This window comes from Alteribacter populi, assembly GCF_002352765.1.
GTDB classification, from domain to species: Bacteria; Bacillota; Bacilli; order Bacillales; family Salisediminibacteriaceae; genus Alteribacter; species Alteribacter populi.
On sequence record NZ_KZ293963.1, the window covers coordinates 1,651,149 to 1,766,491 of the forward strand.

Genomic DNA, 115,343 nt, shown 5'->3' on the forward strand with positions numbered 1-115,343 from the left:
GCTCGGAATCCTAAGAATGGATTCATTTCCTTTGGCAAGTCCAAGTAAGGAAGCTCTTTATCTCCGCCGATATCTAACGTACGAATCACAACAGGCTTACCTTCCATATCTTCAACCACTTTTTTATAAGCACTGAATTGTTCTTCTTCCGTCGGTAATTCATCACGGCCCATGTACAAGAACTCCGTACGGTATAATCCAATTCCTTCAGAACCGTTATTTAGTACGCCCTCAAGGTCATTCGGTGTCCCGATATTCGCCGCAAGTTCCACGTGATGGCCATCTTTTGATTCAGTGGCTTCATCTACAAGCTTAGCCCACTCTTTTTTCTTCTCAGCGAATTCGTCTTGTTTCATTTCATATGCTGCAATTTCTTCATCAGTTGGATCGACAATAACAGTTCCGTCGATTCCATCTACAATCATCATCGTATCAAAATCTGCAGATGTTGTGACTTCTTTCGTTCCAACGACAGCCGGGATTTCCATCGAACGTGCCATAATTGCGGAGTGAGATGTTCTGCCTCCGATGTCAGTTGCGAAACCTTTTACAAACTCTCCATTTAACTGAGCTGTGTCAGATGGTGTTAAATCGTCAGCAATAATCACCACTTCTTCATCAATCTCAGCAAGAGAAACCATTTTCACACCCAGAACATGAGCAAGTACACGTTTAGAAACGTCACGGATGTCAGCTGCACGCTCTTTCATATATTCGTTGTCCATGTTTTCAAACATAGAAACAAACATATCTGATACTTCTTTTACAGCAAAAGCAGCGTTTACTTTGTCATCTTTCACTTTCCCACGGATCGCATCAACAAACTCAGGGTCACTTAAAACTAGGAGGTGAGCTGAGAAAATCTCAGCATGCTCCTCACCTAATTCGTTCTTCGTTTTTTCCTTAATTTTTTCCAGCTCTTCCTTGGAAGCAGCTAAAGCACTGTCCAGCTTTTCTTCTTCCGACGAGACATCCTCTATAGTCGTCTTTTCGACTGTAAGATCTGGTGTTTCAAGTCGGAAAGCTTTGGCAATGGCAATCCCGGAAGAGGCACCAATTCCTGTTAATGTTTGTGACATTACTCAGCAAGCCCTTCTTTCATGACTTCTTCAAGGCCTTGAAGTGCTTCTTCAGCATCGGAACCTTCTGCTTTAATTGTCACTTCCGCACCTTGGCTGACCCCAAGAGACATAACACCCATAATCGACTTTAAGTTAACGGATTTCCCGTTGTGTTCAAGTGTTACTTCGGATTCATATTGTCCTGCTTTATTTACAAGTTGAGTTGCTGGACGTGCGTGGATACCTGTTTCTGCTGTAATTTTAAAATTCTTTTCTACCATGAGAAAACACTCCTTTTTTCTTTTACATTATTTTTTAACAATGTGAATGAGATCTGTATCCCCAATGGAAACAGAGCCTTGCTTTTGAAGCTTGACCGATTCACCATCATTAAGGTTTGTGAACACAACCGGAGTTATTGTGGAAGGTACTTGTTCTTTAATAGTGTCCAAATCGACCTTTAATAACTCCTGCCCTTGCTTCACTTGGTCTCCCTCTTTAACTAGAGCTTCAAACCCTTTGCCTTTAAGGTTAACCGTATCAATACCAAAGTGTATCAAAAGTTCATGTCCGCTGTCAGCTTCAATGCCTATTGCATGTTTCGTAGGGAAGACATTCACTACTTTACCATTAACCGGTGATTTGACAAGACCATTTTTCGGTTTAATTGCAAATCCGTCTCCCATCATACGCTCAGAAAAGACTTGGTCAGGTACTTCACCTAAGTCAAGTAGTTCCCCTTCGATCGGCATCATCAGTGAAAGTTGCTGAGTATCTGAAACACCGACTTTTGATTCATCTGTTTCCTGATCAGCTACTTCTTCAGGAACTTCTTTACCATCTATGATGTCTTTAATTTGCCCTTTCAATGAATCGGATTTCGTTCCAAAGATCGCTTGTATATTATTACCCAATTCCATGACGCCTGAAGCACCTAATTTTTTAAGCGTTTCTTTGTCAACTTCCTTTTTCTCTTTAACCGAAACTCTAAGACGTGTAATACAAGCATCTAAGTTAGTAATGTTCTGTTTTCCACCGAGTGCGTGCAAAATATCTTTTGCAAGGCCTGCAGAAGGTTTAGCTTCTCCCTCTTCGTCAGCAGCGTCATCCTCACGTCCAGGCGTTTTCAAGTTAAACTTGCGGATTGCAAAACGGAATCCGAAATAGTAAAGAACCGCAAACACGAGACCAACTGGGATCACCATCCAAGCATTATTGGAAAAGCCCCAGTAAAGAACGTAATCAATAAATCCACCGGAAAAAGTAAAGCCTGCTTTTACATTTAATAAATCCATTGCAACGAATGATAAGCCTGCAAAAATACAGTGGATTAAGAAAAGAACAGGTGCTACAAATAAAAATGCGAACTCAATCGGCTCAGTAATTCCTGTTAAAAAGCTTGTAAGAGCCGCAGACGCCATAATTCCGCCAACTGCTTTTCTTCTTGCAGGACTTGCTTCATGATAAATCGCTAAAGCAGCAGCGGGAAGTCCGAACAACATGAACGGGAATAACCCTGTCATAAAAGTACCTGCGGTCGGATCCCCTGCAAAGTAGCGGTTCATATCACCTCTCACCACTTCTCCTGCTTCGTTTGTAAATTGTCCAAACTCAAACCAGAATGGCTGATAAAAGATATGATGGAGACCAAATGGAATTAAAATTCGTTGACCGAAGCCAAAAATAAAGGCTGCAATTGTAGAGCCCGTCTCTGTTGCCAATACGGAGAGATGATCAATTCCAGTTTGAATTGGCGGCCAAAGATATATGAACAGCATACCTAACAAAACACTAACAGCCGCTGTAATAATCGGCACAAAACGTTTACCTGCGAAAAACCCAAGGAATTGCGGTAATTCTATATTATAAAATTTCTTATAGAGGTATGAAGCTACCAATCCAATGATAATTCCTCCGAAGACCCCCATGCTTATCGACTCAATACCGAGAACTGCTTCTGTTTCTACCCCTCGGTACTCAGCCATAACGCCGAGCGTCTGGTTCATGACTAAGTAACCGATAACGGCCGCCAAACCAGCGACGCCATCTCCATCGGATAAACCAATTGCGACACCAATTGCAAAAATCAATGCCAAGTTAGCAAAAATAATATCCCCAGCCTGTGTCATTACAGGGATATCCAACACGTTTTCGTGACCAAGCCCTAATAACAAGCCGGCAGCTGGCAACACTGAAACCGGTGTCATTAATGAGCGGCCAATTCTTTGTAATAAACCAAAAAGGTTCATTTTGTTTCCCCTCCCTTTCTTTTAACGGTTTACATAATAGTGAAAATAGCGCTTGCAAATTAATGTTCACTTTTCCATCCATATCCTTCATTTATCAACACAAAAAAGACATGAGCAAAAGCTATATACGAATCCATTAAGATACTCATCACCCATTTACCTGTGTGGACGATGACCTGTTATGAATTCATATACACTGTTTACTCATGCCTGATCGTATCAGTAACACGTATTAGAAAGGTTGGTACCTTTATCTCAAAAGTGTACATTTTATGAAGTTGTTAACCGTTGTAGATGAATCGTAATATAAATGATTTCAGTTTCAGAAATCGGCTTACGAATCGTTTGTTGAATAATTTTAACGAGCTTCCATGAAAGATTGTAGCATACAGGATATTCCGTTTTCAACACTTCTGCTAATTTTTCATGAACGTCGACCGATTCATTATCGATAACTCGGTCAATAACCCGCCGCAAATGACTTACAAGCCTAGCATAATGAATACTTTGTTTATCAATATTAATCCCCAGCTGATCTTCGATAATAAGAATTAATCTGGTTATAAGTCTTGAATGATGGTTTATTTGAGACAAGCTTCGGTTTGAAATCGAGCTGTGAATATGCAGTGCTACAAAGCCAATTTCACTCTCTGGAAGCTCGATGTCCAAACGCTCATTGAGAAAAGTGATAACTTCCTCGGCGATATTATACTCGTCCGGATATAATAGTTTAGTATCTCGGAGGAAGGGGTTATTAATGTCCATCCCCTGTTCTACCCGTTTAACAGCAAAGGCAATATGATCGGTAAGGGCAATATGGATGTGCTCATTAACAGGAAGTTTTAAACGCTCTTGTATATGGCGAATCGCTTCATGAATCGCTTGGATAATTTGATCATCAACGTTATGAAGCAACTGCTTGTACAACTCTTGCTCCTTCTCATTGACGAGTTTGAATACCTTTTCATATTGTTGATCAGAAATGATATCGCCTTTCTTTTTAGAAAAGCCAATTCCTTTCCCGATCATAATAAGCTCTGATTCGTGAGAGTCCTTCACTATGATCACATTATTATTTAATACTTTTTCAATGGTAACAGATTGATGCATATGATAATATCCTTCCTCTTTCAGTTCCTTTTTCATCTTAATCTTCTAAACAAATGAAGTCAATGTAAATACATTTTTATCACCATTAAATCTCAAAAAGCAACAAACCTTTCGAAATTAGGGATTGCTTAATAACTCTAGAACTCCAATACAAAGGGTGCCACTTCCATGGTCTCGCTTTCCTCAGGCAACGCTTCAGCCTTAAATTAAAAGAAGGATCTTGAAATAAAGAATCCGGCTTCTCTTCAGAAGCCGGATTTCATTAGATTTTTAGTTCCCCTAGTCGGATTAATTCGATGACTGCTTGTGAGCGCCCCTTTACCCCAAGCTTCTGCATTGTGTTGGATATATGATTTCTTACGGTCTTTTCACTGATGAACAATTCTGCTGCGATTTCTTTAGTTGTCTTATCTTGGACTAGTAGCTCGAATACTTCTTTTTCACGTTTGGTTAGTAGCGGTTTTGGTCGGAAATCGTGCTCTTTCAATCATTTCACCCTTTCTTGCTTGGGCTGCTTATATGTCGGCAAATAGGATGGTACTTAGTCATGTTATCTTATGTCAGTGCAAGATAGCTTGTGACTTAGGATTGCCGGTATCTTTGCACATTTTCAAGCTTTAAGGTGATAGAATTTCATATTTGATCAAAAATCAAGAGAGCATCAAATGTCTTAACCAATACTGTTGTAACAAAATCACTTACCACAATTAGTCGTTTGTTCTTTTTTGCAGATTAGATTATTTTCTTGACCGAGCTAATTTCGCATTTATCATTCCAAATTATTTATTCATACTTGCTTCTAACTTACTTCTTGATCCTTCACTCCATATCACTGGTTTCCCTGTCTCTCTTGAGATTTGGACCATACGTCCACGGCCAGTCATACATACTTCTTGTTTATCGTTTGTGATTTTATAATGCAATTCAACAGAAGACTGACCGATCTCATGTACTTTTACGTGAATAAGCAGCTCCTCATCGAAAAAAACCTGTTTCATAAAATCACAGTGAAGATCCGCCGTTACCGGAATAGCCTCACCACTTTTGGAAAACCACTCTTCTACTAGTCCAATTTCTTTAAAAAAATTAATTCGTCCTTGTTCAAAATAAACAAAAGCAACGGTGTTATTTAAGTGTCCAAAAGCATCAGTCTCTGAAAATCGAACGGTAATTGGGTAATGGTGAACAAACTCCTGTTTCCACCCTTCAAACTCATTAATATAATCCGGTTTCGCCATTTTTTTCAACACCTTTCTAAAAATTGTCGGGGGACTGTCCCCCGAATTTTTATGAATGAATAGTCATTCATCATTGTATAAATGTAAAGGGCAACAGTTGGTTGCCCTTTACGTCGTTGCATTGAATTAGAAGTTGTTGTCACTTCCAAAGAAGTTTTTAAATGATTGCAATGTTGTGTCCCGGTTTAATGATGCTATGGATGTCGTTAGTGGAATGCCTTTTGGACATGATTGGACACAGTTTTGGGAGTTACCACAATTGGCTAAGCCCCCGTCTTCATCCATAAGTGTGTTTAAACGTTCTGCTTTATGCATACCACCAGTTGGGTGAGCGTTAAAGAGACGAACTTGCGATAATGCTGCTGGACCGATAAATTCGGATTTACTGTTCACGTTAGGACAAGCTTCTAAACATACTCCACAAGTCATACATTTTGATAGCTCATAAGCCCATTGACGTTTTGCTTCTGGCATACGCGGTCCTGGCCCTAAGTCATACGTTCCATCGATTGGAACCCATGCTTTTACGCGTTTCAATGAATCAAACATCCGACTACGGTCAACAACTAAGTCACGAACGACTGGGAATGTTTTCATTGGTTCCAAATGGATCGGCTGCTCTAATTGATCAATAAGAGCAGTACAAGATTGACGAGGCTTGCCATTAATGACCATGGAACATGCCCCACACACTTCTTCTAAACAGCTAGCTTCCCAAGCAACGGCAGTTGTTTCTTCACCGTTAGCATTTACTGGGTTACGTCGGATTTCCATTAATGCAGAAATCACATTCATATTTTCGCGGTAAGGAAGCTCAAATTCCTCTTTGTAAGTACCGGACTCTCCGTCCTTTTGTCGAGTGACGATCAAACGAATGGTTTTTTCGCTCACGACTTTACACTCCCCTTCTTTTTAGACGTGTAATCCCGTTTACGAGGTTTGATTAAAGAAACATCTACATCTTCATACTCAAACTCCGGAGCTCCTGTTCCTTGGTTGAATTTCGCTTTTGTTGTTTTCAACCACTCATCGTCATTACGATCAGGGAATTCCGGTTTATAGTGGGCACCACGGCTCTCATTACGGTTGTAAGCACCTTGTGTGATCACTCGTGATAAGTGGAGCATGCCATCTAATTGACGAACAAAGGCTGCGCTTTGGTTACTCCACTTCGCTGTATCATCAATATTAATTTTCTTATAACGCTCAATGAGTTCCTGAAGCTTTTCATCCGTTTTGAGAAGACGGTTGTTTTCACGAACAACGGTTACGTTATCCGTCATCCACTCCCCTAACTCCTGATGAAGTTTAAACGCGTTTTCATTTCCGTCCATATTCAGAATATTATTGAACTGCTCTTGATCTTGTTTCAACTGATCATCGAAAACTTCGGATGACATATCTTCACTTGCTTGTTCTAGACCACTGATATATTCAACAGCTTTAGGGCCTGCAACCATTCCACCGTAAATTGCGGAAAGTAAAGAGTTCGCACCTAAGCGGTTCGCACCGTGCTGAGAGTAATCACATTCACCCGCAGCAAACAAGCCTGGAATATTCGTCATTTGGTCGTAATCAACCCATAACCCGCCCATTGAATAGTGAACGGCAGGGAAAATTTTCATTGGTACTTTACGAGGGTCATCTCCCATGAACTTCTCATAGATTTCCATAATTCCACCAAGTTTTACATCAAGCTCTTTGGAATCTTTATGAGAAAGGTCAAGGTATACCATGTTCTCCCCATTAACACCGAGCTTTTTATCTACACAAACGTCGAAGATCTCACGAGTCGCAATGTCACGCGGAACAAGGTTCCCGTAGGCCGGATATTTCTCTTCTAAGAAATACCAAGGTTCTCCGTCCTTATAAGTCCAGACACGTCCACCTTCGCCACGAGCAGATTCACTCATGAGACGGAGCTTGTCATCTCCCGGAATTGCCGTCGGGTGGATTTGGATAAATTCTCCGTTTGCATAGTAAGCACCTTGTTTATAAACAGACGCAGCAGCATACCCTGTATTAATCATTGAGTTAGTAGACTTCCCGAAGATGATTCCTGGTCCGCCAGTTGCTAAAATAACGGCGTCCGCACGGAATGATTGCATTTCAGAAGTGCCTAAATTTTGTGCTGTAATTCCACGGCAACGACCATCGTTATCTACGATTGCACTAAGGAATTCCCAGCCTTCGTATTTCGTGACTAAGCCAGCTACTTCATGACGGCGAACTTGCTCGTCAAGCGCATATAAAAGTTGTTGGCCCGTAGTCGCTCCGGCAAAAGCTGTACGATGATGCTGTGTACCACCGAAACGACGAAGAGCAAGAAGTCCTTCTGGCGTACGGTTAAACATAACCCCCATACGGTCCATTAGATGAATGACTCCAGGAGCGGCATCACACATTGCTTTAACTGGAGGCTGGTTAGCTAAGAAGTCTCCACCGTATACAGAGTCATCAAAGTGCTCCCAAGTGGAATCCCCTTCCCCCATTGTATTTAATGCACCGTTAATCCCGCCTTGGGCACAAACGGAATGGGAACGTTTTACGGGTACTACTGAAAATAATTCAACTTTCTTGCCGGCTTCTGCAGCTTTGATTGTGGCCATTAGCCCTGCCAAACCACCACCGACAACGATGATTTTACCATTACTCATACAAAACACTCCTTCTTATAGTGCGTGTTCAAAAAGGAGGATACTTTTTGAACTTCAACTTATCGACTTAAACGAATGCTAAAATGGATCGAATACCAACGAACGTTAGGGCAAGGAAGATTGCAATCGTTACGTATGTGGCAATTTGCTGTGAACGCGGTGAAACGGTAATGCCCCAAGTAATGGCAAACGACCATAGTCCGTTTGCAAAGTGGAACGTTGTTGCAGTAATTCCGATAATATAGGCAATAAGAGCGATTGGGTTTTCGACAATGCTTGCCATCATATCGAAGTTCACATCAGCTCCCAGCGCTGCAGCAATTCTTGTTTCCCAAACATGCCAAGCAATAAAAATCAACGTAATAATGCCTGTCGTTCGTTGTAAACGGAACATCCAGTTACGGAAATAACTATATGTAGTCGTATTATGTTTCGCCTGAAATGCGATGTAGAGGCCGTAAATGGCATGAAACAGGATTGGTAGGAAGATGAAAAGGATTTCTAAAGTATAACGGAACGGCAGTCCTTCCATAAAAGCAACCGCTTGATTGTACTCTTCTTCTCCTCGTACAGAGAAATAGTTAACTGACAAGTGGACGATTAAAAATAATCCAACAGGAATAACTCCTAATAAAGAATGCAATTTTCGATAGACAAAATCTCGGTTTGTTGACATCGGTTCTTTCCCCCTGTATATTTTAATTTTCTGAACAGGATATGCTTACAAACTTAAATGACTGTGTAACAAACGCCTCCTTCACTCTTCTATTCTTTCGACATTTTCATCCCATAATTACTTAAATGCCTTATCTTTGAACATCTTGTGACAAATCAATTGTACTCCGTTTTTCAGCCAATCGTCAAGAAAGCGGATACAGACCTCATTTTAACAGAAAAGCGTTCAGAGGAACACAATCTTACTAATTTTCTGATATAAAAATGAAACCATTTTGCTTCCAGGTTTAGATGAAAAGCACTTCCTATTCGTTAAGAAAGTGCTTTTTCTTTTTATAAACCCATTTGTAAAGTAAGTAAAGTGTTTTCTTAATATACTTTTTATGATGACTCTTTATTGTTTAACGTTAGATAAGATTGCTTGTCCCTTCATACATAGCGCGACATTTTTTGCAACTCTAATGATCTTGGAGGAAAATCATTTGTCCAAAACATCATCATGAGTCAAAAAGCGCTCAAAATGCAGCACATTTACGAAAACAGCTTTTATCCAATAATAATTCTTTCAGTAGGGTATTTGTAATGAGTCTTTTGCTCTTGTCGCCGTATGGAAAATAAGAACGCAACAAGACCTACTCGCCCAATAAACATTAACACCATTAACGTAACTTGGCTTGGGAGACTTAAGTCAGCTGTAATCCCCATCGATAATCCACACGTTCCAAAAGCGGAACTTGCTTCAAAAATAATCGGCATAAGATTAAACTGGTTCATATCCTCAAAATGTGCTATCAGAACGATGGAACTGAAAAGCCCAACTACAAAGACAGACAGGACGATAAACGCCTTTTGACGATCTTCAGGATGGATTTCCCTTCCGAAGGCTTTCACATCACTTCGCCCCATAGCAAAGCTTCGAATCGTCAGGAACATAACCGCTAATGTTGTTGTCCGAATCCCGCCACCTACACTGGACGGACTAGCCCCGATAATCATCAGCCCTGAAAGAAGCAGTAAACTTGCAAGGCCTAGTTGCGAAATATCCATAGTCGCTAAGCCCCCACTTCTAGCGGTCGTTGAATTAAACAATGAGAAGAAAAATTGCTGATGCCAAGAGAGCCCTTCATAAAACTCATTTCTTTCAAGAAACCATAAACCGACAAAGCCAATGGCCAACACGATGAAGTACGTTGAAACAGAAATTTTTGTAAACAAGCTAAATCGAAAATTATTGTCTTTTGAAGTCAAGTATTCTTTTACTTCCATCAAAACAGGAAATCCAATTGCCCCGGCTATAATGAGGAGCATATTAACTAATTGTACGAAATAATCATCCGCAAACGGAATGAGAGATTGTCCTGTTACATCAAACCCAGCATTAGTAAAAGCTGTCAACGCACCGAATGCGCCTTGATAATATGCCTCAAACGCAGTATCAAAATAGTTTAAATAATATGTACCTAATATGAGCGCTCCGATCAGTTCAATTAATAGAGCAACTGCCAAAATTCCGCGCATAAGTTTAACAAGTCCTGAAAACGCGATTTGGTTTTGGTCAACCATAATCAACATTCGTTGTGAGAGGTGAATTTTCCGCCCAAAAATCATCCAGACGAACGTACCAATTGTCATAACACCGATCCCGCCCAACTGAATAGCTAAAGCGAGAAAGAACACTCCCCAACTGCTATACGTTTCCGACACGTTGACAACGGTAAGTCCAGTTACACTTACAGCACTAACCGACGTAAATAGAGCCTCAGAATAACTAACATTCACGCCAGGTTGTGAGGAGAACGGTAAAAATAGCAAAAAGCTAAAAACGAACATAGCAATAACATATGAAGTTAAAATAATCCGAAATGGAGTTAACAATTTTGATAATCCAAGTTTCATCCTATGGACCTCCAAATTTAGTCGGGACTTAGTATACCACTTAATGGATATTGTCGCTATGATAAATCTGAATTAATAAAGGATGTTTATAGAGGCCAAGATAAATAACTATCAATATGCTATGTTCGCTTAATTTCTGTACGGACATGTATTAATAGGTGCCCTCAGTTCAGCCTGCACTACTCAATCATCCCCAATCACCTTACTTTTTATCTTTAGAGAGAAAAACAGTCTAAAATGCTTAACCTGTTTTCCTACGACTATGATAAAATAAAAGAGGTAGATAACCCGAAGCGAACAGGCACTGGAGGAAGACTTATATCATGTCTAACAATAATTTGAAAGAAGGACTTCACGACGATCAACTCGATACGTTACCAGATACCCCTGATCCAAGCTTTAGCTACGAATTACTTCGCCATCTATTACTTCCCGAACTTTTAGGAGAAGAAGAAGAATCGATTCTTTATTGGGCGGGTAAAACATTAGCAAGAAAACAGCCATTATCTACAGTTGAAGAAATTCAGGCTTTTTTCTATAAAGCTCAATGGGGAGTATTAAAGGTTCTTAAAGAAAAGAAAAATGAACAGACTTTTGAGTTGGCTGCTACGAAATTAACGAGAGAACATGCACCCGTTTCCCTAGAGGCGGGATTTCTTGCTGAACAATACCAGATCCAAAGAGGCTGCTATACAGAAGCTGCCTATGAACTGAAAAAAAAGAAACCTCTCACCTTTCACATTATTGTGAAATGGGACCCTAAAGACACTACAGAATAAAAATTGAGAAGAACATGTAAATGCTTAAACAGATAAGCTGTCTCACAATTAGACGTGAGGCAGCTTTAAAAATACTCTGCAAAGATCGTAGCCTCATAGGAAAAAGCGTGTACACATAAAGGTGAAAACCACTAACCATGGGGCTCCCCTCTATTCGCACGCAAGAGCTTTAAGTAATGCAGCGGCTTAGTGCGCCTCAAAAGATGAAGAAGTATCTTTTGAGGCACTCTTTTATGCCATATTCGCTTGTACTTCTACTTTCTCGTCTAATTCAAAGAAGGTGTGTAATGCCTCAACTGCATTGGTCATCTTTTCCTCTTCCACAACTACTGACACTTTAATTTCAGAGGTAGATACCATTTGTACACGGACTTCTTGTTCTGACAAAACTTGGAACATGTCCGCAGCGACTCCTGGGTTTGAGACCATCCCGGAACCGACAATCGAAACTTTCGCAAGTTGATCTAGGTGGCGTACTTTCGTATAGTTTAATTTGTTTTTATTGTTTTCCAATACGTTTAACGTTTCTCTCAATGCTTGTGTATGAATTGAAAAAGAGACATTAACACGATCATCTTCCGTTAGCTGCTGAATAATAATATCCACGTTTATGCCAGATTGAGCAAGAGTGGAGAATAAATTAGTCAATGTATTCACTTCATTTTGCATACCTTCTACCGTCACTTTGGTAACGCCACTTTCAAATGCAAGTCCTCGAACGATTAAATTTTGTTCCATTGATGCTTCCTCCTCTACAACAGTACCTTCTTGTTCTTCCATACTCGATCTGACAATGAGTGGGATGGCATAATTTTTTGCAAATTCAACAGCTCTCGGGTGAAGGACTCCTGCACCTAAGTTGGCCAGCTCAAGCATTTCATCATAAGAGACACTTTTAAGCTGCCTTGCTTTATTCACCACTCGGGGATCCGAAGTGAAAACTCCTGCTACATCTGTAAAAATCGTACAGTTTTCTGCTTGTAAAGCAGAAGCTAATGCGACTGCAGTTGTATCAGAGCCACCTCTACCCAAAGTCGTAATTTCCCCTTCCTCTGTCATCCCTTGAAATCCAGCAACAATCACAACTTTTCCTTCGTCTAAATAACGTTCGATGTTCGATGTCTCTATATCTGTGATGCGCGCATTTTGATGTACAGGTTCTGTTCGGATTCCTGCCTGCCACCCCGTTAATGAGACAGCTTCAATCCCAAGCTCCTTTAGTGCCATGACCATAAGGGAAATCGTCACTTGTTCCCCCGTACTCATGAGCATATCCATTTCACGTTTGTCTGGTTCTTCACTCATCTGAAAAGCAAGGTCAACGAGTGAATCGGTTGATTTCCCCATTGCTGAAACGACCGTTATAACTCCGTGTCCTTCGTCTTTTGCTTGCTTTACCCTCTGGGCAGCTCGTTTAATTTTAGCTGCATCCGCTACAGAAGTTCCACCAAACTTCTGAACAATTGTAGTCAATCTAAACGCCTCCTCTTTAACTTTTCTTTTTCGGTTGAATGGCGACGACTCTAAGATCGATATTTGTATGTAAAATACAAAAAACGACAGCAGGATCACAATCCCACTGCCGTATTCGACTACGAAATAAAAATAACGAGCCGCTCGGTGAGATAGTTCTCCACACAACCTTTGTTGTATGACAGCCCTGTATTTATTCAATACAGATCCAGTAAAAAAGCCATTGAGTGACTTTTCTACTTCGGCGATCGTTCCTTTCCATTTGCATCACAGGAACTCAATTCCCTCCACAAATGTACTGATCACGTTCGCTCCTCTACCATTCACTTCATGAGCTGAAGTATGATATTCATTTTCTATTTAAGAGTGTACCAAACATTCTCACTATTGACAACGACTTTTTTGAACATCCTACTTGCTTCCGTGTTCAAAAAGGAGCATAAAAAGAGCCGAGTAGATTGAGGCGCGGAAGTTACGAAATCCGGAGAGTATGGTTTTAATACGTGAGGAATGGAGTAACGACGCAACGAAAAGGTACGACTGCTATTTAGCGGACTTTTTTGAACATCCTCTTTTTATTGTTTTTCTTTATCTGAATCAAGCTTTCGCTTCAATTCCTGTGCCACTGAAGCAGGGATCCCAGCCTCTCGTATCTCGTTAAACGTGGCTTCTTTTAACCTTTTTAACGACCCAAAATGTTTCAATAGCATTTTTTTTCTCTTTTCACCTATTCCGTCAATACCATCCAAAAGCGAAGTGAACATCGTCTTTTTTCTAACGTTCCGGTGAAACGTGATCGCAAATCTGTGAACTTCATCTTGTATACGCTGTAATAAATAAAACTCCTCGCTCGTTCTTTTTAGAGGAACAACTCGAGGTGGATCACCAATCATCAGTTGGGAAGTACGGTGTTTCTCGTCTTTCACTAGACCGCAAACCGGGATTACCAGTCCAAGCTCATCTTCTAATACACTTTGAGCCGCTGAAATTTGTCCCTTTCCTCCATCAATTACAACTAAGTCAGGGAGAGACTGCTCTTCTTTTAACAAACGAACATAACGCCTTCGTACTACTTCCCGCATAGACTCATAATCGTCTGGTCCTTGGACATCTTTGATTTTATATTTCCGATAATTTCGCTTATCCGGTTTGCCATCCAGAAATGACACCATAGCTGAAACTGGGTCCACACCTTGAATATTTGAGTTATCGAAGGCCTCAATACGATGCGGTGTCTCAATCTGTAATGCTTTTCCTAACTCTTCAACGGCGATAATCGTTTTTCGTTCATCACGCTCAATAAGATCGAATTTTTCTTTCAAGGCAATCAACGCATTTTTCGTTGCCAGTTTGACAAGTTCTTTTTTCTGTCCTTTTTTCGGTTTAAATGTCTTCACGCCAATGAATTCAGCAACAAGATGTTCATCGATTTCTTCAGGAAGGAAAATCTCTTTCGGTTTTTTATGCTGCTGGTCCGCATAAAACTGACCAATAAACGTGTAAAAATCATCCGCCACATCTTGGTACATCGGAAACATGGAGACATCTCGCTCAATCAATTTCCCTTGACGAATAAAGAATACTTGGATACACATCCACCCTTTATCAAAAGCAATCCCAAATACGTCCCGATCAGTCATATCAGTAAGCGTCATTTTTTGTTTTTCCATGACGGCTTCAATATGCTGGACTTGGTCGCGCATCTCTTTTGCTCGTTCAAAATTCAGCTCTTCAGACGCTTCATGCATTTTTTTCATAATATCCGCTTTGATTTCCTTATGTCCCCCATTAAGGAAACGGCTGATTTGTGTAACCAGTTCTTTATTCGTTTCTTCGGTTACTTCAAACTCACACGGAGCAAGACATTGTCCAATGTGGTAATACAAACAAACGCGATCCGGAAGTGTGCGGCATTTTCGGAGTGGATAAAGACGATCAAGGAGCTTTTTCGTCTCGTTAGCCGCTGAAGCGTTTGGATAAGGACCAAAATATTTACCTCCGTCTTTTTTTACTTTTCGTGTTGTAATTAACCTCGGGTGCTCCTCATTAGTAACCTTCAAGTATGGGTAACTTTTATCATCTTTAAGAAGTACATTATATCTAGGTTCATATTTTTTAATTAAATTCTGCTCGAGTAACAGGGCTTCAATATTAGAAGTTGTAACAATATATTCAAAGTCACGTATTTCACTGACTAAAAGCTGTGTCTTTTTATCATGAGATCCGGAAAAGTAAGATCGAACACGGTTGCGGAGAACCTTTGCTTTACCGATGTAAATAATCGTTCCATGTTTATTTTTCATCAAATAACATCCAGGTTGGGTTGGAACGAGGGAGATTTTTTCTTTTAAGTTTTCCATTATCGTCTCCTCACACCCTTCAAAATGTACTATTCTAACTATAGCATAGGTCGTATCTGTTCGAAACAAACACAGGTTCGGCTCAGATTGATTAGCATATCAGTGGAGGAATGTATTTGTGGATATTTCAGCGGAAATGCTCGAAATATCGAATATTCGACAGACAATAACAAACAACGTCACACCTACATAAGAAAAAAAGCATAACATTTTGTTAAAGCAGTTTCCTAAAAGATTCTCTTTTTAAAAAGATAAGATCTTCGCTCGCTTTCCGCGAGCAACGCTTCAGTCTCGGGAAACATCCTGCGGGGTCTTCTGCGGCTCCTCGTCGCAAGAAAACCATAGTTGCTTTTCCCGTTGGAGTCGCCGCCTTTCGCTCTTTCGTTTTATAAATCAATAACGTCAATCTATGCGAAAAATGCCTTTATTAAAAACAGCGTTAGTTTCCGCCGTATATTTTAATGTCTCAGGAATCTTTTCCCTTGAGACGAACGGCGTGAAGGTAGCTGTCCTCTTTATAAAGAAAGCTTTAGTTGTGCTTGTATTTTATCCCTTTAAAGAAGTTAAACTTTCTTAAAGTATAAGAAAAAACGCTTATCGGTCTTTTATTAAAAACTTAACTCTCCAAAAAGAAGACTGCCTCATTCTTGAGACAGTCTTCCTAAACACTTTACGCATGTTTATTTAAAAGTTCTACTAATGCTTCTTTTGGTTGGAAGCCAACGACTTGATCAACGACCTCTCCATCTTTAAATAAAAGCAGTGTAGGGATACTCATTACACCGTATTTGCTTGCTGTTTCTTGGTTTTCGTCAACGTCAAGCTTTACGATTTGAGCTTTATCGCTCATTTCTCCGTCTAATTCTTCAAGTACTGGAGCAATCATTTTACATGGTCCACACCATGGTGCCCAAAAGTCAGCTAATACAAGACCTTGGCCTGTTTCTTCTGCGAAGTTTTTGTCTGTTACATTTTTAATAGCCATTTAAATAACTCCTCCTCAACGGGACTAATTTTCTCAAGTTTAGTATATCATCTTTGAATCAAATGTTGCGAATGAACCGCTTAATGGATGATACTCGTTAAACTGTATAGTTATTGTACGAAAGTTCACATCTCTTTAGCAAAGAATATGCTCAGAAAGTTGAAGAAGTTGAAGCATTTGTACTGTTATCTTTTGCAGGAGAGCGAGATATTATTTCACCATGAATCTCAATTGAAAAAGAAGTCCCATCACATCTGAATGAGACTTCTTCTTTAAGCTATATTAAGACTTAACAAGAGCAGACTTAAATTCTTCGGTCAGTTTCGGGATGACGTCAAACAAGTCACCGACAATGCCATAGTCAGCGATGTTAAAAATCTCTGCTTCAGGATCTTTGTTGATCGCTACAATAATTTTTGAGTTAGACATTCCCGCTACGTGTTGAATTGCTCCGGAGATCCCAGCTGCAATATAAAGATCCGGGGTAACAACCTTCCCTGTTTGACCGATTTGCAGTGCATAGTCACAATATTCAGCGTCACATGCCCCTCGTGATGCACCAACAGCAGCACCTAGCACTTCTGCTAGCTCATCGAGAATTTTAAAGTTCTCTGATCCTTTCATTCCACGCCCACCAGCAACAATGACACTTGCTTCAGATAGGTCGACACCAGACGTAGTGTTTTTTACAACTTCTTTAATTACCGTTCTTAGGTCCTTAATCTCTACATCAAGAGATTCTACATCACCTGTGCGGGAATCGTCTTTTTCTAATGAGGAAATGTTATTTGGTCGAACTGTAGCAAAAACAAGGCCATCAGAAATCACTTTCTTTTCAAACGCTTTACCTGAATAGATTGGCCGTGTGAATATGACTTCATCTCCAGCCACTTCAATTGCAGTTGCATCAGAAACTAAGCCTGAGTTTAATCTAGCAGCTAGTTTCGGCGCAATGTCTCGTCCAATTGCCGTATGGCCCAAAACAATACCTTCAGGGCTTACTTTTTCCACTACTGCTTGTAATGCCTGAGCGTAGCCATCTGGTGTATAGGCTGCTAGTTTGTCACTTTCAACTACAACCGCTTTGTCAGCACCATACGCAATCATTTCGTTGGCTAAACCGCTTACATTTTCCCCTAACAAAGCCGCAACAACTTCACCACCATCTGCAACTTCCTTAGCAGCAGCGATTGCTTCAAAAGATACATTTCGGAATTCACCGTCACGAATTTCTCCAACTACTAACATTTTTTTCGCCATGTCAAATCCTCCTCTATTTATATCACTTTCGCTTCATTTTTTAGCAAAGAAACCAACTCTTTCACTTGATCGTCTACTTCACCTTCTAAAACTTTACCAGCTTGTTTTTCAGGTGGCAGGTAACGGTCAACTGTTTTCGTTTTACCAGTCACGTCATCTTCGTCGAGGTCTAAATCATCCGGCTCCAACGTTTCCAATGGCTTCTTCTTCGCTTTCATGATACCTGGAAGAGAAGGATAACGAGGTTCATTTAACCCTTGTTGTGCTGTCACTAATACAGGTAGGCTAAGTTCAACAATTTCCTGGTCACCTTCAACATCACGTTCGATCGTCGCTTTTCCATCCGTAACTTCAATATTGACAATAGAAGTAACGTGGTTAATTCCGAGTTTCTCTGCAAGTCGAGGTCCTACTTGACCAGAACCGCCATCAACAGCAACGTTTCCACCGAGAATAATATCGGCTTCTTTATTTCCGAAGTATGCCGCTAATAGGGCTTGAGTAGAGAAAGGGTCTTGATCTTCTACTTCGTCATTATCAATTAAAACGGCTTTGTCCGCACCCATGGCAAGACCTGTACGCAGCTGTTTTTCTGCTTCCTCTTCACCAACTGTCACAAGGGTAACTTCACCTCCGTGCTCATCACGCAGCTGAATCGCTTCTTCAATGGCATACTCATCATATGGGTTAATAATAAATTCCGCTCCATCCTTAGCAATTTGGCCATTTTCAATTTGAATCTTTTCTTCTGTGTCGAATGTGCGTTTCATAATCACATAAATGTTCATCTTAGTCCCTCCCATAAAATAATCCAATGTATAGTAGTCCTTCCCCGTATGAAGAGGTTAGGTATCATTAACGATCTTTGAATGCTGGTTCTCTTTTGTTTATAAAAGCGTCAATTCCTTCTTTAGCGTCTTCAGTTTGAGAAACCTCACCAAAAAGCTCAGCCTCTCGCTTGGCACCTGCTTCATCTACACGATCAGCATACTGCACAAGCTCTAGAGCATAACGCATGGCAATAGCGCTTTTTTGAGCGATTTTTTCGGCTAATTTCTTCGTACGATCAAAAACTTCTTCATCTGGAAACGCATCATCTGCAAGTCCAAGTTGAACAGCATCCATTCCTGAAATAGGATCTGACGTAAGAAGTAGTTGTGTCGCTTTCGATTTTCCGATCAGTTTCGGCAGGCGTTGGGTACCTGCGAATCCAGGTACAAGACCAAGCTGCAGTTCGGGCAGTCCTAATTTTGTATTTTCGCCAACAATACGTATATGACAAGCCATGGCCAGTTCAAGTCCGCCACCTAAAGCTGCACCATGTACAGAAGCTAAAATCGGTTTAGGGAAAGCCTCCATCTTATCAAACACTCGTTGTCCTCGTTCTGCCATTTCTTTAAATGCCTCGCCGCTATCAACCGAGGTGAATTCTTTAATATCAGCACCGGCTGCAAAGAATCGGCCTTCCCCGTGAACGATGATGACCTTTACTTCTTCATCTGCTTCAAAATCGTCCAACACTTCATCCAATTCGAGGAACATTGGCTGGCACAGAGCGTTGGCAGGAGAATGTTGTAATGTCACGAAGCCAATCTTGTTTTCTTTCGTTGCACTTAAATATTCATATTTGCTCAAGTAGGTTCACTCCTTTCGATCTCACTTAACTTTATTCGACATTAAAACGCTTTCACCTTTTAAAAAAAGAAAACCTGTCAAAAAAAGCAGAATATTCATCGTTTTTTAAACAGGTCTACATCAACTTGTTACCTTTGCTTTAACCCAGATAAAAGCATTTGATTCAATGATTGTGCGAGAGGAACTAGATCATACTTGTGATCTTTCATCACCCAGTTTGTTACCACTTCATCAATCGCTCCAAAAATAACTTGGCGGGCGATCCTCTTATCTAACTCTGCGGAAAAGAACCCTTCCTCCATTCCCTCAGTTAAAATGGAATCAATCAACCCTAAATAGCCTTTGAGTACCTCGTTAATGCGTGTACGCAAAGCAAGGTTCGATTGTCTTAACTCCAACTGGGTAACAATAGCTAAATCATAATCAGCTTCTAGCTGTTTCAAATGCATTTCAATTAGCAGTTTGAGCTTCTCTTCGATTGGAGTGTCGTGAGCAAGGCGTTCCTTACTTTTCTCCACAAAGCTGCCCATCTTTACTTCAAATAGCGAGATTAATATATCTTCTTTGTTTTTAAAATAAAGATAAATCGTGCCATCTGCTACGCCAGCTTCACGGGCAATCTTTGATACTTGGGAATGATGATAGCCGTTTTCAGCAATCACTTTCACCGCTGCATCGATTATTTGTTCAAATTTTTGACCTTTTCTCTTTGCCATGTCTTCACTTCCTCAGCCTATCCTCTGTGAAAAATGAATGATCATTCATTCACTATGTTTTCATTTTAGAGTAAGACCACTCTCATGTCAAACACAGCATCGTGAAAATACCCTCGAAAAATTTAGGACCTTTCTAAAAGTGGAGGTTTAGTTCACTTCTGTGGTTACTTTTTCATCTCGTTTTTTCTTTTCTTCATCCACAAGTGCTCTTCTCAAAACTTTACCGACCATTGTTTTTGGAAGATCATCCCGGAATTCAAACACTTTAGGAGCCTTATAAGCAGATAAATGTTTACGACAATATTGATTCAACTCTTCCTCAGAAAGACTTTCCTCATCTTTAAGAACAACAAAGGCTTTGACTGTCTCCCCTCGATAAGGGTCTGGGATGCCGATGACTACCGCCTCTTGAATAGCTTCGTGTTCATACAACACTTCCTCTACTTCACGAGGGTAAATATTAAATCCACCTGCAATAATCATATCTTTTTTACGATCGACAATGAAGAAATAGCCTTCTTCGTCCATGTAGCCCATGTCTCCAGTCAAGAGCCAGTCGCCATCAAAGGTTGCCCCTGTATCTTCCGGACGGTTCCAATAACCTTTCATCACTTGAGGTCCACGGACCGCCAGTTCACCAATTTCGCCTGTCTCAGCCTGTTCCCCGGTTTCTGCTGAGACGATAACAGCGTCTGTGTCCGGCCAAGGTAATCCGATACTTCCCGTCGGTCGCTTCCCCCACATTAGGTTAAAGTGAGTCACAGGAGAAGCCTCTGTTAAACCAAAGCCTTCAGATAGTTTCCCACCTGTTAACTCTTCAAATCGTTGCTGCACTTCCACCGGCAACGGTGCTGAGCCGCTTATACAAACTTCAACAGAGGACAAGTCGTACTTTTGGACATTGGGGTCATTAATAAGACCTATGTACATCGTCGGTGCTCCTGGAAAAATCGATACCTTTTCCTTCGCAATCGCTTTTAATATTTGTGTCGTGTCAAAGCGTGGAACGATGACCATTTTCGAGCGATCCATGATCGAAAAATTCATTCCAACAGTCATCCCATAAACATGGAAAAATGGCAGCGCACATAGGATGACCTCATTACCATGATCAATTTTGTGCATCCACTTTAAGCATTGCGTCGTGTTTGCCACCAAATTATGGTGAGTAAGCATAACACCTTTCGCTACACCGGTTGTGCCACCTGTATATTGTAAGAGGGCGAGATCCTCCTTTGGATTCACTTTAAATTCAATTGGCTTTGGTTCACACGACTTTAATAACTTGCTAAATGAATGCGTATTTGAGTTGTACGAAATGTCCACCTTTACTCCAGAGTTTTTCTTTTGAATAAACGGATAAGCGATATTTTTCGGGAATGGGAGGTAGTCTTTAATCCCTGTGACGATAACATGTTCAAGTTTCGTTTTCTTCATGACATTGGCAACTCTTGGATAAACAAGATCCAAACAAACGATTACCTTAGCCCCTGAATCGACCATTTGGTGCTCTAGCTCTCTTTCCACATAAAGTGGATTCGTTTGCACGACAACTGCCCCAGCCATAAGTGCTCCATAGTAGGAAATCACCGATTGCGGAGTATTGGCCAACATGATTGCAACACGATCCCCTTTCTTAATATCAAGATCGCGAAGACCGTTTGCAAAACGCAGCGCACCATCATAAACTTCAGCAAAATTCATTTCTTTCCCCATGAAATGAAGTGCCGTCTTCTCTGGAGTCTCCTTTGCTGCCTCTTCTAAATACGTCTGCAACGCTTTTTCTTCATATTCAATCTTAACCGGAATTTCTTCGGGATAATGTTTTAACCAAGGTCGTACGAGTCGTTCTTCCATGAAAAGTCCTCCTTCGACTCTCTCCTTCCAAGTAAGACAACATCCTCTCTCTCCTCCTATTTTAATGAAAACGATTCCAAATTCAAAGTCTTTTGTGAAAATTCTTCAAATTTTTATTTTTGTATAATAGTTAGTCGATTGTTTGAGTAGGCATGCCTGACAAAAATTCCCTAGGAAAAACCGCATAGCGGTCTTTTATACAAGGTTGTTGCTTTTTGATAAAATTAGCGATCGAATCCCCTACAAGCGGACGCTTTCCCTCAAAAGCAGTAAATATTACGAAAACAGCCTTAGTTGCGCTTATACTTTATTTTTTTAGAAAAGGTAAACTTTCTTAAAGTATAAAAAAAGAGAGTGCCTCAAGGTGAAACCACCTTATAAGACACCCTCTATGCCATTCCTAGTTACTTCTCACTCGTATTCGCTAGTTTTTCCCGTTCCTCTTCTACCAAAACTCGTCGTAGAATTTTTCCGACCATCGTCTTCGGTAATTCTTCTCTAAATTCAAATAAACGTGGAACTTTGTACGCGGCTAAATGTTTCCGACAGTATTCTTCCAACTCGTCTTCCGCTAAAGATTGCCCCTCTTTTAATACGATAAAGACTTTGACAGTTTCTCCTCGGTATGGATCAGGAACTCCGATGGCACAGGCTTCTTGAATTGCTTTATGTTCATAAAGAACCTCTTCAATTTCTCGTGGATAAATATTGAATCCACCTGCAATGATCATATCTTTTTTACGATCTACTATATAAAAATACCCCTCTTCATCCATGTATCCCATATCCCCGGACAGAAACCAGTCATCTTTAAACGTGGCCTGAGTAGCTTCTGGCTGGTTCCAGTAACCTCTCATGACCTGCGGACCACGAATGATTATTTCTCCGATTTCATTTGGTTCAGCTAATTCCCCTGTTTCAGCTGATAATACAGCTACATCCGTATCCGGCCACGGGATACCGATACTTCCCGATTTCCGATTTCCCCAAATCAGATTGGCTATAGCGACCGGAGCTGTCTCTGTTAATCCGTATCCTTCAACTAAACTTCCATTTGTAACATTTTCAAAACGGTTCTGCACATCGACTGGTAAAGGAGCTGAACCGCTTATGCACGCTTTAATGGAAGACAGGTCATGCTTTTTAATATCAGGATGATTTAATAACCCAATATACATCGTTGGAGCCCCTGGGTAGATGCTTGCTTTTTGACTTTCGATCGCTTTCAGAATGTCTTTTGGTTCAAATTTAGGCATGATTACCATTTTATACGCCATTCGAATCGCCAAGTTCATAACCGTTGTCATGCCATAAACATGAAAAAATGGCAGGGCAGCAATAATAACTTCTTCTCCAGGCTTCATTTTGTACATCCAGTGCTTACATTGCAATGTATTCACAACGAGATTGTAATGAGTAAGCATTACTCCCTTTGCAGGACCTGTAGTACCACCAGTATATTGAAGCAGTGCGAGGTCCCCTTTCGGGTCAATATCAAGCTTAATCTCTTGTGCCTTTCCCTCATTTAGAAATCTCTCAAAAGAATGGAGACGGTCATTATATTGGAGGTCTACTTTAATGCCTGTTCGTTTTTTCTGAACGAACGGATAAATGAGGTTTTTAGGAAAAGGTAAGTAATCCTTAATTCCAGTTACAATGATGTGTTCCAGACTTGTGTTGTCCTTTACATTGGCTACTTTCGGGTAAACTAAATCAAGACAAATCATTACTTTTGAACCAGAATCATTCATTTGGTGCTCAATTTCCCTCTCCACATAAAGGGGATTTGTCTGGACGACAATCGCTCCTGCAAATAACGCTCCATAGTATGAAATGACTGATTGTGGTGTGTTGGCAAGCATAATGGCAACACGGTCACCTTGCTCAACCCCAATTGAGCGTAATTGATTAGCAAACTTTAATGCGGAATCATAAACCTCTTTGTAAGTCATTTCTTTCCCCATAAAATGAAGGGCTTCTTTCTCAGGAAAATTCTCTGCCGATTCTTTTAAATAGCTTTGCAATGTTCGAACTTCGTAGTCAATGGATGTAGGGATTTCATCTGGATAGTGTTGGAACCAAGGCTTTTGAGTTTTTGTTTCCATTTTTTTCCTCCCTTTTACTTATTAGGACATGTTCAAATAGGAGGGCAACCAAAGTTATATAAGACTCCAATTACCGACCTATTTGACGTTCTAATAGTGACCTCTCCTTTCTAAAGTTCCATTAACTGGCTGTAGGAAATGTACATGAGCCTGTTCATTTCACCACTGGACATTCTCCTCTCTTAGTCTCATTTTAATGAAACCGATTACAATTTAAAAGGTATTTATTCAATTTTTAGAATATTTATTTTTATCTTTGTCCCTTTCTCAAATAAGCAACAAACTTTACGATAATACCATTATTTTTTCCCAGGCCTTTCTTACCCTATTGCTAACAGTATTATTCTATTCTATGAGAAAGACGACTGGCTTCATGCCAATCGTCTTGAATGATATAAAATCAAATTTCACTTTTAGAAGAAAAGAAGATAAACCATTCCAGCAATGATAAACCCCGCACATAGCACTGCAAGGATTTTCCACAACGTTTCCAATACCTTCACCTACTTTTGTTAGTCCAGTTAAATACTCGCTCCTATCACGTAGGAAAGAGCGATGGAAAGAATGAGGGAGATAAGTCCCACCGCACGGTTGTCATTTTTAAGTTCGCGATCTACTTTAAAACGAGGGGTTAGAAACTCAAAAATAAAGTAAACAAAAAGGAGAAGCATAAACCCGTAAATTCCCCACACCAGCATCATAACGACTGTATCATTCGCTTCAATTGAATGACGAAAAACGTTTGCCACACCGAAGATCTTTCCTCCCGTGGCCATCGAGACTGCGACGTTACCTGACTGGATTTCCTCCCATGTAGAATAACGTGTGACAATTTCAAACACTGCCAAAAAAACAATAATCGCAATAACAACTACGCTGTATATTCCTGCAGTATACATAAAATCGTGTTCAAATAGTGACTCCATAAATAATGAGCTCCTTATTTTAGTTGAACGACAGTGACACCAGAGCCACCTTCGTTCATCCCCCCCATTCGTGTACCCTTGACATTTCGGTGCGTTTTCAATTTCTCTTGAACACCTTTTCGAAGAGCACCTGTTCCTTTCCCATGGATGATCGAGATTTGATGATAGCCTGCAAGTATCGCATCATCTAAATATTTATCCACCATTAACATCGCATCCTCATATCGTTCTCCACGAAGATCCAGCTCAGTCTTTACATGAGCTTCTTTTCCGCGAATCGCTGCTAATGGTGTTTTTTCCTGTTGCTTCGGTCTGGACATGTACTGAAGGTCGTTTGCTTTCACCTTCATTTTCATCATTCCAAGTTGAACGTAAAATTCTTTCTCGCTTACTCGCTCAACAATGTGCCCCTTTTGGTCAAAGCTGATGACCTTCACTTCATCACCTGGTAAAAGCTCCGCTGGTTTACTGGAAGGTTTAGCTTGAGGTTGCTTTTTCTTTGATTTCAATTCAGGAGAAGCTTCACCAAGCATTTTTTTCGCTTCTATTAATTCGTGATCTTTAATGGCAGGATTTGATTTTTGTACATCACGCAAATATTCAATAATCTCATCTGCTTCTTGCTGCGCTTTCTTAACGGCTTCAGTCGCTTTTCGTTCAGCTTCTTCCATCGCCTTTTCTTTCTCTTTCTCAAAACGCTCATACTCTTTTTCAAGATTTCTATGCAAATCCTCGGCCTCTTTACGGTAAGCATTGGCATGTTCAAGGTCTTTTTCAGCAAGCTTACGACTTTCATCTAACGAAGCAATCATGTTTTCAATTTTATTCGTATCGGCTCCAATTTGACTTTGAGCTTCATCAATCACTTCTTCACTCAACCCAAGCCGGCGGCTGATCGCAAATGCATTACTACGTCCAGGAACACCAATCATTAACCGGTAAGTGGGGCGCAGCGTTTCCACGTCAAATTCCACACTTGCATTCATCACGCCTTCTCTGTTGTACGCATACCCTTTAAGCTCACTATAGTGAGTCGTCGCTGCGACACGTGCCCCAATTTTATACACGTAATCTAATATTGAAATGGCGAGAGCAGCTCCTTCCGTTGGGTCTGTCCCTGCGCCGAGCTCGTCAAACAACACGAGACTTTCGTGGTCAAGCTTGTCTAAAATATCGACAATATTTGTCATATGAGACGAGAACGTACTTAAGCTTTGTTCGATCGACTGTTCATCACCAATGTCAGCAAAAATTTGTTGGAAAACAGCCGCTTCTGATCCCTCTTCACAAGGAAGGTGTAAGCCAGATTGTGCCATTAACGTCAACAGACCAATAGTTTTTAACGTTACGGTTTTTCCACCAGTGTTCGGTCCCGTAATCACAAGTGATTGAAATGAATTCCCAAGTTCTACATCAATCGGAACAATTTCATCACCTGGGATTAATGGATGACGTGCTTTTTTAAAATCCATCAGCCCGTGATCGTTAAGCTTCGGCTGGCTTCCCTTAATTTCCTGGCTGTAATAAGCTTTGGCAAAAAGAAAGTCGACTTCCTCCATCGTATCCACGATCATTAGTAAATCTTCTTGTTTTTCACCTACTTCATTTGATAAAACGTGTAAAATCCGCTCAATTTCCTGCCGTTCCTTTACTCGTGCTTCACGAAGTTGATTGTTGATTGATACTACCGCATCCGGCTCAATAAAAAGAGTTGCACCTGAAGCAGATTGGTCATGGACGAGGCCGCCAAATTGCCCGCGGTATTCTTGTTTCACCGGAATAACATAACGGTCATTTCGAATGGTAATGATCGAATCAGAGAGCATTTTACGGCTCGAAGAAGAACGGGTCATGTTTTCTAACTTTGATCGTACACTGCTTTCGTGACTGCGAATCTGTTGTCGAACAGAACGTAGCTGCGAGCTGGCTGAATCGAGCATCTCTCCGTTTTCGTCAACGGATTGTTTAATCGAACGCTCTAAGTCAGTTAAAGGAAAGATTTGTGACGCGAGATCTTCGAGAATCGGTAACTCAATCTCATCTTCAATGCTTTGTTCGATAAAACTTTTAAAGCGGCGGCTTCCATAAATTGTTGACGCAATATCTAACATTTCCTGCTCATTTAACATCCCGCCAATGACTGCACGCTTAATCGAAGCCCGAATGTCTCGGATGCCACCTAGTGGAACTTGTCCTTTTAACCGAAGAATCTTTGTCCCTTCGTACGTCGCTTCTTGTGCATGCTTAACCTCATCCAAATCAGTACTTGGCATTAATGAGTCTATTTTTCGTTTTCCAAGTGATGAACTTGCATGATGGATTAACTGTTTTTTCATTTTATCGTACTCTAATATTCGGCAAACCCTTTCCATAAAAGGGAGCACCCCCTACGTTTCTATCTGTTTTTATTAGGCTCTTTTTTCTGAAAAATAACAACCTTTTACAAAAATAGCCTTTTGTTAAGAAATGCTCGTAACGTGTCAACATCCCACGTATTGACGACAGTTTCTTTTTTTAACCATCCTCGCCGAGCGGCTTTTACACCTACACTCATGTGATCGAGCATCTCCATTCGGTGCGCATCTGTATTAATCGCTACTTTCACACCTGCTTGCTGCGCTTTTTTCAAGTATTCCGAGGCAAGGTCCAGCCGGTTAGGATTTGCATTTAACTCCACGATGGTATCCGTTTGCTTTGCTAATTCAATAAACCTGTCTATATCTACAGGGTAGCCATCCCTCCGGCCAATTAAGCGCCCCGTTGGATGTGCAACCATCGCTACGTGAGGATTTTGCAGTGCATTTTCAAGACGCCTCATGATCGTTTCTTCTTTCTGGTTAAACCCTGAATGAATCGAAGCAATTACGAAATCCACTTCTTTTAGTACATCATCAGAAAAATCGAGCTCACCATTTGGCAGAATATCCATCTCAATACCTGTTAAAATCGTAAAGTCATTATAGTCTTCATTTAGTTTACGAATTTCTTCGTGCTGACGTTTCAATCTTTCCTCATTTAACCCGTTCGCCACACGAAGAAACTTTGAATGATCGGTAATCGCCATGTATGAATAGCCTCTGCTGCGATTGGCTTCGACCATTTCTTTAATTGAATGAGCACCGTCACTCCATGTGGTGTGCATGTGTAGATCAGACTGAACATCTTTATAGTCAATAAGTGAAAGGTCCGCTTCGGACGTCTCTAATTCATCGTAGCCTTCTCTTATTTCTGGTGGGATATATGGGAGATTAAAATGAGCGAAAAACGCAGCTTCATCTTTAAAAGTTTTGACCTCTCCTGTTTGGGCAGATTCTACGCCGTACTCACTTATTTTTTCACCTTGTTCTTTTGCCCGTTGACGCATAAGCACGTTGTGGTCCTTGGAGCCTGTAAAGTGATGAAGGGTTGTCGCAAATGCTTCATTTTCAACAAGTCGGAAATCAACAGGGACGATTAAATCACCAAATTGAAACTCAAGACTAATCTTCGTATCACCTTGGCCAACAATTTGTTTTATATGATCCATCATCGTAATCTGTTCGGCTATACTGTCGGGGTTATCCGTTGAGATGATAAAATCTAAATCCTTCACCATCTCTCTGCCTCTTCTAAAGCTTCCTGCCAATTCGAATCGGTGAAGATCTGTGAACTCATTCAATCTCCTTATTAATTCCTCGGCAATAGGCATGACAAGAGAAACAGGTAAGCGGTCAGGTCTTTTTCCAAAATCCGCTAGTGACGCGAGAATTTTTTCCTCCGTTTTAGCTCCAAACCCAGCTAGTTCCCGAACGCGTCCGGCTTCACATGCTGCTTTAAGTGTAGCTGCATCCTCTACACCTAACTCTTGATAAAGTTTACCGATTTTCTTTCCTCCTAAGTTAGGAAGCTGGAGAAGAGTAAGGAGTCCTGATGGTAGTGCTTCTGCCAATTCGTTTAAAAAAGAGGATTCCCCTTCCTCGATTAATTCCTGAATAATACTAGCCGTTCCTTTACCGATCCCTTTTAGCTTGGAAGGATCACCAATTTCTTCGATCGTTCGTTCATCTCGTTCCAATGCTTGGGCGGCTTTGCGATAAGCCGACACCCGAAACGCATTTTCACCTTTTATTTCTAAATAAATCGCAATTTGTTCAAGTGTTTTTATAATATCTTTTTTATTCACCTTTGACATTTGTTGTTTCACCTCATTTGATAACAATGTTTTCGTAATGTTTGTTGTCTTTTTTATAGGCTCTTTTCTAAAAGATTGTTGCTATTTATTTTTTGAGCGTTAGGCAAGCGTATGCTTGCCCTGTCACGCATAGCGTGACAGGTTTTTCAAATCAAATGAAAGTGGCCGATAAATTCATTTGTCCGTAACATCATTTGACTTGAAAAAACGCTCAAAAAGCAACAAACTTTACGATAATAACCTTTTTATAAGATTATCGCTCGCCTCAAGAAAACCACTGTTGCTTTTCCCGCTGGATTCGCCGCATCCTTTCGCTCTCCAACTTTTTAATAAAAAACAATAATCAATGCGAAAAAAGTCTTTATAAAAGAGCCTTTGATAACGTGTCACCTTCTCATCATATCCAACTATCTACCTTCACCGCAAGCAATAGAGGGTGGACTGAACTTTGAGTAAAATTTTGTTTTTCTGCATGAAGTTCGATTATTTTTACATAAAATCAAGGTTATTTGACACGAGACGATGGTGCCTGAAGCTAGGCATCGAAACGTGGATTTTTTGCTCTCAAAACTAAAAAACTCCCCTGTTAAAAAAGGGAAGTTTTTCCTGAGGATGCCTCTATCCATAGATCTTTTAATTGGTTTGAAATGATCGGCGTGTAATCAAAAATTAGTTGAGCAAGACTTGAATTTTGTATTGCCTGTTGAAGAAACTCAACCTGAATGAGAGCGCCTAAGTGAACGAGAATAACCACAACTAATAACCCTTCAAGGAAACCAAGCGCGCCACCTAACCACCCGTTGATCGTATGTAAGATCGGCAGATGAGCAAGAAAATCAAACATCGAACCTATAATATGCATAACAATTTTTGTTGCAAAGAATAGAATCGCAAAAGCAATCCCATTATAGTATACAGTTTCTACTGAAAAAGCATCTACTAAAAGTGCAGAGGTTCCATTATCTGACCCCAATGTTGGAAAGGGGATCCAGAGTCGAATGTACTCAGCTACGTCCTTGTAGTATAGGTAAGCAACAATAAAAGAAACGATAAAACCTAATAAATGAACGAGTTGAAGAATAAGACCTCTTCGAAACCCTACAAAAAAACTTCCAATGAGAATAATAAATAATAACAAACTTAGCATGCTCTTTATTCCCCATCTTTCTCTATATCGATATTTTTCTCCTTGAGCTTAATCAGCTCATCTCCTATATTCAAAGCAGCCAAAACAGCTAATTTACCACTATCTAAATAAGGGTTGTTCCCTTTTATCTCTCTCATTTTATCATTCACGAGCTCAGCAACGTTCTTAACATGCTCGGGACTTTCTTTCCCTACGATGGTATATTGCTGCCCGTATATTGTAACGATTGTTCGACTTTTTCCCTTCCCTTCTCCCACCAATAAGCCTCCATTCGTCATGAGAATCCTGAATTCTATCATAACATGTAGATTCATGAATGAAAATATTTCACATAAAACTTAAGAGAAGCGTGACGTTTATCCTCAAGTTGGCTATACTCTTACTTAGTCATCTTAGGTTCTTTTGTCCCTATTTTGCTTATCATTCACTTTTTTAGGAGGTCACCGATGAGTCACCAAGTACTCAAAGTAACGAACGAACGATTACATAAAATGAAAAAGCATTACATTTCTTCTTTAAAATCACCTACTCCGCAAAATGCAGCATTTGCGGCGAAGGTTCCAGGTTGTACTATTACCGCTTACACGTCGGGAAAAGTGTTATTTCAAGGCGCAGATGCGTCGAGAGAAGCAGGTATCTGGGAAGGCTCACCGACGGAGGCTAAGAAAAAAACAGCTACTAGTGCAAAAAAATCAGTAGACACCCACGACTACTCACCACCCGCTCAATTGCAAAGCCTTGCTATGCTCGGTAGTGACGAAGCAGGAACAGGAGACTACTTTGGCCCAATCACGGTTGCTTGTACGTATTTAACCCCCGAGCAAATGAAAAACGTGGAGCACATGGGAATACGAGATTCGAAAACGATTAAAGATCCTGTGATCCTTGAGCTCGCACCTGAAATTATGAAAAAGTCAACATACAGTTTATTAACACTAACAAATGAAAAGTACAATAATCTTCAAGTAAAAGGCTATAACCAAGGACGGATGAAAGCGATGATGCACCATCAAGCGATTATGAATGTGCTAAACAAATGTCGTGAACAGAAGCTGAATCCAGAAGGAGTTTTTGTAGACCAATTTTGCCAACCAGGGGTTTACTTTAACTATTTAAAGCAAAGTGGCCATTATTGGCAGGAAGAAACGCCGATTTATTTTGCTACGAAAGCGGAGTCTCTTCACGTTTCTGTAGCAGCAGCGTCCGTTATTGCCCGCTATGCGTTTGTTAGGGAGATGGACAAACTGGAAACTTCACTTGGTTCTCCCGTCCCTAAAGGAGCCAGTGGAAAAGTCGATTCAGCCGCAGCGGAGATTATCCGCCTTCACGGCCGGGAAACCTTGAAGCAGTGTGCAAAACTGCATTTTGCCAATACAGGTAAAGCTGAACGACTCGTGTAAAAAGAGTTTATGAGCCGAATTGTGCGGCGTAACGGTAGCTGTCCGCTTATATTTTGAACAAAAGCGTAATGCACCTGGAGCTAGATGGTACCCCAACTTTAAAAAGTTACCCACAACCTTAACAAAATATAATTTCCTGGTGAAACAATAAGAAAAGAGTATGAGACCGAAGGAATGCCACCTGTCTCATACTCTTTTCGTTCCTATTAACTCCGCAATGTCGCCCCGAGCTTCGCTTCAAGCTGCTCGATGACACGGTGATGAACGTCGCTAACATCTTCATCTGTGAGCGTACGTTCCGGATCAAGATATCTTAAAGCAAAAGCAAGTGATTTTTGACCACTCTCTAAATGCTCTCCTTGGTAGACATCAAACAGCTTTACACCTTTAAGCAAAGGACCACCTGCTTCACGAATCGCCTCTTCCACTTTTCCAGAAGCAACGTTTTCACCTACGACTAGAGCGATATCACGGTCGATAGCAGGATAACGCGGAATCGGTTCATAACGAACATCTTGTTTTCTTTCGTTCGTGAGATTTTCTAAATTCATTTCGAATACATACGTTTCTTTTAATGAAACGTCTTTGGCTACTCCTGGGTGGAGCTGTGCAAGGAAGCCTATTTCCTCACCTCTTACTAAAATCCGAGCCCCTCTCCCTGGGTGCATGCCATTGATTTCTGCCTGCTCAAAAAGGACCTCGCTAGTAATATTAAGCTCTTCAAGTAACCCTTCAACAATGCCTTTTACGACAAAGAAGTCCACGCTTTTCTTTTCCTGCTGCCAAGGGTGTTCCTGCCACGTACCCATAAACGCTGCAGCAAGATTCAACTTTTCCTCAGGCTGTTTTGTGACCGTTACTTCATCTGTATGGAAAACCGATGACAATTCGAATAAAGCAACGTCATGTAGATTACGATTTTTGTTATGGCTTAATGCTTCCAATAAATGAGGCAGTAATGTTGTCCGCAACGTGCTGCGTTCTTCACTCATCGGTAGCGCCAATTTCACATCGCGCGAGATGCTTTCACTTCGGATCGCTTTTTCTTTTTCTACCGTTGTCAATGAGTACGTAATCGCTTCGTTTATTCCTGCACTTTCTAAATAGCGACGGCTTCGGCGCTTAAGGACTTGTATATCCGTTAAGCCTCCTGGTGTGGTCGCCGCTTCAGGCAAAGTTGTCGGGATTTCATCGTAGCCGTGTAAACGAGCCACTTCTTCAATAAGATCAACATCCAATGTAATATCTTGTCGCCTCGTAGGAACTTCTACACGAAATCCTTCTGCTGTTTTTGTATAAGAAAAATCAAGGTTTTGTAGAATACCGGAGACTACCTCAAATGAAAGATCCGTTCCTAACTTCTTGTTAACGCGTTCAAGATTCAAATCAATTTTCATTGGTTCTTCGCTTATCTCATCAAATTCCACTGGTCCTTGAAGCACTTCGCCATCAGCAAGCTCAGCAATTAACGCAGCCGCCCGCTCACCAGCTTTTTTCAATCGGGAAGGATCGACTCCCTTTTCAAAGCGTGTACTAGCATCACTTCGCAAGCCAGTATCTTTCGCTGCTTTTCTTACAAGAGTGCGATCAAAGTATGCCGCTTCTAGTAAAATCGTGGTCGTTTCATCATGAACTTCAGAATCAGCACCACCCATTACACCCGCTAGTGCAACAGGATCTTCACCGTTTGTAATAACGAGATGGTCAGATGAAAGTGAACGTTCTTGATCGTCCAATGTAACCATCTTTTCCCCATCTTGAGCTCGCCTTACAAGAATTTCTTTTGAGCCTAGACGATCATAGTCAAAAGCATGGAGCGGTTGGCCATATTCAATTAACACAAAGTTCGTCACATCGACAACGTTATTGACCGGACGGATACCGGCAGCCATTAAGCGTGTTTGCATCCACAATGGCGACTCTTTAATTGTTAAGTTTTTAACAATTGTCGCCCCGTAATATGGAGCATCTTCTTTCGTTTCTACTTGAACAGATACATAATCTGAGGCTTGTTCTCCAATTGAATGAACATGAGGTTCAGGAAGCTTTGGCTCACGTTTTAAAATAGCCGCGACTTCATACGCGACCCCGATCATGCTTAAACAATCTGCACGATTTGGAGTGAGGTCCAGTTCTAGGACTGTATCGTGCAAATTCAAATGCGTTAACGCATCATCACCCGGCTTTAAATCAGTTGGAAAAACAAAAATCCCTGAAGAGTAAGCTTTTGATACAAGCTTCCCTTCGATACCAAGCTCTTGTAAAGAACAAATCATTCCTTGAGAAACCTGACCGCGAAGCTTTGCTTTTTTTATTTTGAAGTCATTTGGTAAGCGTGCGCCAACTTTTGCTACAGCAACGTACTGGCCTTTCCCGACGTTTTTCGCTCCACAGACGATTTGAACAGGCTCTTGTTCACCGATATCTACTTGACAGACGTTTAGTTTATCGGCATCAGGGTGAGGGTCACATGATAAAACGTGACCGACAACTACACCTGTTACTCCTTGATTTAACTCGTGTATAATGTCAACTTCCACACCGCTTCTTGTTAATTTTTCAGCCACTTCTTCTGGCGTGTAATCGTCTATATGAACGTATTCTTTTAACCATTCGTATGATACTAACACGTAAATTCCTCCTTTGATTCGACTCCCAATTTATTTAAACTGTGATAAGAAACGGATATCGTTCGTATAGAAATGACGAATATCATCGATCCCATAATGTAGCATCGCTAATCGCTCTACACCCATTCCAAAGGCAAAGCCAGAATAGATTTCCGGATCAAATCCACCCATTTTCAACACGTTTGGATGAACCATTCCAGTACCTAAGAGTTCAATCCACCCCGTCTGTTTACACGTACGGCAACCGCTGCCGTGGCAAATCGCGCAAGAGATATCAAGCTCAGCAGAAGGTTCTGTAAATGGGAAGAAACTTGGACGAAGACGGATTTTACGATCAGTCCCGAAATATTTTTTTACAAATGTTTCGAGAACACCTTTTAAGTCACTCATGCGAATGTTCTTGTCGATCATAAGCCCTTCAATTTGCATGAACTGATGAGAGTGTGTCGCATCGTCTTCATCACGTCGATATACTTTACCTGGACAAATAATTTTGACTGGACCTTTGCCTTCATGCTTTTCCATCGTTCTTGTTTGCACTGGAGATGTTTGTGTACGTAAAAGCAAATCAGACGTAATGAAAAACGTGTCTTGCATGTCACGGGCTGGGTGATCTTTAGGTAAGTTCAATGACTCGAAGTTATAGTAATCGGTTTCTACTTCAGGTCCTTCAGCAATTGAAAATCCCATTCCTATAAACACGTCTTCCATCGTTTCGATCACGGATGTTAGAGGATGACGATTCCCACGACGTACTTCGCGTCCTGGCAATGTGATATCAATGCTTTCCTCTTTGAGCTTTATGTCTAAAGCTTCCTTTTCCATACGAACTTCTTTTTCATCGATGGATGCGCTTATCGCATCACGGACTTCATTAGCTTTTTGTCCGACTTTTGGGCGTTCTTCTTTTGAAAGCTTCCCCATTCCTTTAAGTACTTCTGTAATTGGGCCTTTTTTCCCTAAGTAAGCAACACGGACATCTTTTAAATCTTTAACTTCCGTTGCCTCGTCTACCTTTTTTAACGCTTCTTCTTGCAGTTCTTCTAAGCGATCAAGCATGTTTTTTCCTCCTTTATGTGATGAACTTCATTTTTTTGAGCATAAAAAAGAGCCTTCTCCCCAGTAAGGGACGAAGACTCGCGGTACCACCCTAATTAGTAAAAATCCTTTTTACTCACTTAAAATTGTAACGGACTGAAGTCCGGGCTACCTTAACAAACGAATATTTGTGTTCCGGTGCCAACTCAGGAGTGAATTCGGCTGTGTCTCACATCGAAATGCTTTCAGTCTACGGCATTTCGTCCCTGAATGCTGACAGTCAGCTTACTAATCTCCATCAAAGTTTTTAGCTGCTTAAATTGTATGGATTATATTATATACTTTTTACAGCGCTCGTGCAATTGGTCTTAATCATCTTAGTCAAAAAAGAGAGAATCCATACTCTAGACCCTCCTTTTTAGAGAACCGACAGGAGCAGGCCATATCGTTCCCGCACTATTGAACAACCTTTTATATAAGCTTTAGATGATAAAGTAAAATACCACAAGCCACCGAAACATTTAAAGATTCAGCATCCCCATATAAAGGGATGTACAAATTTTGATCAGTTTCTTGTAGAAGTGTTTCCTCTACCCCTTGACCTTCATTTCCAACTACTAGGACAAAGTCATTTTGCGGTTCGATGGCGGAATATGTACTTCCTTCAAAAGAGGTGCCAAAGACCGGAACTTGGTTTTCCTGACACAAACTAACCGCTTCATGTAAATCCATTTTTTGGATTGGGATATGAAATAAGGACCCTTGTGTTGCTCGGATGACCTTACTGTTATATGGATCAACAGTTCCTTCTGCAAAAACAATACCTGTAATTCCTACGGCATGAGCAGTGCGGATGATGGTCCCTAAATTTCCCGGGTCTTGAATTCGATCGATGAATAAAAATTGACCGCTCTCTAAAGGAATGTTTATATTATCCGGAAGCTCACACACGGCTGCAAAACCTTGCGGGGTTTCCGTTTCACAAAGCTCCTTCATAACTTTAGCTGTCACTTCAATTGGCTTCACTTCTACTGCCTTCCACTCTCTAGGCAATTCCTCTCCTTCCCTAACAATGAGTTCAACAAAAGGAATGTTTCCTTTTAATGCTTCCTCAATTAAATGGGGACCTTCAATAAAAAACAGGCCTGACTTTTCTCTACCTCGTTTTGTATGTAATTTTTTCCACGCTTTAATTTTTGCATTTTTAGGTGATTCAATTCGTTCCATTCGCTTGCTCCTTTTAAAGGGTCTTATTCCAAAACTTATTCGGGTATTACATAAATCTCATTATAACTTATCATACTATAAATGAGACTACATCCAAAATGTGATGGATGTTCATGTTTCGTGAAAAAGACCTTACAGAAAGGATGTTCATGATGAGCTTTAATTTACGCGGTGCCATTATGCAAAATATTGCGGGCAGTGACGAAGAAAAAGTTGAAGCAACAATTCAGGATGCAATCCAAAGTCAAGAAGAAAAAATGCTTCCTGGCTTAGGGGTTTTGTTTGAAGTTTACTGGCAAGGGGCTAGCGAACAAGAAAAACAAGAAGTGATTCAACAAATTTCCCAAGAACTTAAACAATAAGGAAGAGGGTGTCTCAAAAGGTTCGCATTCTAGCCTTTTAAGACACCCTTTCCTCTGTATAAAATATCAACGTAAAAGATCGACAGATACATTATGTCTTCGATTTGCTCTTAAAAACCTTACTGCATTTATTTCTCTTCTATTCAAACGTAATTTTATTGACAGTGTCTTTATCTAGCTTTTTAATAACTTCGACAATGAGTTTTACCGCGTTTTCAAAATCGTCACGGTGTAAAATTGCAGCATGTGTGTGAATATAACGAGTCGCAATCGTGATCGACAACGCGGGTACACCATTAGCCGTTAGATGGATTGCACCGGAGTCTGTTCCGCCGCCAGGTACGTAATCAAACTGATAAGGAATTTCTTTATCGTCTGCGGTATCCGTTACAAAATCACGCAAACCTTTGTGAGAAACCATAGAGGCGTCATACATAATAATTTGCGGTCCTTCTCCCATCGTTGACATAGCATCCTTATCTGTTACTCCTGGCGTATCGCCTGCAATTCCTACATCAACACCAAAGCCAATGTCAGGTTGGATATGGTGAGCTGATGTACGAGCACCACGCAATCCTACTTCTTCTTGAACAGTTCCTACACCATAAACCGTATTCGGATGGTCTTCGTCTTTTAAACGACGCAGAACCTCGATCGCAATCGCACATCCAATTCGGTTATCCCAGGCTTTAGCCATAAGCAGCTTTTCATTTTTCATTACCGTAAAGTCACACACAGGAACAATAGAATCGCCTGGTCGAACGCCGAACTCCATTGCTTCTTCCTTACTGGATGCACCGATATCAATATACATTTCTTTTTTATCTACTGATTTCTTGCGTACTTCCGCAGGTAAAATGTGCGGCGGCTTAGATCCTATCACTCCAGGAACATTACCGTTACGCGTCATCACTGTTACGCGTTGAGCGAGCATCACTTGCTCCCACCATCCACCAACAGTTTGGAACTTAATAAAACCTTTGTCATCAATGTTTGTAACCATGAAACCAATTTCATCTAAATGACCAGCGACCATGATTTTAGGACCGTCAGCTGAGCCTTTCTTTTTCGCAATTAAGCTTCCTAAATGATCAGTTTCCACTTCATCCGCAAAAGGTTCGATATGTTTTTTCATTACTTCACGAGCTTCACGTTCATTACCGGGAATGCCGTTTGCATCCGTTAACTCCTTGAGCATACTTAACGTATTATCCATTACGATGTACCTCCTGATTTGTAAAAAAATTATGTATCTTCTAATAGTATAACGTTTTTCAAAGATCGTCTCAATTCTTTCATAATACTATTGAGCCTTTTTGAACACCTTTTAGTAACCGTTTTCCTGCCTTTGGTAATTCACTTCATTCTTTTTTAAATAAGCATCTAAAATTTCATCTTCCTGAAACCCAAGAGACCCTCCTAAACGTAGATAGGATTGAAAGAAAGCTTTATATGCTTGAAAAGTTGAATCATGACGAAGTTCAGCTAAAGCATTTGTGACCTCAAAAAATGCATATACTAATCCTTCTTTTTCAACAGCCTTCACTTCGGGATAAGTATATACTGATTCAGTTTCGAATCCATATTCAATACCTATCGACAAGAGAAAATGGACACCATCTACGTATTCTTCGAGAATCACGTCTTTATCAGATGACGGTTTTTCACTCCAAAACTTAAAACACCGCGTCTCGTTAGCGAGTTCTGCCAGTTCAACTTGAAATGCGAGAAATTTACGGTCAAGCAGCGATTCATATTTAAGGTCATGCTTTGATTCAATATGATGATCGAGTGATTTTTGCATAGCGAATAATTTACTAAATTCCAATCGTTAACACTCCTTTATCCTCTTCAAGACACCCTTTATTGATTAATCGTTTTCATTATACTACCTGTCTTTATACATGGAAAGAAAGAGAGTAATGCCTGTGAGAAAGCGAAGCTCACCTTTTAGAATGAACTAAAGTAGGTAAACATAAAAAAATACATTTATTTCGAAACTTTACTTCCGCTTATTCGTATAGGCTAAGAAGAAACAAAAATGAATAGTCGAGCCCATTTTCCATAACAAGAGAGACACACATTGAAGTAATAGAGGGAGAGATGACTATGCTCAGTGTAATATTATTCCGAATTCTGCTTTTAATCGCCATTGGTATTGTTGTTTTTAGTGTGATAAAGTACGCCATCGATCCCCGACGAAAACTGGAATCTGCTCACCAGTCAGGTGGTTTTTATTTTCTGGATGAGTCGGATAATGTGAGAAAAAACTTTCTCCTCACTTATTCCTCCGTTATGTTTGAAGGGGAAAAGTACTTAGGAACAGTCGACGATTCCTTTGACGTGACATCGATTACCGTATGGACAGAAGAAAAAGATAAATTAAAAGGATTGAGTAAGACCGACTTTTTATTTATTGAAAAAGAAATTGCAATCCGTTATCCGAAAGCGGAAATCCTTTGGAATAGTCCAATTAAAGAACTGTTTAAAAAGATGAAGAAGCAATAAGAAAAACCTAGCTTGAGCAAAGTACGCTCTAGCTAGGTTTATTCTTATTCTGACATCGATCTTGAAGCAAAAAACTTCTCCCACTTGTACGTAATCGTTCCTTTTTGTCCAAGTAGATAAAAAATACCAAATAGAACGAGTAGGACAAAAAGTGAACCATATAAGGACATCTCACTAATCGCTTGCCCGAACGAGGTAAACAAGAGTGATGGGATGATTAATCCTCCAAATGAATATTTCATATATTCTTTAAAAGAAGATGTCATCTCCATCAAATACAAAGAAAGCAAGTGAAAATGAACAAATGGAAGCATTCGTAAGATCATAACCTGCCCCAGCGTTAACTGTCGGTTTTTAAATATTTTCGCTTTCATCTTCGCCATTCGATTGCGCAACGACGGAAAATAATTAACGAACTTATAAAAGAAAAAACACATTAATGTTAAGCCGATTAATGAATACATACTTCCGTAAAAGAAACCAAAAAAGTATCCACCGGCAATACAAACAACAATTACAGGTATAAATAAAAACGGGCGAATGAGGTGAAGGAGAATAAAAATGAGTGGAGCCAGCCAACCAGCCCGCTCAATAATTGTTGGAACAGCCTCGATGAAATCATTCATGATGTCTCTCCTCCTCTCTTGCTCTAATCCATTTTATGACTAACATAGACAATCTATGATTTTATATTCAGGTGTCTAAAAAGTGACTCATCATGATAACGAGGGATATACTTAAAACAATATGCAGCAAACAAAAAATGGGAAGTCCAATTTTAAACGTTTTCTTCTTTGTCTTGTGCCGAAATAACCTGGAAGATAATAACATTCCGAAAGCCCCACCAAAGCTTGCCCAAGTAAACAGTGCTTGCTCAGAAATTCTCGATTTCCTTTTTCGAGCTTTTTGTTTGTCACTCCACATCATGAAAAAGCCGACCACGTTTATAATGCCATAATACCATAGAAAAAAGTTGATAATTGCTATTTCCAAAACATAACCGCCTTTCATGATAAAGTCTTGTTCTATTGTATTCCCTCAAATAAGAAAAGCGCAAGGCGCCCTTACCCGACGACATGCAAATGTCCAGTCCGATAAAAAGTGCTTTTTACTTTTAATCGGGCAGGTTATTTAACACGAGACGATGGCGCTTGGAGCTAGACATCGAAACGTGGATTGTTTTCTTTCTTAACTCATAAAGAAAGTCACCCTCGAATGGAGAGTGACTTTTTAGATGTAGATAAAAAATATCTTTTTTAACCGTTTCTTTCAACAAATTACTTTAGGTTTGCTTTTGCTTTTTCAGCAAGTGAAGCAAAGCCTTGCTCATCGTTGATCGCGATGTCAGCTAGCATTTTACGGTTCATTTCAATACCAGCTTGCTTTAGCCCATGCATAAAACGGTTGTAAGAAAGACCGTTAATACGTGCTGCAGCATTAATACGTGTAATCCATAGCTTACGGAAGTCACGTTTTTTCTGTCTGCGGTCACGGTATGCATATTGTAAGGACTTCATTACTTGTCCTTGTGCTGATTTGAATAATCTATGCTTTGAACCATGATATCCTTTTGCTAGCTTTAGAACTTTTTTACGACGACGACGTGATACATATCCGCCTTTTACTCGAGCCATCGTAATCCCTCCTTAGTGAATAATTCTATCAGATGTTTTCGATTTATAGCATTGCGTCGATACGCTTTTGGTCGCTCTTATGAACCATTCCACTTTTTCTTAGCTTACGTTTTTGCTTTGTTGTTTTGTTGGCAGCTAAGTGGCTAGTGTAGCCGTGGGAACGCTTCAACTTGCCAGTTCCCGTTCTCTTAAAACGTTTTGCTGCGCCTCTGTGCGTTTTCATTTTAGGCATTTGCAAGTCCTCCCTGTTGAGAAAGATTAATTGTTGTCGTTGTCTGGTGAAAGAATCCAAAATTGGATCATGGTCGTTCAAAGTGTATCTTACTAAAATAGACTGCTTATTTTTCGTTGTTAGGTGCTAGCACTAAGAACATGCTGCGGCCTTCCATCTTCGGCTTTGCTTCGATGGATGAAATGTCTTCACATTGTTTTGCCAGTCGCTCTAACACTTCTCTTCCTAGCTGAGAGTGTGTAATCGCACGTCCGCGGAACCGAATCGCTGCTTTTACTTTGTCACCTTTGCTAAGGAATTTGCGCGCATTGCGTAGCTTCGTGTTGAAGTCGTGTTCTTCAATGTTCGGGCTTAACCGAACTTCTTTGACGTTAATAACTTTTTGCTTTTTACGAGCTTCTTTTTCTTTCTTTTGCTGCTCGTAACGGAATTTACCATAGTCCATGATTCGGCATACCGGCGGTTTTGCGTTTGGTGCAACCATCACCAAGTCAAGGTTGGCATTTTGGGCCATTTCCAACGCTTCATTCTTGGGTTTCACACCAATTTGGTCACCGTTTGCACCGACCAAACGCACTTCACGTGCACGAATGGATTCATTAATGAACATATCTTTACTAATATTGAGCCACCTCCAAAAGATTTAATACAGGATCAAAGCAAGACTATGCTACAGCACCGTCATGTTCCCCGCTTAGCTTGCGGAAACCACAAAGATGGTGTAGGCAAAGCAATTCTATCTCTGCACAAAAAAGCGTGAGCGCATAATCCGCCCACACCTCTACTGTAGAATGTTAAATCAGTGGTAACCTGTCAACTGCCAAGGCGTCAATCAGGTGAGAAGCGGGCGCTTCTGCTTGCTTTGCGTCCATATTTTGTTCACTAGAATAGAGTAGCACACTTCAAATAACAATGTCAACTACCTTTTCATGTATGAAACAAAGTTGTCCTTCTTTAATAATTCTCCACTGATTGTAACGTAGACTTCTTAAAAATACAAGTTTTTCAGGTAAACGCTGTTTCTTTCAGCTCTGGATAAACTTCAGCAAAATGTTCTGTCGTAAGGTTGCAGCTACCCAACTCTTTTAAGTAGGAGATACCTCTTGAATCTCTTCCCCCTCTGCGACAACATTTAAATTAAATTTTATTGAAAGTTATTACATACTTCTTATTTTCCATTTTTATCTTCTCAATTACTTGGCTACTATCGGGCATTTCCCTCAATTCCTATAGGACAGATACTTAGGGATTGCTGAATAACTCTAGAACCCAAATACAAAGGGTGCCGCTTCCATGGCTTCGCTTCAGCCTTCATTCGCGAAAGGCGTGCTCACTGCGGGGTCTTCTGCTGCTCCTGCGGTTCCTCGTCGCAAGAAGACCATTGTTGCTTTTCCTCAGGAGTCTCCCCCATTGCAGCAGCAGCCTCTACTTAGAAGAGAGTAAGTATCTGTCGAATCATGATAATCCTGCTTTCTTAAAGCAGAAAAAACTGCCGGAGAACCGGCAGTTTTCTAGCTTATGTTCGTTCATTAATATCTTTACTAATCCTGGCAACAAACTCATCCAATTCTACGATTTCTGTATCTTTTTCTCCGTAACGGCGGACATTAACGCTATTGGACTCAATTTCCTTATCTCCTAACACTAAAAGGTAAGGAATTTTTTGCATTTGAGCTTCACGAATTTTATAGCCTAACTTTTCATTTCGACCATCCACATGGACGCGTGCTCCGGCTTGGCGGAGCTTATCCTCCACTTTTCGCACGTACTCATCATGTACTTCACTTACACCGATCAACTGAACTTGAACCGGAGATAACCAAGTTGGTAGCGCACCTTTATATTCTTCAAGTAAAAAGGCAACAAAGCGTTCCATTGTAGAGACAACACCACGGTGAATGACAACAGGACGATGTTCATTACCGTCATCACCTACATAAGTCAAGTCAAATTTCTCAGGTAAATGGAAGTCGAGCTGAACAGTCGAGAGCGTTTCATCTTTACCGAGAGCTGTTTTTACTTGAACATCAAGTTTAGGACCGTAAAATGCTGCTTCTCCTTCTGCTTCTACATATTCCACATTCATATCATCCATCGATTCTTTCAGAAGTTCCTGTGCTTTTATCCACATTTCATTATTGTCGACATACTTTTCTTTATCAGCAGGATCCCGGTAAGATAAACGGAAGTAATAGTCATCAATCCCAAAGTCTTTATAGACATTTTGAATCAGCTCTACAACCCGGATAAATTCTTCTTTCATTTGATCCGGACGACAGAAAATATGGGCGTCATTTAGTGTCATTGCTCTTACTCGCTGAAGTCCAGCCAATGCTCCTGACATTTCATGACGGTGCATCATCCCTAGTTCTGCAATACGAACAGGGAGGTTACGGTAACTATATTTTTGGTGCTTGTACACCATCATATGATGCGGGCAGTTCATAGGTCGCAGAACAAGTTCTTCATTGTCCATTTTCATAGACGGGAACATGTCATCTTGATAATGGTCCCAATGTCCGGACGTTTTATAAAGCTCGGAACTTCCTAGAACGGGTGTATACACGTGATCATAGCCAAGGCGCTCCTCGAGATCTACGATGTAGCGTTCAATTGTACGGCGAATTGTCGCTCCTTTTGGCAGCCACAGAGGTAGACCTTGCCCGACTTTTTGATTAACAGTAAATATACCTAGCTCTTTACCCAATTTACGATGGTCCCGCTCTTTTGCTTCTTCAAGCATTTTGAGGTGTTCGTCTAATTGACCTTGTTTTTCAAAGGCAGTCCCGTAAATACGTTGTAGCATTTTATTTTTACTGTCTCCACGCCAGTAGGCACCATTTATTGTCATTAGTTTAAATTTCTTAATCTTTCCAGTAGACGGTAAATGAACGCCACGGCAAAGGTCAAAAAACTCACCTTGCTCATAAATGCTTATCTTTTCACCTACGGGAATATCTTCCAGCAATTCAAGTTTTAATTCATCTCCAATTTCTTCGTAACGACGAGCCGCTTCTTCACGGGAGACTTCTTTTCTTTCAATCGCTAAATTCTCATCAGCAATTCGTTTCATTTCCTTTTCGATTTTTGGCAAGTCTTCGGGTGTTAATGTATGCGACATATCTATATCGTAATAAAACCCGCCTTCGATAACAGGTCCAACACCGAGCTTAACGTCATCGAACAGACGCTTTACGGCTTGTGCCATCAAGTGAGCTGTGCTATGTCGAAGAATCTCAAGGCCATCACCACTGTCTAGTGTGATGATCTCAATTTTTCCAGCTTCACTAATTGGTGCTTTAAGATCTATGTGTTCACCATCCAGCTTACCAGCAACGGCTTTCTTCTTTAGTCCAGGGCTAATAGAAGCTGCTACATCTTCTGTCGTCGTTCCAGCTGGAAACTCCTTTTCTTTTCCGTCTGGAAACATCAATACAATCGCTTCGTTTATTTCTGCCATGTGTGTCACTCCTTTTGTTGTTATAAAATATAAGAAAAACCGCACAGCGGTCTTATATTAAAGCTGTTTTCTAAAAAATTGTTGCTTTTTGATCAAATTATCGCTCAAATCCGCTACAGGCGGCCACTTTCATCCCAGGGCACAAGTACGACATCCATCCTTCCTTCACTTCGTTCAGGTTCACGGTGTCTTCTTTGCTGCGGGCAACGCTTCACAGCCTCCTCGTTCGCAACCCTCGATCACTGCGGTGTCTTCAGCTGCTCCTGCGGTTCCTCGTCACAAGAAGACCATTGTTGCTTTTCCCTTAAGAAGAGTGGCGTAGCTGTCCCTTACTTAGAGTTGTTAAAATAAAAAACACCCATCCCTATAAAGGGACGAGTGTAGATTCAAATACCCGTGGTTCCACCCAGATTTCTAAAAGTACCTAGTTTTTCCCGAGGTATTTAACACCTTCAAAAAAACATACGTATGCTTTTAGCTTCATAAATCGGTAACGGGGTGGCCGTCAATAGTTAATAAGCTCCTTTTTCGTGCGGTTCCCTATTGAAGTTCAGAGGTGGTAATTTACTTTCCATTACTTAGGAAGCTTTCAGCCAGTGACTTCCCTCTCTTTACAAGATGTAAAAGTGAAATCGTGTCCTCATCGTAACTGCTTTTCATATCTACTTATGATACGTATTATAATAACCTCATTTCAGAAAAGCAAGGACTAATTGAAGTTTCCTCTTTTTTCAACACGCACCAATTTAATAAGTTTTTCATTATTATTGACGGGTACCTTATCTCTATACACAAATTAAGAAATTTGATTTTAGCAAAAAGAAATTCGTTCTTCGAAAATGGCTAATAATGTTCGTACAACTGGGCCTTCTTCCACTTCTTTACTATCATGAAGAAAAACTTTTCTTGGAGCCATACTCACCAATGGACTGATAATTCGTTCTGATACCGGAAGCGTCCCGTCAAATGCAACTCTATCGTCCAACATCCGCAGAATTTCCGGTAACGTAAAACGGTTCCATGAATGATCGTAAATCGACACAGGCTGATCACTTAATACAACATGGACAGCTTTAATCTTTGGTGACTCCTGAGCCAGATATTGTCTGCATGATTCTACCATCGTCTGATACTCTTGCTCCATTTTATATTCGTCGATGGCAACTTCAACAGCTTCGATGAGGCCTTTTCTTAGCTTCCGGAGCCGGAATTGGATAAAGGACTCGTAGGAAAACTTTGACGTTTCGTTTAAAATTTCACAAAAAAGCAAATGTAATTGGCGCTGTAGAAAAGATAAGTTATCCTCTAACTGAATATCTGGATGTTCATCTGCAATGATATCCCAAGCTAGTGCAACAATTTCATTAGACTCATTGACCTCTTGATAATAAAAGTGATTTCGTACCACGTCTTCAAGCCATGACTTTAAGTACACTTTTAATGTAAAATTTGTCATTACTGCGGCGACTGTCGTTAAAATTTCGTTTCGTTCTTGTTCGCCTGCATGTACGACCACCTCTACTTGAGTATCGTTTTTTCCTGTCACTAAGTCGACACTTTTACTTAAGTTTTCAAAACTCCCTACAGAGGCTTTAAGTTGCTCGCAGCAACTTAAGCACCTTTGTTTATCTTCAAACTGAATCGTTACCAACGGCAGCCCCTCCCAAACGTGCAAATCGAGTTGAGGGTCAAGACGTCTACCTGCTCTGTTCATCAACTCTTTGCAAACATCTAGTACATATATATGGGGCTGTCCTTATTTTATGAATAGTCTCTGTAAGAAGCCTTAGTTGAACTTAAACTTTTTTCGTAAAGAACCTAAAGTATAAATAAAAATGACGCAGCTTGAATGATTCTCAAGCTGCGTCATTTTACAATAATCCTAGTTTTGCATAACAAAATCTTTATCTGCTTGTTCTTCTTCCTTAAATACACGAAGAGTGCTGTACTTCGTGTCGCGCTGAGCTGGTGTTTTGCCTGCTTCACGAATGAGGCGCAGGATCAAATTCGTGTCCACTTTATGCGTCGCGCCAGCAGCTGAAACCACATTTTCTTCAATCATTGTACTGCCGAAATCGTTACAGCCATACGTCAATGACTTCTTCCCGATTTCTGGTCCCATCGTAACCCACGAAGATTGGAAATTAGGAACGTTGTCTAAGAAAATACGAGCAATAGCTAAGTTTTTTAAATATTCATCAGGTGTCACTTTTTCCGCTTTCATATTCGTATTATCAGGTTGGAATGTCCAAGGAATAAACGCAAGGAAACAATTCGTTTCATCTTGCGCGTCACGAACACGCTTTAAATGAAGTGCGCGCTCCTCACTTGTTTCACCAAATCCGATAACCATAGTTGCCGTTCCGTGCATGCCGACTTTTTTCGCCGTTTTCATGCACTCAATCCATTCTTCCCAAGTACCTTTAAGGCGACTGATTCGCTTTCTCGTACGGTTATCAAGAATTTCAGCTCCGCCGCCTGGTAGAGAGTCCAAGCCTGCTTTATGTAGCTCCGTTAGAACTTCTTCTAACGACAGCCCAGATACTTCAACCATTTTCCAGATCTCTGCTGGTGAAAAAGAATGCATCGTAATATCAAACCTCTTTTTAATTTCCTTCAGCAGATCAGTATAATAGCTAAATGGAAGATCTGGATTCGTTCCACCTTGCATGAGTATCTCTGTTCCATCGACGTCAATCGTTTCCTGGATTTTATCAAAAATAACGTTATCGTCTAATACATAGCCTTCTTCATGTCCTGGTGGACGATAGAAAGCACAAAAGCGGCAATACGTATCACAAAAATTTGTATAGTTAACATTTCTTCCAATGACAAAAGTCGTAATCGGCTCCGGGTGCCACTTTTGCATCATTTCGTTCGCCACTGCGCCAATTTTCTCAACTTCATTGCTCTCATACAGTTGAACGGCATCTTCTACTGAAATCCGTTCTCCTGCTCGAGCACGCTCTAAGATGTGATCAACGCTCATATTTTATATCCCCCATCCTGAAAAAGCTTTCAATCTATTAAACCTATCGTAACATAGAATTCCAACAAATAAATAGGAAAAGCACAGGCCTCTCCGTGGTTTGACGGTCTCATTCCGTTAATTGTTATACGTACGGCGGTTCACGCCATCCATGTACACTTCCTCATTCAAATGGCGAATCCGCTCCATAATGCGCTTCGCTTTCAACTCTTCAATATTTTCAACGCCGCCTTTTTGCGTATAGGTCAGATGTGCTTCTAAATCTTCGAGATCGTAATTAGAGGTAAAAATCGTCGGCAGCTTTTCCATCATTCGATATTGCAATAATGCTCCTAATATTTCATCACGTACCCAGGCACTCATCGTTTCAGCTCCGATGTCATCTAAAATAAGCACCGGCACTCGCTTCACTGTTTCCAATTTGTCCTGGTAGCTCCCGTCTGCAATGCCTTGCTTAAGCTCACGGAAAAAATCCGGTGTATAAATGATCATCGATTCGATCTTTCGCTCTGCTAATGCATTACTCACTGCCCCCATAAGATATGTTTTCCCAACGCCGAATTTACCGGTAATGTAAAGCCCCTTGCCGTCTTCTCCTGGAACAACGCCATGAGAAAATTTCAGCGCTTTTTCGATTGCATCCACTCGTGACTCATTATCCGGATCAATATCCTTAAAAGTCACCGCTACAATTTCTTTTGGTATATATAAGCTTTTAATAAACGATGCTTGCCGTTTCCGCTCGTCCGCTTTTCGCTTTAAAGGACATGGATGATACGAAATATGAATGTCATCTCTGTACATTTTCAACTCGGGTTGAAAGCCGTTCATCAAATTCGGGCAGTTCTCAAGTCCTGGACAGCTGTCACAATGCTCCCATTCTTTTTTAAACTGAAACAAATCATTTAATTGACGTTCGATTTGTGCACTCGCAAGCCCTGGGTTTCGGGCTAGAAACTTCTGAATCCGCTCGTCTTGCAGCACCTCCTGCATTAAAGCTTCAAGCCTTTTTTCAAAATTTCCTCCAGATAGCTTCTTTATGGATTCACCAATCGGTTCCACGTTGACCCCTCCCTTACTATTTCTTTTGCTCAAACTGCTGCATTAATTTTGCAAGCTCTTCCTTTTTCCGCTCAAGGTTTACGTTCGTTTCACCGTTCGCTTCACTCAGCTTAGGCTGCTCGTTTCCTTTTTCTTTTTCCTGAGCAAGCCACTTTGGCAACCGCTCTTTTCTCACATTTCTATTATTTTTCGTTTGTCTTTTACCGCTTGACTTTTGCGGTCCTTGCTGGAATTCTTTTCGCTTTTTGTTTTCTTGTTTAGCAATGACCATCGCTTGATTGACAGTTTGAATATTTTTACGGCTCCATTGCCCGGCAATCTTGTCCGCGAATCCTTTTGTTAGTTTCATGTCGTTAATCATTAAAATGTAATCAATCAACACATTAACGACCCCAGGCGGTAATCGGTAATCCAAAAGTAAATGTTCAACGATTTCCATATCAGCAGGTGGTACTTGGGCACCATCGCTTCGATTTTGCATCATATCCATTGGTGACGTCGTATCATAATAATGAATCATCTTCTCTTCTTCAGTTGTAGGCTCCGTTATATTTGAGGTTAGGTGTGCAGGCTGCTTCCTCAATGCTAGTTTAGGCGGATCCTGGCTATACAGCATCCGGTATCTTCTCTGAATTTGTTTTCGGAGCTCTGATATATTGAGGGCATCTTCATGGACCATTGTATCTTGAATAAACTTGCTCATTTCCATAGGCTCTACTTTATAGACAAAAGCAAGCTGAGCAATGGTCCGTTTGATCTGTTCTTTTTCCAAAGCTTCTTTGTTAATAAATGGTGGTAAATCAGCAAGCATTAGATCGAAATCAAAATCCTGTCCCTCAAACTGATAAGAATTTCCGTTTCCTTTACGCTGTTCGCCTCTAATAACATCCCCAGTTTGATCTTCCACTTCGATTTGAGAAGAAACCATTTCGGAATGATGAAGGCTCTGAAACACATGATCAAAAGCCTGAGTGACTTCTTCTAAATCCTCTGTTTCATGTTTGGGGAGAATAAACCGATTGCGTATGCGTCTGTACTGCTCTTTCCCTAATCGATTATATAAAAAGACACTTAGGACATCGTCTTTAAAAAATGCATCTGGATTAACAGGTTTATTTAATTCATAAATATATACGACTTCATCTTCTTCGTTCTTACGATAAGTGGACACTAAACCGATTGCTTCCAATTTTTTTCGTTCACTAAAAAGTTCATTTAAAGGCCTGCCGGTTAATACCATCAGTGTTTGGTGCTGTCTTTCCGGTAATTCCGAATCCGCAGCCTCTGCTTCGCTCCAGAGGGTTAGATACAAACTGTATGCTAGTGAACCAATTAATGGCTGGTACAACAACGTTAAGACATCCCGATCCGTTTCATGTAGTTTATCTTTCATTTGCACAAGGTACCGATCTATGGGTAAAAGTTCCTTCCAATGCATCATAAGCTCCACCTTACTTCTCATAACATCACTTTGTCTTTTTCCATTGTACCAAAATCTATCGGACGTCTGTATGGAATTTGTTAGGTACAATAGTAGTAGCTGTTTCCTAAAAGATTGTTTCTTTTGATAAGATAAGATCTTCGTTCGGATCCGCTACAGGCGGACGCTTTCACTCCAGGGCACAAGGGCGACATCCGTTCTTCCTTCACTTCGTTCGGATTCACGGTGGCTTCTTTGCCGCGGGCAACGCTTCAGCCTCCTTCTGGGGAACCACCTTGCAGGGTCTTCAGTCGTTGCTTTTCCCGCTGGTGTCACCGCCTTTCGCTCTTTCGTTCTATAAATCAAAAACAACCCCTTTGCGAATAGAACCTTTATTAAAACAGCGTTAACTTCCGCCGCATGTTTTAACGTCTCAGGGGTGCTATCGCCTTTACCTCATTAAAATTCTTAATCACTAAAAGACACTCGCAAAGCGCCTGGAGCTAGACACTGAAAAGTGGATTTATATGGTTACTCAATCTCAAACGAAAAAAGAGCTCCTTCCCCTTCAGACCTAAGGATGGAGGCTCTTCTTATTTCTAATTAAGAATTGTTTTGGTCAGCTTTCTTTAAAAGGTCTTTTAACTCCTCGACAAAGACATTAATATCTTTAAATTGCCGGTATACAGAAGCAAAACGAACATACGCAACATCATCAATTCCTGCGAGATATTCCATCACCTGTTCCCCGATATCATGACTATCAATTTCGGAAATTCCTTGATTTCTCAAGTCCCTCTCCACTTGATCAATGACATTTTCAAGCTTCTCAAGAGGTACTGGTCGCTTCTCACAAGCACGAATGAGTCCGCGCAGCATTTTTTCCCTACTAAACTCTTCTCGGTTCCCATCTTTTTTGACGACGATCAACGGCGTCTTTTCTACCCGTTCAAATGTAGTATATCGATATCCACATGACTCACATTCTCTCCTGCGTCGTATCGAACGGCTTTCATCACTGGGACGGGAATCTAAGACTCGTGTTCCATTATGTTGACAGTTTGGACATCTCATTTTATCCTCTCCCTTTTTTGTCGTCCGTTCTTGTTAAAGGATGTTCAAACATGCGCCTTAAAACCCTTGTGTAAGGTTATCACCAATACCGGTGCCAACAAAGGTAAGACGCCCGTTCAAGTTTTTATACTGTTCGTAGATGATTTTACGACTGTAGCCAAAATCAGTAAAAAGAGGCGTATCGGTTGTCACAGCAAAATCAACAGCAGTACGATACGGTCTTACCATAATGACAGTGATAACCATAAAGATTTTCTTTCCTTGATCGCTGCGCACAATAATTTCACCGTGTTCTGGAGACGTCGATTTTACCTTAAAGCCCTTCTTTTGATTGATCATTGCCTCTACTTCAGCCATCACTTTTTCTTTTGTCGATTTATAATAATGCGTTTTTAATTTCTCGTCTACATGATTTTCTCGTGTTTCTGTATGTGCACTCATATACTTTTGTACTGTATCTTTAAATCCCATTATTCATCCCACCTTAGCACTTTAAGAATAGCAGGAAATGACAGTTTGTTCAATATTTCCGGAAAATTGGTGCGATTTCTTTGTAGTGAATGGCTCTTTTATTTTGCTATTTGCTTTTTGATTACATCCTAATGGGTAAAGAGATGTCCAGGGAAAAATTAATACCTTTTACTCACAATACACAGTCATTTCCCAAGCTTGAAATGCCTATATTTTAATGAAAGTAAAGGGGGGAACATCAATCGATTTCCTACAATTTGTTGTCGATGAGGCTTTGATTGTCATACCTGTGTTAATGATTATCGGAAAGATAATTAAGCAAACTCCCCACGCACCCGACTGGATGATTCCTTATTTCTTGCTTATTTTAGGAATTTTATTTACCGGCATTTTGTTAGGTTTTTCTTTCGAGTCTTTTATACAAGGAGTTCTCGTAACAGGTGGCGCGGTATATGGCCACCAGCTCATCAAACAGACAAGAAAGCCCAGGAACACCCGCAAAAAGAGGGCGTCCAAAAGGTAATATATACTTTTCGGTTACCCCTCCTTCTATTGATTGTTGTTGCTCAAACCGATAAAAAGAAGCATGAAAAAAGATACTTTCAAAGTATTTCACTTAAAAAGTATCTTTGTTGTTCTTTATCTAGTAGTAGACAATGGTCTTTCCGTACGCGGTTCTCCAACTTTTATCGGTCCCATGCCACGGGGAATTTCCACTGCTTCATTTAATTTCGCATCAAGATGTTTCGCAATATAATTTGCAGCAATGTTCGGATCAATTCTGTCACCGCACGTATACACGTCTATGCTAGCGTAGCCGTGCTCTGGAAAACTGTGAATTGTTAAGTGAGATTCACTAATTATGACTACACCACTAATTCCTTGTGGCGCAAATTTGTGAAAAGCCACTTCCCGCACTTCTGCACCTGCTTCAAGTGCTGCATTTACAAATAATTTTTCGATAAACCCCATGTCATTAAGCTTCTCGATATCACATTCCCAAAGCTCTGAAATGACGTGTCGTCCCATGGTTTCCATACCGAAATCCCCCTTTACGTATGTTTCATGCCTTCCTTACTAAGCATGGAGGAATGTGATCACTACGGGGGAAAGTTAGTCCAGAGAGGTCCTAACCCATTAGTAAAGGTTCAAAAATCCTTGAACAATCACTAGTAACGATCATCCCTTCTATTGCTTTTATTCGAAGATCACGAAAAATAGTATACTTCGTTTGCATTTTTTTTGCAATGCCTTTTTTGTTCACGATCGGGGGCGATAATGGGGAACCATTACCATCTTTAAAACATCAGCTCTTTATTTACGCCGTCACCTCTGATTGTTCTTTCAACCGTTCACCTACGTGTTCAATTAAGTTTACGACACGGCAGGAATATCCCCATTCATTATCATACCAAGCAAGCACTTTTACTTGACGGTTATTCATGACCATTGTCGACTGCCCGTCAATGATGGAGGAATTTTCATTTCCATTAAAATCAACCGAAACAAGAGGATCATCAGTATATGAAAGGATACCTTTCAATTCATCTTCCGCTGCTTTTTTTAGTACATCGTTTACTTGTTCTACTGTTACGTCTGTATACAAATCAACCACTAAATCGACTAGAGAGACGTTTGGAGTCGGAACACGAAGGGCCATTCCGTTCATCTTCCCTTCAAGCTCTGGTAAAACTTTCGCAAGGGCTTTTGCTGCTCCAGTCGTCGTTGGAATGATCGATTGACCACATGCGCGAGCTCTACGCAAATCTTTATGTGGATTATCAATATTTTTCTGGTCATTAGTGTAGGAGTGTACCGTAGTCATTAGCCCGGATTCAATACCAAATGCATCATTTAATACCTTCGCCACCGGTGCAAGACAATTTGTTGTACATGAGGCATTCGAAATAATATCATGTGCTTGCGGATCATAATCTTCTTCGTTTACACCATATACAATCGTAATATCTTCATCTTTCCCTGGTGCTGTAATGACAACTTTTTTTGCCCCCGCTTCAATGTGGTAAGTTGCTGTTTCTTTGGATTTAAACTTCCCTGTTGCTTCTACAACGATTTCTATACCTAAGTCCGCCCACGGTAATTCCAGTGGGTTTCGATTATTAAGTAAGTAAACTTTGGAACCGTTTACAACCAAGTGATCACCTTTTGCTTCCACTTCTCCCATAAATGGGCCGTGAACGGTATCATATTTAATTAAATGGGCTAGTGTTTCCGCTGGGTAGGAAGCATTAATAGCCACCACTTCTAAATTTGTGTCTAACACAGCTTTGCGAAAAACCATTCTGCCAATACGGCCAAAACCATTGATTGCAATCGTCGTCATGAGAAAGACTCCTTCCACTTATATGTGTTATACTATTAAAGGTTTAATTCAATTTTAGTATAACATATTTTATGCGAGTAGGTCGTAAATTTCGAATAATTTTTTTCAATTGTACGAATGTCTTGAGAGAAGAGAAGTTTAGTTAGGGATTGCTGAATAACTCTAGAACTCAAATACAAAGGGTGCCGCTTCCATGGCTTCGCTTTCCGCAGGCAACGCTTCAGCCTCCTCATTCGCGAAAGGCGTGCTCATGTTGCTTTTCCTGCAGGAATCTCCGCCATTGCAGCAGCACCCTTGGCTCCCCCCATGTGTATCTCAAAATCAAGTGCAAGGCTTTTAGCAAAAGAAGAGTTATCTCCTTGCAGATTCTCTCCATGAGAAAGAGCATATCCTCTTGCCTTGTAGGCGTATGCTACTTATTCAGCAGCCTCTAGTTAGAATGCTTTTGTAGTTCAAAAAGCACACACTTTACGAAAACAGCCTTGAAAAAAAAGCTTCATTTAAAGAAGACGTCTGACTTAGCTAGTCAAGACGTCTTTACTCCCCATTTTTGCAACACTTTCATTACTTGTAGTTTTGTATTTGCGACAGAACCACTATTGTCAACAACAGCATCAACGAGATCCTGTTTGTCATCTAATGGCATTTGCGAACGGATTCGACTCATGGCCTCGTCTTCTGAAGATTGATCCCTTTGAATTAAACGTTCAAGCTGAGTTTGTTTATCCAAGTAAACAAGAAGAGACTTGTCCACTAAGTAGGTAAGTTCACTTTCAATTAAGAGAGGAATATCCAGAACGACATTTTTATAACCCTTCGCTAAAAAATCATCCCGCTGGCGTTTCATTTCAGTTCGTACGGCAGGATGAACAATACTGTTTAACAGCTTTCTTTTTTCCTCATTATTAAAAATAATAGCACCAAGTTTTTTCCGATGAATCGTTCGGTCTTCATTAGTTATTTCATTACCAAATGCCTGGACAATTTTTTCATAAGCGTCTTGCTCGGGTTCTACGACCTCCCGAGCAATCACATCGGCATCCACTACAGGAATACCCCAACCTTGAATCATGGCGGAAACGGTACTCTTCCCACTTGCAATCCCGCCTGTAAGCCCAATTATCATCGGCAGTTCACCTGCTCTCTTATATTTTCCAGATTCCTAACAAGATGAGTACGGCTCCAGGAATAAATGAAAATCGTTTCATCCACTTCGTATCAGAAAATACAAAGCCGCTTTTCATACCTAACGTTAAACATAAAGCACACATTAAGGCTACACTTACAGCCATATAAAGAGGTGAAAATCCAATAAGGGCCGCTCCTATCCCCGCACCAAACGCATCAAGCGATAAAGCAACACCTAAGAGAAACGCTTCTCTTCCGGTAATGGTCCCTGAGTTATCTAAGTCAGCCACCATCGGCTTTCTTAGTACGCGAATGACAATCCCTAGTTTCTTAATTTCAAAATTGAATATCAGTTCCCGTTCTTCCTTTGATTTCTTATCTTTTTTCGCAGGATGATAAATTTGATACAGCGCCCACGCTCCGATCAAAATAAGAATTAAGCCTCCGATAGATTCTGCTACATTCGGACTCATCACACTGGCAATACCTGCACCCACCGACATCGCAACAAGAATAGATGTAGCTGAACATAAAGCGATAAAACATAAAGAGCGAAACGGCAGTTTCATTTTTCGAAGCCCGTATGTTAGACCTACACCGAAACTGTCTAAACTTACGGCAAAGGCTAATAGCAATAAGGAGAATAACTCCACCATTGGTATGCGCTCCTTTCCTCAACCATCGATATGATAGTATATGGCATGAGCCCATCCAATGTACGAAGGAATTTTTCAATCTAAAAAAGATAGTTGTTTTCATGAAGTTTGTTGCGTTTCCCTTCGTTACGAAACATACGTGATTAGTAAATTTCTAATACCGTTACAAAAGCGGCTGACAGTTGGGACATGTGTGAGTGCCTCTTCCCCCTACCACGGTGCGTATAATTTCATTACCACACTGCTTACATTCATCCCCGCTTCTTCCATACACGAAGAGTTGTTGTTGAAACATCCCCATTTCTCCTTGTCCATTCACATAGGATTTAATTGAGGATCCTCCTTGTTCAACAGCCCCCTTCAACGTTTTCACGATGCTGCCGTGAAGCTTAACGGCTTCTTCTTCTGATAACGAGTCTGCCCGACGTTCAGGGTGAATACCGGCTAAAAACAGAGCTTCATCAACGTAGATGTTGCCAAGACCTGCTAGGATCGTTTGGTCCAGTAGGGCCGGTTTAACCTTCCTTGTCGTACGCTTCAATTTTTGCATAAGGTGAAAAGGAGTGAACGCTTCAGTAAATGGCTCTACACCTAACTGAGAGAGGGGGAGGCTTTTGAGCTCCTCTCCTCTTGGGAACAGGTGCATCGTTCCGAATTTCCGAACGTCGCGATACCTTAACTCTTCATCTCCAACGAGCTGAAAAAGGACGTGTGTATGTTTATCAATTTCTTCGCCTGATTGGAACAATCCGTAACGTCCTTCCATCCTCAAATGTGAAACGAGAGTCCATGAATCTAAATATAACAATAAAAACTTTCCTCTTCGGCCGATGGACTGAAACGTCTCCCCTTTGAGTAAGTCTGCAAAAGCATTCGCATCATCAGGACGCTTAATCATTTTTGGCCAACGTACATCGACTTGTTCAATCGTTTTACCAACGATGAGTTGTTCGAGTGTTCGTTTGACTGTTTCTACTTCTGGCAATTCAGGCATATGACTTCATCCTTTTTTGCATTTCTAATTATTTCGCATCGTACCATGTGTCTCCGTAGGATACGTCCACTTTTAACGGCACGTCAAGAGATATAGCACTTTCCATCACTTCAGGTACGAGAGCCTTCATCGTCTCAACTTCTTCTGGAACAACTTCAAAAATCAACTCATCGTGTACTTGTAAAAGAAGCGTCGATTTAAGTTCTTTTTCTACCATTCGCTCAGCAATATCGACCATCGCTTTTTTGATGACGTCAGCAGCACTACCCTGGATGGGGGTATTCATGGCCGTACGTTCTGCAAAACTACGCTGGTTAAAGTTACGGCTTGTAATTTCCGGTAGATAACGTCTACGATTTAACATCGTTGTTACAAACCCTTTCTCACGTGCCTCGTCGATGATGTTATCCATATAATCCTTAACACCAGGGAAACTTTCAAAGTAGCGTTCAATAAAACCTTTCGCTTCTTTTCTTGTAATCCCTAAACTTTGAGATAACCCGTAATCACTAATCCCATAAACAATGCCAAAGTTTACAGCTTTGGCAGTTCGCCGCATGTTGCTCGTCACTTCTTCTCGCTCTACATGAAACACATCCATAGCAGTTTTCGTGTGTATATCCATATCCCCTCGGAAAGCTTCAATTAACTGATCATCTTGACAGATATGTGCTAACACTCTTAGTTCAATCTGCGAGTAGTCAGCTGCAAATATAACAGCACCTTCTCGTTCCGGAACAAAAGCATGCCGGATTTTCCGTCCTTCTTCAAGTCGGATCGGAATGTTTTGCAGGTTCGGTTCTGTCGAGCTTAATCGGCCGGTTTGTGTTAACGACTGATTAAAAATCGTGTGAATTTTCCCTGTCTTTTTGTGAATGACTTTTAAGAGACCTTCAATGTAAGTCGAATTGAGTTTACCGAGCTGGCGGTAAAGAAGAATTTTTTCCACGACTTCATGCTGGTCCTGAAGTTTTTCGAGAACATCTGCTGAAGTAGAGTAGCCGGTTTTTGTCTTTTTTACGACAGGCAAGTTCAGCTTTTCAAACAACACTTCACCTAGCTGTTTTGGCGAGTTGATATTAAATTTCATTCCTGCAAGTTCATGGATTATACTTTCGATTTCTGCTAATTTTTTTTCAAGTTCAGACCCCATGTTTTGAAGTTCCTCTTTATCAATAGAAACACCGTGCATTTCCATTCTTCCTAAAATGACGGATAATGGCATTTCCAGATTATAAAAGAGTTCTTTTTGTTCATTGTCTGCAAGTTCCTGATCTAATTCTTCACGTAAAGCTAAAATAGCAGCTGCTTTCCGGCATATGTGCTGCGCAAGTGTATCATCTTCTGGTATTTTACGCTTTTTTCCTTTTCCATACACATCTTCATCATGTTGGACGAGTAAACTGTTTTTTCTGCGGGAGATATCACTTATATCATGCGAACCAGAAGCAGGATCAATAAGGTAGGAGGCTATTTGCACATCGAAAGCTACACCATTAAGCGTAACATTTTCCCAACCAAGCCCTACAACCGCTCGTTTTGCATCAAAAATAAATTTTTCGCTTTCTTTATTTTTAGCCCACTCAGAAAAAACTTTACTATTTAAAGCTACGTCAGTTGGAATAAAGTAAGTTCCTGATTTATTGGCAACAGACACGCCTAGGATATTACCTTGATGATAATTTTCCTCTAATACTTCAACAACTAACGATGACGGAGAATCAAGCATTTCCTTTGTGACCTCGGATACGTATGTAATATCCAAATCCTCGATATCCACCTCTTCTGCTTCGCGGTCTCCATCGACCTTGTTTAAAAGGGAGTTAAACTCAAGTTCTTTGAATAAGGAAACAAGTTTTTCTTTTTTGTGTTCTCCGACAACGGCATCTTCATAAGAAGCCTCTACAGGTGCGTCGCACATAATCGTAGCCAGCTCTTTACTCATCAATGCTTGTTCCTTATTAGCTTCGAGCTTCTCTTTGAGTTTTTTACCCGAAACCTGATCTAATCCGTCATAAACGCCTTCTACCGTTTTATGCACCTTCAATAATTTGAGCGCCGTTTTTTCTCCGACTCCCGGTACACCTGGGATGTTATCTGAGCTATCTCCCATGAGCCCTTTCATGTCAATAATTTGCATCGGTTTAATACCGTATTTTTCATTAATTAGTTTTATGTCGTATGTATCTAAATTTGTAATTCCTTTTTTCATCATCGCGACATGAATATTATCATCGACTAGCTGAAGTAAGTCTTTATCTCCAGAGTAAATCTTGACGTCCCAGTTTTCTTTTGAAGCTTTTTTTGACAGCGTCCCGATAATATCGTCTGCTTCATAATTATTAATTTCGTAATGTTTAATGTTAAAAGCATCAAGGAGCTCCCTCATATAAGGAAGCTGTTCTGAAAGCTCAGGGGGTGTTTTCTCACGCTTTCCTTTATAATCTTTAAAAGTCTCGTGACGAAATGTTGTCTTTCCCGCGTCAAATGCTACTAACATGTGAGAAGGTTTTTCTTCTTCTAATATTTTCAATATCATTGTCGTAAAGCCATATATTGCATTTGTATAAATGCCTTTTTCTGTATTTAACAACGGCAAAGCAAAGAATGCGCGATAAGCTACACTGTTTCCATCTACAAGAACAAGTTTGTTCAAGTTCAACACCTCAATTTATAATGATATGCTTATTTTATCAAAGTTCGAGTAGGATACAAACCATATGACAACCGTCTATTTATAAAAAGGCCAATCAAGAAAAGCTCAAGGCGCCCGTGTACCCGACGACATGCAAATGTTCTGTCCGATAAAAAATGCTTTTTACTTTTAATCGCGCAGGTTATTTGACACGAGACGTTCGCGCGTGAAGCTAGACACAGAAACGTAGATTTTTATGTTTTCTTAACTCTTTACCTTAGTTGCGCTTATACTTTATTCCTTTAGAGAAGTTAAATTTTCTTAAAGTAAAAAAGGACCGAAAGCTACATGTAGCTTTCGGTCAATTAAGAGGGTATACAGCATAGTATTAGCTATCATTTTTTTCTTCGTGTAGCTTGTCTTTATAGAACGTTAACATAAAGATTGTCCCTTTATTCACTTCGCTTGAAACATCAACTTTAGCTTTATGGGCTTCAGCTAAGTGCTTCACAATAGCCAAGCCTAAACCTGTGCCCCCTGAATTTCTTGATCTTGCTCTGTCAACACGGTAAAAGCGCTCAAACACTCTTGGCAGTTCTTTTTTGTTCATACCGATTCCAGTGTCTTCTACTTCTACTACTACAGTCTCTGTTTGCTCTCTGACCCGTACGGTTACAACACCATCTTCGGGTGTATACGCGATTGCATTATTCATCAGGTTAATGATAATTTGCTTAAGGCGGAGAGGGTCCCCTTCAATGAATGGCGTCCCTGTGATTTTCACCTTTAAATCAATGTTCTTCTTTCTGGCTGGTTCCTCTAACATAACTTTTACATCCTCGATCATTTCTTCTAAATCGACCTTCTGCCAGTTTAATTGAAACTGGCTATCCTCAATTTTGGATAGTTCGAGAAGATCATAAATCAAACTTTCCAATCGATCAGACTCTTTTGAAATAATCGTAATAAATTTTTTACTTAGTTCCTTATCTTCAATAGCTCCTGACAGTAACGTTTCTGTAAAACCTTTCAGTGAAGTCACCGGGGTTTTTAGTTCATGTGAAACATTGGCTACAAAGTCTTTCCTTGCTTTTTCAAGTTTTTTTAATTCAGTAATATCGTGAAATACGAGAACGATACCTTTGAGCCTGTCATTATTTCCGATAATAGGAGCACCGTAGACGTCAACGTGCCTTAATTCAATACGAATCGGCAATTCCAGCTGGCGACGTTTTCCTTTTTCAGTCAAGAAGATTTCCTGAACAAGTTTAATAATCTGTTTATGTTTAATCGCTTTATAGTACAGTTTATGAAGCCACTCGTTCGTATCTTCTTGGAAAATATCCTTACATGAACGATTTGCAAGCGTTATATCACCCTTGGCATTGATCAACAACAATCCACTGCCCATATTTTCGATTAACGTTTCTAAATGCTCTTGTTGCATTTGGTATGTTTTCGTAATTTGTCCGAGATTTTCTGCTAACACATTTAATGAACGGTTCAAATTTCCCGTCTCATTTGCTTCTCCTTCATACGTTCGTGCTTTAAAATCCCCTTGAGCCAGCTGATTCGCAACCCGGGTCGCTTCTTCAATTGGCACAATCATCTGGTTAGTAATTTTCGACGTAAGTGCGAAAATTACTAGAAAAGCGACTGAAAAGCTCATAAATAAGAAAACCCAAATATCTCGGTAAATGCGATTGAGTTCATCAAGGGCTAATGCTAATCTCAAATAGCCAACCGTTTCACCTTCATCCTCTAACTGCACCGTATAGTAAAGAAGCTCTTCTCCAACCGTATTGCTATAGCGCATTTCTTTGCCTCTTCCAGACCTGACTGCTTCTTCAATTTCAGGACGACTGCTGTAATCCTTCGTATGATCAGGCTCGACATCGGATTCTGCAACTACTTGCTGATCGGCTGAAAGTAATGTAATACGTACATCTAGTTGGTCTGCTAACGTAGACACAATTTGTTGGATTTTACCTTCATCGTCCAAACCCGCTTGATAGACATTAAAAGCAACTACGTCAGCTTCTTTTTCGATACGATCCGTCATTTGCTCGAAATAAAATTCCTTAAATAAAGGGCCGAGCAGAGCTCCTAAGCTTGCCAATACAAGAAACACAACGAGCGTTAAAGGGAGAAGGATCTTGGCCCGGTAGCTATTCATTTATGGCGGGCTCCTCCAGCTTATAACCTAATCCTCTAATCGTTTTAATATAAATCGGTTTTTTTGTAAGTGGCTCGATCTTTTCACGGAGATGGCTAATATGTACATCTACTATGCGTGTATCCCCAACGAATTCATAGTTCCAAACCGCGTTTAGCAGTTGATCCCGTGTTAAAACACGTCCTTTATGGTGAACCAGATAAAGCAATAGCTCAAACTCTTTTGGTGTCAGTTCTAATGCTTCACTAAAGAGATATACCTCATAGTTTTCTGGGTAGATGGTGACATTCCCAATTGTCATTTTCTTTACTTCTTTTTCCTGTTTAAGGGCGGTGGCTTGTGCTCCCCGAGTTCTTCGTAGAATGGCTCTTGCTCTAGCGACAACTTCACGGGGACTGAAAGGTTTTGTTAAGTAATCATCTGCACCTAATTCGAGCCCGAGCACTTTATCAAATTCATCATCTTTAGCGGTAAGCATGAGAATAGGTGTCATGACCTTGCTCTGACGTAGCTGCTTACACACTTCTAAACCATCCATTTCAGGCAACATAATATCAAGGACGATCAAATCAAAATCATCATGTTGTCCTTTTTCCAAGGCTGCTTTTCCGTCCATGGCTGTTGTCACAGAAAAACCTGCTTGTTCCAAATTAAACTGAAGCAGAGTTACTATAGATTCTTCATCGTCTACAACAAGTACTTTTTGTGGCACTGTTAATTCCTCCCCGTGTATGCTTTGACCTCCTATTGTCATAGCAAAGCAAGGTAATGTGAACTTATCTGTTTTTATTTTTGGTTGTTTCGTAAGCGTTATAGCATTTTGAACGTTCATAAGTTGTCTTCACTACTTTTTATATTACTACTTAAAATGCGGGTGTACAAGCACAGATAGAAAACGGCTGCCTCACAATGAGGCAGCCGCTTTCTATCTACTTGCTTAAAAGTTTTCAAATGTTCCTTCGTCTTGAGTCACCGGTTTAAACGGGTAAGGCGGACAAACGTCCATTTCCCCGTGGACGACTGTGATATCATCCTCATCTTTTCCAAGGACACTTACCGTCACTATATGCTTCTTTTCATCCACTTTTACAATTTCAAGTGTAAGTTGCAATGTTCCATAGTGATACAGAGGTTTCGGGTACTGCAAAGTCTGGCTAACGAGAGAGCTTCCTGCTCCTGGTAAGTGCATAGAAACGGTCGATGTGACAATTCCGTTAATCATAATATGGGGCACAATCGGTTTTTGATAAGGCGTCCTTGCAGCATAGTCATGCTGGAGGTAAATTGGATTCGCATCATCCGAAAGGCCTAAGTATAAAAGAATGTCTTTATCTTCAACCTTTTTTGTAATTTCTACCTTTTCTCCTATTTGAAGGTTCGATATCCCGCGACCGAGTTTCCTTTTTTTCGTAAACATGCCTACACTCCTTCATATTAAAAAGTTTCGTACACTGTTTTCAATAGCATGCCCTCAAAGTAAACGCTTACAAGTTTAAGTATGAATAAATCCGGCTTATAAACCGGATTTATTCTCAATGTATTCAACTGTCGTTACTTTACAAGCCCTAAAACACTGTTAACGGAGTCAGCAGACTTTTGTAACTGTACTTTCTCCTCTTCAGTTAAATCAAGCTCTAGTATTTTTTCTATACCGCCACCGCCAATAACTGTCGGTACCCCTAAGTACATATCTTTATAACCATATTCGCCTTCAAGGTAAGCGATCGTCGGTAAGATACGTTTTTTGTCCTTTAGAACCGCTTCTACCATTTGAACAATAGAGGCTGCAGGTGCATAGTAAGCACTTCCGTTTCCAAGAAGGTTTACAATTTCACCGCCGCCTTTTCTTGTACGTTCAACAATGGCATCAAGACGGTCTTTAGAAATTAATTTTTCTAGTGGAATACCGCCTGCGTATGAGTAACGGAGCATTGGTACCATGTCGTCACCGTGTCCGCCAAGAACGAAGCCAGAAACATCTTCTACTGAGACGTTAAGCTCTTGGGCTACGAACGTTCTGAAGCGCGCCGTATCGAGAACTCCAGATTGACCGAATACACGGTGTTTAGGGAAGCCAGACTCTTTAAATACGGTATACGTCATCGTATCTACTGGGTTAGTAAGAACAATGATGTAGCAATCAGGAGAATATTTTACAATTTCTCTCGTTACTTTTCTCATAATATCAGCGTTTGTACTTACAAGATCGTCACGACTCATCCCCGGTTTACGAGGAAGTCCCGCTGTAATAACAACGATGTCAGAGCCTTCTGTATCTTTGTAATCAGACGTTCCGATAATGTTAGAGTCAAAACCTTGGACCGGGGAAGCTTCCATCATATCAAGCGCTTTCCCTTTAGTTGGATCTTCATTATTAGGAATGTCAACGAGAACGACATCTGCTAATTCTTTTTGAGCGGCCATTAATGCTGTTGTAGTTCCTGTAAATCCACCGCCAACGACTGTAATTTTTCTACGTTTAATTGTCATTTTGTTTGCCCTCCCTTTTCACTATGCAAAGATTAAAGGTTTTTAATTAGTTCTTCAGCAAACTCTGAACATTTTACTTCTTTAGCGCCTTCCATTAATCGAGCAAAGTCATAAGTAACAACTTTACTTCCGATTGTTTTATCCATAGAAGCTTCAATCATATCAGCCGCTTCATTCCAGTTTAAGTGGCGCAGCATAAGAACACCGGATAACAGAACAGATGACGGGTTAACTTTATCTAATCCTGCATATTTAGGAGCTGTACCGTGTGTTGCTTCAAAGATAGCATGTCCACTGTCATAGTTAATGTTAGCTCCCGGTGCAATTCCGATTCCGCCTACTTGCGCTGCAAGTGCATCAGAAACGTAGTCTCCGTTCAAGTTCATTGTCGCGACAACATCAAATTCTTTTGGACGAGTTAAGATTTGCTGTAAGAAGATATCGGCAATTGAGTCCTTTACGATGATTTTACCAGCAGCTTCTGCTTCAGACTGTGCTTGATCAGCTGCTTCGCGACCTTTCTCTTCAACAATTTTGTCATACTCTGCCCATGTGAAAACTTTATCTCCGAACTCATTTTCAGCTAGCTCGTAGCCCCACTTCTTGAATGCACCTTCTGTATACTTCATGATGTTTCCTTTGTGTACTAACGTTACACTCTTACGGCCTTCCTCGATCGCATACTGAATTGCCGCACGTACAAGGCGATGAGTCCCTTCTTCAGAAACAGGCTTAATACCGATTCCAGAAGTTTCAGGGAAACGAATCTTATCAGCACCTAATTCTTCACGAAGGAAGTCTACTAACTTCTTCGCTTCATCTGTTCCTTTTTCATACTCAATACCTGCATAGATATCTTCAGAATTCTCACGGAAAATAACCATATCTGTATCTTGTGGGCGCTTTACTGGAGATGGTACACCTTCAAACCAGCGAACAGGACGAACACAAGAATATAAGTCTAATTCTTGACGAAGGGCTACGTTTAATGAACGAATTCCGCCACCAATTGGTGTTGTTAGTGGACCTTTAATCGCTATGAAATACTCACGAATCGTATCTAAAGTTTCATCTGGAAGCCACTCGCCAGTTTTATTATGGGCTTTCTCCCCAGCTAATACTTCTTTCCACTCAATTTTCTTCTCGCCGTTATATGCTTTGTCTACAGCTGCTTCAATAACATGAGATGCTGCTGCCCAAATGTCCGGCCCGATACCATCTCCCTCGATGTATGGAATAACCGGGTTGTTAGGTACGTTTAGTACCCCGTTGTTAACTGTAATACGTTCTGCCATGTTAATAACCTCCTTGAGTATCGTTCCAATATGTAATGAGAAGAGATCGAAACTAGAACTCCAAATGAAGAATCTTTCTTTCTCCCCTCATTTATTGTCTAACATTCATGATCATTTTGCAAAAGTTCAGTAATAAAAACATAGTAGGGCTACTTATTATAAACGCTTACCTTTTAACAAAGGCTGTATCCAAAAATAATTAACGATCTTCTAAACGAATCCAGTCTTGCTTATCCGGACCTACATACTCAGCACGTGGACGGATTAAGCGGTTGTTGTCGTATTGCTCAAGAATATGAGCAAGCCAGCCAGATACCCTGCTAACTGCAAATATCGGCGTAAATAAATCATGTTTAATGCCTAAACTATGGTAAACCGACGCGGAATAGAAATCGACGTTAGGTAATAAACCTTTTTCGTTTGTTACGATTTCATCGATACGGACACTCATATCATACCACTTAGATTCACCTGTAATTTTTGTTAACTGACGAGACATTTCTCTAAGGTGTTTCGCACGTGGATCGCCGTTTTTATATACCCTATGACCGAACCCCATAATTTTTTCTTTATTATCAAATGCTGTTTGGATATAACTATCTACCTTACTTTCATCACCAATGTCAGAAAGCATCGCCATTACACGTTCGTTTGCTCCCCCATGTAATGGTCCTTTTAATGCACCTATCGCAGAAGTAACACCAGAATATACGTCAGATAGAGTGGCAACACATACACGTGCTGTAAACGTAGACGCATTCAATTCGTGGTCCGCGTGAAGCACTAAAGCTTTGTTGAATGCCTTGATGGATATTTCATCAGGCTCTTCACCGTTAAGCATGTACAAGAAATTAGCAGCAAAGCTTAGACCTTCTTTTGGTGCAACCGGCTCTTTCCCTTCACGAATTCGGCCGAATGCCGTGACGATAGTTGGAATTTGCGCTTGTAGTTTCATCGCTTTTCTACGATTTGACTCTTTAGATGTATCATCAGCTTCATCATCAAATAAAGCTAAATTAGATACAGCAGTACGCAATGCCGCCATCGGATGTACTTTATCAATTGGATACGTTTTCAATTGTTGCAATATTTCATCAGGAACTGATGCATAACCATTAAGTTCCTTTTGGAACGAATTCAACTCATCTTTAGTTGGAAGTTTATGATTCCAAAGAAGATAGACAACCTCTTCAAAACTTGCATGATCAGCAAGGTCATCGATGTTGTATCCATAGTAAGTTAATACTCCGTCGATAATCGAACTGACGCTGGATGTTGTTGCGACAACACCTTCTAAACCTTTTGTTGTACTCATACCAACCTCTCCTTTAGTTCAATATTTTCGGGAATCAAAGTGTTATTCCCATAACGATTTTTCAAAAACTCCGGTATGTGATCTTCAACATGGAACTTCTTCCATCGAGCGGATCACGGGGTAAGAAAAATGTCAGGTTCCCTGCATTTATTCACTTTACTAAAATAGTTCCCTAGACCTTATGTACATGGGTAGGAATATGTAGGAATGATCGGAAGTGAAACATAAGCGTTTTCTATAAAGATTTAAAAAGACAGTCTTCACAAATCATTACACTCACATTTTCTTCAGTCAACTATTATTATAACTACTTTTCTTATTTTTGTGAACTTTAAATTCTCAAAACAAACCAACATTCTAACTTATACTATTATTTTAATTTGTTTGACACTTCACGTATACCGACAAATTTAACCACTTATAGAGCTAAAAAATGACACAATTTTCATTGCCATATACGCAATCCCGGCGCCGATTAATGGCCCTACTGCAACTCCGTTAAATACAGCCACAGCTAAAATTGTCCCAAATACGAGTGCAGCTGTTATGTGGGGGTCATCTTTTAATAGTTCTACCCCACTGGCTGCAATTATTGCAACAAATACTCCAGAAGCAAGCGCAACCCATGCATAAGAGGATTTCGTTGCTTCAGTAAGTTCTTTAAATCCAATTTGCCCCGTCACAATAGGAACGAGTACTGCAATCGTAATGATCGTCACACCAATATGAATCCCTTTTTGTTGAATAAAAGGAAAAGCTTTATCACCTAACCCTATCCACTTTAAAATAAGTAAAAAAACGACTGCAATAATTAGCGACTGATTTTTTGCAATCAGCCCGATTCCTAATAAAATAAGCATAAATACAGTTGCTGGTGTAAACAAAAAAAGTCCTCCTAAACATCTAAATCTCATCTTTTTGTACAAGCAGGCATGTCTATCCCTTGGTTCACATAGAGTATTAAAAACAAGGGAAGGGGGAGCATCGAAATTAATACAAAACAAATGCTCGAACAATTAATCCGAGCAGTGATTGTCATTTTTTTCTCACTATTGTTTATCGCCATAGGATACACTCTCGTTCGATTCTTATACCCCTTTATTATTGGCTTTATTATCGCGTTGATCCTTATTCCTATCGTCAATCAGATGGAGAAGAGGTTTAATTGGTCCCGATCTGTTGCGGTACTGATGACGATGTTTGCCATGCTCCTTGTTAGTTTAACATTTACAACCTTAATTGCGGTAGAAGTTGCCAATGGGCTGCTCTACCTTTCCGGTGTCCTTCCTGATCATATAAAGAATTTTGTTTATACAATGGAAAATTGGATATCTGTCACTTTTTTACCTCTGTATGAACGGGTCAATGATCTCGTGTTAACACTAAATACAAACCAACAGGAAACGGTTACACAATCTTTACAAACCCTGACCGGTGAAATAACCCACAAGGCCGGAGAATTTATTCAAGTATTTTTTAATGGTTTAGCCGAAATATTGTTAAGCTTACCTAATACTATTACAATCATGTTATTTTCATTGCTTTCTACTTTTTTTATTACAAAAGACTGGCCATTAATCCTTCATTGGTACAACCAGCTCGTACCGAAAAAAGCAGACCGATACCTAGTTAGATTATTGAACGAGTGGAAAAAATCATTATTTGGCTATTTTTTTGCCCAAGGTATTCTCGTTTCCATGACTGCTTTTATTGTCCTAATTGGCTTTATTATTATTGGCATTGAGCACGCGATAACAGCAGCTTTGCTCTTGGCAATCATTGACTTACTTCCCTATTTAGGAACAGGGATTATTTTTATCCCTTGGATATTGTATAGCTTTTTTACAGGGGAATGGCTGTTGTCAATTGGCTTGAGTGTGTTATATGCAATCGTTGTACTTCAACGGCAAATAGCCGAGCCTAAGGTGCTTTCCAAACATATTGGTGTCCATCCTATCCCACTCTTGTTAACACTTTTTTTAAGCTATCAATGGTTTGGGTTTCTCGGATTGCTATTTGGGCCGATGATTTTAATCGTTATTCAGTCGATGATAAGAGCAGAAATCATTCAAGGGTTATGGCAGTTTGTCAAAATCGATAAAACATCCGGATAATTTTAAGAAAAGCATTTTCTTAACGTAAAGATTGCTGAATAACTCAAAATACAAAGGGTGCCGCTTCCGTGGCTTTTCTTTCCGCAGGCACCGCTTCACCCTCCTCATTCGCGAAAGGCGTGCTCACTGCGGCGACTTCTACTGTTGCTTTTGCTTCTGGAGTCTCCGTCATTGCAGCAGCACCCCTTGACTATTTCATATGTACCCAAAATAAGGTGCAAAGTTTTTTGGTAAAAGGAGAGTTATTTCCTTGCAGATTCTCTCCATGAGAAAGAGCATATCCTCTTGATACGCAGACGTATGCTACTTATTCAGCATCCTCTAACGTAAAAGAAGCCGGTTGCTTCTTAACAGCAACCGGCTTCTTTATATTCAGAGTGGGGTTTAGAAACGACGTCCTCGGTAAAAGACGACATTTCCCGATCGAATGGCGCGTTCAAAAATGCCTTGCAAAAATCCTTTAAAAATTCCTCTCGTTTTAGGAACTAGTAAAAAGAAGCCAAATGCATCTGTTATAAATCCAGGTGTTAATAAGACCACGCCACCTACAAGAATACAAATACCGTCCAGAAGTACACCGCTTGGAACCTGCCCTTGCGTAGCTTGTAATTGAGCTGAGCGAATCGCGTTAAGCCCCTCTCGTTTAGCAAGGGCCGCACCTAGGATCCCTGTGAGAATAATTAGCAAAATCGTCGGGATGACTCCGATCAAATTACCAGATAGTATTAACACGCCAATTTCTATGGCTGGAACTATAATTAACAATAATAAAAACACTCGTCCCATATTATCTTCTCCTTTATGAAACAAAACTCACTTTTAAAGGTGACTGTCTATATTTTAAATAGAAATGGGACACATGTCGAGTGTGACACAGCAAAGTGGTTCGTAGTATAAAATAAGAACACGATATGTGCTACATATTTACAGCCTAATGGGATCGTCAAAAAACCCCTATTTGACGCAATGCTTCGCTATTGCTTCTAGGTATATCAAAAGGTCAAAAACAAACCTTTTGATATACCTATAGTACGCTCGCTATGCCTTTATAAATGTTTCCGTGGCTGCCGTCAACTGTAATCTCATCACCATCATTAAAAAGCTCTGTAGCGTTGTCGACGCCAACAATGACCGGAATACCGAGGTTTAGTCCAACGACTGCGGCATGAGAGGTGAGACCTCCATGCTCTGTAATAACGGCAGAAGCTTTTTCGAAAGCAGACATCATATCACGATCTGTATTTGTCGTAACTAAAATCGCGCCATCTTCCATTTTTTCAATGGCTTCACTTCCATCTCGTGCTATGACAACTTTACCTGCACGGGATTTACGTCCAATTCCCTGACCTTTAGCTGCAACTTCACCGACAACGTGAACTTTCATTATATTCGTTGTGCCTTTTTCGCCTACGGGAACTCCAGCAGAAATGATCACTAAGTCTCCATGACTTACAAGACCTGTTTTCAAAGATTCTTCAACAACTGTGGAAAGCATTTCGTCCGTTGTTGTAGCTGTTGGTCCAATTTGTGGATGAACACCCCATACAAGACATAAAGAACGACAAACTCGTTCACTAGGGGTAACCGCTACGATCGCAGACTTCGGACGGTATTTCGATACCATACGAGCTGTATGACCACTTTCCGTCGCCGTTAATATCGCAGTTGAATTGAGATTTAACGCTGTATGAGCAACAGATTGACTTATGGAATCGGTAATCGTGTGTTCACTTTCTCGACTACGTTTACGAAGAATATCCTCGAACTTCAATGCTGTTTCTGTTTTTTTGGCAATGTTATTCATCGTTAATACTGCTTCAACTGGATACGTTCCTGCGGCTGTTTCTCCTGATAGCATTATCGCATCTGTACCATCAAAAATCGCATTCGCTACATCACTAGCTTCCGCTCTCGTTGGTCTAGGATTACGTTGCATAGAATCAAGCATTTGTGTAGCGGTAATGACCGGCTTTCCTAAACGATTGCATTTTTTAATGAGTTCCTTTTGTACTAACGGAACATCTTCTGCCGGGATTTCAACACCTAAATCTCCACGGGCAACCATAAGCCCATCTGAAACCTCGAGAATTTCATCGATTTTATCGACGCCTTCTTGGTTTTCGATTTTAGGAATAATTTGAATATGCGTTGCGTCATGCTTTTCAAGAAGCTCGCGGATTTCCAACACATCTGAAGCGCGGCGGACAAAAGATGCTGCGATAAAATCAACATCTTGTTCGATACCAAAAATAATATCATTAGCGTCTTTTTCAGTTATCCCTGGAAGATTTACACTAACTCCCGGAACATTAACACCTTTTTTATTTTTTAATACGCCACTGTTTACAACTTCAGTAACAAGTTCGCCATTCCCGATTTCTTTTACTTTCAGTTCAATGAGGCCATCGTCTAATAATAACGTTGAACCAACTTGTACATCGTCGATCAGGCCCGGGTAAGTGACCGAAATTTTCTTCTCATTTCCGACCACCTCTGTCATGGAGACTACGACTTCAGAACCTTGTGTGAGTTCTGCTTCGCCACCTTCAACCGTTTGCGTACGGATCTCAGGACCTTTTGTATCTAAAAGAATCGCTACTTTTTTTCCGAGCTTTTCAGATGCTTCACGGATATTTTGGATTCGCGCACCGTGTTCCTCATAGTCTCCGTGTGAGAAGTTTAACCTGGATACATTCATCCCTGCTGCAATTAAACTTGAAAGCTTCTCTATCGTTTCACTTGCGGGTCCAATCGTACAAACGATTTTCGTTTTTCTCATTAATGATATCCTCCTCAAATCAATCATGGTTCTTATTTACTGCAGGAGAGCCAGGACGCATGGGTCCTAGCTCAGTATATATGATTCATACACATTGATGTAAAATTAAATAGAAAGCTCTTGTGAAAGTCTGTACATTTCCTGATCAATTTCATGCTTGCGCGATAACGCGTCTTCAATTGAGTGAGAGACAATTTTATTACTTTCAACCCCGACCATTTTTCCTGCTTGTCCGTCAAGCAATAATTCTATTGCTTCTGCACCTAATCGACTGGCAAGCACTCGGTCTGATGCTGTTGGAGATCCACCGCGCTGAATATGTCCTAAGACAGTGACTCGGGTTTCAAATCCTGTTTTCTTATGAATTTCTTTTCCGATATCAACGCCAGACCCTACACCTTCAGCTACAATTATAATACTATGCTTCTTTCCTCGCTCAGCTCCACGCTTTAAACGGTCAACTATATCGTTCATGTTATACGTTACTTCAGGAATTAAGATCGTTTCTGCACCATCAGCCAAACCGGACCAGAGAGCAAGATCCCCTGCATCTCGGCCCATGACTTCGACGACGTATGTACGTTCATGGGAAGTTGCCGTATCTCTAATTTTATCAATCGCATCAATTACCGTATTTAATGCGGTGTCAAAACCAATCGTATAGTCTGTTCCAGCGATATCGTTGTCGATCGTTCCCGGAACACCAATTGTAGGGAAACCATGTTCTGTTAATTTTTGGGCACCCTGGAATGATCCATCTCCTCCAATTACAACCAGACCTTCGATCCCGAACTTGTTTAATTGTTCTATACCCTTTTTCTGTCCTTCTAATGTCTTAAATTCTTCGCACCTTGCTGTGTAGAGAACTGTCCCACCCCTGTGGATGATATCTCCTACAGAGCCGAGCTCCATTTTCTTAATTTGGCCATTGATCAACCCTGCATATCCTTGATCAATACCGTACACTTCTAAGCCATGAAAAATGGCTTTACGAACAACTGCACGTATGGCTGCGTTCATCCCTGGGGAATCCCCACCGCTTGTTAACACTCCAATGCGCTTCATTCGTTTCATTCACCTCTTTTACGTACTTTTTCATCATTTTAATGCTTTTATGTGTAAAGAAAACCTATAGGCTCTTCCAAAGTGCGATTAAATCTCACCCAAGAACACGAAATAGCTTTTCTTATACTTTCCTAGATTGGTTTTTATACTCATGAACACCATTTAAAATAACACTTTAAATTCGCAATGACAATAGAGATCAGACGTCAAACAAAACAGCCGTCCCAAAGAGGGAAGGCTGTTTTCCTTAATTAACGCCAATGGTACCGTTTACATTGTCATATTGGCCAATTTTATTAAATTTTTCATAGCGTTTTTCAACGTATTCCTCTCCTTGGAAACCACTAAGTTGTTCAAGTGCTTTCTGGAGGGTTTCATCAATAGCCTTTGCTTGCTGCTCTAAATCACGGTGAGCTCCTCCACGAACCTCTGGAATGATATCATCGATAAGTTCTAATTCCTTAAGGTCCGGGGCAGTAATTTTCATCGTTTCTGCTGCTCGTTGTGCCTGTCCAGCATCTTTCCATAGTAAAGCTGCGGCCCCTTCTGGTGAGATAACCGAATAAGTCGAGTTTTCGAGCATATAGATGCGATCGCCAACTCCTAAAGCAAGGGCCCCACCACTTCCGCCTTCACCAATAACGATACAAATGATAGGCACTTTCAAATCCGCCATCTCGATTAGGTTCCGTGCAATGGCTTCACTTTGCCCACGTTCTTCTGCAGCGATACCTGGATAAGCCCCTTTAGTATCAATGAAGTTTATAATGGGACGATTAAATTTTTCAGCTTGTTTCATAAGCCTTAACGCTTTGCGATATCCTTCAGGGTGAGGCATACCGAAGTTTCGGCGAATGTTTTCCTTTGTTCCTTTTCCGCGCTGGTGACCGATAACCGTAACCGGCTTCCCGCGATACTTCGCAATTCCACCAACGATCGCTTCATCATCCCCATACAATCGATCTCCGTGAAGTTCAAGGAAATTGGTGAATAACTGGTTGATGTAATCTAACGTCGTAGGACGCTGGCTGTGACGTGCAAGTTGTACACGATTCCAAGGGCTTATATTTCCATAGATATCTTCTTCAAGCTGTTCTAATCTAGTTTCTAGCTTTTCAATTTCACCTGAAAGATCGATGCCTTTTTCTGATGTAAAGGCTTTTAGTTCAGCTATTTTATGTCGTAATTCTGTAATTGGTTTTTCAAACGGTAGTTCCTCTGCCATGATTACACCTCCTTTTCTTCACTCTCGTTTGTTGAGTGGATGCTCAAAATCGTCTCAAGAGTATCCTTTAATTCTTTCCTTGGAACAACTCGGTCAAGCTGGCCGTGCTTAAGTAAAAACTCCGCAGTCTGGAAGTCTTCAGGCAATTCTTGACGAATTGTTTGCTCAATAATTCTTCTGCCAGCAAAACCAATCATGGCCCCAGGCTCAGCAAGATTGAAGTCTCCTAAAGATGCAAAGCTCGCAGACACCCCACCTGTCGTAGGATGGGTCATAATTGAAATGAACAAGCCGCCTTCATTGCTCAATTTATTTAACGCTGTACTTGTTTTCGCCATTTGCATTAAACTGAACACGCCTTCTTGCATTCTTGCCCCACCAGACGCTGCAAACATAATAAAAGGCATGTCCTCATCAATCGCGCGCTGAATCGCTCGTGTAATCTTTTCTCCTACAGCCGACCCCATGCTCCCCATACGAAAGCGGGCATCCATTACTCCGATAACTGCAGGATAACCGTTGATCTTCCCTTTCCCTGTAACAACCGCTTCATTTAACCCTGTCCTCTCACGGTCGGCTTGAGACTTTTCAAGATAAGAAGGAAATTCAAGAGGATCCTTTGCAATCACCCCTTGGTCAAACTCCTCAAATGTACCATGGTCGAAAACCGAATCCATACGGTCGTAAGCACTTAATCTGTGATGAAAGCCACATGATTCACATACACTAAGATTCTTTTTCAATTCTTTTGTATACATAATGCTCTTACATTGCGGACACTTCGTCATTAAGCCTTCAGGAACTTCCTGCTTCGCTTCCTCAGAAGGTATAGTTGCGTACTTTTTTTTCTTTGAAAACAAATCCCGTAACACGTTTTCACCTCATTTATCTAAGTCCTAGTTTCTTCATTTTTATAGTAAACGACAGACTGTAGATGACGTAAATTTTTTCCATCATACCATTGTCGTTGTTATCATTTCAAGGTGGTTCGTTCTTCGTATATCATCAACTTAAGGCTAAAAACGACTATTTTCGAGGTGATTCCTTAAAGATTCTACAGCTAGTGGTTCATCATTTTGATTGATCGCTTCATAAATAGCTGTATGTTCATGAATCGCATCTTCAGCCCGGCCCTCTCTGGCCAGCGATTCTTTAAGTGCAACCTTACTGTATTCCACTAACGGACGCCATATATTTAACATTAAACGATTATGACAAGATTCAACAAGCGCCTTATGAAACAAGTAATCTTCTTCTGCTGGAATCTCACCTTTTGACAATACCTGTTTTGACTGCTCTATTATTTTACGTATTTTTTCAAGTTGTCCATCATTTGCCCGGGTACATGCTAGACGGACAGCTTCAATCTCAATTATCCGCCGTGTCTCTGTTACGTCCTGACGTGCCTTTGTATCTCTTAAAAAGAAGCCTGCTAAAATTTCTGCAAGACGATGGCCACCTGCTCGTTGAATAAAGGTCCCTTCTCCTTTTCGTGTCTCAATTAAATCAAGAAGTTCCAGGGCACGAAGCGCTTCTCTCACTGACGAGCGACCTACCTTTAATCGCTCAGCGAGTTCTCGTTCGGAGGGCAGTTTATCCCCCGGTAAAAGCTGATCAGCGTGAATAATCTGATCCAGCTCTTTTAATATATTAAGATAGACCTTGTTACCCGTTAAGGTCATGAAGTCCACCTGCTTTCATCCGTAAATAGGAAGGGGAGTTCAGAATATCGAACCCATCCAAAAAATGGGGCCTCCGAACTCCTAAAACATTCACATTAATCGTTAGTTTCATCAATCATCGTTAGCTGTTTTGTTTTCTTTTCAACAGCCTCAGGATCTACTTTCCTCCTGGCAACGCCTGTTTCCATCGCTGCTACCGCTACACTTTTTGCGACTGCAGGTGCTACTCTTGCGTCAAAAGGTACTGGAATAACATAATCAGCGTTTAACTTATCTTTTGGAACAAGAGCTGCGATTGCTTTTACAGCCGCTACCTTCATTTCCTCATTGATATGAGTAGCATACACGTCAAGCGCACCACGGAAAATCCCTGGAAAAGCTAACACATTGTTCACTTGGTTCGGGAAGTCTGATCGCCCGGTTCCAATTACACTTGCTCCAGCTTCTTTTGCCGCTTCCGGCATAATTTCTGGGTTAGGGTTTGCCATCGCAAAAATAATCGGATCAGGATTCATGCTTTCCACCATTTCTTTCGTAAGAGCTCCCTCAACGGAAACGCCAACGAAAACATCAGTGCCTTCAACAACATCAACAAGCTCCCCTTCAAGCTTATCTTTGTTCGTTACTTGAGCCATTTCATGTTTTAAATCATTCATCCCAAATGAACGTCCCTCGTAGATCGCTCCTTTTGAGTCGCACAAAATAATGTCTTTACAGCCCATGCTCAAAAGAAGCTTAATGATCGCAATGCCTGCTGCACCTGCACCGTTGACAACAACTTTAATTTCAGCCATTGATTTACCGGTTATCTTAAGAGCATTTAACAGACCTGCTGCTGTTACAATTGCTGTGCCATGTTGATCATCATGAAAGACAGGAATATTCATTTCTTTTTTCAACCGCTTCTCTATTTCAAAGCATCTTGGTGCTGCAATATCTTCAAGATTGACGCCTCCAAACGTAGGTTCCATCAGCTTTACGGTTTCCACAATTTGAGTCACATCGTTTGTATTTAAACAAATAGGAAAAGCATCTACACCGGCAAATGACTTAAAAAGAACTGCTTTTCCTTCCATTACCGGTAGCGAAGCTTCAGGTCCAATATTTCCAAGCCCTAGAACAGCAGTTCCGTCTGATACCACAGCAACCATATTACCTTTCATTGTATATTCGTAAACAGATTGCGGATCTTCGAAAATGGCTTTACATGGTTCTGCAACTCCTGGTGAATAGGCTAAGGATAAATCATCAGCATTTTTGACGGCTACTTTTGATACCGTCTCAAGCTTTCCTTTATTCACACGGTGCATATGTAGTGCTTCCTCTCTTAATGTCGCCATTCTCCCACTCCCTTTTCATTTCGATTTTTAGTGGTCTGACCACTTTCAAACAACTTCCATTATAACAAATCCTATTCGGATATACACCTATTCTTGTTTTAGGATGATATTTTTTTCTCCAAGTAACACTTCCAACCTAGACAAAAGATTCTTATTAGCAGAGACGTTCCATTCACTCGGCAATCGATAAACCTTTTTCTTATTTTCGTCGTATAATACGACCTGTACATCACCAGGGTCATCTTGAAGCAATCGTTTTAAGCGGTCTTTGTAGCCTGAGTCCTGATGATTTTGATCGATCTTGACATACAGAATAAAAGATTTAACTTCATTGTTAGCTTTAGCTATCACCGATTCAATCGATGTCATTTTATCAGCATGAATTTTCAACTGTCCTTTGTGAGTCCCGATTGTGCCTTCCATGAACACAAGTTGGTCTTTTTCAACCATTTGTCTATACTTTTCAAAGGTTTTAGGAAAAAAAGTAATTTCCATTTCACCTGTTTCATCAGAAAGGATCACAAAAGCCATTTGATCACCTTTTTTTGTTTTAATTACATTCACATCTTCAACAAGGCCTGCTAACCGGACTTTTCCTCCCTCTCGACCATCGTCAGCAATCAATTTGATTGACTTGCGATCATAAGAGGTAAGATGATCGAGATAAGGATGAAGTGGATGATTTGACGCATAAAAACCGAGGATTTGCTTTTCAAACGAAAGTGCCTCTTGCTCGCCAAATGGCGGAACATCAAAGTACTCCGGTTTTTCCAGATCTTCTTTAAATAAAGCAGTTTCGTTCTGCTGTATGAAATTACGAGCCTTTTCTCCAAACTCTATTGCTGAATCAAGATTGGCTAAGAGTCCTGCGCGGTGAATGCCAAAATCATCACACGCACCAGAAACAATCAAAGCTTCCAACGCTCGTTTCGGGAGTACCTTTGCCTCAATTCGTGAGCATAAATCAAACAAATCCTTAAACACACCATTTCTTCTTTCCTCTAAAATCGCCGTTACCGATTGAATACCAACATTTTTAATTGCTTTAAGTCCAATCCGGATTGTCTTACCCGAAGCGGAAAAGCGTGCACCACTATCATTCACTGAGGGCCTTTTGACTTCAATGCCTTTTTTTCTCGCTTCAGAAAGATACTCGGCCATTTTTTCATGATGGTGCAATACACCTGACAATAGAGCAGTCAAAAATGAAGTATGAAAGTTCGCTTTTAAATAAGCTAATTGATAGGCTATAACGCTATAGGCAACGGCGTGACTCCGGTTAAAACCGTAATCAGCAAAGCGTACAATTAAATCGTAAACGTGATTAGCCTCCCGAAGCTCATACCCTCTTTTTTGGGCACCGGACGTAAACTGGTCTCTCGCTTCTTCGAGAACTTCACGTTTTTTCTTTCCTACTGCTCTTCTTAAAATATCCGCTTCTCCAAGTGTGAATCCCGCCATTTTTGACGCAATTTGCATAATTTGTTCCTGGTATATCAGCACGCCATAAGTTTTATCTAAGATCGGCTTCAAATCATTGTGCGGATAAGTTACAGGTTCCTGACCATGCTTACGACGGATGTAAACTGGAATGTTTTCCATTGGACCAGGACGATATAAAGCGTTGACAGCCACAATATCTTCAAATTCCGTTGGTTTCAGTCTTTTTAAAACATTGCGCATACCTGTTGATTCTAATTGGAAAACGCCACTCGTATCTCCTTCACTTAGTAATTGAAAGGTTGCGACATCGTCAAAGGGAATCGTTTTTATATCCACCGCCTTTTGATAATCTTCCTGAATCAGTTGTACGATACTTTTCATGAAGTTCAAATTCCTGAGCCCTAAGAAATCCATCTTTAACAAGCCAAGCTCTTCTAGTGTGCCCATAGGGTATTGGGTCACTTTCAAGCCGTCGTTACCGGTTTGAATGGGGATCACTTCGGTGAGTTTATGTTCACTAATGACAACTCCCGCTGCATGAATCGAAGTATGTCTTGGCAGCCCTTCGATTTCCATTGCGACAGATAAAAGCTCCTGAAGATCATCGTTTTCTTGAACCAATTTTTTTAATGATGGGGTTTCTTTTAACGCATCAGTGAGAGTAACATTCGGCTTAGATGGAATCAACTTTGCCACACGGTCTATGAGACGCTGATTTACACTCAGCACCTTGCCTACATCTCTTATCGCCGCTTTTGCAGCTAACGTACCAAACGTAATGATTTGTGCTACATAACATGCCCCATATTTACTTGCAACATAGTGAATCACTTCGTCTCGCCTGTCGTCAGGAAAATCGATATCAATATCAGGCATGGACACGCGTTCAGGATTTAAAAACCGTTCAAACAAAAGTTCATATTTGATCGGGTCTACATCAGTAATTTCCAAGGCATACGCAACGAGTGATCCAGCCGCAGAACCTCTCCCAGGACCCGTTAGTATTCCCTTTTCATGTGCATAAGCCATAAAGTCCCAAACGATGAGAAAATAATCCTCATAATGCATGTCATTAATGACAGAAAGCTCATAGTCAAGCCGCTTCCAAACCTCTTTATCTGGTACAGAGCCGAATCTTTTTACGACTCCCTCCTCACATCGTTCGCGGAGAAATGCGATGGCGGACTTGTCTGATGGAACAGGGTATTTCGGCAATACTTGATTTCCGAATTCAATCTCAACATTACATTGCTCTGTAATTATTTCTGTATTCTTGCATGCCTCTGGCCAAGCTTCAAACAAGGCTTTCATTTGTTGTGATGATTTCAAATAATATTCATCGGATGATACAATTTCAGGAAGTTCTTCGAGTGTCTGTCCTCTACCAATAGCCTGAACAACTCGGTGCGCCCTTCCCTGATTAGCTGTTACAAATTGGACATGGTTACTCGCCACAAACCTTGGATTTTCTGTTGTTTGCTTTTTCCATTCATTTAAATCAAGAAGCAACTGTTTTTCTTCAGCTCGGTTATGCTGTTGTAGTTCAATATATACATTGATTTCACCAAAAGTACGTTGCAAGTTTACTAAAGCTTCATCCGCTCTGTATAAGCCACCCTCTTTAACTCTTTGCTGAACAAGCCCTCCTTCAAATGGAGAGATCACGATCAGTTCCTGAATGTTATGTAAATCCTCAAATTGAATAATTGGCTTCCCTCGTTCTTCTTGCTCATAGGCAAGCGAAGTTAACTGCATTAACTTTTGCAATCCCTTGTTATTTTTCGCTAACAGGACGAGCTGAAATAGGGATGATGATTCGCCGTCGGATTTCTTGAATGTCAATTCAACGCCGATGACAGGCTTAATCCCAGCATTTTTACATGCTTTATAAAATGGGACCGTACCATACATCCCGTTCCGGTCAGTCAAAGCTAACGCTGGGAAACCAAGGTGCTTTGCCTGCGCTACCAAGTGGTCGATCTTCCCCGCGCCATATAAAAAGCTGTATTCACTATGCACGTGAAGGTGGACATAGCTCATCTCCATCCTCCTCTCCCTTTCTTAAAGACTCTTTTATAAAAGATGTTGCTATTTTTTTAAATTAAAAAACGCTCAATAAGCAACAAACTTTATGAAACAACCTTCTTATATCAATGTTCTTTTCTATATTGTAACGCAAACGCATGTTTGTGACACCATGCATTATTATCTATCATATCTTTCCTGGTTTTCCATAGACATGTAGTAGAGGTTGTTCAAGGGCTATTGCACTCAAGTTCGTAACTTAGAACGGATATCCAACCTATAAAAGTGTTTCACATCCGGAGGGATTAACAGTGGACAAAGACTTTTTAGCAACGTTAATTATCGATTATTTTGTAGCCTTCGGTGTTATTATCGGCGGTACCATTGTTGGTGGAATTGGTGCCTATTTAATTGGTAAACCCCCTCTCTCCATCATGCATGACTTGGCATCAAGTCTCAAGATTTGGGCTCTTGTTGCTGCTATAGGAGGCACTTTCGATGCGATTTCCACTCTAGAACGGGGGATTTTTGAAGGCACGCATGCTGACATTTTCAAAACACTCATTATGATTTTCGCCGCGTTAAGCGGAGCTCATAGCGGAACTGTTCTAATTCAGTGGCTCACACAGGGAGGGATAAAGTGAGAATCCCTCCTTTTCACCATGACAAAAGTTGGCAGCGTTTTTTTGTCGGCGTCATCTTAGGGATGCTTATTGGCTGGCTCTTTTTCTTATACAATTTTGGTTATGTCCATGAAAAGTTAGTGATGGAAATTAATAAACAAAAATCTACCGTTGAAAACCATGAAAAAACCATTGATATCCTTCAAAAAGATCAAGATGAACAAAACAAAGAGAACCAGCAAAAGCTGACGGTTCAAACAATAAAAATCAACTTTACTAATGAAAAAGAAGTGAATTTGAGTGAGCTTACCCTGTTTGAGCTTAAAGAAGATGTAGAAAGTGAATTAGAGCTCGTTAAAAATAAAAGCATCGAAACCGTCTACAGTTCAAAAGAATTGTTACTAAAAGCGGTGCGAAATAAAATATTTGTAATTGGTGACAAGCGCTATCAGCTAGAAGTTGAACAACTAACGTTATATACTACGCTAGAATTAGAGCTAAGTATCCATGCAGCAGAATGAATGCTGTATACAAATTCCCTACTTTTTTGCTCAACTTATTTGTCATTTCATTGAACGTTTTTCCAAAAATAACTACTTTTTAATAAATTGGTGTATACTATAAATAAGGATTAACAGAAATCGCCGCAGTCACCAATGTAAAGATTCTTGCATATAACGATGAGAAGGAGTTGAATGCAATGAAAATCATGAGCAGAAGTAAGTTAGCTAAAGAAAAAGTAAAAAAAATTCAAGCTGGGTTTTCCGCTTTCGCCGAATCGAAGGAAGTGTCCGACCTCATCAAAAAAGAAATTGATACGATAGGCCTCGATGTCATTGTAGACCAGACGACATTAGGATCTTGGTTTATCCCTAAACAAAGAGCGTGACGTTAAAGAAGACGTCCCGCTCTTTGTTTCTTTGAGAGTTAGGAAGTAAAGCACACTTGAAATTTTAAAACATGCGACGGAAACGAACAAGAGACACTTACAATTCCTTGCTACAAATGTCGTCAAGCTCCTCCAATAATTGATCGGCTTCCTCCCAACTATAGACGGTTGCCCCTGATGCCATCGGGTGTCCTCCTCCATGATACCTCGTTGCTAAATCATTAATTATAGGTCCTTTTGAGCGGAGACGAACACGAATCAACTCTTCTTCTTCAACGAAAAATACCCAAGCCTTAACTCCTTTCATAGTTGAGAAGGCATTGACAATGCTAGCTGTCATTCCTGCATCAACTTTAAATTCAGCTAGCGTTTTTTGTGGTAGCTTAATGAAAGCCGCTCCCGATGGAAGTAGCTCAACTTGAGACAAGACATACCCTTCTATGCGAACGAGATCTAACGACTTTTCATACATAGCGTCATAAAGCTCTGGTCTTGAAAAACCAGTTTCTATAAGTCTGCCAGCCCAATAAAAGGTGCGGTCTGTTGTGTTTGGATGGCGGAATCTACCAGTATCACCAACAATTCCAGCGAATAACAATCTTGCAACCTCAACATTCCAAGTTCCTCCTGTATTGTCCCATTCATCATACAATTCACACACCATCTCACTCGTAGAGCTCGCTTCAATATCTACCCAGGAAAGGTCTCCATAAGGGTCAACTTCAGGGTGATGATCAATTTTAATAACTTGCTTCCCTTGGGTATACCGCTCATCATCCACTCTCGCTAAATTTGCCGTGTCACAAATGATCACAAGTGCATCATTATATTCTTCATCGGGAATGTCATCCATTTTTGCTAAATAATAAAATTCTTCACTGTCCTCACCTGTAATGTAAACTTTTTTCTCTGGATGATTAGCTAATATCAGTTGTTTCAATCCGGCTTGAGATCCTACTGCATCAGGATCAGGGCGGACGTGCCTGTGGATAATAATCGTTTGATATTTTTTTATCTGTTCAATGATTTTTCGCTTCATCATTCTGACTCCAATCTATTGCTAGTATAAGTATTAGTATAAGGTTATCCCAAATTTTTAAAAGGTACAATAAGCCACTTTAGCTTGATATTCATTTGATTTTTATGCTATTTTAGCTAATAGTGTGTGGTCAATAATGAGGACAATAAAGCCTGCGTAGATCGAGGCGGTCTTAGCAGAAGGTCCTTTAGTTCGATAACTGTTTTCCTCGGACTTTTTGAATCACCCTAGATAGTAACTATTATATTTGAAAAAGGAGAATGTCCATGTTCTTCCCTATTGTTATCGTTGTATCACTGATTTTATTTGTTTATTATAAAGTCCAGCAAGTCAAAGCTACAGGATTAATGGAAAAACGATGGTACGGTGCAAAAGGCAGCATTGCCGTTGGTATATTCATTGCAATCTTCGGGCTGAATGCTATGATCAATTTCGGAACAAGCATAGCGACCTTCGTTGGTGTTATCTTTATCATTTACGGGGGAATCAACGTTTTCTTCGGAATAAAAAATTACCAAACATTTCTTCCTTATGCTAAACAAGAAGCAGAAGAGTTAAAAAAACAAGAGACTCAGCAAGAAACAGCAAAAAAATAATGAAAGTTGTTGCTATTTGTTTTGAGCGTTAGGCAAGCGCATGCTTTATAGTCTCAATGGTGCTTTTCCCTTGAGACGAGCGGCGTGAAGGTAGCTGTCCTCTTATAAATTATCTTTTAAAAAAAGGTGTCCTAAGCACTCCGCTTAAGGACACCTTTTTCTCTACTGGTCTACCGGTCGATAAGTTGAGCCATGAGCATGGCTTTTCCGACAATTTGATTTTCATGAAAAATCTCCACATCGACTTTTCCAATCTTTCTTCCAACCTCTAATACTCGAGGATATACTCTCATCTCACTGTCAATCTGAACTGGCTTAATAAAGAAAAGGGTAATGTTTTCTACAACAAGCTCCCCTTTTTTATATTTTCTAAGAACCCGACTGCCCGCTTCTGTCACAATTGTGGTCATAACACCATAAGAAACTGTCCCCAAGTGGTTCGTCATCTGCGGTGTAACTTCGAGACGATAGACGTAGTCTTGTGAAGTAGAAACATCTTCAAAATGACGTGTCACTAAATCTTCAATCGTCTCGCCAACTTGAGGCTGTCTTTGGATCATCTGCAACGCCTTTAATACATCCTGTCTGCTGATTACACCTTGGAGTTTTCGGTTAGCATCCGTTACAGGCAACAGTTCAATTCCTTCCCATACCATTCGGTGTGCGGCTGAAGCAACGGAGGTCTTTGACGTGACTGAAATAGCCTGTTTTGTCATCACTTTTTCAATTTCAACAAACGGATTAACCCCCATGACATCTTTTGCTGTTACCATTCCTAACAGTCTTTGATCCGTTTCATCAATCACCGGGTAACGGCTGTGGCTCGTCCGTTTATTTAACTCATGCCATTTTTCCACCGTATGTGCATTTGTCATAAGGTACGTTTGATTTATTGGAATTAAAATATCCTCTACTAGTAAGATTTCTTTTTTGATCAACTGGTCATAAATAGCCCGATTAATCATCGCAGCTACAGTAAACGTATCGTAGCTTGTAGACATGATTGGTAGCTGAAGACGATCAGCAAGCTCTTTTACCTCATCACTCGTTTCAAAGCCTCCAGTAATTAAAACAGCGGCTCCTGATTCTAGAGCCAACTTGTGTACTTGTTCTCTGTTTCCTACAATTAGAAGGTTCTCAGGCTCAACATACCGCATCATAGCTTCTGCTTTCATCGCCCCAATAACAAACTTACTCAATGTTTTATATAACCCATCTCGTCCGCCGAGAACTTGTCCATCAACAATGTTAATCACTTCTGCGAATGTAAGCTTCTCAATGTTTTCTTTTTGCTTTTTTTCAATTCGAATCGTTCCTACCCGCTCGATTGTACTAACGGTGCCTTGGTTTTCTGCATCTTTAATTGCACGATAAGCTGTTCCTTCACTAACTTGAAGTGCCTTAGCTATTTGTCGTACTGAGATTTTACTCCCTACATCTAACGAGCGAATATGTTTTAAAATCTGTTCATGTTTTGTCATACGATTCCCACCCTAAAAGAGCTGTGTCACTCTTTGAATTCATCCTGTACTAATACAAGTATAATCTTCTAGGGTAAGTGTTTCAAGGTCATCAAAGAGTTTCATACACCTTTTTTCGCTGTCTGTTTCGCTTTCTCTTTCCCCATTCTCGGTCCGTATTACGGTCATTACGATCACTTTTCTCTCTTTCAATCAGCCAGCTGTAAACATTTCCTCCTAATACAAGAAAAGCAAATAAAAGCCAAGTAAAGCTAAACCAATTCCCCATCCCATTTTCAGCAGTTATTGGTAGTCTCGGAAGGGCTAAATAAAGAAGTAAAAAAGTGAGTAATATACATAAAAATAATCTGGAGCTTTTCATTTTTATCACCTCACTACACCATATGACTTGTCTTTTATAAACAGAACGAAACGAGTATCCATAAGAAAAAAACCGGAAAACCAACAGAGCCCTCATATGAGAGCTCCGCTGTTTAATATAGATGTATCTATTTCAACCTTTATAGGTCTACTTTGTCTCCTGCCTTCATCACAAAACCAGTGTCGTTTTTTAATAAATTAGTAAAGGCATTCGGATTTTGTTCAATAACCGGAAATGTATTGTAGTGTACAGGGACGACTTTTTTTGCTCCGATCCATTCTGCTGCTATGGCTGCATCTTCAGGTCCCATCGTGAAATTATCTCCAATCGGCAGAAATGCCAAATCAATCCGGTGGAGTTCACCTAATAGTTTCATGTCCGAGTACAAACCGGTATCCCCTGCGTGGTACACCGTCTTCCCTTCTGCTGAAAATAGAATTCCACTCGGCATTCCTGTATACACGATCTTTTGATTCTCTTCTTCTGTGTACGATGAACCATGGAAAGCTTGCGTCAATTTCACTTTACCGAATCCAAATTCATGAGCTCCTCCAATATGCATCGGATGAGTATTGATACCTTGCCATCCTAAATAGGTAGCTAATTCAAAAGGAGCTACCACAAGGGCATCATTTCGTTTAGCAATATCAACCGTATCTCCGACATGATCATTATGCCCGTGTGTTAGCAGTATCACATCGGCTTTGACATCTTCAGCTTTCAAGTCAGTTTCGCCATTACCATTAATAAAGGGGTCAATCAAAATGTTTGTTCCGTTCGTTTCAATTTTTACTACTGAATGGCCGTGAAAAGATACTTTCATGATTAGTTCACTCCTTATTTAATAGCTGTACTCTAATAGTTTAGGTGTAATATTTCCAAAGTTTTTATACACCTTATGTAAGGATAGATACCCTTTAAAAACCTTCTTTACTCATATATGTTAAGATAGTACATGCGAATGGTCAAATTTACCGGACTAGGAATCAGGAGGTTTTTAACTTGAATAACAGACTAGAAAAACTTAAGCAATGGATGCAAAAACAAAATGTAGACGTTGCGATGTTGCAAACTCGCGCTAATGTGTTTTATACGACGGGTTTTGACACTGATCCACACGAACGATTAGTAGCTTCATGTATTTTTCACAATGAGAGACCTTTAGTAATTTGCCCCGGAATGGAAGTAAACCAAGTTTCAGATATTTTAAAAGATGGGGATATTTTAGGGTATAGTGACACCGATCATCCATGGAGCATGTTAAAAGAGGCGTGGGAACAGCGAATCAAAGCTGTTAAAACAGTTGCCGTTGAACGAAACCTTTCCTGGGAACGTTTAAAAGAGTTAAAACGAGCTTTTCCTGAAGCTTCTTTCGTAGAAGTGGATGAAGCGATGGAGACAGGTCGTTTATTAAAAGAAGAATCAGAGGTAGAATTGTTGAAAGAAGCAGCCGCTCTTGCTGATTTCGGTGTTAAGGTTGGTGTATCTGCTCTTCGCGAAAACGTTACCGAAATGGAAGTACTCGCAACGATCGAGTATGAGTTAAAGAAAAAAGGTGTTCGTGAAATGGCATTTTCTACGATGGTATTGTTCGGAGAGAAAGCTGGAGACCCTCACGGTAACCCGGGCACTCGTACTTTGCAGAAAGGCGATGCCGTCCTCTTTGACCTTGGTGTGATTTGGAAAGGCTATGCTTCAGATATTACACGTACCGTCTTTTTCGATCACATAAAAGAATCTGACCAATCGATCTATGAAACGGTACTACAAGCACAAGAAAAAGCGCTGGAACTTTGTAAGCCTGGAACAGCTATCGGAGAACTAGACCGTACAGCAAGAGGATGGATTGCAGAGAAAGGATATGGCGACTACTTCCCTCACCGGCTTGGGCACGGATTAGGTATAGAAGTTCACGAGTTCCCTTCTATGCACGCCAAGAATGAATCTCCACTTCAGGAAGGAATGGCGTTTACGATCGAACCGGGAATTTACATTCCAAATCAAGCGGGCGTCCGCATTGAAGACGATGTGTACATTACAAAAGACGGATATGAGACCTTCACCTCCTATCCGAAAAACCTGCAAATTGTAGCAGCTAAATAGATAATAGAAAAACCTGATAACTCGCTTTTATTAAAAGGCTGTTTTCATAAAGCTGTTGTTTTTGAGCGTTTTACTGTCACGCAATTCGTGACAGGGCAAGCATGCGCTTGCCTAACGCTCAAAAAACAAATAGCAACAATCTTTTAGAAAACACCTTTAATAAAAGAAACATTAGAAATGAAAAAAACCTAGATCCGGACATTATCTAGGTTTTTTTACGTTATGATGTAATGTATAGGTTGTTGCTTTTTTCTTTATAAAAGTCTTATTCATTCCACACCCATGTGAAAAGGCAACGGTCTTGATCAAGCATTTTAATCTTTAATGACTCGATTCCTTCAAACCCGTTTTGTTTCATATAAGCTGCCATTTGCTCAGCTGATGGACCCTGCGAGAACCTTAACATTTCTAGAACTTCGACCACTTTTTCTTTAGCTTCAGTTCCTTTTACGACCCGCTTACCTTTTTCATATTCAAAGTGATTCGGATTTTCGTATTCCCATTCATAGCACGTTTCCTCTGAGACCACTGTAATTTTTAGGGAATTGTACAACATTAATTCCCTTTGGACATCCTGTTCATTCGCAGATGCTGACCCATGAAAGTGTACAAAGGAAACGATAAGCAGCATTAATGCAAAAATTCCCATTCTTTTTTTATTTGCCATCGTCTTTCACCTCTATCGTCATTGTGAGGATACGGACGCTTTTTTATTCAAAATTAACGGTACTTATGTAAAACATCTACCCCACCTGTGATTTCAATAACCGAGCCAGTAACCATATCCGCATGATCATCACAAAGAAACAGAACCGTTCTTGCAATATCCTCTCCTGTTCCAGATCGGCCTACCGGTGTTGTTGAGTCAGCAAGGCTTTTAGAGTGAGTAATAGAAGCTTCTTTCATTTCACCCACAATTTCACCAGGACAAATCATATTCGCAGTAATCCCATGTTCTGCTTCTTCAAGTGAGAGTGTTTTTGTCAAAGATACAAGCCCAACCTTAGCTGCGGCAAAAGCAGACCGGTAGAGCCACCCTGGTGCATGCTCCGCGCCTTGAAAGCCATAAGTAATGATCCTGCCAAACTTTTGCTCTCTCATGAGAGGAATAACCGATTTAAAGAGATAAAATGCTGAATTAAGATTCCCGTCGATCATCGATCTCCATTCTGCTTCTGAATAGTCCATTAGCTTCTTTCTTTCAAAAATATAGGGACCTGCATTAAGAACAAGAACGTCAATTCTCCCCCACTGTCTTACGGTATTCTTCACAATCCGATTAAGATCCTCTTTCTCATTGAGGTCACCTTTTATAAAGTTAAAGTAGCCTTCATACTCCTTTAGCTCTTGATGAAGCTTGTCTACCGCTTCTTCATCGCTTCGGTAATGAATCGTAACGCTATACCCTGATTGGATCAGTTTTTCGGTTACTTTTTTACCTAAACCTTTAGAACCTGCTGTAATTAATGCGTGACGCATCGCCATCACCTTTCATCTCGCTCAACGTACTTTATATTATACTAAGTGATAGGATCCATGTAAAAAAAGAATGCTCCCCCTCCCCATGTAGTTATGTAATACATAAGAAAAACCGCAATAGCGGTCTTTTGTTAAAACAGTTTCCTAAAAGATTATTGCTTTTAATAAGATAAAATCTTCGCTCGAATTCCGCAGGAGTCTCCGCCTTTCGCTCTTTCGTTTTATAAATCAATAACGACAATTTATGCGAAAAGTGACTTTATTAAAAAAAGCGTTAGGAGTCAGCTCTATACTTTTTTTCAAAAAAATCATTAAGGAGGCTCCTTAATGATTTTTTGTCTTTATTTTTGTTTCTTTTTAGCCTTCTTTTTAGGTGTTTCTTTTTCCTTTCTCACTTGCAGTGGCTCTTCAGCCAATTCTTCATTATACTCTTGCTCAGGAGAATGTTGATAATAGGAGTCCATCAATTGATTATGAACCGTTACTTCCCCTTCATTTTCATACAATCCAGAAGAAAGCTTCGTTTTTTTCGGCATACAAACACCCCCTTATCATACTTCAATTAGGTGTTAGTATTTAACGAAGTTCGGTCATTTATGTTTGATGGATAATAAAGTTGGTAATGGATTGGTATAGTAAGAGTTAACATTTCCCTTATTACATTCATACTAGATATTAAGGAGGCGTTTATAATGACTGTACGCTATTCAAGGATTTTAGTAGCTGTAGACGGATCCATGGAAGCAAAGCGAGCGCTGAGAAAAGCAAGTGAGCTGGCAAAGGAATATGGAAGTACCCTGTTTATAACTCACGTTGTCGACACTCGATCCTTTGCTTCGGTCGAGCCTTATGACCGCTCAATCGTAAGAGAAGTAGAAAATGATGCAAAACGTATGTTAAATGAATACAAAAAACAAGCTCAAAATAATCAGGTTGAAGATGTACAAATCATTACCGATTACGGATCACCTAAAGTAAAGATAGCAAAAAATATCGTCAAACAACATGACATAGACCTAATAGTCACAGGCGCTACTGGCTTAAATGCTGTTGAACGCTTTTTAATTGGCAGTGTTTCGGAATATATTACCCGACACGCAAGATGTGATGTGCTCATTGTTCGAAGCGAAGTCAAGTAACTGCAAAAATCACCCTATAAAATGAAAAGGGGTCTCTTTCCTTAACATTACCTGCGTAGTTTTTCCTGTAAGTGTCTTTTCCCATAAAATTGATGCGCTCCCTCAGCTATTTGCCTCGTAAACCGGTAATTAATAGTTGCCCCTGTAATAATACCGAACAAAGGAATTCCTTGGACGAGTTTTTTTCGCAACATTGTAAGCAAGAAGAGTTTTGTTATATTTTGAAGTGGGCGCTGCATCCAAGCTTGAGAAATGATATTCTCATCTCCATCGTAAAATAACCATTCTTCATCTGCTGACTCGGCTTCTTTTTCAAGATCCTTCCATGCAGGATACTGAAAGTGACGCGGCAACGAAACGACGTGAAATACTTTCAGGACGAACATCATTTCATAAGGTTTACGCAAGTCATATCCATACGTCATTGCGAGCTGTTGAATGGTACGCAGGTTAATTGCAAGGACAAGAGGAAGATCACTTAATGTAAACAACGGTCCGCCAACACCTGTGAGCCCCCCTTGAGCAAGCGAGAGGAGTCGTTGCTTAGCGAGTTGCTTTCTGGCTATGAACCTAAGCTGGTCAATGGTTAGTTTCTTCATGTCCTTAATTTCATGGATATCCTCATTAAATATTCGTGCTTGGGTAAATAGAGATACCTCGGTTTGTTTTTCGTAGGTCGTTTGTTGTATGGCAGCTTGTACATGAAACAAAATATCATCCATAAGCGTTAGCAGTTTCGAGCGCCACCGAGCATCCAATGAGGAATACGTTTGGTTAATCCACTTTTGGTATGTAAGTGAGATGTCAGTTCCTTCGATTTTAAAATACGACTTCTCCCAGTCCTCTATTTCTTTTAGCACCTGTTCTGCTCTAGACATCTTCATCCCACCTACCTCCTTATTTCAAACTAGCAACAAAACATACGATAATTTCAATCTAAACCTTTGCCATTTCAACGACGTTCAATCTTGCGTCCAACTCTTCAATTGCATTAAAAAAAATCGCTTCTGGCAGTTTACCGGAAATAGGACTTCCAAAACCCTTTTCTACCTCACCAAATTGACTTAAAATACAGTGTTTTAACGCCACTACTTCCTCATTTTGAATCGAAATTCCTGCTTGAGTGGTCGCTTCATTTATCATTTCCACACTCATGACTAGATGCCCCATGAGCTCACCTTCTTCCGTATAATCAGGTGTAATCGCATCGCTTATCCACCTTGTTTTTCCGATATCGTGTAATAAACAAGTCGTGATTAACAAGTCTTTGTTTAAGTCTGGATATACAGAAAGCAATTGTAAAGTAGCATGACATAACGAAACGACATGCTCCAATAAGCCTGCATAGTATGAATGGTGCATCGTTTTTGAGGCAGGAAGTGTCGTAAGCCCTTCTCTAATTTCTTTATCTCCAAGGATTTTCCGGATAATTGCATTGTACGTTTCACTATGAATATCATCAACGATCATTCTTAAGTCATGCCACAGTTCTTCCCTTGGTGTCCTTGATTTTTGGACAAGACTTTGGATATCGATTTGGTCTTCCTCAGAAGCGACTCGTACACGGTTGATTTGCAATTGTTTCTTTCCTCGGAATAAGCGAATTTGACCATCGACTTTTAAGATCGTCTTCTTTTGGACGGCGCTTTTTTGTTGATCCGTGACTTCCCATATTTTAGATGGAATGGTGCCGGACTCATCACCTAGAACCAAATTCATATATTCATCCCCGTTAGCAGCTATGCGGACTTCCCTTTCCTTTACGAGAAAAAAACCAACCAGCCTTTCCCCTTCTTGTGCGTTTGCAATTGTCTTCATCGTGATCCCCCGCTTTAGCTAGACTTTCTACATGTTATTATACTATTTCATCTTTATCGGTAAAATATTTCTCCTTCAGTCTTCAGTATATGTAAGAGTGGCACAACTCATTATAAGCTTCACTTTTTTAAAGAACGTTTTCTCCAAACTGTTTTTGTAAAGTTTGTTGCTTTTTACTTTTAGTTGTTTTCTAAAGGCTCTTTTCTAAACGATTGTTGCTATTTGATACAACTGTTCCTCGTCGCAAGAAGACTATTGTTGCTTCTACCACTGGAGTAGGTGTCGCTCTATAAATTCTTACAAAAAAACCGGGTACCTGATATTACCTCAGTCCCGGTTTTAAAGATTATTGAGTTAAACGTACGGTATCTCTTGCAAGCATAACTTCTTCGTTTGTTGGAATAACAATGACTTTTACTGGCGAGTGAGGATAGTTAACGAACGCTTCTTCTCCTCGAACCTTGTTTAAGGCTGGGTCCCAGTAAATCCCCATAAACTCAAGGCCTTCTAGCACTTGAGCGCGGATCGTGTCACTGTTTTCACCAATCCCTGCCGTGAAGATAACCGCATCCAATCCGTGCATACGCGCCGCATACGAACCGATATATTTGTGAATACGAGATGTAAATACGTTCATTGCTAATTCTGAACGGTCATTTCCTTCATCAGCAGACTCTTCGATATCACGGAGGTCACTTGAAAAACCAGATAGAGCAAGCATTCCACTCTTCTTATTCAACACTTGAATAACGTCTTCAGCACTCATTTCTGTTTTTTCCATAATATACGGAATTAACGCGGGGTCAATGTTACCAGAGCGAGTTCCCATTGTAACACCAGCAAGCGGTGTAAAGCCCATAGATGTATCAATGGATTTTCCTTCTTCAATCGCTGCAATACTCGCACCATTTCCTAAGTGACATGAAATCAAGCGAAGTTGATCCAGTGGACGTCCAAGGATCTCAGCTGCACGTTGTGAAACGTATTTGTGAGACGTGCCGTGGAACCCATATTTACGAATGCCGTATTCCTCATAATACTCATAAGGCAAGCTGTACAAATAAGATTGTTTTGGCATCGTTTGATGGAATGCTGTATCAAAGACGGCTACAGCAGGCACATTGGGAAGCACTTCCTGAAATGCCCGAATCCCCACTAAGTTAGCTGGGTTGTGTAATGGTGCCAGCTCAGACACTTCCTCAATTCCTTTAATCACTTCTTCAGTGATTACAACGGAATCATTAAACTTTTCTCCCCCGTGAACAACACGGTGGCCGATTCCTTCTATCTCATCCAACGATTGAATAATACCATTGAAAGTAAGTTTATCCAGCAGTATTTTAACCGCTTGTGCATGATCTTCAAGATTAAGAATATCTTTTTGCTTTTCCCCATCCACTTCAATTGTGAAGATGGAATCATTTAATCCAATCCGTTCAACGACACCTTTTGTTACAACTGTTTCATCCGGCATTTCTAACAGTTGAAACTTTAAAGATGAGCTTCCAGCGTTGATGGCTATTATTTTTGACATAACAAAATCGCTCCTTCAACTTTTTACCCTTACTTGCTTTGAACAAGTGTGTGTTCAATGAAAAGATGAAAAGGAACTGTCCTCTTCATATCATTTTATGTGTTATATTTTCACCATCACATATTAAACCACTTCGAAGTAGAGATTGCAAGCCTCTGTTATAGTTTTTTAAAAATTAAACTATAACACAGAGTACAGCTTTTTATGATGATTAAGCTGTAAGATCAGCCGTCATCCGTATTCATACTGTTTCCGTACAGAAGGAGTTTTATGAAAGCGGGAAGAACAGCCGTAAAAAATGAAGTTTTTGTTACAAAAAAGAAAGCGCATTCGTTGTTGCAAGCTTATCTATTGTTCTTTTTTCAAATAGGAAGAAAACCACTCGTTGATGTTCTTTACCATATCACTTAGTGCTTCCTGGTTTGTAAATGACGGGAGTTCTGCCAAAAGAGCTTGCCTTGGTTCAATGATGCCCTTTGCCCGTTTACGGATAACAAAAATACTTTTCCCCTGCTGTTCATTTTTGAACATCGATTTTGGCAGTTGAAGTAAAGAATAAATAAGCGCTTCTTCCTTTAAAAACGTATGTAAATTTTGTGCTTCTTCTGTTTCAAATAAGAAATTCGGGATTAGGAAAATGAGAAATCCACCTGGTTTTACGTGTTTTAAGCTTTGCTCGATCAACAAATGATGGACAAAGGAATGGCCTTCGTCGCTTTGTAAGTTGAAAGTCGCTGCTTTTTGGTCGTCTGGATAATAGCCTATAGGCAAATCTGAAACAACCAAGTCGACATTATGCACATAAGGAGTAGCAATACTATCTTGATGGAAAAGGTCAACGTCTTGTTGCTGCATATTTGCATTTACAAAAGCTAACTTAATTAACGTTTCATCGGCGTCACCACCGACGGCATGAATGCTTACCCTTGCTTGATTCATCACCGCAGTAAGAAGGTTTCCAGAACCAACCGCCGGGTCAAGGAGGACTTGTGTTTTTTCTTTTTCGATGACAAGCTGTTCGACAAGATGACCCATAAACAAACTAACGGCATCTGGTGTCATCGCATGATGCGGCTGAGTTGCTTCTTTCATCCCCTTAAGGACAGCTAGTTGAAACGCCTTTCGAATCTCTTCTGCTTTTAGCTGGTCAAGTAAGGGGGCAGATTGAATGATTTCACTCATTTTTTGTTGATCTTCACTTGTTAGTTGAACTGTACTCTCATTATCTAAAATCGATTGACCACCTTCAGGTAACGCTTCTAGGTAAGGCAAATCGCTCTTTTCTTGAATGAGTTCAGCAACTTGATCGAGTGCGGTATATAGTTTTTCTGTATTGGTTTCTGAATGTATCAAAATTCTCCACTCCTATAACGTTTCATCATTCTTATCTTTACCATTCATTCATTTTAACAGACGTGCTTTAAGTCGCAAGCTATAAGGAAAAAGAGGAAGAAGGCAACCACTTGCCTTCTTCCTCAACAACAGATTATTATTGTGCACTTTTCGCCGCTTCAAGAGCAGCATCATAATCAGGATGATTTGTCACTTCCGAAACGTATTCTACGTATGTCACTTTATCATTACTGTCGATAACAAAGATAGAGCGTGAAAGTAAACGAAGCTCTTCGATGGCTACGGCGTAATTATTACCAAAGCTTAAATCGCGGTGATCAGATAGAACTTGAAGGTTATCAATACCTTCTGCTGCACACCAACGTTTTTGAGCGAATGGTAAGTCTACGCTGATTGTAAGAATTTCTACATTATCTAATTTCGCTGCTTCTTCATTAAATCGACGTGTTTGTTGTTCACAAACCCCTGTATCAATAGATGGAACAACGCTGATGAGTCGAACCTTTCCCTTGCTGTCAGATAACTTCACTTCTGAAAGGTCATTGGCTAGTACGGTAAAATCAGGTGCTGAATCTCCAACGGATACTTGATTCCCCATTAGTGTGACTGGTTTTTCTTTAAATGTTACTTCTGCCATGTTAAAGCCTCCTCTTTCAACTAGGTTCATACATAAAATACCACAAATAACCGGTCAATAAACAGAGAAAACCCTTATGTAAAGAGAATGACATATAGTGGTCTTTTATTAAGGCTCCTCACGGCTTAGGGTACTTTTCTCACGAGCTCCATCTTGCTTTACTCCCCACTCCGGGCGCTTCTCCCATCACGTGCTTTTTCACGACTAAAGCCTTTATTAAAAACAAAGAAAGCACCCTCAATTGAGAATGCTTTTTTGAAAACGTCTTAAAAATCAAGCTGCTGGCCATTTTTACCTGAAAAATTCTGTTGTGTTTGTTGACCTTGATTTCCAGATTGTTTTTGTGATTGCATCATTTGTTGGATTTTATCCACAACTTGAGGAGCGAATTCTAAAAGTTTTTCGTACAAGTGTGTACTTTGGTCTAAGTGAACCATTTTCACTCCTTGAGTATTAACGATGAGAAAAGCAATTGGCGTAATGGAGACTCCGCCACCACTCCCCCCGCCAAAAGGATGTTTTTCGTCTTGTTCACCATGCGACCCTTTCGTTTCTACGATAAACTCACTTCCGCCTGCAGCGAAACCAAACCCCACTTTGGATACTGGCATAATGACACTGCCATCTGGTGTTTCAACTGGATCACCTACAATGGTATTTACATCTACCATTTCTTTCAAGTTTTCCATCGCTGTTTTCATTAACCCTTGAATTGGATGTTCAGACATTCATATCCCTCCCTTTTTCTGTCTTTTGTGATGGTAATAGAGGTTTTCCTTTTCGCCAATGCCGTACCACTTTAATGGCCGCGATGATAGCATGCCCCATGCGAAATGTGATCATACATTTAAGCTCTGTTCTTGATATAACCATATTGTATACAGGTTGTATCGCCATGTATGGTAGAGTTCTCATTCTCATATAGTTCCCAATGACCCCAACAACATTCCCTTTAACAGCCCATAAAAGACCCGAAATACTGCCAGACAATGAAGCATCGGTAGTACCGATTACGGATTTCCATGATAATCGGTTAACGGACACGGTCATTAAAAAATGTCGTACTATGGTATGAAATCCAACTACATGCTTTAAAAAACGTTGAAATTGCTTAATATCGTATAGCATATCTCGAGGAGACATTTTATCTTTTTTTTCTTTATGACCAACAGCAGAATCTTCTTCCTCTTCGAATACCACAGTTGCGGTTTCTTTATCTATAGCAATAACAGGTACCTTAAGTGAATAGCGAATGATTTTCCAAAGTACAAATTTGGCGTTTAGTTCATCATCGTCCCCATTATGTACGTAATGAATATCAACACGGAGGGTAGAAATCGCAATGAGTAATACGAGCACAATAAAAACAACAATAAAACCAAGAATCCATAATAACCAGGTCACTAAAGCACACCTCCTCGAATACAGTATCGACAGTGCCAACAAAAATAAACCTGCCCAAAGTGGACAGGTTTAAAACGTTTTTTATGCACTTCTATGTTCGAGGGGTTCTGGGCTCTAAAACAACAGCTGTATCGGCAAACTTATCATGAAGACCTCGTTTTCGAGAGTCGAATGGGACAATGAAATATAACAGGTTTGTTATGAGAAGAGAGCGATGAATAAACCGGCCAACGACTTCCCTAAACACAACATCGCCCCAGGTTAGAGTATCCTCACTTTCAGAGATGACCAATAAACCAAAAATCCGCTTCCCTAAAGTTTGTCTTATTAATTTCGTCATTATTACGAAATAAGAGTAGCTCACAAGGGCAGTCATAAGTCCAGCAAGGGAGTAGATGCCAAAGGTCAAGTTGTCTAAACCAATCATGGTCAAAAATATACCAACTACGACTCCGTTAATGCTGGATACGACGAGTAAATCGACAAGATAAGCCCAAAACCTCATCCAGAAGCCGCCATAATGGACTTCCGCTACCTCTTCATTTTCTTGCTCATAAACTTGTTGTTCGAATTTATCTTCATTTTCTGTATGCTTTGAGTTGGAGTGAGACTCATTCATTCATTAACACCTCATTCCGTATATAAATACATCAACCGTGGAGCATGCGATTGCTGTATCCATTCTTTCATAGAATAAACAGACAGTTGATCTCCCAGGAAGGCTTGTGCTGTAGCACCAAAAAGCGATGGGAAACCAAGTGGTTGGCGATATTCAACAACATCGATATCCCCTTTTCCAATATCATCACGGAAAACTTCAATTACATCATCCAAATCCCCTAATTCATCAACTAAATCGGCCTCATACGCTTGATTACCAGTATAAATCCGACCATCAGCAAGCTCTTCCACTTGATCACGAGGAAGCTCTCGACCTTCTACAATAATATCCACAAAACGGTCGTATGATTCATCAATCATATCCTGGAGAATTTGTCTCTCATCATCCGTCATCTCCCGAGTTGCAGACATAATGTCTTTATACGGACCACTTTTTATTACTTCAGACTGGATCCCAAGATCTTCAGCAAGCTCACTTACATTAATCGACTGCATAATGACACCAATGGAGCCCGTCATTGTTTGTGGATGAGCAAAAACCTGTGTCGCAGGAGCCGCGATGTAATACCCACCACTTGCAGCCATACTGCCCATACTTACATAAACTGGTTTACGATAATCTTCTTGAATTTCGACAATTTTATCGTGAATCTGGTCACTTTCCATCACGCCCCCGCCAGGAGTATTTACACTAATAATAATTCCGTCTACTGTCCCATCATTAGCTGCAGCATCAAGCTGCTTTAAAAAACGCCCGTGATTGTATGTAGAGGCTTCAAATAAAGAAGGAGCATCGTAGCTGCTTTGAATGACTCCGTTTAAATGTAAGACCACAATTTTTCCGCGCCCATTTCCACTTTCCAAAACATGCTCATCTACAACCTCTTCACCGTCAAAAAGGTCATCTAAATCCATTGAAAACACACTAAACACCGTAGTGACAGCACTCGATGCAATAAACAATACAGCAGCAATAATCAGCGCTGTCCAACGTTTTCCACTCATCGTATACACCCTTTCTACATTTGTTTGTTCATCGCTCAAAAAACAACAAACCACTTGAAAACAACCTACGACCAAGACCTTGAATACTTTTCCAGTTCATATTACTCACCATTTGAAGGATTTCCCCTGTTTATCAAGAATTTAATTAAGACAGGGTAAACTACGTACAGTCCTGTATTCAATCATGAACCCTAGAAAGGAAGAGTCAGCATGCCAGACAGAAAAAATGTTTACCTCCACTATGTTGAAACAGATGAAACGAAGCATAAGGTCGAGCATTTGAGAGAATTAGGAAAAAAGTATAACTTCCATCTCGTCGATCACATAGGTGATGCAAATATTATTGCCAGCATTGGTGGAGATGGTACTTTTTTACAATCCTTAAGAAGAACGAACTTTCAAGAAGACTGTCTTTATCTTGCAATTAATGACGATCATTTGGGCTTTTATTCCGATTTTGATCTAGACAACCTTGAAGGAATTGAAGAAGCAATGAAAACGGATATGGTCGAAGTTCTTCGTTATCCTCTTCTTGAAGTTACGGTAGACGGACAAAAAAGTTTCTATTGTTTAAACGAATGTTCAATTCGATCAACGGTTATTAAAACATTTGTCATTGATGTCTATATCGACGATCTACACTTTGAAACATTTAGAGGTGACGGTCTTGTCATTTCCACTCCAACAGGCAGTACAGCTTATAACAAGTCACTAAAAGGTGCAATTGTAGATCCTCGACTCGCCTCTATGCAGCTCACAGAGATGGCCTCTTTAAATAATAATGAATACCGCACACTCGGTTCTCCGCTGTTGCTGAGCGGTGACCGTGAACTCGTACTCCGCATTGTTCAAGATGGAAACGACTACCCCATCATCGGTGCTGACAACGAAGCCTTAAGCATTCGTAACAGTAAAGAAGTAAAAATCCGGGTCGCAGACCGCCAAGTAAAGATGTTAAAGCTAAAAGACAATTCCTTTTTGCATAAAGTTAAACGTAGTTTTATAAATCAATAAAACCTCTCTCGGAAGCTTGATTAGTGAATCTTCTCTTCAAGCTTCCGTGGTTTCGTACATAACCGTATTATCTACTACTGTTTTCCTTACTTTTACATTGAACCATTCATCTGGAGAAAGCTCAAATAGGTCGTCTGAAAGGATCGTAAAATCTGCAGTAAAGCCTGCTTTTATCACGCCGCGACTCTCTTCTTTTCCAATTGCCTGTGCGCTGCCGCGTGTAAAAAGCTGTAAAGACTCAAATAAAGAAAGTTTCTCTTTTGGGTAATACCCTGCGTGACTTTCTTCAGGCTTTCTGCGTGTAACTGCAGCGTGAATGCCTAAAATGGGATCAACTGGCTCAATTGGAGCATCAGACCCTCCAGCACACGCCAGTCCCCTGTCTAAATAGGTTTTCCAAGCAAAAGAAGTTTTTAGCCGTTCTGATCCGATACGCTGTTCGACCCAAGGAAAATCTGAACTGACAAATCTCGGTTGAATATCAAGAACGACTGGAAGCTCCTCCAGCCTGTCTAGTAAATCTGGAGCTGTTACTTGAAGATGGATAAGCCGGTCTTTTAAGCCTGCTAGCGGCGGGTGAGCCTCCAACGCGTCAATCGCATATTCAAGAGCCAAATCCCCTATCGTATGAATCGCAACAGGCATCGAAAGCTCTCTTGCTGTCTCGACAATTTTCATTAACTGTTCTCGACTATGAATAGCGACACCATTTGTTGTCTGATCATCATTATAAGGCTCCCTTAATAAGGCAGTCCGCCCACCAATAGATCCATCCGCAAAAATCTTTACAGCTCCAATTTCAAGAATCCGGTTTAATTTGCCAAAGTGGTATCCTTGCTCTCGTAATGGCCTGGCCACTTCATGGTGGACTAGCAGGTTAGCTCTGAACTTTTTCTCTTGCCCATTAATAACATTCAAAAAGGTTTGAAGGGTTAATAAGCTATCACCATAGTAATTCAAATCTTCGGTATGAGCTCCGACAAACCCTTTTGATAATAAATCTTCCAACGAAACAGTAAGGGCTTTTGTTAAATATTCCTGATCAATGTCAGGCATAACCTCACGAATGAATTCCTGTGCTTGATCTAATAAGTAGCCAGTGGGCACCCCATGATCATCCTTGACAATGACACCACCAGGAGGTTCGATCGTTGTCGAATCAATACCCGCTAGTTCAAGAGTATATGTATTCACAAGCATCGCATGGCGACAAATCCGCGATAGTACAATCGGATGCTCAGTGGTTATCTCATCAAGTTCATGTCTGTGAGGAACTTCAGCTGGAAAAAATAAGTTCTCGTTAAAACCATCAGCAATGAGCCACTCACCTTTTTTCAATTCTTTTTTCCTGTCATTTAATACCTTTTTCAACTCTTGTACGCTTGTAATTTCAGACAAGTTCAGGCGCAATAGTTTTTCTCCGTGACCAATCATATGTAAATGACTATCTACAAAGCCTGGGTAGATCACGCCGCCGTGAACATTTCGCTCCTCAGTGATTTTCCCTGCAAACGTATCTGTTAATGCTTTCTTCGTTCCAACTCCTTTGATCAAGCCTCCTTCTACGAAAATCGCTTCTTCTACGTCGTTTTCAGAAATTAATGTACGCACTTTGCCTCCGTACCACAATGTCCCCATATATTCATTTCTCTCCCTACTTCATTAACCGTCAAAATTTGGGATTGTATTCCAATCTTTTCATCATTTATCATACATCTGATTAAGAACAAAATCAAAATTCTCTATCGAAGATTGTTCTTAATTTTAGACCTTAGGTTAAGATAGATTGCGTCTTCCTGGTTTCGGATCATGTGAATCGGAAGCTTCTCAAAAAAGAAACCGATATATTAGAAGATATGAACACTCAAATCATTACTGAGACGAATGTGGCCATCTAGGCTGGACACTTTGAAGCAAGGGATCAAGCTCCTTCTAAAAAGGAAGAGCAAAGGGGAACGAGCAAAAGTTCTTTTTGATATGGTTACCCTCGTTTACAATGACCTAAAATTAGCAAATACATGATGAAATCGTGAAAAGGCAAGTCTGAAGGCGATAGCCTAGTTGAATTGTAGTGTTTATAATGCCTCTTCATAAAAAAAGATCTTCTGCGCAATTGGACCGAATCTGCGAGACTCCTGCGGAAAGCGAGCAGATCAGGCCAATGGATCTACAAAAGATACGCTTTTTACAAATAGGTAATAATCAAGATGGGAGAAAGTATTATTTTAAAGTTGTGTGTTTGTTTAAACAAATGAATTATGCAACTGATTCATTAAGGCTTTTTTATAAAAAATGGTGTTATTTTTTGTGAACCCAAGCCTTAGTGGGGCTTATACTTCATTTATTTAGAGAAGTAAAACTTTCTTAAAGTATAAATAAAGGAGTCTCCCCTTATCAAGGAAGACTCCTGTTGCCATTATATTATTATTTGGAACCGCCTAATTGCTGCTCAGCTTGTTGAACTAAGCGTTTTGTGATCTCACCACCAACGGAACCGTTAGCGCGAGAAGTTGAATCAGCACCAAGCTCAACTCCGAATTCTTGAGCAATCTCGTATTTCATTTGGTCTAATGCTTGTTGTACTCCAGGGACTACTAATTGGTTCGAACTTCTGTTATTTGCCATTGTTTTCACCTCCCTTGTAATCATAGAATGCGACAGGAAGGTGAATCACATGCATAAAAAACATTGGTTATATTACCAATATATGGTACATTATATTTCTCTCTTCTTTCAGGTTCACTTGATATAAAAAGTACTTTAATTGATGGAGATAAGCATAAGGCAAGCGAATGCTTACCTAACACTCAAAAAGCAACAGCAAAATCACTTACAGAAAGTCTTCAAATTCTTTATCTAATACATCTGTTGATGATAGGTTTTTCTCAAATGTTCGTTCAACAGCGTCATCAACCATCGATTGGATATCCAATGAGCTTTCAAATTTCTCTGCTTTTTCTTTGTTCGGTTTTGTTTTTATTTGAGGTGGTAAAAAAATGGTGCAGCAATCTTCATATGGTAAGATCGACAGTTCATAAGTATCAATCTCTTTCGCAATATCAATAACCTCGAGTTTATCCATCGCGATTAATGGCCTTAGCACTGGCATGGACGTTACATCATTAATCGTGTGCATACTCTCTAATGTCTGACTTGCTACTTGACCTAGACTTTCTCCATTGGCAATCGCCAAGGAACCTCTTTTCTGAGAAATTCTCTCGGCAATACGCAGCATTACACGTCGCATAATCGTCATTTCATACTGATCAGGCACGACGTCATGAATTTTTTTTTGAGCCTCTGTAAAAGGAACGATGTGCAAACGAATCGAATTTCCCGCATAACGGGACAATACTTTAGTTAAGTCTTCTACTTTTTGAAGCGCACGTTCATTAGTAAACGGTGGACTATGAAAGTGAATGGCTTCGAGCTCTACACCCCGTTTGAATAATTGAAACCCGGCAACAGGACTATCAATGCCTCCAGAAAGCATAAGCATCACTTTACCACCCGTTCCTATCGGAAGACCTCCTGGGCCTTTAACAGTCTTACAAGTGAGGTAAGTTCCTTCTTGGCGCACCTCCACGCGTAATTCTACATCAGGATTGTGAACGTCCACTGAAACTTTATTTGTATTGATTAAAATATGTGAGCCAAGCTGATAATTTAAATCTTGAGATCGGACAGCGAACGATTTATCTGCCCTTTTGGCACTCACTTTAAATGTGCCTCCATCACCGGAAAGAGCGTCCTCAATCGCATACAAACCAGCTGCTTTCATTTGTTCAAGATCATTTTCCACCTTTAAAGCCGGACTAAATGAATGAATGCCAAAGATATTTTTTAAAACGGTCGATACACCTTGTTCATCTTCCCCGTTTAACTGAACAAACATACGACCAAACACCCGTTTCACTTTTACATTTGAAAATTCACGTAATCCTGTTTTAACATTCTGTTGTAGTTTTTTTTCAAAATCTTTTCTGTTTTTCCCCTTCAAAGAAAGCTCTGCATACCGGATTAAAATATGATCATAAGCTACATGTGTCATTTGTTTACCACCTTTAAAAGAGAAGGAATCAATTCCTTCGTATAGTTAATAAATAATGTCATTTCTTCCATAGTATTTTCAAAAGATAACGAAACTCTTACACCACTTGAGGCGCGATCTTTGGCAAATCCGCATGCATTCAAAACTCTGCTCGGTTCTGATAGCTTTGAAGAACATGCACTCTTTGTAGAAACATATATCTCCCTTTCAGCGTAGGACTGGACGATAACTTCTGGTTTTAAACCCGGTACTGAAAAATTAACAATATGAGGTGCATGCTGTTGAGGCGTATTAATAACCACCCCTGGGACTTCGCTCAGACCTTCGATCAGGTAGTCTGTCATTGCCATCAGCTCACTTGTTTTTACAGAGGCATTCTCAGTAACAAGTCGAAGTGCCTTCACCATGGCAGTTGCTCCTGCGACGTTTTCAGTCCCTGCCCTCATTCTATTTTCCTGACTACCTCCCAAAATAATCGGTGAAAGGAGTACTCCTTGCCCTACATATAACATTCCACTACCTTTTAAACCGTGAAATTTATGAGCGGACAACGTACAAAGATCCACTCTTGCTTCTTTGAAATTTAAGGGAACTTTGCCAATTCCTTGTACATGATCAACATGAAAACGAATCTTCGGAAACTCGGATAAATAATGACCGATTTCCGCAATCGGATTAATTGACCCTAATTCGTTATTTACATGTATTAAGGAAACAAGGGTAGTCTGATGAGTAATCGCTTTTTTTACATCCTCTAACCGAACAACACCTTGCTCGTTTATAGGGAGGTAGGTAACTTGAAATCCTTCTTTTTCAAGTTGCTTGAAGGTCTCGTAGCTCGAAGCATGTTCAGCAGCAGTCGTGATGAGATGGTTTCCTCTTGCTTTATGCTGGTAAGCCGTCCCTTTAATAGCGAGATTGTTCCCCTCTGTTCCTCCAGAGGTGAAAAGAATTTCCTGAGGATGAACGGATAGAAGAGAGGCTGCTTTTTCTCTTGTTTGTACGAGGAGCCTCTCTGCATACTTTCCGAAGGGATGTAACGAAGAAGGATTTCCAAAGTAATCAAACGATATTTTTGCAAACGTATCAATCACTTCTTTATAAGGCCTCGTTGTTGCACTATTATCAAAATAAATCATTAATATTTATCTCCTTCATCATAAACATAGCCTAAAACGTATACTCTCCAACAGCTAATCATATCATAACCTTTAGACACTTTTCAGTATTTATTTTCGGATTAAAATTCAATTAATTTTTATTGTTTACAACATTCGAGATTATGTTAAAATAACTTTGGCTTTAACGCTTTAAATTCAAACTCCACATATTCCCAAAGGTACCAGAGAGCAGAACAGGAGGTATTACCTAATGCAATCTTCATCATTCACAAAAAAGGAAACGCTTGCACTTGGACTTATGATGTTTGCTCTTTTCCTTGGAGCAGGAAATTTAATTTTCCCACCAGCTATGGGACAAGAAGCTGGGACATCCTTATGGGCAGCAACTCTTGGTTTTCTTGTAACAGGAGTAGGTCTACCCGTATTGGCCATTGTTGCAATCGCAAAATCTGGAGGAAACCTTCAGGAAGTATCAAACAAAGTGGGTCCTTTGTTCGGGGCAATTTTCCCACTTATAGCCTATATGGCAATCGGACCTTTGTTCGGTATACCACGTACAGGGAGTGTCGCTTTTGAAATCGGAGCTCTCCCATATTTAGGAGATGGAAATCATACCTTTCCTTTATTTATTTTTACTGTTATTTTTTTTGCCGTTAGTTATTGGTTATCTTTAAATCCATCCAAACTTGTTTCAAGGCTGGGAAAATACCTTACGCCTGTCCTTGTTATTCTTCTAGGATTATTAGCGATCAGCGGTTTGATCAACCCTGTAGGTGCGATACAAAGCCCGACCGAAAACTATGAGCAGTATTCATTTTTCACCGGTTTTCTAGAAGGTTATTTGACCATGGATGCAATTGCTGCACTCGTTTTTGGAATCGTTATCATTTCCAGAATGCAGGAAAGAGGAATTACCGACCGTGGAATTATCGCGAAAAAGTCGGTCCAAATTGGCTTAATTGCGGGCGTCGGACTTGCCCTTGTCTACTTCTCGTTAGCTTATCTTGGGGCAACAAGTGTAACTGAACTTGGGATGCTGGAAAACGGGGGGCTCATTTTAACAGGTGTCTCCCAATTATTATTAGGAAATATAGGATTGATCATGTTATCTTTTGTGATTACCATTGCCTGCCTGACAACTTCTGTTGGTCTAATCTCTGCATTTGGTGAGTATTTAAAAAAGGTCATACCTGCAGTCCCTTATCCTCTTACAATTGGGATTATCGCTCTTTTCAGTTTAATCATGGCGAATATGGGACTTACCCAACTTATTCAATTTTCACTGCCTATGCTAATAATGATTTATCCAGTTGCTATTGTATTAATTGTATTGTCACTAACAGAAACATTTTTTCAAAAGAAGCAGAGTGTATTTAAGGGAGCCGTTATCGGCGCAGCACTTATCAGTATCCCTGAAGGTCTCATTACAGGTGGTTTAGTAGGTGAAGGTATCGTAACATTATTTAACGCCATTCCACTTTCCGAAGTTGGAGTTGCGTGGGTTCTTCCGGCAGTAATCGGGGGTATCATTGGTTACTTTTTATCCTCACAAGCTAAAAGCGTAAACTAAAAATTACATTCACTACGAGGGTTATGAAAAAGGGTAAAAACAGCTTTTTCATAACCCTTTTTTTCACAAGCGGGATTTCTAATAACTCTAGAACTCAAATACAACGGGTGCCGCTTCCATGGCTTCGCTTTCCGCAGCAACGCTCCAGCCTCCTCATTCGCGACAGGCGTGCGCACTCTGTGCTCCTGCGGTTCCTCGTCGCAAGCAGACCATTGTTGCTTGTCTTGCTGGAGTCTCCGTCATTGCAGCAGCCCCCCTTGACTATCTCAAGTGTATCTAAAAATCGGGTGTAAGGTTTTTGGCAAAAGGAGCGTTATTTCCTTGCAGATTCTCTCCATGAGAAAGAGTATACCCTCTTGCCACTAGGTAAAGACGGCTAAACATTAGGAAAGCCGAGTGATTAAACACTCGGCTGGATAACTTCATCAGTTTGGACTTTTTCTACGATTTGTGGGTCATAAGGCTTTATTGCTTTAACGCTGATATCCAGAGCTTCTTCATACTGATAGTTACGAAAAGCATCCTCCGCTTGAAGAAGTTGAATATTAATTCGATCATCTTGTCTTCGATAACGATTCCCATACTGAATTACCTTCTCGGCAAGCGTCGCCTTTTCAATCATTTCATTCAGAACATCCATGAAATTCTCAATATGATCGTATGCTTTATCAACGTGGCTTGTCACTTCATCGATGGATAGTGGAACTTCGTCAAGCTTATTCGATGCTTGTATGAAGTATTCCTCCGCATTATCCATCTCTTTTAAAATGTGGCTCGGTAGCCCTGGAATATTACTCTTCTGTAATCGTTTTTGACCTGTAATAAGTCTTTGTTTTAATTGTCTTAACGTCTCTTCAGCTTTTCTCTCATCACTTCTCATTTCCTCTAATACTTCCTTGGCACCACGCAGCTTCTGTTCCCCATCTTCCAGTTGTGTCATAAATTCATCGACCATCGTTCGTATAGAAGTATAGGTTTGTTTCTGATTTTCCGTATAATCTTCAATGAGTAAAAATTGCTGTGTAATGTCTTTCACAGTTTTTTCTAATTTATATTGATTTTTATACTCTTCTTCTGACAGGCGGTAATTAAGCTTTACCTCTTCTGTTTCTTCGATTAAGTGCTGGTAAAGGGTCGGCAAGTGGTTTACTCTTTGCGCTAATTCTGAAATTTGTTGAGTCACAACCTGTTTAGAAAGAGCTTCGTATTCTAATTCTTCATAAATGCCATCTATCTCTTTTTGCATTTCTTCTGTAGGTTCCTTTATTTCTTCAATTTTAACTTGATCTAATAGAGAGGCAAACGTGATCAACCGTTCCCTTATCTCAATAATTTGCGAAGAAAATGAAAAGTGTTTTATTGGAAATCCTTTCTCCTCCATTTCCGCTAAACCTTTTTCCAAATCTAATAATTGTTTCGGTATATCTTTTTCAATTAAAATAAGGTATTGTGGAACCTCTTCCATAAGCAAATTAACCCTTTGAAGGATTTCCTTCATACGGGTGAGTACAGTCCTAGCTTGAAGGTAGTTACCTTCTTCTGTTTCCTCATTAAACTTTTCAAAGGACGTATTCATTTCTTTCATCATGTCATCTAAACTGGCAACGGTGTTACCAAGCGTACTTCGCTTAACCCAGAGCTTCTTTTTCGTCTCATCGTAATAATGCTTTACTTCACTGATTTCTTCCCGGTTTCTTTCCTCACTTTCCACAAGTTCATCAATTTCCTCAATCATATTCTTCATATGTGTTTCAATTGCAGCAAGTGTATAATCTATTTCCGAAAGCAGCCTTTTACTTTTTCTAAACCTATAACGATTCGCAGATTCTTCTACATCAAACATTTTCTCTTCAATATCGGGAAGTTGATGAGTCACGATGTCGTCCCACTCTGCGCGCCATGATTCAAAACGTTGTTCGGTTTCACCAGACATTGTTAATCCCTTAATTTTCGATATTTCCTCAGTAACCGGTTCATTCATTATCGTCATTTTCCATTGTTCCAAGCGATCTACTTCTTTATAAACTCGTTTTCTCGAAAGTGAGCCAATGATAATTCCCACAATTAATAATCCAATAAGCGCGTAAATGATCACAGCAGACATACGAAGCCTCCTCATCGTTGAGCAATTTATGTAATATATTGTTGAATTTTAGTAATTATTCGTAAAAGTAAAGGACTGGATAACTGTCGAACTAAGTCACTATCCAACTGTTCACTCCAAAGTGTAGTATAATGAATGAAAGTACGAAAAAGAAAATATATTTAACCCTCGTAGATTCTACACGTCTCCCTTAATAATATCATGGAAAAATATATATTTGAGCGATTTTTTTGGATTTTTTTTAGTTCTTTCAGACTTTTTGTCACTCTTTTACTATTATAATACGACAATTTTGTACAAAGAGGTGTTCTTACTTGATTACATATGATGGCCACGTGCATACCCCATTTTGCCCTCACGGCAGCTCCGACTCATTGGAAAGCTATGTTGAAGCAGCCATCCAATTAGGATACAAAGGGATGACTTTTGCCGAACATGCACCCTTGCCCGCAACGTTTTGTGATCCTGTTCCTGCTCAAGATAGTGCTATGACATTTTCTAAGCTCAATCATTACTTAGAGGAAGTCAAGCTACTTAAGGAGCAATATCAACGTCATTTTACTATTCGTATTGGTCTGGAAGTCGACTATATTGAAGGTTTTGAGGAAGAAACTCGAAGCTTTTTAAATGAAGTAGGCCCTTTTTTAGACGATGCAATTTTGTCGGTTCACTTTATTCGATTGGCTGACCGCTATATATGTATGGACTATTCCCCAGAGTCATTTAAAGAATGTGTTCTTGAATTAGGCTCCGTAGAAGCAGTTTATGACTGCTATTTTGAAACAGTCCTAAAGTCTATCCATGCAAATTTAGGGTTCCACAAACCTGAACGCATCGGACATGTGACGCTCGTAAGGAAGTTTCAAAAGCAATTCCCAGCGACTTTTCCATACATAAATAAGCTTAAACCGATATTTGCAGAAATGAAAAAGCGCAACCTTTCGTTGGATATTAATGGCGCTGGAGTTAAGAAACCATTGTGTGAGGAAAGCTATCCACCTGTTGAGATTGAAAAACTCGTGTCCGAATATCAAATTCATTGTATTTACGGATCAGATGCACATGCCGCATCCCAATTAGCAAGCGGTGCCGCAATCGTACAACCTTTTTTTCGATCAAAATAGAATTATGTGTGGTTGTCAAGGACCTCCTTTGGAATCTCAGCATCAAATAGTTGAGACAACCAACCAGTGAGTTCCTGGTAATAGCGTTGAATAAAATGATTTTCATGAGGCATGAGGTGGTAGACCTCCCGAATATACTGCGGATGTAAAAAAGGTAAGATGAGCATTCCCCTAAGCTGTAAGATCCAATAATCGTTAGGAGGATGACGAAATTCTCCCTTTTCAAAACCCACTTTAACAATCTTTTTGTACAACGATTTTTCTTTTGTTAAATACGTGGTCATCAATTCTCTAACTAAGATCGTATCTAACGTAATCTCCCTGTGAACAAATCTAGCAAGGTGATGTTTACTTTGCTGATAAACTAAAACGTCCCAAATGGACGATAATAATGCAGCACCACAACCGGTTTGATCCATATGAAAAGTGTGGCGTTCAATTGAGGCTACATACCCCTCTAAAAAGTCGGTCATTAAATGTTCTAAAAGGCCTTGTTTACTTCCGAAATAATACGATATTAATGCCGCATTAGCTTCTGCTTGAGCTGCAATATCCCTAACTGACGTTCCGGAATAGCCTTTAACGTTGAATAGATCAATAGCTGCACGTAACACCTTTTCTTTTGATGCTGTACGCGATGACATTTTCATTCACTCCTTTGACCAAACAGGCCCTTTATCCTATAATTCGCAAAAAAATTACAATTCCCTGCAAAAAGACATCGAAATACGCAAGCTTTTTTATATAATAAATGAATTTCATAATTCTGAGCCTTGGCGGTTCGTCCGCGGAAAGCGAGCAGATGTAGGCCTACGGAGCTGCAAAAAGATACGCTTTTTACAATAAGTAATAATCAAAAAATGGGAAGAGATATTATTTTAAAGTTGCGTGCTTTTTTAAACAAATGAATTATGAAAGTGATTCATTTGGGATTCTTTTTATGATATACTTTACCAAATTTTCAGGTTGTGTGTTCAAGAAAAACCTGTGCAATCATCTATTAGGAGGACTGCTTCATGTTTGAATCAAAATCATATCAAGGCGAACTCTCAGACAAGTATGACACGTTATTAACTCAACTAAAAGGATTACTGTACGATGAAAAAGACTTCATTGCCAATTTAAGTAATGCTTCAGCACTTTTAAATCAATTTCTAACTGAGGTGAATTGGGTAGGGTTTTATTTATGGAAAAATGATGAGCTTGTTCTCGGGCCTTTCCAAGGACTCCCTGCTTGCGTGAGAATTAAAAAAGGTCGCGGTGTTTGTGGTACCTCTGCAGAACGCCAGGAAGTCATCCGTGTAGAAGATGTCCATCAGTTCCCTGGACATATTGCATGTGACGCCGCCTCACAATCAGAGATTGTTCTTCCTCTCGTAAAAAACGGTGAATTTTTAGGGTTATTAGATATTGATAGCCCACATAAAGGGCGATTTAGCGAAGAGGATGAAGTTCAATTGAAACGCTTTGTTCAAACTTTAGTTGAAAGTCTGTAATCTTTGTAAAACTTCATTGCACTTATCCTTGTCCGCTTTAGAGGAATCGATAATAAATAGGAACTTTTAAGATGTCTAAGCTCACATATTTCTCTTGACATTAATGCCCAAACATTATACACTGTTCTTTGTGCAAATAAGGCAGCCAAAGGTGAACATTATATAGTTTCATTTTATTCCCGTAGCTAACGAGGTGCATCGTGTAACTTCCAGCTGTCGAGGCGATGGTGCATGAAAATAAAATGACTATGTAACTGGGATCGCCACTACTGTTGACATTTTCACGAAATATTTATTTACACGAAGGAGGAGCTATTTATGGCTCGATATACTGGACCATCTTGGAAGCTTTCTCGTCGTTTAGGTATTTCTCTAAGCGGAACTGGGAAAGAACTACAAAAGCGCCCATACGGACCTGGTGAACACGGTCCTAACCAGCGCAAAAAAATGAGTGAGTACGGACTTCAGCTTCAAGAGAAGCAAAAACTTCGTCACCTTTACGGAATGAACGAACGTCAATTCCGTCGTATGTTTGATGAAGCAGGTAACATGAAAGGGATCCACGGTGAAAACTTCATGGTCCTACTTGAATCTCGCTTAGACAACCTTGTTTACCGTTCTGGTCTTGCACGCACTCGTCGTCAAGCTCGTCAATTGGTAAACCACGGTCACATCACTGTAGACGGCGGTCGCGTTGACATTCCATCTTACCGTGTGAAGCCTGGCCAAACAATCAGTGTTCGTGAAAAATCTCGCAACCTGACAATTGTAAAGGATGCTCTAGAAGTTAATGACTTCGTACCAGCATATCTTGACGCCAATGCTGACAACCTAGAAGCTACTTATACTCGTTTTCCTGAACGTTCTGAGCTTCCAGCAGAAATCAGCGAACAGCTTATCGTTGAGTACTACTCTCGTTAATTTGTTCAAGACTTTAAAAGCAGATCCAATTGGATCTGCTTTTTTATGTTATCACGATTCCTATATTTTGCCTTGTCGTTGTATAACATTAATAGAATTTAACGCACTTATAAAATACACCTCCCGGATTCAATTCCGGGAGGTGATTACTTACCCTTTGTAATGTACAAGGAAATTCTTCTTTTTTCCGCGGCGGATAATCGTAAACTGGCCGTCAATTTTATCTACGTCTCCCATTACTTTATCCATATCCTGGCACCTTTCTCCATTAATATATACCGCACCGTTTTTAATGTCTTCTCTCGCTTGGCGTTTCGACGAAGAAATACCGGACTCTACGAGCAAATCAATTAAGCCTTTTTCTTCCTCTACTGTAAAGGAAGGCACATCCTTAAAGCCTTGCATCACTTCCCCAGCCGTTAACTCCTTAAGATTGCCACCACCAAATAGCGCAGCAGAAATATTTTGTGCCTGTTTTAGCGCTTCCTCACTGTGGACAAACGTTGTCAGCTCTTCAGCTAAACGTTTTTGAGCTGCCCGCTCATGAGGTCGTTCTTCGACTTCTGTTTCCAATGTCAAAATCTCTTCTTTTGTTAAGAACGTAAAGTACTTTATGAATTTAATCACGTCGTTGTCATCGGTATTCAGTAAAAATTGGTAGAACTCATATGGGGATGTCTTCTCAGAATCGAGCCAGATCGCTCCCCCTTCTGTTTTACCAAATTTCGTTCCATCACTTTTCGTAACAAGTGGGATTGTAAATCCAAACGCTTTAGGTCTTTCATCTTCTTCTTGTCCATACATTTTGCGAATTAACTCAAGACCTGCAGTAATGTTCCCCCACTGGTCACTACCGCCGATTTGAAGTTTGCATCCTTCTTCTTTGTATAATTGGTAGAAATCGTAGGATTGTAAAATCATATAGCTAAACTCTGTAAATGAGATGCCAGCCTGAATGCGAGACTCGACAGAATCCTTTGCAAGCATGTAGTTCAATCCGAAATTTTTACCGACGTCACGTAAAAAATCGATGACACTCATACTACCGATCCAGTCATAGTTGTTTTTCAGTTTGGCTCCGTTTTCGCCATCAAAATCTAAAAACCTCGACAGTTGCCCTTTGATTTTATCACTGAATTCTTCAACCGTATGCTGTTCATTAAGGGTACGTTCCGCTTTTTTTCCACTCGGATCACCTATCAATCCTGTTGCTCCCCCCACTAAAGGAAGTGGTTTGTGACCCTCTAATTGAAAGCGACGAAGAGTAATAATTGTAAGCAAATGTCCAATATGTAAACTGTCTCCTGTAGGGTCAAATCCACAATAAAGAGAAATTTTATCTTTAGTTAGTAACTCTGTTAACCCTGCTTCATCGGTCATTTGATTAACAAGTCCTCGGTACTGCAGTTCTTCTAACAATGCCATAATTTTTCACCTCGTTTTATTAGTAAACAAAAAAAGCGCAAGGCGCCGAAACATAGACTTTTTACTTTCTTAAAAGTACAAAAAAGACCCCTCCCTAAAAAGGGACGAGTTTCATCGCGGTACCACCCTCGTTGAAAATGAAAATTTAAATCATTTTCCACTCACGGTTAACGGTCCGTTTCCGCCAAAGGAACTTGGAGCTCTGAGGGGTAATTCGCAAACGACTATGTTCCGGTTTTCACCAACCACCGGCTCTCTAAATACAGGGAGGCGTTTCCTACTGTTTCCTCATTCAACGCTATATTCCATATTACATTATTTATTTTTACCATATTAAATATTCATCTGTCAAACAGCGGCTAGTTAATTCGCCATTGAAGGTATTAAACCGACAATAAGTTGTGCTATAATATTCTTGACTTTTTAGGGGGTTTGACCAATGTCTGATAAACGATTTTCATTCAGGGAGTTATTTCGTCGCCGTGAGACACAGTCTGTGTTTAAAGGCTTTCGAATTACATCCCAAGTTGTATGGAATTTATTATTAATATTTATGATTATAGGGTTAATGAGCGTCTTTTTTGTAGGTGGTGCAGGGGCAGGTTACTTCGCTTCTCTTGTCAAAGATGAACCTATTCGCAGCTACGACGAGATGAAAGAAGAGATTTACGATTACGAAGAAACGTCAGAAATTTACTTCTCTGATGATGAATATCTAGGAGAAGTCCGATCTGATATCGAACGAAGAGAAATTGAGTTAGGTAACATTTCTCAACACCTCATCGACGCTGTTATTGCAACAGAAGATGAGTATTTTTATGAGCACGATGGGATTGTACCTAAAGCACTGCTTCGAGCTACATATCAAGAGTTCGCTAATGCTACAGTGCAAACTGGTGGAAGTACTCTGACTCAGCAACTAATCAAAAACCAAATCCTTTCGAGTGAAGTCTCATTTGACCGTAAAGCTACAGAAATATTACTGGCCATGCGCTTAGAACAATTTTTTGAAAAAGATGAGATCTTAGAAGCTTATTTGAATGTAGTACCGTTTGGAAGAAATTCTAACGGAAGGCAAATTGCAGGTGCGCAAGCGGCCTCTCAAGGACTCTTTGGTGTAGATGCGGACGAATTATCAATTCCTCAAGCCGCATTTATTGCTGGGCTCCCACAAAGCCCATTTGGTTACACACCTTTTACTGGCAGCGGTGATATAAAAGAGAATTTTGACGAAACTCATCCAGGCATCAATCGTATGAGAACAGTCTTGGATCGAATGCATCGTCATGGCTATATTTCTGAAGAAGAGTTTGAAGAAGCATTGGCTTATGATATTACAGAAAACTTAACCCCTAGTGTATCTGACAACTATGAAGAATACCCGCACATCACATATGAAGTATTGCGCCGAGCAAAACCGAAAGTTGCAGGTATGCTGATGGAACAAGACGAAATTGATGTTTCTGAAATTGAAGACGAAGAAGAGCGTCAATCTGTTATCAATGAATATGAAGAACGCGCGGAACGGAACATTCGCCGCGGTGGCTACCGCATCCATACGACAATTAATAAGGAAATTTATGATGCGCAGCAAAAAGTAGTGGAGGAATTTGATCAATTCTACTCTGATAAAAAAGAAAACGTTTATGATGAAGAACAGGATCAAGAAATTGAGGTTACTTATATTCAAGAAGCAGGCTCCGTATTGATTGACAATGAAAGCGGGAAAATCATTAGCTTTGTAGGTGGACGGGAATCAGAAAGCCACTACAATTTAGCAACGATGGCAAGACGTTCGACAGGGTCAACAATGAAGCCATTTACGTATGCTGCACTTTTTGAATCAGGAAATTTGCAACCCGGCTTTATCACACCAGACGTACCGTATGCAACACCAAATGAAAGTCATAATGTTATGAATT

General features: G+C 40.3%; 104 protein-coding genes, 1 riboswitch and 3 other annotated features (2 of these 108 cut by a window edge). Of the genes, 18 read left to right on the forward strand and 86 right to left on the reverse strand.

Annotated elements, in window-relative coordinates:
• From ptsP to CDZ94_RS08130, 10 genes are all read right to left on the reverse strand, one after another.
• Positions 1 to 1,079 carry the 5' portion of a phosphoenolpyruvate--protein phosphotransferase gene (gene ptsP, locus CDZ94_RS08085; protein WP_096435983.1) on the reverse strand. Its footprint begins 643 nt before the window's first position, so only the first 1,079 of its 1,722 coding nucleotides appear in the window; the start codon lies at positions 1,077 to 1,079; its stop codon lies off the left edge, out of view.
• Positions 1,079 to 1,342 (reverse strand): phosphocarrier protein HPr, encoded by a 264-nt coding sequence (locus CDZ94_RS08090; protein ID WP_096435984.1) that lies wholly within the window; start codon positions 1,340 to 1,342, stop codon positions 1,079 to 1,081. Before CDZ94_RS08090 ends, ptsP begins: the two co-directional genes overlap by 1 nt.
• 27 nt (positions 1,343 to 1,369) lie before the next feature.
• On the reverse strand, positions 1,370 to 3,310 hold the full coding sequence (ptsG, locus tag CDZ94_RS08095; RefSeq protein WP_096435985.1) for a glucose-specific PTS transporter subunit IIBC: 1,941 nt from the start codon (positions 3,308 to 3,310) through the stop codon (positions 1,370 to 1,372).
• A gap of 270 nt (positions 3,311 to 3,580) precedes the next feature.
• A complete protein-coding gene (glcT, locus tag CDZ94_RS08100) occupies positions 3,581 to 4,420 on the reverse strand; it encodes a glucose PTS transporter transcription antiterminator GlcT (protein ID WP_096440669.1) in 840 nt (279 codons plus the stop codon).
• Between the two features lie 262 nt (positions 4,421 to 4,682).
• Positions 4,683 to 4,907, reverse strand: a complete 225-nt coding sequence (locus tag CDZ94_RS08105) for a helix-turn-helix domain-containing protein (RefSeq protein WP_096435986.1) — start codon at positions 4,905 to 4,907, stop codon at positions 4,683 to 4,685.
• A gap of 292 nt (positions 4,908 to 5,199) precedes the next feature.
• Complete coding sequence (locus CDZ94_RS08110) at positions 5,200 to 5,658, reverse strand: acyl-CoA thioesterase (RefSeq protein ID WP_096435987.1); 459 nt, start codon at positions 5,656 to 5,658, stop codon at positions 5,200 to 5,202.
• A 126-nt stretch (positions 5,659 to 5,784) separates the two neighbouring features.
• A complete protein-coding gene (gene sdhB / locus CDZ94_RS08115) occupies positions 5,785 to 6,549 on the reverse strand; it encodes a succinate dehydrogenase iron-sulfur subunit (protein ID WP_096435988.1) in 765 nt (254 codons plus the stop codon).
• Positions 6,546 to 8,315, reverse strand: coding sequence for a succinate dehydrogenase flavoprotein subunit (gene sdhA, locus CDZ94_RS08120; protein WP_096435989.1), 1,770 nt, complete (start codon positions 8,313 to 8,315; stop codon positions 6,546 to 6,548). Before sdhA ends, sdhB begins: the two co-directional genes overlap by 4 nt.
• A gap of 67 nt (positions 8,316 to 8,382) precedes the next feature.
• Complete coding sequence (locus CDZ94_RS08125) at positions 8,383 to 8,991, reverse strand: succinate dehydrogenase cytochrome b558 subunit (protein ID WP_096435990.1); 609 nt, start codon at positions 8,989 to 8,991, stop codon at positions 8,383 to 8,385.
• Between the two features lie 545 nt (positions 8,992 to 9,536).
• Positions 9,537 to 10,886 carry a TrkH family potassium uptake protein gene (locus CDZ94_RS08130; RefSeq protein WP_096435991.1) on the reverse strand — a complete coding sequence of 450 codons (1,350 nt, stop codon included), beginning with the start codon at positions 10,884 to 10,886 and terminating at the stop codon, positions 9,537 to 9,539.
• 323 nt (positions 10,887 to 11,209) lie between these two features.
• Here CDZ94_RS08130 and CDZ94_RS08135 point away from each other — a divergent pair, with 323 nt between their 5' ends.
• Positions 11,210 to 11,665, forward strand: coding sequence for a DUF2507 domain-containing protein (locus CDZ94_RS08135; protein ID WP_096435992.1), 456 nt, complete (start codon positions 11,210 to 11,212; stop codon positions 11,663 to 11,665).
• Positions 11,666 to 11,896: 231 nt separating this feature from the next.
• On the opposite strand, the gene CDZ94_RS08140 is transcribed toward CDZ94_RS08135, so the two are convergent.
• From CDZ94_RS08140 to zapA, 14 genes are all read right to left on the reverse strand, one after another.
• Positions 11,897 to 13,138, reverse strand: coding sequence for an aspartate kinase (locus tag CDZ94_RS08140; RefSeq protein ID WP_096435993.1), 1,242 nt, complete (start codon positions 13,136 to 13,138; stop codon positions 11,897 to 11,899).
• 145 nt (positions 13,139 to 13,283) lie between these two features.
• Positions 13,284 to 13,465, reverse strand: a riboswitch (Lysine riboswitch).
• Positions 13,466 to 13,713: 248 nt separating this feature from the next.
• Complete coding sequence (gene uvrC, locus CDZ94_RS08145; RefSeq protein ID WP_280951836.1) at positions 13,714 to 15,498, reverse strand: excinuclease ABC subunit UvrC; 1,785 nt, start codon at positions 15,496 to 15,498, stop codon at positions 13,714 to 13,716.
• 670 nt (positions 15,499 to 16,168) lie between these two features.
• Positions 16,169 to 16,483 carry a thioredoxin gene (gene trxA, locus CDZ94_RS08150; protein WP_096435994.1) on the reverse strand — a complete coding sequence of 105 codons (315 nt, stop codon included), beginning with the start codon at positions 16,481 to 16,483 and terminating at the stop codon, positions 16,169 to 16,171.
• A gap of 282 nt (positions 16,484 to 16,765) precedes the next feature.
• The gene (locus tag CDZ94_RS08155) at positions 16,766 to 17,743 is read right to left on the reverse strand and encodes an electron transfer flavoprotein subunit alpha/FixB family protein (protein WP_096435995.1); all 978 of its coding nucleotides are present in this window, start codon (positions 17,741 to 17,743) and stop codon (positions 16,766 to 16,768) included.
• A gap of 17 nt (positions 17,744 to 17,760) precedes the next feature.
• Positions 17,761 to 18,531, reverse strand: coding sequence for an electron transfer flavoprotein subunit beta/FixA family protein (locus CDZ94_RS08160; RefSeq protein WP_096435996.1), 771 nt, complete (start codon positions 18,529 to 18,531; stop codon positions 17,761 to 17,763).
• A 67-nt stretch (positions 18,532 to 18,598) separates the two neighbouring features.
• Entirely contained in the window at positions 18,599 to 19,378 is a 780-nt protein-coding gene (locus tag CDZ94_RS08165) for an enoyl-CoA hydratase (protein WP_096435997.1), read from the reverse strand.
• A 128-nt stretch (positions 19,379 to 19,506) separates the two neighbouring features.
• The gene (locus CDZ94_RS08170) at positions 19,507 to 20,094 is read right to left on the reverse strand and encodes a fatty acid metabolism transcriptional regulator FadR (RefSeq protein ID WP_096435998.1); all 588 of its coding nucleotides are present in this window, start codon (positions 20,092 to 20,094) and stop codon (positions 19,507 to 19,509) included.
• A 147-nt stretch (positions 20,095 to 20,241) separates the two neighbouring features.
• Positions 20,242 to 21,951, reverse strand: coding sequence for an AMP-binding protein (locus tag CDZ94_RS08175; protein WP_096435999.1), 1,710 nt, complete (start codon positions 21,949 to 21,951; stop codon positions 20,242 to 20,244).
• Positions 21,952 to 22,355: 404 nt separating this feature from the next.
• Positions 22,356 to 24,056 carry an AMP-binding protein gene (locus CDZ94_RS08180; RefSeq protein WP_096436000.1) on the reverse strand — a complete coding sequence of 567 codons (1,701 nt, stop codon included), beginning with the start codon at positions 24,054 to 24,056 and terminating at the stop codon, positions 22,356 to 22,358.
• 521 nt (positions 24,057 to 24,577) lie between these two features.
• Positions 24,578 to 24,982, reverse strand: coding sequence for a DUF350 domain-containing protein (locus tag CDZ94_RS08185; RefSeq protein WP_096436001.1), 405 nt, complete (start codon positions 24,980 to 24,982; stop codon positions 24,578 to 24,580).
• A 14-nt stretch (positions 24,983 to 24,996) separates the two neighbouring features.
• On the reverse strand, positions 24,997 to 27,354 hold the full coding sequence (locus CDZ94_RS08190; RefSeq protein ID WP_096436002.1) for an endonuclease MutS2: 2,358 nt from the start codon (positions 27,352 to 27,354) through the stop codon (positions 24,997 to 24,999).
• Between the two features lie 68 nt (positions 27,355 to 27,422).
• Positions 27,423 to 29,153: a DNA polymerase/3'-5' exonuclease PolX gene (polX, locus tag CDZ94_RS08195; RefSeq protein ID WP_096436004.1), complete on the reverse strand. Its 1,731-nt coding sequence runs from the start codon at positions 29,151 to 29,153 to the stop codon at positions 27,423 to 27,425.
• Between the two features lie 586 nt (positions 29,154 to 29,739).
• A complete protein-coding gene (locus tag CDZ94_RS08200; protein WP_096436006.1) occupies positions 29,740 to 30,300 on the reverse strand; it encodes a CvpA family protein in 561 nt (186 codons plus the stop codon).
• Between the two features lie 5 nt (positions 30,301 to 30,305).
• Positions 30,306 to 30,578 carry a cell division protein ZapA gene (gene zapA / locus CDZ94_RS08205; protein ID WP_425352559.1) on the reverse strand — a complete coding sequence of 91 codons (273 nt, stop codon included), beginning with the start codon at positions 30,576 to 30,578 and terminating at the stop codon, positions 30,306 to 30,308.
• 168 nt (positions 30,579 to 30,746) lie between these two features.
• Between zapA and rnhC the strand changes: the two genes are divergently transcribed.
• The gene (rnhC, locus tag CDZ94_RS08210) at positions 30,747 to 31,700 is read left to right on the forward strand and encodes a ribonuclease HIII (protein ID WP_096436010.1); all 954 of its coding nucleotides are present in this window, start codon (positions 30,747 to 30,749) and stop codon (positions 31,698 to 31,700) included.
• Between the two features lie 206 nt (positions 31,701 to 31,906).
• Here the strand turns inward: rnhC and pheT are convergent, their stop codons facing one another.
• From pheT to CDZ94_RS08225, 3 genes are all read right to left on the reverse strand, one after another.
• A complete protein-coding gene (gene pheT, locus CDZ94_RS08215) occupies positions 31,907 to 34,330 on the reverse strand; it encodes a phenylalanine--tRNA ligase subunit beta (RefSeq protein ID WP_096436012.1) in 2,424 nt (807 codons plus the stop codon).
• Positions 34,331 to 34,360: 30 nt separating this feature from the next.
• Positions 34,361 to 35,389 carry a phenylalanine--tRNA ligase subunit alpha gene (pheS, locus tag CDZ94_RS08220; protein ID WP_096436014.1) on the reverse strand — a complete coding sequence of 343 codons (1,029 nt, stop codon included), beginning with the start codon at positions 35,387 to 35,389 and terminating at the stop codon, positions 34,361 to 34,363.
• A gap of 63 nt (positions 35,390 to 35,452) precedes the next feature.
• Positions 35,453 to 35,679 (reverse strand) — a binding site (T-box leader).
• Between the two features lie 160 nt (positions 35,680 to 35,839).
• Entirely contained in the window at positions 35,840 to 36,595 is a 756-nt protein-coding gene (locus CDZ94_RS08225; protein WP_096436016.1) for a TrmH family RNA methyltransferase, read from the reverse strand.
• Between the two features lie 152 nt (positions 36,596 to 36,747).
• Between CDZ94_RS08225 and sspI the strand changes: the two genes are divergently transcribed.
• On the forward strand, positions 36,748 to 36,957 hold the full coding sequence (gene sspI, locus CDZ94_RS08230) for a small acid-soluble spore protein SspI (RefSeq protein ID WP_096440673.1): 210 nt from the start codon (positions 36,748 to 36,750) through the stop codon (positions 36,955 to 36,957).
• A gap of 139 nt (positions 36,958 to 37,096) precedes the next feature.
• On the opposite strand, the gene CDZ94_RS08235 is transcribed toward sspI, so the two are convergent.
• Together CDZ94_RS08235 and CDZ94_RS08240 are read right to left on the reverse strand one after the other, a co-directional pair.
• Complete coding sequence (locus CDZ94_RS08235; RefSeq protein WP_096436018.1) at positions 37,097 to 38,173, reverse strand: M42 family metallopeptidase; 1,077 nt, start codon at positions 38,171 to 38,173, stop codon at positions 37,097 to 37,099.
• Between the two features lie 111 nt (positions 38,174 to 38,284).
• A complete protein-coding gene (locus tag CDZ94_RS08240) occupies positions 38,285 to 38,785 on the reverse strand; it encodes a dUTP diphosphatase (RefSeq protein WP_096436020.1) in 501 nt (166 codons plus the stop codon).
• Positions 38,786 to 39,060: 275 nt separating this feature from the next.
• Between CDZ94_RS08240 and CDZ94_RS08245 the strand changes: the two genes are divergently transcribed.
• Entirely contained in the window at positions 39,061 to 39,465 is a 405-nt protein-coding gene (locus CDZ94_RS08245) for a sigma-w pathway protein ysdB (protein ID WP_425352528.1), read from the forward strand.
• Positions 39,466 to 39,509: 44 nt separating this feature from the next.
• Here the strand turns inward: CDZ94_RS08245 and CDZ94_RS08250 are convergent, their stop codons facing one another.
• The 12 genes from CDZ94_RS08250 to CDZ94_RS08305 all read right to left on the reverse strand — a co-directional run bounded on the left by CDZ94_RS08250 (position 39,510) and on the right by CDZ94_RS08305 (position 51,807).
• Entirely contained in the window at positions 39,510 to 40,091 is a 582-nt protein-coding gene (locus tag CDZ94_RS08250; protein WP_096436024.1) for a TVP38/TMEM64 family protein, read from the reverse strand.
• A 67-nt stretch (positions 40,092 to 40,158) separates the two neighbouring features.
• Positions 40,159 to 40,476 carry a DUF1294 domain-containing protein gene (locus CDZ94_RS21965; protein WP_096436026.1) on the reverse strand — a complete coding sequence of 106 codons (318 nt, stop codon included), beginning with the start codon at positions 40,474 to 40,476 and terminating at the stop codon, positions 40,159 to 40,161.
• A gap of 266 nt (positions 40,477 to 40,742) precedes the next feature.
• The gene (rplT, locus tag CDZ94_RS08260) at positions 40,743 to 41,099 is read right to left on the reverse strand and encodes a 50S ribosomal protein L20 (protein WP_096436028.1); all 357 of its coding nucleotides are present in this window, start codon (positions 41,097 to 41,099) and stop codon (positions 40,743 to 40,745) included.
• Positions 41,100 to 41,142: 43 nt separating this feature from the next.
• Positions 41,143 to 41,331, reverse strand: a complete 189-nt coding sequence (rpmI, locus tag CDZ94_RS08265; protein ID WP_096436030.1) for a 50S ribosomal protein L35 — start codon at positions 41,329 to 41,331, stop codon at positions 41,143 to 41,145.
• A 106-nt stretch (positions 41,332 to 41,437) separates the two neighbouring features.
• Positions 41,438 to 41,941 (reverse strand): translation initiation factor IF-3, encoded by a 504-nt coding sequence (gene infC, locus CDZ94_RS08270; RefSeq protein ID WP_096436032.1) that lies wholly within the window; start codon positions 41,939 to 41,941, stop codon positions 41,438 to 41,440.
• Between the two features lie 132 nt (positions 41,942 to 42,073).
• Positions 42,074 to 42,196, reverse strand: a sequence feature (ribosomal protein L20 leader region).
• A gap of 651 nt (positions 42,197 to 42,847) precedes the next feature.
• Positions 42,848 to 44,791 (reverse strand): threonine--tRNA ligase, encoded by a 1,944-nt coding sequence (gene thrS, locus CDZ94_RS08275; RefSeq protein WP_096436034.1) that lies wholly within the window; start codon positions 44,789 to 44,791, stop codon positions 42,848 to 42,850.
• An 811-nt stretch (positions 44,792 to 45,602) separates the two neighbouring features.
• Entirely contained in the window at positions 45,603 to 46,442 is an 840-nt protein-coding gene (locus CDZ94_RS08280) for a putative sporulation protein YtxC (protein ID WP_157812135.1), read from the reverse strand.
• A gap of 231 nt (positions 46,443 to 46,673) precedes the next feature.
• Entirely contained in the window at positions 46,674 to 47,780 is a 1,107-nt protein-coding gene (mqnC, locus tag CDZ94_RS08285) for a cyclic dehypoxanthinyl futalosine synthase (protein WP_096436037.1), read from the reverse strand.
• A 117-nt stretch (positions 47,781 to 47,897) separates the two neighbouring features.
• Positions 47,898 to 48,842, reverse strand: a complete 945-nt coding sequence (gene dnaI / locus CDZ94_RS08290; protein WP_096436039.1) for a primosomal protein DnaI — start codon at positions 48,840 to 48,842, stop codon at positions 47,898 to 47,900.
• Positions 48,843 to 48,858: 16 nt separating this feature from the next.
• Positions 48,859 to 50,283 (reverse strand): replication initiation and membrane attachment family protein, encoded by a 1,425-nt coding sequence (locus CDZ94_RS08295; RefSeq protein ID WP_157911722.1) that lies wholly within the window; start codon positions 50,281 to 50,283, stop codon positions 48,859 to 48,861.
• A gap of 582 nt (positions 50,284 to 50,865) precedes the next feature.
• Positions 50,866 to 51,336 (reverse strand): transcriptional regulator NrdR, encoded by a 471-nt coding sequence (gene nrdR / locus CDZ94_RS08300; protein WP_096436043.1) that lies wholly within the window; start codon positions 51,334 to 51,336, stop codon positions 50,866 to 50,868.
• 57 nt (positions 51,337 to 51,393) lie between these two features.
• Positions 51,394 to 51,807, reverse strand: coding sequence for a DUF1499 domain-containing protein (locus tag CDZ94_RS08305; RefSeq protein ID WP_096436045.1), 414 nt, complete (start codon positions 51,805 to 51,807; stop codon positions 51,394 to 51,396).
• A gap of 217 nt (positions 51,808 to 52,024) precedes the next feature.
• Here CDZ94_RS08305 and CDZ94_RS08310 point away from each other — a divergent pair, with 217 nt between their 5' ends.
• A complete protein-coding gene (locus CDZ94_RS08310) occupies positions 52,025 to 52,330 on the forward strand; it encodes a phage holin family protein (RefSeq protein ID WP_280951839.1) in 306 nt (101 codons plus the stop codon).
• Positions 52,331 to 52,446: 116 nt separating this feature from the next.
• On the opposite strand, the gene speD is transcribed toward CDZ94_RS08310, so the two are convergent.
• The 13 genes from speD to CDZ94_RS08375 all read right to left on the reverse strand — a co-directional run bounded on the left by speD (position 52,447) and on the right by CDZ94_RS08375 (position 67,700).
• Positions 52,447 to 52,845 (reverse strand): adenosylmethionine decarboxylase, encoded by a 399-nt coding sequence (gene speD, locus CDZ94_RS08315; RefSeq protein ID WP_096436047.1) that lies wholly within the window; start codon positions 52,843 to 52,845, stop codon positions 52,447 to 52,449.
• Positions 52,846 to 53,125: 280 nt separating this feature from the next.
• Positions 53,126 to 54,151, reverse strand: a complete 1,026-nt coding sequence (locus CDZ94_RS08320; RefSeq protein WP_096436049.1) for a glyceraldehyde-3-phosphate dehydrogenase — start codon at positions 54,149 to 54,151, stop codon at positions 53,126 to 53,128.
• A gap of 526 nt (positions 54,152 to 54,677) precedes the next feature.
• Positions 54,678 to 55,283 carry a dephospho-CoA kinase gene (gene coaE / locus CDZ94_RS08325; RefSeq protein WP_096436051.1) on the reverse strand — a complete coding sequence of 202 codons (606 nt, stop codon included), beginning with the start codon at positions 55,281 to 55,283 and terminating at the stop codon, positions 54,678 to 54,680.
• 13 nt (positions 55,284 to 55,296) lie between these two features.
• Positions 55,297 to 55,935 carry a sporulation membrane protein YtaF gene (gene ytaF, locus CDZ94_RS08330; protein ID WP_096436053.1) on the reverse strand — a complete coding sequence of 213 codons (639 nt, stop codon included), beginning with the start codon at positions 55,933 to 55,935 and terminating at the stop codon, positions 55,297 to 55,299.
• Between the two features lie 163 nt (positions 55,936 to 56,098).
• Positions 56,099 to 56,929 carry a DNA-formamidopyrimidine glycosylase gene (gene mutM / locus CDZ94_RS08335; protein ID WP_096436055.1) on the reverse strand — a complete coding sequence of 277 codons (831 nt, stop codon included), beginning with the start codon at positions 56,927 to 56,929 and terminating at the stop codon, positions 56,099 to 56,101.
• Between the two features lie 28 nt (positions 56,930 to 56,957).
• The gene (gene polA, locus CDZ94_RS08340) at positions 56,958 to 59,585 is read right to left on the reverse strand and encodes a DNA polymerase I (protein ID WP_198546703.1); all 2,628 of its coding nucleotides are present in this window, start codon (positions 59,583 to 59,585) and stop codon (positions 56,958 to 56,960) included.
• A 367-nt stretch (positions 59,586 to 59,952) separates the two neighbouring features.
• Positions 59,953 to 61,740 (reverse strand): two-component system histidine kinase PnpS, encoded by a 1,788-nt coding sequence (gene pnpS / locus CDZ94_RS08345; protein WP_096436059.1) that lies wholly within the window; start codon positions 61,738 to 61,740, stop codon positions 59,953 to 59,955.
• Positions 61,733 to 62,452, reverse strand: a complete 720-nt coding sequence (locus CDZ94_RS08350; protein ID WP_096440677.1) for a response regulator transcription factor — start codon at positions 62,450 to 62,452, stop codon at positions 61,733 to 61,735. The genes pnpS and CDZ94_RS08350 overlap by 8 nt, the downstream gene beginning before the upstream one ends.
• 225 nt (positions 62,453 to 62,677) lie before the next feature.
• Positions 62,678 to 63,157: a MaoC/PaaZ C-terminal domain-containing protein gene (locus CDZ94_RS08355; protein ID WP_096436061.1), complete on the reverse strand. Its 480-nt coding sequence runs from the start codon at positions 63,155 to 63,157 to the stop codon at positions 62,678 to 62,680.
• Positions 63,158 to 63,291: 134 nt separating this feature from the next.
• The gene (mdh, locus tag CDZ94_RS08360) at positions 63,292 to 64,230 is read right to left on the reverse strand and encodes a malate dehydrogenase (protein ID WP_096436063.1); all 939 of its coding nucleotides are present in this window, start codon (positions 64,228 to 64,230) and stop codon (positions 63,292 to 63,294) included.
• 32 nt (positions 64,231 to 64,262) lie between these two features.
• The gene (gene icd / locus CDZ94_RS08365; RefSeq protein WP_425352529.1) at positions 64,263 to 65,525 is read right to left on the reverse strand and encodes an NADP-dependent isocitrate dehydrogenase; all 1,263 of its coding nucleotides are present in this window, start codon (positions 65,523 to 65,525) and stop codon (positions 64,263 to 64,265) included.
• Between the two features lie 199 nt (positions 65,526 to 65,724).
• Complete coding sequence (gene citZ / locus CDZ94_RS08370) at positions 65,725 to 66,840, reverse strand: citrate synthase (protein ID WP_096436067.1); 1,116 nt, start codon at positions 66,838 to 66,840, stop codon at positions 65,725 to 65,727.
• Between the two features lie 410 nt (positions 66,841 to 67,250).
• The gene (locus CDZ94_RS08375) at positions 67,251 to 67,700 is read right to left on the reverse strand and encodes a DUF441 domain-containing protein (RefSeq protein WP_425352560.1); all 450 of its coding nucleotides are present in this window, start codon (positions 67,698 to 67,700) and stop codon (positions 67,251 to 67,253) included.
• A gap of 144 nt (positions 67,701 to 67,844) precedes the next feature.
• Here CDZ94_RS08375 and ytvI point away from each other — a divergent pair, with 144 nt between their 5' ends.
• Positions 67,845 to 68,954, forward strand: a complete 1,110-nt coding sequence (ytvI, locus tag CDZ94_RS08380) for a sporulation integral membrane protein YtvI (RefSeq protein ID WP_096436071.1) — start codon at positions 67,845 to 67,847, stop codon at positions 68,952 to 68,954.
• A gap of 43 nt (positions 68,955 to 68,997) precedes the next feature.
• Here ytvI and CDZ94_RS21825 read toward each other — a convergent pair whose 3' ends face one another.
• The 9 genes from CDZ94_RS21825 to dnaE form a co-directional block, all read right to left on the reverse strand.
• Positions 68,998 to 69,126: a hypothetical protein gene (locus CDZ94_RS21825; RefSeq protein WP_280951840.1), complete on the reverse strand. Its 129-nt coding sequence runs from the start codon at positions 69,124 to 69,126 to the stop codon at positions 68,998 to 69,000.
• A gap of 212 nt (positions 69,127 to 69,338) precedes the next feature.
• Complete coding sequence (locus CDZ94_RS08385; RefSeq protein WP_096436073.1) at positions 69,339 to 69,740, reverse strand: FxsA family protein; 402 nt, start codon at positions 69,738 to 69,740, stop codon at positions 69,339 to 69,341.
• Positions 69,741 to 69,978: 238 nt separating this feature from the next.
• Positions 69,979 to 71,733 carry a pyruvate kinase gene (gene pyk, locus CDZ94_RS08390; protein WP_096436075.1) on the reverse strand — a complete coding sequence of 585 codons (1,755 nt, stop codon included), beginning with the start codon at positions 71,731 to 71,733 and terminating at the stop codon, positions 69,979 to 69,981.
• 105 nt (positions 71,734 to 71,838) lie between these two features.
• Entirely contained in the window at positions 71,839 to 72,798 is a 960-nt protein-coding gene (gene pfkA / locus CDZ94_RS08395) for a 6-phosphofructokinase (protein WP_096436077.1), read from the reverse strand.
• Between the two features lie 247 nt (positions 72,799 to 73,045).
• Positions 73,046 to 74,023 carry an acetyl-CoA carboxylase carboxyl transferase subunit alpha gene (accA, locus tag CDZ94_RS08400; protein WP_096436079.1) on the reverse strand — a complete coding sequence of 326 codons (978 nt, stop codon included), beginning with the start codon at positions 74,021 to 74,023 and terminating at the stop codon, positions 73,046 to 73,048.
• A gap of 2 nt (positions 74,024 to 74,025) precedes the next feature.
• The gene (accD, locus tag CDZ94_RS08405; RefSeq protein ID WP_096436080.1) at positions 74,026 to 74,895 is read right to left on the reverse strand and encodes an acetyl-CoA carboxylase, carboxyltransferase subunit beta; all 870 of its coding nucleotides are present in this window, start codon (positions 74,893 to 74,895) and stop codon (positions 74,026 to 74,028) included.
• Between the two features lie 144 nt (positions 74,896 to 75,039).
• The gene (locus CDZ94_RS08410; protein ID WP_096436083.1) at positions 75,040 to 75,705 is read right to left on the reverse strand and encodes a FadR/GntR family transcriptional regulator; all 666 of its coding nucleotides are present in this window, start codon (positions 75,703 to 75,705) and stop codon (positions 75,040 to 75,042) included.
• A 95-nt stretch (positions 75,706 to 75,800) separates the two neighbouring features.
• Entirely contained in the window at positions 75,801 to 77,045 is a 1,245-nt protein-coding gene (gene ystJ, locus CDZ94_RS08415; RefSeq protein WP_096436085.1) for an NADP-dependent malic enzyme, read from the reverse strand.
• A gap of 87 nt (positions 77,046 to 77,132) precedes the next feature.
• Entirely contained in the window at positions 77,133 to 80,528 is a 3,396-nt protein-coding gene (gene dnaE, locus CDZ94_RS08420; RefSeq protein ID WP_157911723.1) for a DNA polymerase III subunit alpha, read from the reverse strand.
• Between the two features lie 296 nt (positions 80,529 to 80,824).
• On the opposite strand from dnaE, the gene ytrH reads away from it, so the two are divergent.
• The 3 genes from ytrH (at position 80,825) to CDZ94_RS08435 (ending at position 82,025) form a co-directional block, all read left to right on the forward strand.
• The gene (ytrH, locus tag CDZ94_RS08425; protein WP_096436089.1) at positions 80,825 to 81,157 is read left to right on the forward strand and encodes a sporulation membrane protein YtrH; all 333 of its coding nucleotides are present in this window, start codon (positions 80,825 to 80,827) and stop codon (positions 81,155 to 81,157) included.
• Positions 81,154 to 81,657, forward strand: a complete 504-nt coding sequence (gene ytrI / locus CDZ94_RS08430; RefSeq protein WP_096436091.1) for a sporulation membrane protein YtrI — start codon at positions 81,154 to 81,156, stop codon at positions 81,655 to 81,657. The genes ytrH and ytrI overlap by 4 nt, the downstream gene beginning before the upstream one ends.
• 179 nt (positions 81,658 to 81,836) lie before the next feature.
• A complete protein-coding gene (locus tag CDZ94_RS08435; RefSeq protein ID WP_096436093.1) occupies positions 81,837 to 82,025 on the forward strand; it encodes a YtzJ family protein in 189 nt (62 codons plus the stop codon).
• Positions 82,026 to 82,122: 97 nt separating this feature from the next.
• Here the strand turns inward: CDZ94_RS08435 and CDZ94_RS08440 are convergent, their stop codons facing one another.
• Positions 82,123 to 83,064, reverse strand: a complete 942-nt coding sequence (locus CDZ94_RS08440; RefSeq protein ID WP_096436095.1) for a DHH family phosphoesterase — start codon at positions 83,062 to 83,064, stop codon at positions 82,123 to 82,125.
• 266 nt (positions 83,065 to 83,330) lie between these two features.
• On the opposite strand from CDZ94_RS08440, the gene CDZ94_RS08445 reads away from it, so the two are divergent.
• On the forward strand, positions 83,331 to 83,660 hold the full coding sequence (locus CDZ94_RS08445) for a YtpI family protein (RefSeq protein WP_157812132.1): 330 nt from the start codon (positions 83,331 to 83,333) through the stop codon (positions 83,658 to 83,660).
• Between the two features lie 170 nt (positions 83,661 to 83,830).
• Here the strand turns inward: CDZ94_RS08445 and CDZ94_RS08450 are convergent, their stop codons facing one another.
• The 3 genes from CDZ94_RS08450 to CDZ94_RS08460 all read right to left on the reverse strand — a co-directional run bounded on the left by CDZ94_RS08450 (position 83,831) and on the right by CDZ94_RS08460 (position 86,325).
• Positions 83,831 to 85,141 (reverse strand): DRTGG domain-containing protein, encoded by a 1,311-nt coding sequence (locus tag CDZ94_RS08450; RefSeq protein WP_096436099.1) that lies wholly within the window; start codon positions 85,139 to 85,141, stop codon positions 83,831 to 83,833.
• A 91-nt stretch (positions 85,142 to 85,232) separates the two neighbouring features.
• Positions 85,233 to 85,502, reverse strand: a complete 270-nt coding sequence (locus CDZ94_RS08455; protein ID WP_096436101.1) for a hypothetical protein — start codon at positions 85,500 to 85,502, stop codon at positions 85,233 to 85,235.
• A gap of 139 nt (positions 85,503 to 85,641) precedes the next feature.
• Positions 85,642 to 86,325, reverse strand: a complete 684-nt coding sequence (locus CDZ94_RS08460) for a metal-dependent hydrolase (protein WP_096436103.1) — start codon at positions 86,323 to 86,325, stop codon at positions 85,642 to 85,644.
• Between the two features lie 179 nt (positions 86,326 to 86,504).
• Here CDZ94_RS08460 and CDZ94_RS08465 point away from each other — a divergent pair, with 179 nt between their 5' ends.
• A complete protein-coding gene (locus tag CDZ94_RS08465) occupies positions 86,505 to 87,605 on the forward strand; it encodes a M24 family metallopeptidase (RefSeq protein WP_096436105.1) in 1,101 nt (366 codons plus the stop codon).
• 265 nt (positions 87,606 to 87,870) lie between these two features.
• Here CDZ94_RS08465 and CDZ94_RS08470 read toward each other — a convergent pair whose 3' ends face one another.
• From CDZ94_RS08470 to CDZ94_RS08480, 3 genes are all read right to left on the reverse strand, one after another.
• Positions 87,871 to 88,272: a hypothetical protein gene (locus CDZ94_RS08470; protein ID WP_096436107.1), complete on the reverse strand. Its 402-nt coding sequence runs from the start codon at positions 88,270 to 88,272 to the stop codon at positions 87,871 to 87,873.
• A 53-nt stretch (positions 88,273 to 88,325) separates the two neighbouring features.
• Positions 88,326 to 89,084: an SDR family oxidoreductase gene (locus CDZ94_RS08475; RefSeq protein WP_096436109.1), complete on the reverse strand. Its 759-nt coding sequence runs from the start codon at positions 89,082 to 89,084 to the stop codon at positions 88,326 to 88,328.
• 341 nt (positions 89,085 to 89,425) lie between these two features.
• Positions 89,426 to 89,620 carry a hypothetical protein gene (locus CDZ94_RS08480; RefSeq protein WP_096436111.1) on the reverse strand — a complete coding sequence of 65 codons (195 nt, stop codon included), beginning with the start codon at positions 89,618 to 89,620 and terminating at the stop codon, positions 89,426 to 89,428.
• Positions 89,621 to 89,776: 156 nt separating this feature from the next.
• Between CDZ94_RS08480 and CDZ94_RS08485 the strand changes: the two genes are divergently transcribed.
• Positions 89,777 to 90,223 (forward strand): universal stress protein, encoded by a 447-nt coding sequence (locus CDZ94_RS08485; RefSeq protein WP_096436113.1) that lies wholly within the window; start codon positions 89,777 to 89,779, stop codon positions 90,221 to 90,223.
• A 47-nt stretch (positions 90,224 to 90,270) separates the two neighbouring features.
• On the opposite strand, the gene CDZ94_RS08490 is transcribed toward CDZ94_RS08485, so the two are convergent.
• The 9 genes from CDZ94_RS08490 to sppA form a co-directional block, all read right to left on the reverse strand.
• Positions 90,271 to 91,107 carry an EcsC family protein gene (locus tag CDZ94_RS08490; RefSeq protein ID WP_096436115.1) on the reverse strand — a complete coding sequence of 279 codons (837 nt, stop codon included), beginning with the start codon at positions 91,105 to 91,107 and terminating at the stop codon, positions 90,271 to 90,273.
• A 52-nt stretch (positions 91,108 to 91,159) separates the two neighbouring features.
• Complete coding sequence (locus tag CDZ94_RS08495; protein ID WP_096436117.1) at positions 91,160 to 92,041, reverse strand: 3'-5' exoribonuclease YhaM family protein; 882 nt, start codon at positions 92,039 to 92,041, stop codon at positions 91,160 to 91,162.
• Positions 92,042 to 92,387: 346 nt separating this feature from the next.
• Complete coding sequence (locus CDZ94_RS08500; RefSeq protein WP_096436119.1) at positions 92,388 to 93,575, reverse strand: acetate kinase; 1,188 nt, start codon at positions 93,573 to 93,575, stop codon at positions 92,388 to 92,390.
• 348 nt (positions 93,576 to 93,923) lie between these two features.
• Positions 93,924 to 94,928: a class I SAM-dependent methyltransferase gene (locus CDZ94_RS08505; protein ID WP_342587623.1), complete on the reverse strand. Its 1,005-nt coding sequence runs from the start codon at positions 94,926 to 94,928 to the stop codon at positions 93,924 to 93,926.
• Positions 94,929 to 95,064: 136 nt separating this feature from the next.
• On the reverse strand, positions 95,065 to 95,565 hold the full coding sequence (gene tpx / locus CDZ94_RS08510) for a thiol peroxidase (protein ID WP_096436121.1): 501 nt from the start codon (positions 95,563 to 95,565) through the stop codon (positions 95,065 to 95,067).
• A 266-nt stretch (positions 95,566 to 95,831) separates the two neighbouring features.
• The gene (ytfJ, locus tag CDZ94_RS08515; RefSeq protein ID WP_096436123.1) at positions 95,832 to 96,293 is read right to left on the reverse strand and encodes a GerW family sporulation protein; all 462 of its coding nucleotides are present in this window, start codon (positions 96,291 to 96,293) and stop codon (positions 95,832 to 95,834) included.
• Complete coding sequence (locus CDZ94_RS08520; protein ID WP_096436125.1) at positions 96,286 to 96,969, reverse strand: DUF2953 domain-containing protein; 684 nt, start codon at positions 96,967 to 96,969, stop codon at positions 96,286 to 96,288. Before CDZ94_RS08520 ends, ytfJ begins: the two co-directional genes overlap by 8 nt.
• Positions 96,970 to 97,060: 91 nt before the next feature.
• Positions 97,061 to 97,588 (reverse strand): RDD family protein, encoded by a 528-nt coding sequence (locus CDZ94_RS08525; protein ID WP_096436127.1) that lies wholly within the window; start codon positions 97,586 to 97,588, stop codon positions 97,061 to 97,063.
• Positions 97,589 to 97,599: 11 nt separating this feature from the next.
• Positions 97,600 to 98,595 (reverse strand): signal peptide peptidase SppA, encoded by a 996-nt coding sequence (gene sppA / locus CDZ94_RS08530; RefSeq protein ID WP_096436129.1) that lies wholly within the window; start codon positions 98,593 to 98,595, stop codon positions 97,600 to 97,602.
• A gap of 210 nt (positions 98,596 to 98,805) precedes the next feature.
• On the opposite strand from sppA, the gene CDZ94_RS08535 reads away from it, so the two are divergent.
• The gene (locus CDZ94_RS08535; protein WP_096436131.1) at positions 98,806 to 99,609 is read left to right on the forward strand and encodes an NAD kinase; all 804 of its coding nucleotides are present in this window, start codon (positions 98,806 to 98,808) and stop codon (positions 99,607 to 99,609) included.
• A gap of 36 nt (positions 99,610 to 99,645) precedes the next feature.
• Here the strand turns inward: CDZ94_RS08535 and CDZ94_RS08540 are convergent, their stop codons facing one another.
• From CDZ94_RS08540 to CDZ94_RS08555, 4 genes are all read right to left on the reverse strand, one after another.
• Positions 99,646 to 101,247 carry an amidohydrolase gene (locus CDZ94_RS08540; RefSeq protein ID WP_096436133.1) on the reverse strand — a complete coding sequence of 534 codons (1,602 nt, stop codon included), beginning with the start codon at positions 101,245 to 101,247 and terminating at the stop codon, positions 99,646 to 99,648.
• A 786-nt stretch (positions 101,248 to 102,033) separates the two neighbouring features.
• The gene (locus CDZ94_RS08545) at positions 102,034 to 102,234 is read right to left on the reverse strand and encodes an alpha/beta-type small acid-soluble spore protein (RefSeq protein WP_096436135.1); all 201 of its coding nucleotides are present in this window, start codon (positions 102,232 to 102,234) and stop codon (positions 102,034 to 102,036) included.
• A 205-nt stretch (positions 102,235 to 102,439) separates the two neighbouring features.
• Complete coding sequence (gene thiI, locus CDZ94_RS08550) at positions 102,440 to 103,660, reverse strand: tRNA uracil 4-sulfurtransferase ThiI (protein ID WP_096436137.1); 1,221 nt, start codon at positions 103,658 to 103,660, stop codon at positions 102,440 to 102,442.
• On the reverse strand, positions 103,657 to 104,799 hold the full coding sequence (locus CDZ94_RS08555) for a cysteine desulfurase family protein (RefSeq protein ID WP_096436139.1): 1,143 nt from the start codon (positions 104,797 to 104,799) through the stop codon (positions 103,657 to 103,659). The genes thiI and CDZ94_RS08555 overlap by 4 nt, the downstream gene beginning before the upstream one ends.
• Positions 104,800 to 105,031: 232 nt before the next feature.
• Here CDZ94_RS08555 and brnQ point away from each other — a divergent pair, with 232 nt between their 5' ends.
• The gene (gene brnQ / locus CDZ94_RS08560; RefSeq protein ID WP_096436141.1) at positions 105,032 to 106,351 is read left to right on the forward strand and encodes a branched-chain amino acid transport system II carrier protein; all 1,320 of its coding nucleotides are present in this window, start codon (positions 105,032 to 105,034) and stop codon (positions 106,349 to 106,351) included.
• Between the two features lie 400 nt (positions 106,352 to 106,751).
• On the opposite strand, the gene ezrA is transcribed toward brnQ, so the two are convergent.
• A complete protein-coding gene (ezrA, locus tag CDZ94_RS08565) occupies positions 106,752 to 108,455 on the reverse strand; it encodes a septation ring formation regulator EzrA (protein WP_157911724.1) in 1,704 nt (567 codons plus the stop codon).
• Positions 108,456 to 108,769: 314 nt separating this feature from the next.
• Between ezrA and hisJ the strand changes: the two genes are divergently transcribed.
• The gene (hisJ, locus tag CDZ94_RS08570) at positions 108,770 to 109,579 is read left to right on the forward strand and encodes a histidinol-phosphatase HisJ (protein ID WP_342587624.1); all 810 of its coding nucleotides are present in this window, start codon (positions 108,770 to 108,772) and stop codon (positions 109,577 to 109,579) included.
• A gap of 2 nt (positions 109,580 to 109,581) precedes the next feature.
• On the opposite strand, the gene refZ is transcribed toward hisJ, so the two are convergent.
• Complete coding sequence (gene refZ, locus CDZ94_RS08575) at positions 109,582 to 110,223, reverse strand: forespore capture DNA-binding protein RefZ (RefSeq protein WP_096436145.1); 642 nt, start codon at positions 110,221 to 110,223, stop codon at positions 109,582 to 109,584.
• A gap of 372 nt (positions 110,224 to 110,595) precedes the next feature.
• On the opposite strand from refZ, the gene CDZ94_RS08580 reads away from it, so the two are divergent.
• Entirely contained in the window at positions 110,596 to 111,075 is a 480-nt protein-coding gene (locus tag CDZ94_RS08580) for a GAF domain-containing protein (protein ID WP_096436147.1), read from the forward strand.
• 318 nt (positions 111,076 to 111,393) lie between these two features.
• Positions 111,394 to 111,996: a 30S ribosomal protein S4 gene (gene rpsD / locus CDZ94_RS08585; RefSeq protein WP_096436150.1), complete on the forward strand. Its 603-nt coding sequence runs from the start codon at positions 111,394 to 111,396 to the stop codon at positions 111,994 to 111,996.
• A 150-nt stretch (positions 111,997 to 112,146) separates the two neighbouring features.
• On the opposite strand, the gene tyrS is transcribed toward rpsD, so the two are convergent.
• Entirely contained in the window at positions 112,147 to 113,424 is a 1,278-nt protein-coding gene (tyrS, locus tag CDZ94_RS08590; RefSeq protein WP_280951883.1) for a tyrosine--tRNA ligase, read from the reverse strand.
• Between the two features lie 94 nt (positions 113,425 to 113,518).
• Positions 113,519 to 113,726, reverse strand: a binding site (T-box leader).
• A gap of 134 nt (positions 113,727 to 113,860) precedes the next feature.
• On the opposite strand from tyrS, the gene CDZ94_RS08595 reads away from it, so the two are divergent.
• Positions 113,861 to 115,343, forward strand: the beginning of a protein-coding gene (locus tag CDZ94_RS08595; protein WP_096436154.1) for a transglycosylase domain-containing protein. The gene runs 1,490 nt beyond the window's last position; only the first 1,483 of its 2,973 coding nucleotides appear in the window; the start codon lies at positions 113,861 to 113,863; its stop codon lies off the right edge, out of view.

Bases quoted from the DNA above. Each gene is read 5' to 3' on its own strand.
- CDZ94_RS08090 (WP_096435984.1), bottom strand. From the start codon at position 1,342: ATGGTAGAAAAGAATTTTAAAATTACAGCAGAAACAGGTATCCACGCA.
- ptsG (WP_096435985.1), bottom strand. From the start codon at position 3,310: ATGAACCTTTTTGGTTTATTACAAAGAATTGGCCGCTCATTAATGACA.
- glcT (WP_096440669.1), bottom strand. From the start codon at position 4,420: ATGCATCAATCTGTTACCATTGAAAAAGTATTAAATAATAATGTGATC.
- CDZ94_RS08110 (WP_096435987.1), bottom strand. From the start codon at position 5,658: ATGGCGAAACCGGATTATATTAATGAGTTTGAAGGGTGGAAACAGGAG.
- sdhA (WP_096435989.1), bottom strand. From the start codon at position 8,315: ATGAGTAATGGTAAAATCATCGTTGTCGGTGGTGGTTTGGCAGGGCTA.
- CDZ94_RS08125 (WP_096435990.1), bottom strand. From the start codon at position 8,991: ATGTCAACAAACCGAGATTTTGTCTATCGAAAATTGCATTCTTTATTA.
- CDZ94_RS08130 (WP_096435991.1), bottom strand. From the start codon at position 10,886: ATGAAACTTGGATTATCAAAATTGTTAACTCCATTTCGGATTATTTTA.
- CDZ94_RS08135 (WP_096435992.1), top strand. From the start codon at position 11,210: ATGTCTAACAATAATTTGAAAGAAGGACTTCACGACGATCAACTCGAT.
- uvrC (WP_280951836.1), bottom strand. From the start codon at position 15,498: ATGGAAAACTTAAAAGAAAAAATCTCCCTCGTTCCAACCCAACCTGGA.
- trxA (WP_096435994.1), bottom strand. From the start codon at position 16,483: ATGGCTATTAAAAATGTAACAGACAAAAACTTCGCAGAAGAAACAGGC.
- CDZ94_RS08155 (WP_096435995.1), bottom strand. From the start codon at position 17,743: ATGGCGAAAAAAATGTTAGTAGTTGGAGAAATTCGTGACGGTGAATTC.
- CDZ94_RS08160 (WP_096435996.1), bottom strand. From the start codon at position 18,531: ATGAACATTTATGTGATTATGAAACGCACATTCGACACAGAAGAAAAG.
- CDZ94_RS08170 (WP_096435998.1), bottom strand. From the start codon at position 20,094: ATGGCAAAGAGAAAAGGTCAAAAATTTGAACAAATAATCGATGCAGCG.
- CDZ94_RS08175 (WP_096435999.1), bottom strand. From the start codon at position 21,951: ATGGAAGAACGACTCGTACGACCTTGGTTAAAACATTATCCCGAAGAA.
- CDZ94_RS08180 (WP_096436000.1), bottom strand. From the start codon at position 24,056: ATGGAAACAAAAACTCAAAAGCCTTGGTTCCAACACTATCCAGATGAA.
- CDZ94_RS08185 (WP_096436001.1), bottom strand. From the start codon at position 24,982: ATGGAGTCACTATTTGAACACGATTTTATGTATACTGCAGGAATATAC.
- CDZ94_RS08190 (WP_096436002.1), bottom strand. From the start codon at position 27,354: ATGGAAAGGGTTTGCCGAATATTAGAGTACGATAAAATGAAAAAACAG.
- polX (WP_096436004.1), bottom strand. From the start codon at position 29,153: ATGTCAAAGGTGAATAAAAAAGATATTATAAAAACACTTGAACAAATT.
- CDZ94_RS08200 (WP_096436006.1), bottom strand. From the start codon at position 30,300: ATGCTAAGTTTGTTATTATTTATTATTCTCATTGGAAGTTTTTTTGTA.
- zapA (WP_425352559.1), bottom strand. From the start codon at position 30,578: ATGACGAATGGAGGCTTATTGGTGGGAGAAGGGAAGGGAAAAAGTCGA.
- rnhC (WP_096436010.1), top strand. From the start codon at position 30,747: ATGAGTCACCAAGTACTCAAAGTAACGAACGAACGATTACATAAAATG.
- pheS (WP_096436014.1), bottom strand. From the start codon at position 35,389: ATGCTTGATCGCTTAGAAGAACTGCAAGAAGAAGCGTTAAAAAAGGTA.
- CDZ94_RS08225 (WP_096436016.1), bottom strand. From the start codon at position 36,595: ATGGAACGAATTGAATCACCTAAAAATGCAAAAATTAAAGCGTGGAAA.
- sspI (WP_096440673.1), top strand. From the start codon at position 36,748: ATGAGCTTTAATTTACGCGGTGCCATTATGCAAAATATTGCGGGCAGT.
- CDZ94_RS08235 (WP_096436018.1), bottom strand. From the start codon at position 38,173: ATGGATAATACGTTAAGTATGCTCAAGGAGTTAACGGATGCAAACGGC.
- CDZ94_RS08245 (WP_425352528.1), top strand. From the start codon at position 39,061: ATGACTATGCTCAGTGTAATATTATTCCGAATTCTGCTTTTAATCGCC.
- CDZ94_RS08250 (WP_096436024.1), bottom strand. From the start codon at position 40,091: ATGAATGATTTCATCGAGGCTGTTCCAACAATTATTGAGCGGGCTGGT.
- CDZ94_RS21965 (WP_096436026.1), bottom strand. From the start codon at position 40,476: ATGAAAGGCGGTTATGTTTTGGAAATAGCAATTATCAACTTTTTTCTA.
- rplT (WP_096436028.1), bottom strand. From the start codon at position 41,099: ATGGCTCGAGTAAAAGGCGGATATGTATCACGTCGTCGTCGTAAAAAA.
- rpmI (WP_096436030.1), bottom strand. From the start codon at position 41,331: ATGCCTAAAATGAAAACGCACAGAGGCGCAGCAAAACGTTTTAAGAGA.
- infC (WP_096436032.1), bottom strand. From the start codon at position 41,941: ATGTTCATTAATGAATCCATTCGTGCACGTGAAGTGCGTTTGGTCGGT.
- thrS (WP_096436034.1), bottom strand. From the start codon at position 44,791: ATGGCAGAAATAAACGAAGCGATTGTATTGATGTTTCCAGACGGAAAA.
- mqnC (WP_096436037.1), bottom strand. From the start codon at position 47,780: ATGAGCGTTGATCACATCTTAGAGCGTGCTCGAGCAGGAGAACGGATT.
- CDZ94_RS08295 (WP_157911722.1), bottom strand. From the start codon at position 50,283: ATGATGCATTGGAAGGAACTTTTACCCATAGATCGGTACCTTGTGCAA.
- nrdR (WP_096436043.1), bottom strand. From the start codon at position 51,336: ATGAGATGTCCAAACTGTCAACATAATGGAACACGAGTCTTAGATTCC.
- CDZ94_RS08305 (WP_096436045.1), bottom strand. From the start codon at position 51,807: ATGGGATTTAAAGATACAGTACAAAAGTATATGAGTGCACATACAGAA.
- CDZ94_RS08310 (WP_280951839.1), top strand. From the start codon at position 52,025: ATGAAAGTAAAGGGGGGAACATCAATCGATTTCCTACAATTTGTTGTC.
- speD (WP_096436047.1), bottom strand. From the start codon at position 52,845: ATGGAAACCATGGGACGACACGTCATTTCAGAGCTTTGGGAATGTGAT.
- CDZ94_RS08320 (WP_096436049.1), bottom strand. From the start codon at position 54,151: ATGACGACGATTGCAATCAATGGTTTTGGCCGTATTGGCAGAATGGTT.
- ytaF (WP_096436053.1), bottom strand. From the start codon at position 55,935: ATGGTGGAGTTATTCTCCTTATTGCTATTAGCCTTTGCCGTAAGTTTA.
- mutM (WP_096436055.1), bottom strand. From the start codon at position 56,929: ATGCCTGAATTGCCAGAAGTAGAAACAGTCAAACGAACACTCGAACAA.
- pnpS (WP_096436059.1), bottom strand. From the start codon at position 61,740: ATGAATAGCTACCGGGCCAAGATCCTTCTCCCTTTAACGCTCGTTGTG.
- CDZ94_RS08355 (WP_096436061.1), bottom strand. From the start codon at position 63,157: ATGTTTACGAAAAAAAGGAAACTCGGTCGCGGGATATCGAACCTTCAA.
- mdh (WP_096436063.1), bottom strand. From the start codon at position 64,230: ATGACAATTAAACGTAGAAAAATTACAGTCGTTGGCGGTGGATTTACA.
- icd (WP_425352529.1), bottom strand. From the start codon at position 65,525: ATGGCAGAACGTATTACAGTTAACAACGGGGTACTAAACGTACCTAAC.
- citZ (WP_096436067.1), bottom strand. From the start codon at position 66,840: ATGAGTACAACAAAAGGTTTAGAAGGTGTTGTCGCAACAACATCCAGC.
- CDZ94_RS08375 (WP_425352560.1), bottom strand. From the start codon at position 67,700: ATGCTTATTTTATTAGGAATCGGGCTGATTGCAAAAAATCAGTCGCTA.
- ytvI (WP_096436071.1), top strand. From the start codon at position 67,845: ATGCTCGAACAATTAATCCGAGCAGTGATTGTCATTTTTTTCTCACTA.
- CDZ94_RS21825 (WP_280951840.1), bottom strand. From the start codon at position 69,126: ATGACGGAGACTCCAGAAGCAAAAGCAACAGTAGAAGTCGCCGCAGTG.
- CDZ94_RS08385 (WP_096436073.1), bottom strand. From the start codon at position 69,740: ATGGGACGAGTGTTTTTATTATTGTTAATTATAGTTCCAGCCATAGAA.
- pyk (WP_096436075.1), bottom strand. From the start codon at position 71,733: ATGAGAAAAACGAAAATCGTTTGTACGATTGGACCCGCAAGTGAAACG.
- pfkA (WP_096436077.1), bottom strand. From the start codon at position 72,798: ATGAAGCGCATTGGAGTGTTAACAAGCGGTGGGGATTCCCCAGGGATG.
- accA (WP_096436079.1), bottom strand. From the start codon at position 74,023: ATGGCAGAGGAACTACCGTTTGAAAAACCAATTACAGAATTACGACAT.
- CDZ94_RS08410 (WP_096436083.1), bottom strand. From the start codon at position 75,705: ATGACCTTAACGGGTAACAAGGTCTATCTTAATATATTAAAAGAGCTG.
- ystJ (WP_096436085.1), bottom strand. From the start codon at position 77,045: ATGGCGACATTAAGAGAGGAAGCACTACATATGCACCGTGTGAATAAA.
- dnaE (WP_157911723.1), bottom strand. From the start codon at position 80,528: ATGAGCTATGTCCACCTTCACGTGCATAGTGAATACAGCTTTTTATAT.
- CDZ94_RS08435 (WP_096436093.1), top strand. From the start codon at position 81,837: ATGAAAATCATGAGCAGAAGTAAGTTAGCTAAAGAAAAAGTAAAAAAA.
- CDZ94_RS08440 (WP_096436095.1), bottom strand. From the start codon at position 83,064: ATGAAGCGAAAAATCATTGAACAGATAAAAAAATATCAAACGATTATT.
- CDZ94_RS08445 (WP_157812132.1), top strand. From the start codon at position 83,331: ATGTTCTTCCCTATTGTTATCGTTGTATCACTGATTTTATTTGTTTAT.
- CDZ94_RS08450 (WP_096436099.1), bottom strand. From the start codon at position 85,141: ATGACAAAACATGAACAGATTTTAAAACATATTCGCTCGTTAGATGTA.
- CDZ94_RS08455 (WP_096436101.1), bottom strand. From the start codon at position 85,502: ATGAAAAGCTCCAGATTATTTTTATGTATATTACTCACTTTTTTACTT.
- CDZ94_RS08460 (WP_096436103.1), bottom strand. From the start codon at position 86,325: ATGAAAGTATCTTTTCACGGCCATTCAGTAGTAAAAATTGAAACGAAC.
- CDZ94_RS08470 (WP_096436107.1), bottom strand. From the start codon at position 88,272: ATGGCAAATAAAAAAAGAATGGGAATTTTTGCATTAATGCTGCTTATC.
- CDZ94_RS08475 (WP_096436109.1), bottom strand. From the start codon at position 89,084: ATGCGTCACGCATTAATTACAGCAGGTTCTAAAGGTTTAGGTAAAAAA.
- CDZ94_RS08480 (WP_096436111.1), bottom strand. From the start codon at position 89,620: ATGCCGAAAAAAACGAAGCTTTCTTCTGGATTGTATGAAAATGAAGGG.
- CDZ94_RS08485 (WP_096436113.1), top strand. From the start codon at position 89,777: ATGACTGTACGCTATTCAAGGATTTTAGTAGCTGTAGACGGATCCATG.
- CDZ94_RS08490 (WP_096436115.1), bottom strand. From the start codon at position 91,107: ATGAAGATGTCTAGAGCAGAACAGGTGCTAAAAGAAATAGAGGACTGG.
- CDZ94_RS08495 (WP_096436117.1), bottom strand. From the start codon at position 92,041: ATGAAGACAATTGCAAACGCACAAGAAGGGGAAAGGCTGGTTGGTTTT.
- CDZ94_RS08500 (WP_096436119.1), bottom strand. From the start codon at position 93,575: ATGTCAAAAATAATAGCCATCAACGCTGGAAGCTCATCTTTAAAGTTT.
- tpx (WP_096436121.1), bottom strand. From the start codon at position 95,565: ATGGCAGAAGTAACATTTAAAGAAAAACCAGTCACACTAATGGGGAAT.
- ytfJ (WP_096436123.1), bottom strand. From the start codon at position 96,293: ATGTCTGAACATCCAATTCAAGGGTTAATGAAAACAGCGATGGAAAAC.
- CDZ94_RS08525 (WP_096436127.1), bottom strand. From the start codon at position 97,588: ATGAATGAGTCTCACTCCAACTCAAAGCATACAGAAAATGAAGATAAA.
- sppA (WP_096436129.1), bottom strand. From the start codon at position 98,595: ATGAGTGGAAAACGTTGGACAGCGCTGATTATTGCTGCTGTATTGTTT.
- CDZ94_RS08535 (WP_096436131.1), top strand. From the start codon at position 98,806: ATGCCAGACAGAAAAAATGTTTACCTCCACTATGTTGAAACAGATGAA.
- CDZ94_RS08540 (WP_096436133.1), bottom strand. From the start codon at position 101,247: ATGGGGACATTGTGGTACGGAGGCAAAGTGCGTACATTAATTTCTGAA.
- CDZ94_RS08545 (WP_096436135.1), bottom strand. From the start codon at position 102,234: ATGGCAAATAACAGAAGTTCGAACCAATTAGTAGTCCCTGGAGTACAA.
- thiI (WP_096436137.1), bottom strand. From the start codon at position 103,660: ATGACACATGTAGCTTATGATCATATTTTAATCCGGTATGCAGAGCTT.
- CDZ94_RS08555 (WP_096436139.1), bottom strand. From the start codon at position 104,799: ATGATTTATTTTGATAATAGTGCAACAACGAGGCCTTATAAAGAAGTG.
- brnQ (WP_096436141.1), top strand. From the start codon at position 105,032: ATGCAATCTTCATCATTCACAAAAAAGGAAACGCTTGCACTTGGACTT.
- ezrA (WP_157911724.1), bottom strand. From the start codon at position 108,455: ATGTCTGCTGTGATCATTTACGCGCTTATTGGATTATTAATTGTGGGA.
- refZ (WP_096436145.1), bottom strand. From the start codon at position 110,223: ATGTCATCGCGTACAGCATCAAAAGAAAAGGTGTTACGTGCAGCTATT.
- CDZ94_RS08580 (WP_096436147.1), top strand. From the start codon at position 110,596: ATGTTTGAATCAAAATCATATCAAGGCGAACTCTCAGACAAGTATGAC.
- rpsD (WP_096436150.1), top strand. From the start codon at position 111,394: ATGGCTCGATATACTGGACCATCTTGGAAGCTTTCTCGTCGTTTAGGT.